This window comes from Balneolaceae bacterium (assembly GCA_034521495.1).
Classification (GTDB): Bacteria; Bacteroidota; Rhodothermia; order Balneolales; family Balneolaceae; genus Rhodohalobacter.
Window position 1 is genome coordinate 230685 of record JAXHMK010000010.1, and the last position, 115343, is coordinate 346027.

General features: G+C 40.3%; 119 protein-coding genes, 1 tRNA gene and 1 pseudogene (2 of these 121 cut by a window edge). 59 read left to right on the forward strand and 62 right to left on the reverse strand.

The window, feature by feature from the left end; genetic code table 11:
- The 3 genes from U5K72_09825 to U5K72_09835 form a co-directional block, all read right to left on the reverse strand.
- Nucleotides 1-57 carry the 5' end (the start) of an amidohydrolase family protein gene (locus U5K72_09825; GenBank protein MDZ7719100.1) on the reverse strand. Its footprint begins 1533 nt before the window's first position, so only the first 57 of its 1590 coding nucleotides appear in the window; its start codon is at nt 55-57; the stop codon falls past the left edge of the window.
- Nucleotides 58-273: 216 nt separating this feature from the next.
- Nucleotides 274-1410, reverse strand: coding sequence for a hypothetical protein (locus U5K72_09830; protein MDZ7719101.1), 1137 nt, complete (start codon nt 1408-1410; stop codon nt 274-276).
- A gap of 564 nt (nt 1411-1974) precedes the next feature.
- Nucleotides 1975-2066: transfer RNA gene (locus U5K72_09835), tRNA-Ser, on the reverse strand.
- A gap of 495 nt (nt 2067-2561) precedes the next feature.
- On the opposite strand from U5K72_09835, the gene U5K72_09840 reads away from it, so the two are divergent.
- From U5K72_09840 to U5K72_09860, 5 genes are all read left to right on the forward strand, one after another.
- Nucleotides 2562-3308 carry an MBL fold metallo-hydrolase gene (locus tag U5K72_09840; GenBank protein ID MDZ7719102.1) on the forward strand — a complete coding sequence of 249 codons (747 nt, stop codon included), beginning with the start codon at nt 2562-2564 and terminating at the stop codon, nt 3306-3308.
- A gap of 231 nt (nt 3309-3539) precedes the next feature.
- Entirely contained in the window at nt 3540-3779 is a 240-nt protein-coding gene (locus U5K72_09845; protein MDZ7719103.1) for a hypothetical protein, read from the forward strand.
- Nucleotides 3780-4123: 344 nt separating this feature from the next.
- Complete coding sequence (locus U5K72_09850) at nt 4124-4360, forward strand: SEC-C metal-binding domain-containing protein (GenBank protein MDZ7719104.1); 237 nt, start codon at nt 4124-4126, stop codon at nt 4358-4360.
- Nucleotides 4361-4402: 42 nt separating this feature from the next.
- Entirely contained in the window at nt 4403-5227 is an 825-nt protein-coding gene (locus tag U5K72_09855) for a glutaminyl-peptide cyclotransferase (protein ID MDZ7719105.1), read from the forward strand.
- Nucleotides 5228-5381: 154 nt separating this feature from the next.
- Complete coding sequence (locus U5K72_09860; protein MDZ7719106.1) at nt 5382-5672, forward strand: HigA family addiction module antitoxin; 291 nt, start codon at nt 5382-5384, stop codon at nt 5670-5672.
- Here U5K72_09860 and U5K72_09865 read toward each other — a convergent pair.
- The 4 genes from U5K72_09865 to U5K72_09880 are packed head-to-tail and all read right to left on the reverse strand — an operon-like array spanning nt 5653 to nt 8788.
- Nucleotides 5653-6552, reverse strand: a complete 900-nt coding sequence (locus U5K72_09865) for an FAD-dependent oxidoreductase (protein MDZ7719107.1) — start codon at nt 6550-6552, stop codon at nt 5653-5655. The two genes, U5K72_09860 and U5K72_09865, sit on opposite strands and share 20 nt — an antisense overlap.
- Complete coding sequence (locus U5K72_09870; protein ID MDZ7719108.1) at nt 6542-6766, reverse strand: FAD-dependent oxidoreductase; 225 nt, start codon at nt 6764-6766, stop codon at nt 6542-6544. The genes U5K72_09865 and U5K72_09870 overlap by 11 nt, the downstream gene beginning before the upstream one ends.
- Nucleotides 6766-7377, reverse strand: a complete 612-nt coding sequence (gene pncA, locus U5K72_09875) for a bifunctional nicotinamidase/pyrazinamidase (GenBank protein MDZ7719109.1) — start codon at nt 7375-7377, stop codon at nt 6766-6768. Before pncA ends, U5K72_09870 begins: the two co-directional genes overlap by 1 nt.
- Before the next feature lie 4 nt (nt 7378-7381).
- Nucleotides 7382-8788, reverse strand: coding sequence for a nicotinate phosphoribosyltransferase (locus U5K72_09880; GenBank protein MDZ7719110.1), 1407 nt, complete (start codon nt 8786-8788; stop codon nt 7382-7384).
- Between the two features lie 197 nt (nt 8789-8985).
- Here U5K72_09880 and U5K72_09885 point away from each other — a divergent pair, with 197 nt between their 5' ends.
- From U5K72_09885 to U5K72_09895, 3 genes are all read left to right on the forward strand, one after another.
- Entirely contained in the window at nt 8986-10698 is a 1713-nt protein-coding gene (locus U5K72_09885; protein MDZ7719111.1) for an Ig-like domain-containing protein, read from the forward strand.
- A 3-nt stretch (nt 10699-10701) separates the two neighbouring features.
- Nucleotides 10702-11580 carry a mechanosensitive ion channel family protein gene (locus U5K72_09890; GenBank protein MDZ7719112.1) on the forward strand — a complete coding sequence of 293 codons (879 nt, stop codon included), beginning with the start codon at nt 10702-10704 and terminating at the stop codon, nt 11578-11580.
- Nucleotides 11581-11858: 278 nt separating this feature from the next.
- Nucleotides 11859-15329, forward strand: a complete 3471-nt coding sequence (locus U5K72_09895; protein ID MDZ7719113.1) for a methylmalonyl-CoA mutase family protein — start codon at nt 11859-11861, stop codon at nt 15327-15329.
- A gap of 21 nt (nt 15330-15350) precedes the next feature.
- Here the strand turns inward: U5K72_09895 and U5K72_09900 are convergent, their stop codons facing one another.
- The 16 genes from U5K72_09900 to thrS form a co-directional block, all read right to left on the reverse strand.
- Nucleotides 15351-15818 (reverse strand): DUF4112 domain-containing protein, encoded by a 468-nt coding sequence (locus U5K72_09900; GenBank protein ID MDZ7719114.1) that lies wholly within the window; start codon nt 15816-15818, stop codon nt 15351-15353.
- 222 nt (nt 15819-16040) lie between these two features.
- Nucleotides 16041-16733, reverse strand: a complete 693-nt coding sequence (locus U5K72_09905; protein MDZ7719115.1) for a tetratricopeptide repeat protein — start codon at nt 16731-16733, stop codon at nt 16041-16043.
- Nucleotides 16734-16940: 207 nt separating this feature from the next.
- On the reverse strand, nt 16941-17585 hold the full coding sequence (locus U5K72_09910; GenBank protein MDZ7719116.1) for an HAD family phosphatase: 645 nt from the start codon (nt 17583-17585) through the stop codon (nt 16941-16943).
- A gap of 427 nt (nt 17586-18012) precedes the next feature.
- Complete coding sequence (locus tag U5K72_09915) at nt 18013-18702, reverse strand: ABC transporter ATP-binding protein (protein MDZ7719117.1); 690 nt, start codon at nt 18700-18702, stop codon at nt 18013-18015.
- Nucleotide 18703: 1 nt separating this feature from the next.
- Nucleotides 18704-19516, reverse strand: a complete 813-nt coding sequence (locus U5K72_09920; protein MDZ7719118.1) for a TIGR00282 family metallophosphoesterase — start codon at nt 19514-19516, stop codon at nt 18704-18706.
- Between the two features lie 372 nt (nt 19517-19888).
- Nucleotides 19889-20338, reverse strand: coding sequence for a type II toxin-antitoxin system VapC family toxin (locus tag U5K72_09925; protein ID MDZ7719119.1), 450 nt, complete (start codon nt 20336-20338; stop codon nt 19889-19891).
- Entirely contained in the window at nt 20335-20538 is a 204-nt protein-coding gene (locus U5K72_09930) for a hypothetical protein (GenBank protein ID MDZ7719120.1), read from the reverse strand. The genes U5K72_09925 and U5K72_09930 overlap by 4 nt, the downstream gene beginning before the upstream one ends.
- Nucleotides 20539-20760: 222 nt before the next feature.
- Complete coding sequence (locus tag U5K72_09935; GenBank protein ID MDZ7719121.1) at nt 20761-21375, reverse strand: hemolysin III family protein; 615 nt, start codon at nt 21373-21375, stop codon at nt 20761-20763.
- 65 nt (nt 21376-21440) lie between these two features.
- Entirely contained in the window at nt 21441-21731 is a 291-nt protein-coding gene (locus U5K72_09940) for a cell division protein ZapA (protein MDZ7719122.1), read from the reverse strand.
- Nucleotide 21732: 1 nt separating this feature from the next.
- Entirely contained in the window at nt 21733-21981 is a 249-nt protein-coding gene (locus tag U5K72_09945) for a hypothetical protein (GenBank protein MDZ7719123.1), read from the reverse strand.
- Between the two features lie 13 nt (nt 21982-21994).
- A complete protein-coding gene (gene pheT / locus U5K72_09950) occupies nt 21995-24406 on the reverse strand; it encodes a phenylalanine--tRNA ligase subunit beta (protein MDZ7719124.1) in 2412 nt (803 codons plus the stop codon).
- 71 nt (nt 24407-24477) lie between these two features.
- Nucleotides 24478-25482: a phenylalanine--tRNA ligase subunit alpha gene (pheS, locus tag U5K72_09955; GenBank protein MDZ7719125.1), complete on the reverse strand. Its 1005-nt coding sequence runs from the start codon at nt 25480-25482 to the stop codon at nt 24478-24480.
- A 342-nt stretch (nt 25483-25824) separates the two neighbouring features.
- The gene (rplT, locus tag U5K72_09960) at nt 25825-26172 is read right to left on the reverse strand and encodes a 50S ribosomal protein L20 (protein ID MDZ7719126.1); all 348 of its coding nucleotides are present in this window, start codon (nt 26170-26172) and stop codon (nt 25825-25827) included.
- A gap of 38 nt (nt 26173-26210) precedes the next feature.
- Complete coding sequence (rpmI, locus tag U5K72_09965) at nt 26211-26408, reverse strand: 50S ribosomal protein L35 (GenBank protein ID MDZ7719127.1); 198 nt, start codon at nt 26406-26408, stop codon at nt 26211-26213.
- A 233-nt stretch (nt 26409-26641) separates the two neighbouring features.
- Complete coding sequence (infC, locus tag U5K72_09970) at nt 26642-27184, reverse strand: translation initiation factor IF-3 (GenBank protein MDZ7719128.1); 543 nt, start codon at nt 27182-27184, stop codon at nt 26642-26644.
- Nucleotides 27185-27272: 88 nt separating this feature from the next.
- Nucleotides 27273-29228, reverse strand: coding sequence for a threonine--tRNA ligase (gene thrS, locus U5K72_09975; protein MDZ7719129.1), 1956 nt, complete (start codon nt 29226-29228; stop codon nt 27273-27275).
- Nucleotides 29229-29420: 192 nt separating this feature from the next.
- Here thrS and U5K72_09980 point away from each other — a divergent pair, with 192 nt between their 5' ends.
- Nucleotides 29421-30608 (forward strand): metallophosphoesterase, encoded by a 1188-nt coding sequence (locus tag U5K72_09980; GenBank protein MDZ7719130.1) that lies wholly within the window; start codon nt 29421-29423, stop codon nt 30606-30608.
- Nucleotides 30609-30755: 147 nt separating this feature from the next.
- On the opposite strand, the gene U5K72_09985 is transcribed toward U5K72_09980, so the two are convergent.
- Complete coding sequence (locus U5K72_09985) at nt 30756-31577, reverse strand: hypothetical protein (protein ID MDZ7719131.1); 822 nt, start codon at nt 31575-31577, stop codon at nt 30756-30758.
- 247 nt (nt 31578-31824) lie between these two features.
- On the opposite strand from U5K72_09985, the gene U5K72_09990 reads away from it, so the two are divergent.
- Nucleotides 31825-33252 (forward strand): amidohydrolase family protein, encoded by a 1428-nt coding sequence (locus U5K72_09990; protein MDZ7719132.1) that lies wholly within the window; start codon nt 31825-31827, stop codon nt 33250-33252.
- 367 nt (nt 33253-33619) lie between these two features.
- Here U5K72_09990 and U5K72_09995 read toward each other — a convergent pair whose 3' ends face one another.
- The 3 genes from U5K72_09995 to U5K72_10005 are packed head-to-tail and all read right to left on the reverse strand — an operon-like array spanning nt 33620 to nt 36420.
- A complete protein-coding gene (locus tag U5K72_09995; GenBank protein MDZ7719133.1) occupies nt 33620-34549 on the reverse strand; it encodes a hypothetical protein in 930 nt (309 codons plus the stop codon).
- A 14-nt stretch (nt 34550-34563) separates the two neighbouring features.
- Nucleotides 34564-35349 (reverse strand): PIG-L family deacetylase, encoded by a 786-nt coding sequence (locus tag U5K72_10000; protein MDZ7719134.1) that lies wholly within the window; start codon nt 35347-35349, stop codon nt 34564-34566.
- A gap of 30 nt (nt 35350-35379) precedes the next feature.
- Nucleotides 35380-36420, reverse strand: a complete 1041-nt coding sequence (locus U5K72_10005; protein MDZ7719135.1) for a Gfo/Idh/MocA family oxidoreductase — start codon at nt 36418-36420, stop codon at nt 35380-35382.
- Between the two features lie 329 nt (nt 36421-36749).
- On the opposite strand from U5K72_10005, the gene U5K72_10010 reads away from it, so the two are divergent.
- The 3 genes from U5K72_10010 (at nt 36750) to U5K72_10020 (ending at nt 38676) form a co-directional block, all read left to right on the forward strand.
- Nucleotides 36750-37034 (forward strand): hypothetical protein, encoded by a 285-nt coding sequence (locus U5K72_10010; GenBank protein MDZ7719136.1) that lies wholly within the window; start codon nt 36750-36752, stop codon nt 37032-37034.
- Nucleotides 37035-37204: 170 nt separating this feature from the next.
- Entirely contained in the window at nt 37205-37531 is a 327-nt protein-coding gene (locus tag U5K72_10015; protein MDZ7719137.1) for a hypothetical protein, read from the forward strand.
- A 44-nt stretch (nt 37532-37575) separates the two neighbouring features.
- Complete coding sequence (locus tag U5K72_10020; protein MDZ7719138.1) at nt 37576-38676, forward strand: site-specific DNA-methyltransferase; 1101 nt, start codon at nt 37576-37578, stop codon at nt 38674-38676.
- A gap of 1 nt (nt 38677) precedes the next feature.
- Here U5K72_10020 and U5K72_10025 read toward each other — a convergent pair whose 3' ends face one another.
- Together U5K72_10025 and U5K72_10030 are read right to left on the reverse strand one after the other, a co-directional pair.
- Nucleotides 38678-39262, reverse strand: a complete 585-nt coding sequence (locus tag U5K72_10025; GenBank protein ID MDZ7719139.1) for an MjaI family restriction endonuclease — start codon at nt 39260-39262, stop codon at nt 38678-38680.
- Nucleotides 39259-39468, reverse strand: a complete 210-nt coding sequence (locus tag U5K72_10030; GenBank protein ID MDZ7719140.1) for a helix-turn-helix transcriptional regulator — start codon at nt 39466-39468, stop codon at nt 39259-39261. Before U5K72_10030 ends, U5K72_10025 begins: the two co-directional genes overlap by 4 nt.
- Before the next feature lie 42 nt (nt 39469-39510).
- Here U5K72_10030 and U5K72_10035 point away from each other — a divergent pair, with 42 nt between their 5' ends.
- From U5K72_10035 to U5K72_10050, 4 genes are all read left to right on the forward strand, one after another.
- Nucleotides 39511-39702 (forward strand): hypothetical protein, encoded by a 192-nt coding sequence (locus U5K72_10035; GenBank protein MDZ7719141.1) that lies wholly within the window; start codon nt 39511-39513, stop codon nt 39700-39702.
- 107 nt (nt 39703-39809) lie between these two features.
- Nucleotides 39810-40781, forward strand: coding sequence for an NAD(P)-dependent alcohol dehydrogenase (locus tag U5K72_10040; GenBank protein MDZ7719142.1), 972 nt, complete (start codon nt 39810-39812; stop codon nt 40779-40781).
- A 259-nt stretch (nt 40782-41040) separates the two neighbouring features.
- Complete coding sequence (locus U5K72_10045) at nt 41041-41280, forward strand: Arc family DNA-binding protein (protein MDZ7719143.1); 240 nt, start codon at nt 41041-41043, stop codon at nt 41278-41280.
- Entirely contained in the window at nt 41277-41681 is a 405-nt protein-coding gene (locus tag U5K72_10050) for a type II toxin-antitoxin system VapC family toxin (GenBank protein ID MDZ7719144.1), read from the forward strand. The genes U5K72_10045 and U5K72_10050 overlap by 4 nt, the downstream gene beginning before the upstream one ends.
- A gap of 180 nt (nt 41682-41861) precedes the next feature.
- On the opposite strand, the gene U5K72_10055 is transcribed toward U5K72_10050, so the two are convergent.
- The 3 genes from U5K72_10055 to U5K72_10065 all read right to left on the reverse strand — a co-directional run bounded on the left by U5K72_10055 (nt 41862) and on the right by U5K72_10065 (nt 44368).
- Nucleotides 41862-43082, reverse strand: a complete 1221-nt coding sequence (locus U5K72_10055) for a PP2C family protein-serine/threonine phosphatase (protein MDZ7719145.1) — start codon at nt 43080-43082, stop codon at nt 41862-41864.
- Nucleotides 43083-43748 (reverse strand): hypothetical protein, encoded by a 666-nt coding sequence (locus U5K72_10060; protein ID MDZ7719146.1) that lies wholly within the window; start codon nt 43746-43748, stop codon nt 43083-43085.
- A gap of 230 nt (nt 43749-43978) precedes the next feature.
- Complete coding sequence (locus tag U5K72_10065; GenBank protein MDZ7719147.1) at nt 43979-44368, reverse strand: VOC family protein; 390 nt, start codon at nt 44366-44368, stop codon at nt 43979-43981.
- Nucleotides 44369-44602: 234 nt separating this feature from the next.
- On the opposite strand from U5K72_10065, the gene U5K72_10070 reads away from it, so the two are divergent.
- Nucleotides 44603-45352, forward strand: coding sequence for an ankyrin repeat domain-containing protein (locus U5K72_10070; protein MDZ7719148.1), 750 nt, complete (start codon nt 44603-44605; stop codon nt 45350-45352).
- A 150-nt stretch (nt 45353-45502) separates the two neighbouring features.
- On the opposite strand, the gene U5K72_10075 is transcribed toward U5K72_10070, so the two are convergent.
- Both U5K72_10075 and U5K72_10080 read right to left on the reverse strand, forming a co-directional pair.
- Complete coding sequence (locus U5K72_10075) at nt 45503-46054, reverse strand: transposase (GenBank protein ID MDZ7719149.1); 552 nt, start codon at nt 46052-46054, stop codon at nt 45503-45505.
- A 201-nt stretch (nt 46055-46255) separates the two neighbouring features.
- Nucleotides 46256-47935: a peptide MFS transporter gene (locus U5K72_10080; protein MDZ7719150.1), complete on the reverse strand. Its 1680-nt coding sequence runs from the start codon at nt 47933-47935 to the stop codon at nt 46256-46258.
- Between the two features lie 198 nt (nt 47936-48133).
- On the opposite strand from U5K72_10080, the gene U5K72_10085 reads away from it, so the two are divergent.
- From U5K72_10085 to U5K72_10095, 3 genes are read left to right on the forward strand one after another with little or no spacing between them, the layout of a single operon-like run.
- Nucleotides 48134-48529, forward strand: a complete 396-nt coding sequence (locus tag U5K72_10085; protein ID MDZ7719151.1) for an META domain-containing protein — start codon at nt 48134-48136, stop codon at nt 48527-48529.
- 20 nt (nt 48530-48549) lie between these two features.
- A complete protein-coding gene (locus U5K72_10090; protein ID MDZ7719152.1) occupies nt 48550-49128 on the forward strand; it encodes an adenylate/guanylate cyclase domain-containing protein in 579 nt (192 codons plus the stop codon).
- Between the two features lie 10 nt (nt 49129-49138).
- Nucleotides 49139-49447 (forward strand): hypothetical protein, encoded by a 309-nt coding sequence (locus U5K72_10095; protein MDZ7719153.1) that lies wholly within the window; start codon nt 49139-49141, stop codon nt 49445-49447.
- Here U5K72_10095 and U5K72_10100 read toward each other — a convergent pair.
- Both U5K72_10100 and U5K72_10105 read right to left on the reverse strand, forming a co-directional pair.
- The gene (locus tag U5K72_10100; protein MDZ7719154.1) at nt 49381-49782 is read right to left on the reverse strand and encodes an amidohydrolase family protein; all 402 of its coding nucleotides are present in this window, start codon (nt 49780-49782) and stop codon (nt 49381-49383) included. The two genes, U5K72_10095 and U5K72_10100, sit on opposite strands and share 67 nt — an antisense overlap.
- A 4-nt stretch (nt 49783-49786) precedes the next feature.
- Nucleotides 49787-49915 carry a hypothetical protein gene (locus U5K72_10105; protein MDZ7719155.1) on the reverse strand — a complete coding sequence of 43 codons (129 nt, stop codon included), beginning with the start codon at nt 49913-49915 and terminating at the stop codon, nt 49787-49789.
- Between the two features lie 270 nt (nt 49916-50185).
- Here U5K72_10105 and gatB point away from each other — a divergent pair, with 270 nt between their 5' ends.
- From gatB to U5K72_10155, 10 genes are all read left to right on the forward strand, one after another.
- Nucleotides 50186-51637 (forward strand): Asp-tRNA(Asn)/Glu-tRNA(Gln) amidotransferase subunit GatB, encoded by a 1452-nt coding sequence (gene gatB, locus U5K72_10110; GenBank protein MDZ7719156.1) that lies wholly within the window; start codon nt 50186-50188, stop codon nt 51635-51637.
- Between the two features lie 28 nt (nt 51638-51665).
- Nucleotides 51666-53027 carry a hypothetical protein gene (locus tag U5K72_10115; protein ID MDZ7719157.1) on the forward strand — a complete coding sequence of 454 codons (1362 nt, stop codon included), beginning with the start codon at nt 51666-51668 and terminating at the stop codon, nt 53025-53027.
- Nucleotides 53028-53035: 8 nt separating this feature from the next.
- Nucleotides 53036-53800 carry a triose-phosphate isomerase gene (tpiA, locus tag U5K72_10120; GenBank protein ID MDZ7719158.1) on the forward strand — a complete coding sequence of 255 codons (765 nt, stop codon included), beginning with the start codon at nt 53036-53038 and terminating at the stop codon, nt 53798-53800.
- A gap of 5 nt (nt 53801-53805) precedes the next feature.
- On the forward strand, nt 53806-55092 hold the full coding sequence (purD, locus tag U5K72_10125; protein ID MDZ7719159.1) for a phosphoribosylamine--glycine ligase: 1287 nt from the start codon (nt 53806-53808) through the stop codon (nt 55090-55092).
- A 60-nt stretch (nt 55093-55152) separates the two neighbouring features.
- Entirely contained in the window at nt 55153-56148 is a 996-nt protein-coding gene (locus tag U5K72_10130) for a hypothetical protein (GenBank protein ID MDZ7719160.1), read from the forward strand.
- Nucleotides 56141-57220 (forward strand): acyl-CoA reductase, encoded by a 1080-nt coding sequence (locus tag U5K72_10135; protein ID MDZ7719161.1) that lies wholly within the window; start codon nt 56141-56143, stop codon nt 57218-57220. The genes U5K72_10130 and U5K72_10135 overlap by 8 nt, the downstream gene beginning before the upstream one ends.
- A 51-nt stretch (nt 57221-57271) precedes the next feature.
- Nucleotides 57272-58027 carry a ThuA domain-containing protein gene (locus U5K72_10140; protein ID MDZ7719162.1) on the forward strand — a complete coding sequence of 252 codons (756 nt, stop codon included), beginning with the start codon at nt 57272-57274 and terminating at the stop codon, nt 58025-58027.
- 102 nt (nt 58028-58129) lie between these two features.
- Nucleotides 58130-59194, forward strand: coding sequence for a DNA polymerase III subunit delta (gene holA, locus U5K72_10145; GenBank protein ID MDZ7719163.1), 1065 nt, complete (start codon nt 58130-58132; stop codon nt 59192-59194).
- Between the two features lie 55 nt (nt 59195-59249).
- The gene (locus tag U5K72_10150; GenBank protein MDZ7719164.1) at nt 59250-59858 is read left to right on the forward strand and encodes a sigma-70 family RNA polymerase sigma factor; all 609 of its coding nucleotides are present in this window, start codon (nt 59250-59252) and stop codon (nt 59856-59858) included.
- Nucleotides 59859-59946: 88 nt separating this feature from the next.
- Nucleotides 59947-60261, forward strand: coding sequence for a hypothetical protein (locus U5K72_10155; protein ID MDZ7719165.1), 315 nt, complete (start codon nt 59947-59949; stop codon nt 60259-60261).
- Here the strand turns inward: U5K72_10155 and U5K72_10160 are convergent.
- The 3 genes from U5K72_10160 to U5K72_10170 form a co-directional block, all read right to left on the reverse strand.
- A complete protein-coding gene (locus U5K72_10160) occupies nt 60220-60849 on the reverse strand; it encodes a tetratricopeptide repeat protein (GenBank protein MDZ7719166.1) in 630 nt (209 codons plus the stop codon). The two genes, U5K72_10155 and U5K72_10160, sit on opposite strands and share 42 nt — an antisense overlap.
- Nucleotides 60846-63017: a patatin-like phospholipase family protein gene (locus U5K72_10165; GenBank protein MDZ7719167.1), complete on the reverse strand. Its 2172-nt coding sequence runs from the start codon at nt 63015-63017 to the stop codon at nt 60846-60848. Before U5K72_10165 ends, U5K72_10160 begins: the two co-directional genes overlap by 4 nt.
- A gap of 233 nt (nt 63018-63250) precedes the next feature.
- Nucleotides 63251-63481, reverse strand: coding sequence for a translation initiation factor (locus U5K72_10170; protein ID MDZ7719168.1), 231 nt, complete (start codon nt 63479-63481; stop codon nt 63251-63253).
- A 323-nt stretch (nt 63482-63804) separates the two neighbouring features.
- On the opposite strand from U5K72_10170, the gene U5K72_10175 reads away from it, so the two are divergent.
- The 5 genes from U5K72_10175 to tmk all read left to right on the forward strand — a co-directional run bounded on the left by U5K72_10175 (nt 63805) and on the right by tmk (nt 67914).
- On the forward strand, nt 63805-64377 hold the full coding sequence (locus tag U5K72_10175) for a bifunctional nuclease family protein (GenBank protein ID MDZ7719169.1): 573 nt from the start codon (nt 63805-63807) through the stop codon (nt 64375-64377).
- A gap of 1 nt (nt 64378) precedes the next feature.
- On the forward strand, nt 64379-66001 hold the full coding sequence (bshC, locus tag U5K72_10180; GenBank protein ID MDZ7719170.1) for a bacillithiol biosynthesis cysteine-adding enzyme BshC: 1623 nt from the start codon (nt 64379-64381) through the stop codon (nt 65999-66001).
- Nucleotides 66001-66573 (forward strand): 5-formyltetrahydrofolate cyclo-ligase, encoded by a 573-nt coding sequence (locus U5K72_10185; GenBank protein ID MDZ7719171.1) that lies wholly within the window; start codon nt 66001-66003, stop codon nt 66571-66573. Before bshC ends, U5K72_10185 begins: the two co-directional genes overlap by 1 nt.
- 78 nt (nt 66574-66651) lie before the next feature.
- On the forward strand, nt 66652-67302 hold the full coding sequence (locus tag U5K72_10190; GenBank protein MDZ7719172.1) for a PspC domain-containing protein: 651 nt from the start codon (nt 66652-66654) through the stop codon (nt 67300-67302).
- Between the two features lie 9 nt (nt 67303-67311).
- A complete protein-coding gene (gene tmk / locus U5K72_10195; protein ID MDZ7719173.1) occupies nt 67312-67914 on the forward strand; it encodes a dTMP kinase in 603 nt (200 codons plus the stop codon).
- Here the strand turns inward: tmk and U5K72_10200 are convergent.
- A complete protein-coding gene (locus U5K72_10200; GenBank protein MDZ7719174.1) occupies nt 67895-70189 on the reverse strand; it encodes an MMPL family transporter in 2295 nt (764 codons plus the stop codon). The genes tmk and U5K72_10200 overlap by 20 nt on opposite strands.
- Before the next feature lie 70 nt (nt 70190-70259).
- Nucleotides 70260-71534 (reverse strand): hypothetical protein, encoded by a 1275-nt coding sequence (locus U5K72_10205; protein ID MDZ7719175.1) that lies wholly within the window; start codon nt 71532-71534, stop codon nt 70260-70262.
- A 236-nt stretch (nt 71535-71770) separates the two neighbouring features.
- Here U5K72_10205 and U5K72_10210 point away from each other — a divergent pair, with 236 nt between their 5' ends.
- The 8 genes from U5K72_10210 to pssA all read left to right on the forward strand — a co-directional run bounded on the left by U5K72_10210 (nt 71771) and on the right by pssA (nt 79078).
- On the forward strand, nt 71771-72247 hold the full coding sequence (locus U5K72_10210; GenBank protein MDZ7719176.1) for an SRPBCC family protein: 477 nt from the start codon (nt 71771-71773) through the stop codon (nt 72245-72247).
- A gap of 80 nt (nt 72248-72327) precedes the next feature.
- Nucleotides 72328-73200, forward strand: coding sequence for a shikimate dehydrogenase (aroE, locus tag U5K72_10215; GenBank protein ID MDZ7719177.1), 873 nt, complete (start codon nt 72328-72330; stop codon nt 73198-73200).
- Nucleotides 73197-73934: a peptidoglycan editing factor PgeF gene (pgeF, locus tag U5K72_10220; protein MDZ7719178.1), complete on the forward strand. Its 738-nt coding sequence runs from the start codon at nt 73197-73199 to the stop codon at nt 73932-73934. The genes aroE and pgeF overlap by 4 nt, the downstream gene beginning before the upstream one ends.
- A gap of 71 nt (nt 73935-74005) precedes the next feature.
- Nucleotides 74006-74857, forward strand: coding sequence for a histone deacetylase (locus U5K72_10225; GenBank protein MDZ7719179.1), 852 nt, complete (start codon nt 74006-74008; stop codon nt 74855-74857).
- Nucleotides 74858-75051: 194 nt separating this feature from the next.
- Complete coding sequence (locus U5K72_10230) at nt 75052-76206, forward strand: 1-deoxy-D-xylulose-5-phosphate reductoisomerase (protein MDZ7719180.1); 1155 nt, start codon at nt 75052-75054, stop codon at nt 76204-76206.
- Nucleotide 76207: 1 nt separating this feature from the next.
- Nucleotides 76208-77557: an RIP metalloprotease RseP gene (gene rseP, locus U5K72_10235; protein MDZ7719181.1), complete on the forward strand. Its 1350-nt coding sequence runs from the start codon at nt 76208-76210 to the stop codon at nt 77555-77557.
- Between the two features lie 3 nt (nt 77558-77560).
- Nucleotides 77561-78208, forward strand: a complete 648-nt coding sequence (locus U5K72_10240) for a phosphatidylserine decarboxylase family protein (protein ID MDZ7719182.1) — start codon at nt 77561-77563, stop codon at nt 78206-78208.
- Between the two features lie 57 nt (nt 78209-78265).
- Nucleotides 78266-79078, forward strand: a complete 813-nt coding sequence (gene pssA, locus U5K72_10245) for a CDP-diacylglycerol--serine O-phosphatidyltransferase (protein ID MDZ7719183.1) — start codon at nt 78266-78268, stop codon at nt 79076-79078.
- On the opposite strand, the gene U5K72_10250 is transcribed toward pssA, so the two are convergent.
- A complete protein-coding gene (locus tag U5K72_10250) occupies nt 79075-79569 on the reverse strand; it encodes a hypothetical protein (protein MDZ7719184.1) in 495 nt (164 codons plus the stop codon). The two genes, pssA and U5K72_10250, sit on opposite strands and share 4 nt — an antisense overlap.
- The gene (locus U5K72_10255; protein ID MDZ7719185.1) at nt 79566-80639 is read right to left on the reverse strand and encodes an alanine racemase; all 1074 of its coding nucleotides are present in this window, start codon (nt 80637-80639) and stop codon (nt 79566-79568) included. The genes U5K72_10250 and U5K72_10255 overlap by 4 nt, the downstream gene beginning before the upstream one ends.
- Nucleotides 80640-80732: 93 nt before the next feature.
- Between U5K72_10255 and U5K72_10260 the strand changes: the two genes are divergently transcribed.
- The 4 genes from U5K72_10260 to U5K72_10275 are packed head-to-tail and all read left to right on the forward strand — an operon-like array spanning nt 80733 to nt 83401.
- Complete coding sequence (locus U5K72_10260) at nt 80733-81164, forward strand: RimK/LysX family protein (protein MDZ7719186.1); 432 nt, start codon at nt 80733-80735, stop codon at nt 81162-81164.
- Nucleotides 81165-81173: 9 nt separating this feature from the next.
- Nucleotides 81174-82109: a 30S ribosomal protein S6--L-glutamate ligase gene (gene rimK, locus U5K72_10265; GenBank protein MDZ7719187.1), complete on the forward strand. Its 936-nt coding sequence runs from the start codon at nt 81174-81176 to the stop codon at nt 82107-82109.
- Nucleotides 82102-83061 (forward strand): succinylglutamate desuccinylase/aspartoacylase family protein, encoded by a 960-nt coding sequence (locus tag U5K72_10270; GenBank protein ID MDZ7719188.1) that lies wholly within the window; start codon nt 82102-82104, stop codon nt 83059-83061. Before rimK ends, U5K72_10270 begins: the two co-directional genes overlap by 8 nt.
- 1 nt (nt 83062) lies before the next feature.
- On the forward strand, nt 83063-83401 hold the full coding sequence (locus U5K72_10275) for a hypothetical protein (GenBank protein ID MDZ7719189.1): 339 nt from the start codon (nt 83063-83065) through the stop codon (nt 83399-83401).
- Between the two features lie 118 nt (nt 83402-83519).
- Here the strand turns inward: U5K72_10275 and U5K72_10280 are convergent, their stop codons facing one another.
- From U5K72_10280 to der, 5 genes and pseudogenes are all read right to left on the reverse strand, one after another.
- Complete coding sequence (locus U5K72_10280) at nt 83520-83978, reverse strand: redoxin domain-containing protein (GenBank protein MDZ7719190.1); 459 nt, start codon at nt 83976-83978, stop codon at nt 83520-83522.
- 11 nt (nt 83979-83989) lie between these two features.
- Nucleotides 83990-84583, reverse strand: a complete 594-nt coding sequence (locus U5K72_10285) for a hypothetical protein (GenBank protein ID MDZ7719191.1) — start codon at nt 84581-84583, stop codon at nt 83990-83992.
- A gap of 9 nt (nt 84584-84592) precedes the next feature.
- Nucleotides 84593-85147, reverse strand: a complete 555-nt coding sequence (locus U5K72_10290) for a hypothetical protein (GenBank protein ID MDZ7719192.1) — start codon at nt 85145-85147, stop codon at nt 84593-84595.
- 17 nt (nt 85148-85164) lie between these two features.
- A complete protein-coding gene (locus tag U5K72_10295; GenBank protein MDZ7719193.1) occupies nt 85165-85857 on the reverse strand; it encodes an NADH-quinone oxidoreductase subunit I in 693 nt (230 codons plus the stop codon).
- Between the two features lie 94 nt (nt 85858-85951).
- A pseudogene (der, locus tag U5K72_10300) lies at nt 85952-87244 on the reverse strand (ribosome biogenesis GTPase Der).
- Nucleotides 87245-87388: 144 nt separating this feature from the next.
- Between der and U5K72_10305 the strand changes: the two are divergent.
- A complete protein-coding gene (locus U5K72_10305) occupies nt 87389-87622 on the forward strand; it encodes a hypothetical protein (GenBank protein ID MDZ7719194.1) in 234 nt (77 codons plus the stop codon).
- 65 nt (nt 87623-87687) lie between these two features.
- On the opposite strand, the gene U5K72_10310 is transcribed toward U5K72_10305, so the two are convergent.
- From U5K72_10310 to U5K72_10340, 7 genes are all read right to left on the reverse strand, one after another.
- On the reverse strand, nt 87688-88815 hold the full coding sequence (locus U5K72_10310) for a Gfo/Idh/MocA family oxidoreductase (GenBank protein MDZ7719195.1): 1128 nt from the start codon (nt 88813-88815) through the stop codon (nt 87688-87690).
- Between the two features lie 168 nt (nt 88816-88983).
- On the reverse strand, nt 88984-89832 hold the full coding sequence (locus U5K72_10315) for a sugar phosphate isomerase/epimerase family protein (protein MDZ7719196.1): 849 nt from the start codon (nt 89830-89832) through the stop codon (nt 88984-88986).
- Nucleotides 89833-89854: 22 nt separating this feature from the next.
- Complete coding sequence (locus U5K72_10320; GenBank protein MDZ7719197.1) at nt 89855-90325, reverse strand: plastocyanin/azurin family copper-binding protein; 471 nt, start codon at nt 90323-90325, stop codon at nt 89855-89857.
- A gap of 92 nt (nt 90326-90417) precedes the next feature.
- Nucleotides 90418-93345, reverse strand: coding sequence for a PVC-type heme-binding CxxCH protein (locus tag U5K72_10325; GenBank protein ID MDZ7719198.1), 2928 nt, complete (start codon nt 93343-93345; stop codon nt 90418-90420).
- A gap of 177 nt (nt 93346-93522) precedes the next feature.
- A complete protein-coding gene (eboC, locus tag U5K72_10330) occupies nt 93523-94425 on the reverse strand; it encodes a UbiA-like protein EboC (protein MDZ7719199.1) in 903 nt (300 codons plus the stop codon).
- Nucleotides 94426-94615: 190 nt separating this feature from the next.
- Complete coding sequence (locus U5K72_10335) at nt 94616-95554, reverse strand: TatD family hydrolase (GenBank protein MDZ7719200.1); 939 nt, start codon at nt 95552-95554, stop codon at nt 94616-94618.
- Nucleotides 95555-95684: 130 nt separating this feature from the next.
- A complete protein-coding gene (locus tag U5K72_10340) occupies nt 95685-96593 on the reverse strand; it encodes an EboA domain-containing protein (protein ID MDZ7719201.1) in 909 nt (302 codons plus the stop codon).
- A gap of 263 nt (nt 96594-96856) precedes the next feature.
- Here U5K72_10340 and U5K72_10345 point away from each other — a divergent pair, with 263 nt between their 5' ends.
- The 3 genes from U5K72_10345 (at nt 96857) to U5K72_10355 (ending at nt 101314) form a co-directional block, all read left to right on the forward strand.
- The gene (locus U5K72_10345; protein MDZ7719202.1) at nt 96857-98050 is read left to right on the forward strand and encodes a 3-dehydroquinate synthase; all 1194 of its coding nucleotides are present in this window, start codon (nt 96857-96859) and stop codon (nt 98048-98050) included.
- A 224-nt stretch (nt 98051-98274) separates the two neighbouring features.
- Nucleotides 98275-99531, forward strand: a complete 1257-nt coding sequence (gene eboE / locus U5K72_10350; protein ID MDZ7719203.1) for a metabolite traffic protein EboE — start codon at nt 98275-98277, stop codon at nt 99529-99531.
- A gap of 409 nt (nt 99532-99940) precedes the next feature.
- Nucleotides 99941-101314, forward strand: coding sequence for an alkaline phosphatase family protein (locus tag U5K72_10355; GenBank protein ID MDZ7719204.1), 1374 nt, complete (start codon nt 99941-99943; stop codon nt 101312-101314).
- 93 nt (nt 101315-101407) lie between these two features.
- Here U5K72_10355 and U5K72_10360 read toward each other — a convergent pair whose 3' ends face one another.
- Nucleotides 101408-103405, reverse strand: a complete 1998-nt coding sequence (locus U5K72_10360) for an ATP-dependent helicase (protein MDZ7719205.1) — start codon at nt 103403-103405, stop codon at nt 101408-101410.
- Nucleotides 103406-103765: 360 nt separating this feature from the next.
- Here U5K72_10360 and U5K72_10365 point away from each other — a divergent pair, with 360 nt between their 5' ends.
- The 7 genes from U5K72_10365 to U5K72_10395 all read left to right on the forward strand — a co-directional run bounded on the left by U5K72_10365 (nt 103766) and on the right by U5K72_10395 (nt 108595).
- Complete coding sequence (locus tag U5K72_10365; GenBank protein ID MDZ7719206.1) at nt 103766-104071, forward strand: nucleotidyltransferase domain-containing protein; 306 nt, start codon at nt 103766-103768, stop codon at nt 104069-104071.
- Nucleotides 104061-104393 carry a DUF86 domain-containing protein gene (locus U5K72_10370; GenBank protein ID MDZ7719207.1) on the forward strand — a complete coding sequence of 111 codons (333 nt, stop codon included), beginning with the start codon at nt 104061-104063 and terminating at the stop codon, nt 104391-104393. The genes U5K72_10365 and U5K72_10370 overlap by 11 nt, the downstream gene beginning before the upstream one ends.
- Nucleotides 104394-104675: 282 nt before the next feature.
- Complete coding sequence (locus U5K72_10375; protein ID MDZ7719208.1) at nt 104676-105290, forward strand: hypothetical protein; 615 nt, start codon at nt 104676-104678, stop codon at nt 105288-105290.
- A gap of 335 nt (nt 105291-105625) precedes the next feature.
- Nucleotides 105626-106078, forward strand: a complete 453-nt coding sequence (locus tag U5K72_10380; GenBank protein ID MDZ7719209.1) for a hypothetical protein — start codon at nt 105626-105628, stop codon at nt 106076-106078.
- Nucleotides 106079-106218: 140 nt separating this feature from the next.
- Complete coding sequence (locus U5K72_10385; GenBank protein MDZ7719210.1) at nt 106219-106407, forward strand: hypothetical protein; 189 nt, start codon at nt 106219-106221, stop codon at nt 106405-106407.
- A gap of 138 nt (nt 106408-106545) precedes the next feature.
- The gene (locus U5K72_10390; protein ID MDZ7719211.1) at nt 106546-106818 is read left to right on the forward strand and encodes a hypothetical protein; all 273 of its coding nucleotides are present in this window, start codon (nt 106546-106548) and stop codon (nt 106816-106818) included.
- 289 nt (nt 106819-107107) lie between these two features.
- Nucleotides 107108-108595, forward strand: a complete 1488-nt coding sequence (locus U5K72_10395) for a hypothetical protein (protein ID MDZ7719212.1) — start codon at nt 107108-107110, stop codon at nt 108593-108595.
- Between the two features lie 377 nt (nt 108596-108972).
- On the opposite strand, the gene U5K72_10400 is transcribed toward U5K72_10395, so the two are convergent.
- The 6 genes from U5K72_10400 to U5K72_10425 all read right to left on the reverse strand — a co-directional run.
- Complete coding sequence (locus tag U5K72_10400) at nt 108973-110103, reverse strand: mechanosensitive ion channel family protein (GenBank protein MDZ7719213.1); 1131 nt, start codon at nt 110101-110103, stop codon at nt 108973-108975.
- A gap of 133 nt (nt 110104-110236) precedes the next feature.
- Complete coding sequence (locus U5K72_10405; protein ID MDZ7719214.1) at nt 110237-110965, reverse strand: sulfotransferase family protein; 729 nt, start codon at nt 110963-110965, stop codon at nt 110237-110239.
- 419 nt (nt 110966-111384) lie between these two features.
- The gene (locus U5K72_10410; protein MDZ7719215.1) at nt 111385-112305 is read right to left on the reverse strand and encodes an aminotransferase class IV; all 921 of its coding nucleotides are present in this window, start codon (nt 112303-112305) and stop codon (nt 111385-111387) included.
- A 50-nt stretch (nt 112306-112355) separates the two neighbouring features.
- Nucleotides 112356-112682 carry a hypothetical protein gene (locus tag U5K72_10415; protein MDZ7719216.1) on the reverse strand — a complete coding sequence of 109 codons (327 nt, stop codon included), beginning with the start codon at nt 112680-112682 and terminating at the stop codon, nt 112356-112358.
- A gap of 103 nt (nt 112683-112785) precedes the next feature.
- On the reverse strand, nt 112786-114510 hold the full coding sequence (locus U5K72_10420; GenBank protein MDZ7719217.1) for a carbon starvation protein A: 1725 nt from the start codon (nt 114508-114510) through the stop codon (nt 112786-112788).
- A 368-nt stretch (nt 114511-114878) separates the two neighbouring features.
- Nucleotides 114879-115343, reverse strand: partial view of an FAD-dependent oxidoreductase gene (locus U5K72_10425; GenBank protein ID MDZ7719218.1) — the 3' end only. 1041 nt of this gene lie beyond the right edge of the window; the window shows 465 of its 1506 coding nt (coding positions 1042-1506); the start codon falls outside the window, past its right edge; the stop codon is at nt 114879-114881.

The following is a 115343-nucleotide window of genomic DNA, read 5'->3' on the forward strand; positions in this document are numbered from 1 at the left end:
TGTGGTGGAGTAGCTAAACAGAATCAGCAGGAAAGCAAAACAGAATTTACATTTCATCGAGAACATTTTTAATCAAATTACTTCGATGATGAATATAACAACACTGCTTCTTTATTCAGAAATAGCTTTTATTTCTTTTAGTTGATTTTCTAAGACCTGCCTGTAGTCGGGCTGTCGGATTGGTGTTTAATATTACAATACTCCAACGGTCCTTACCCAAAAGGCATCGCTTCGCGGGAAGCGTCCTTTAATAAAACCTATAAACGCATTCTTTTATTCAATTGTATAGAAGTTATAAAACCCGTTTTCAGGTCGATTACCGGTTTCCATCAACGTTGCCCTGCCCCGAACTGAAATAACTTCACCTCCAAGAAAACTCCTGGCCGCACGCCTTGCAAACCATCCCAATTCGCCCAGTATAGAGAATTTTTCATAATCGTAGGTTCGGGTGAGCCGGATATCAGGTTCCTTTTCCATCTCCAGATCCATGATTCTGGCTATTGAAACATCAAATACTTCCGAACTATTCATTCTTGAAATTCTTTTCGTTCCGTTTACAGATAATTTTCCATTCTCTTTTTTGATTCGTAAACCAACTGTATAATTCCGGGCGTTATTTTTGGGCAGGAGGTAGTATAGTGTATCCCAGTTTTGACTATTCTGCTGGTGTACAAAACGGTAACCGCTTTGAACGAGATCGGTAGTTGCCCGATCCTGGTAAGTATGATCCATATATGCAGTTCCTTTTACGGATTTTTCAACATCATTAACTGCTACAGTGCCCCGAACTTCGGCATATGGAATATGCGTGATAATTCCAACGTCATCACCCTGGATGTGATAAGTTCCGTCTCCCCATTTTAAACCCCTGTGGATGTTGGAGAAGTCTAATTTCACTTTATAAAAGACATCGTGCTTTGTGAATTCTACATGTACCTGATGCTCCTTTGGCAATTTCCCTCTGAATAAGATTGTCCGGTTTTCATGAAGTTTAAACAGTTGTTTTTCCCGATCCTGGATCAGTTCATTGATCGGGTACTCCCTGGATACCTGGTAAAGTTCTCCATCAAGGTTGTAGATGGACATCTGTAAACCACTTACAGGACTCTTAAAACTCCCGAAATTTGCTACTGAAAAAGCAAGATGAACGATTAATCCATCATTCAGATAAAAATGGTAGTTCCACATCTCGTTATAATGACTCCCTTCAAGTGTTTTGGCCCAGATCTCATCGTCATCAACCGGTTTTAAATCGCCATTTGGATTGGCAAATTGCGCTGAAACAGGAGAATAGTTCAGGAAAGTTAGGATTAACAAAATCGGGTAAAACGTTTTCTTCATATAATCTGTGAAATGGGAATGATACTTCAACCTTTGTGTGCCTGTAAATTGAGTTATAGAATGTTTCATAACGGTTTCGGGGAAAAATAGTTGTCCAGATAAACCTGACTGATTCTGATAAAGGTTGGTATATTTTAGTAATGATAATTGTTTATACAGCAAGTGATGAACAACTGTTCCGTAGCAGAAAGTAGTTGGAAATTAAATAACACAATTATGCGCCTATCTGTTAGTATTTAATAGAGATAAATAAGTAAATAGGGCCATACAAGTAATTGATAATATTTTTTTACAAGTGTTAATCATCAGAAAAACATCTGTCCTGTAGATAATTCGAAAATCAATTTCGATAAAATTCTAATGATCATCAATCTAATCCTGCTGATGACTTACCCTGTTTTTAATAAAGGACGATTGCAACATGTTCTGGTCCCGGTGCTCTGCTCCGAGGGGTAGTCAGGGCTGCTCTTTTGTTTGATTTAACGATTAGGATTAAGCGATATAGATATTGGTTAGCCCGTTAATATCTTGATTTGGTATGCTGAAAGAATCTCAAGCTTTACTGAAAATCTATATTCCACAATCTACAGCGAATAAAAAAAGCGTGATCTGCAATTTTGCTAATCACGCTTTTGGCGGAGAGGGAGGGATTCGAACCCTCGGTACCTCGATAGAGGCACACTCGCTTTCCAGGCGAGCCCGTTCGACCGCTCTGGCACCTCTCCAATTTGTCAAAGACTCCAAAGATAGAGTTTTGTTAATCTACATTCAATGTGGAAATGATTGAGGACTTACCCCATTTTTGTAAGTGTAAACTTATTGCATGTTGTATGTCCTTTTGTCTTGATACAAAAGAACGAAAAAATCAAAGGCTGTGAATACTTGGCGGCGGACACGAGTTCACCGTGGAATCCTTTCAATGGTCCATCAGGTTTTCAACCCTTAAATTTCGCTCCTCGCCGGTATGAAAGGATTCTTCTCACGGTTCACTCGTTGTCCTTTTTCCCGCCAACTATTCAAGGTCGGTTATTTTCCCAAAATCACCATTTCCACTTGTTAAATGTATTAAACTACTGTTATTTAATACTTTAGCACACTTAAACTTAAAATTTCGGGGTAACTTCTCGGAATCGATACAGATTTAATGAATTTGCGAAATTGTGCATTGCTGTTAAATTAGAGATATCTACGTTTAAAACTCTATATCAGGTATTGACATCATGAAGAACCTCGTATTTCTATCTTTCCTTTTGTTGGCAACATTACTCGGCACCTGTGCACACGCCCAAACCAACGACACCTATTCCACTCAACAAGGCGATTTGACGGTCCACCCGGTCAACCACGGTTCAATTGCATTTACATTTGATGGCAAAACCATTTTTGTTGATCCGTTTGGTGGTGCCGAACTCTATTCTGAGTTTGGAGCACCTGACATTATTTTTATCACCCATACCCACGGCGATCACCTGGACCCGGAGACGCTCAATGCTCTGAATACCGATAATACAATATTTGTAGTACCCATGGCCGTAGTTGAGCAACTGGACGTACCACATCAAAAAATCGTGGTTATCCAAAACGGCAATTCTACACAGGTGATGAGGATTCCGGTTTCAGCAATTCCAATGTACAACCTGCCGGAAGACGATCCTGATTCAAGACATCCAAAGGGAAGAGGTAATGGATATGTGATCGATTTTGGTGGACAAAAGGTATACATCTCCGGCGATACAGAGGATATTCCCGAGATGAGAGCGCTGGAGGGAATCGATATTGCGTTCGTATGCATGAACCTGCCGTACACGATGGATATAAACCAGGCTGCTGATGCCGTGATTGAATTTCAACCCGCCGTTGTTTATCCATACCACCATCGCGGACAGGATATCCGGGAATTCAAAAATTTAGTCGATGCCGCCGGTGTGGATGTAGAAGTGAAATTGCGGGATTGGTATCCGGAGTGATGTTGCTTGAAAATTTAGGTTTATCATTGTGAGCAAAAAGTAAATATCGATTGCATTTGATAATTAGAGTATTACTTGAAATAGAAGCAGATCATCTTAATGATATGACCAGATCATGGATAATCTATAATCTCTTTAATGCTGAACTGGTGATATACACAGTGTATCAATAGATCCAACATTGAGAAATTTAAAATTCTATCATAAGTAATTTCTGCAAATGTTTTCCTTATGATTTCTGAAATTGAATTAAGTAAAAGAGCTTATAACACTCCCGGTCTTCCAAGGTTTTATCTCAAATTCTATAATATTGGTAATAAGGGAGCTAAATCATTCGAAGCATCCTGGAGTTTCGATATTGATGCTTTTATTGAACTAATAAGAAGAAATAATGAGGACGAGATATTCAGAATATTAAGGAGAGAAAATTTTATTTCTATTTCTTCTGAAAACACGACTTTAATACTGTGATGTAATTGATCGGCAAACTACATATTCAAAAAGTCTTATAGTTAATATGAATTAAAGAAACCAGAAAGAATTTTTGACTCATAGTTATCTAAATCTTTATATCTATCTTTAATTAAATACATTCAAGATAATGAAACAGAGCAGGTACATTGACTTTGATAATATTGAAATCACTCCTTAACCTATCAATTAACTATAATGACATCAAGGGAAAGATTATAGCAGTAGATTTTTATGGATTATTTCAGCTCAGAAAATAATTGTACATTTACTACAGAAATATGCTATAGAGAAATCCTCCTAATTCTATCAGTTAAAATTATCTACTCGAAAATTTTAGTGCTATGGCCAAAAAACCAAATAGAAACGATCCGTGCCACTGCGGGAGCGGCAAGAAATACAAAAACTGCCACATGAAACAGGACAATTCGGCTATCACCTCAAAAGCGGGGATGATTGGATTGGGAATTGCAATTTTGCTGGGGCTCCTGTTTGTGTTTATGCAGCTGCGGGGTGAAAGTGGATCTCAAAACTGTCCCGATGGAACGGTATGGTCAGAGGCACACGGGCATTGTCATTAATCCCTTCGTACCTGTTTTTGATATCTGATAGGGCGTTCCGCCATGAATCATCCATTTCGATATACCAGGAAATCAACTCTCCAGATCCTTACCATTTTGCTGATTTCTGGTTTGAGTGCAATTCTTCTGATGGATGGCTCAGCCCAAGCTCAAGGGTCTGCTGTTCAGGAGTATGATTGGCGCGTGATTCGAGTTTTCCCCCATGATACAAGCGCATTTACACAAGGCTTGATTTTCAGCGGTGGATATTTGTATGAAAGCACCGGCAGGAAAGGGAGATCTGGTATCAGGAAAATACACCTGGAAACAGGAGAAGTTGTACAGCAACAGCCACTTGGGGATGAATACTTTGGTGAAGGGCTCACCAGGTGGAATGATCGGTTGATACAGCTCACCCTCTCGTCAGGTGTTGGGTTTGTGTATGATATCCATTCTTTTGAGAGGCTTCAGACATTCAAGATCAAAGGAGAAGGCTGGGGGCTTACAAATAGCGATCAGGTGTTGATTATGAGTGACGGATCATCTGTCCTGCGTTTTTTAAGCCCAAAAACATTTCGGGAGATCCGGCAAATAACCGTCAAAGAAAATGGAAAGCCGATTTCTGAACTAAACGAGTTGGAGATGATCAACGGAAAGATTTTTGCCAACAAACTATTCAGCGATGAAGTTCTAATGATCGATCCATTCACCGGCGAAGTGAATGGCAGAATTGACCTGGAGAGATTAGTAACCGGTGTTAAAGCCAAACATTCTGTGAGTGTTTTAAATGGAATTGCGTATGATTCTGAGAACGACCGGATTTTTATTACTGGAAAGTTGTGGCCGAATGTTTATGAAATTGAAATTTGGCGACGGGATAGAGATTGAAACCTATAAATGAGTATACGATATTATTGGGGAATTATGAGGATTCCATAGTATTCGAATTAACTCCCGGTGGAGAATTGTATTTCAATGGAAAGATTCAAATGCACATGATGTAGCTATCGTGGATTATCATTCATAAATACACTTAAAAGTTATGATACCTAAAAACAGAGTAACCACGCATCCCGGAACAATACTACTCAAGGAATATCTTGAGCCAATGAAACTTACACAGAAAGAACTGGCTGATCATTTGGGAATACCGATTCAACGAGTCAATGAAATTGTTAGAGGAAAGAGAGGAATATCCCCTGATACAGCTTGGCTATTTTCTGAAGCATTTGACACTTCTCCTGAATTTTGGTTGAATCTTCAGGCTATGTATGATTTATCATCAAACCGGCCGGATAAGCATGTCAAACCACTCAAGACTGTTGACGCTTAAAACGTTCTATTGAAACCAGATCATCAATTTCTTTTCCTTCTAAAATATTTTCAACTAACATCTCAGCCATAAACCGCCCCATCAGTAACCCTTTTGATCCAAGGGCACCGATGATGTACAATCCTTTTTTGTCGGGATGAGCACCAATCACCGGCTTTCTGTCCTGAACGGTTACACGAACGCCGGACCATTGCTCAACAGCAACACTCTTTTCTACCCAACCCGGCAATGTTTTTTCGAATTTACCTTTAAGGTATTTCAGTCCGTCTGGGTCGGTTTTCAGGTGATCAAAATCATGTTCATAAGTGCTGCCAACCGTAATCTGGTTGGGCTGATTTTTCATAAATGCCATATATCCTAAACTGGATATGGAAGAGTCCAGGGGGAGGGGATCCTCAAATATGAATGTTGCGGTTTGTCCTTTGATGGGGTGTAGATTTAAAAAATCCCACTCGCCGGACCCTGCCTGGTTGTAACCCGTGGCATCAATCACAACATTTGATTTATACCGAGAGCCGCTATCTATTTCAGCAATCCAATCTTCCTGATCTTGACGAAGGTGGTAATTCGATTCAAATTCCGTGCCGACGTCTCGTTTCGCCAAATACTTTCCAAATGCCCTCATAAAAAGTGAACCATCAACAGTCATCGCTTTCTTTACATAAAGTCCACCAAAATGGTTTTCAAAGACCGGAAACTGCTCAGAAAATTTCTCTTTCGGGAACCATTCAATCCAGTCATCCGGCCAGTTGTATTTTTCAGGGGAGCGCTCAAAGTTATTCGCCAGTTTTTCTGTAAGAGCCGGGCGAATGACTCCATTATTTTCATAGAATCGTTCATCAGTCTCATCCTGAACTCGTTCCAGAAGATCAGAGATCAAACCAAAACACTCTTTGTGCTTTCCAGGCTTTACGGGCACGCCGGCCAGTAGCAGGATTTACCAACATTCCCGGGGAACCGGACGTGCCATCACCGGGCTGGTTTGGGTCGATAATGACACATGTACCTTCCTTTTGCTGTATTGCATCTGCACATGAGAGTCCGGCAATACCACCTCCGAGAACAATTACATCTACTTGAATGGTATCAGTCACTACAGGAGGTTTTCAGACGTTACAATATTTACTCCTTTCTCTTTCATTTCATCCCAAGCGGCATCCAGAGAGCCATCCAGGTCAATTCCTTTAACGGCATCTTTCACAATATGCATATTGAACCCCTCGTCAATTCCGTCGAGGATAGACCATTTTACACAAAAATCGGTAGCGAGTCCCACAGTATAGAGATCTGTAATTCCTCGCTGCTTTAAATAGCCAGTGAGGCCTGTTGTAGTTTCCTGATCGTTCTCAAAAAAAGTGGAGTAAGAATCGATCGCTTTACGGAATCCTTTTCGAATCACAACCTGTGTTTTTAAAGTATTCAGTTCGGGGTGAAATTCAGATCCCATCGATCCCTGTACGCAGTGATCGGGCCATAAAACCTGGGTGCCGTAATCCATCTCAACTGTGTCGTAAGGTTCCTTTCCTTCGTGTGTGGAGGCGAATGATGAATGACCCGCGGGATGCCAGTCTTGCGTTTGAATGACGACATCAAATACATTTACCAACTTATTAACGGTCGGTACAATGGTGTCGCCATCGGGAACGGCAAGAGATCCGCCGGGACAAAAATCATTTTGAAGATCAACAATCAATAATGCTTTCATAATGTTACGATTTTAAAAGATTCAAAAGATTATCGCGTGTTTCCATCAGTCTTGTGCTGATGCCCACTTTGTAGATGTGGGGATTATCAAAACGTTTAAACTCCGGATTGAGTTTACTAAATCGCGATTTTTTGTATTTGGCAATCTCTTTTATTGAAGGCAGTTCAGTTTTTAGCTCACCGTCTTTAATAACATGAATCAGCAGTTGTTCGTACTCTCTGCTGTTTAAATTACTTTTTTGAGCAGGGAAGGTAGGATGATGCATCCGTTCCAGGATCGTTTCATTTTCCAGCAAAACAGCATCTCCGTAAAAACTTCCATCGTTATTTAGGTAACGGTAGATCTTTTTGTGTCCCGGAAGCGTAATTTTTTCGATGTTTTCAGAGATCTTCAACGTGGGATTCCCGCCAATAGAGCTCAGTTTATAAACTCCATCGAGTGCCGGAGAGTTATCTCCCGTTACAAGTCTTGTTCCTACCCCAAATATATCAATGGGAGCTTTCTGGGTTTTTAAACTGGCAATAACACGCTCATCAAGTTGATTGGAAGCGGCAATTTTAACATCCTGAAATCCGGCGTCATCCAACATGGTTCGCGCCTGTTTTGAGAAATAAGCAAGATCACCGCTGTCCAGGCGAACTCCTTTTAACTCATATCCTTTTTCTCTCAATTCCTGACCAACTTTTATCGCATTGGGTACACCACTTCCGAGCGTATCATATGTATCAACAAGAAGAATTGTACTGTCTGGATAGTGTTCGGCGTAGGTTCGAAATGCGGTGAGTTCATCATCAAACGATTGAACCCAGGAGTGCGCCATTGTTCCACCGGCCTGAATAGAAAATTGTTGTGCTGAGTAAACATTGGAGGTGCCGTCGAATCCGCCAATCATAGCTGCCCGGGTAGCGTGTATACCGGCAAGGCCCTGTGCACGACGTAATCCGAAATCGAGTATAGTAGAATCTGTACCGGCTGCAAATCTGATTCGGGAAGCTTTGGTGGCTATCAGAGATTGAAAATTGAGCACATTTAACAGAAGAGTTTCAATAAGCTGTGTTTCAAGAAGGTTTCCTTCCACAGTTACAACAGGTTCGTTCGGGAAGATAATTTCTCCCTCTTTGACGGACCAAATATTACCTGTAAACTTAAATTCACTAAGAAAATTAATAAACTCTTTATCGAACCCCTCGCTTTTAAGGTATTCAATCTCTTCCGGGCTAAAACTCATGTTATTGATTGTGTCAATCAACTCTTTGAGTCCCGCAAAAATTACATATCCACCATTGAATGGATTTTTTCTGAAAAAGTAATCGAAACTGGCACGTCGATTGTGAATACCGGATAAAAAGTAACCTTGTGCCATGGTTAGTTCATAATAATCCGTGTAAGATGCAGGGCGATCTATATACATAAGAATACTTGAGTTAATAATTCCAAAGGAAAATAATGAATGGAAGAACAACAAACAGGCTTCATGTTGCAGGACAAAATTTATCTCAATAGTCAGAGCTTTAAATAATCGAGCTCAATACAAATATATCCTGTAAAGTAAATCTTGTATATTGATATCCTTATATTTTGTTGTTTCAAAGAATTAACCTGTCTGGATTGAAGAAGATTGTATTAACCGTATTGTTGGTTTTTTTAATAGTAATGATAAAAAACTGTGCCACGCCGAGGGGGCCAACGGGTGGAGAACCAGATCAAGAGGGACCAATAATTATTGAAACGGAACCGGCCAATGGCACAACTAATTTCGATGGTAATGAGGTAACCTTTATCTTCGATCAATTTATTGAACGGAACTCTTTTCGTGATAATGTAAGCGTTGAACCGGACCTGGGTATTGAGTTTGAAATCGATTTTGGACGAAAATCAGCTACGGTTGAGTTTTTGTCGCCACTGCCTGAAAACACTACCATTATTATAAAAGTGGGAACGGATGTAACGGATACTGACCGAAACGAAATGGATGCACCGTTTGACCTTGCACTGAGCACCGGAGATGTCCTGGATGATGCCACGGTTACGGGCCGGCTTCTTGGTTCTCAAACAGGAAAAGGCGAGAATGGAAATCGTGTATTTTTATACCCTGAACCGTTTGATCTAACCCAGAGATCGAGATATGTAGCTGAAACCGATACTTCCGGTCGTTTCCGTTTTGGATATCTCAGTGAGGGTATCTATAAGGCTTTTTGGGTGAATGATTTAAACAGTAACCGGATATGGGAGCAGGGGCGTGAAAATGCTCAGCCATTTCATGCCGATACATTTGAGCTGGCTCGTGAGGATTCAATTGATATTGGAACGCTCTATATCGACTCGCCCGATACAGTGGCCCCAAAAATGGATGGAATTGGTTTGCTGTCTCAGGAGAGGTTGCGGCTTCGGGTTTCAGAAGAGGTGATATGGGAAGATAACGGGGAATTTATACTTACAGATACGCTGGATAATGAATTTACGCGAGCCGTTCCTCTCTATAAATCGGAACAGGATCCCACTGTGGTATTTGCCCAGCCCTTTCAGGTACTGGCGGACAGCTTGCAGTTTTTGATGCAAGCAAACGGGATAACGGACAATGCCGGGAATCCCCTGAGTATAGATGTGGCTCCATTTATGGGATCGGCCCAGGAAGATACGACTGCTCTCCAAACAATATCACATAATTCAGGCAGTGGACTCTTCCCGGATGAAGCTCTTGAAATTACCTACTCAAAATTTATTGATGATGATTCCGTAGTAGATTCGCTGGTAGTTGTGGAAGGGGATGCCGTAAACGAGAGTTGGGATTCGCTTGAAGTGGACAATCACATATTACGAATTTTACCCCCAAACGGAATTTGGGAACCTGGTATTAGCTACGAATTCAGGGTTTGGAATCCATGGATGCAGGAACGAGAGCAGATTGATCCGGATATTTGGCAGAAAAATCAATTGGGCGGAGTTGAACTAAACCTGGAGAATGGAGATTCAACAGTAACATCACACATCACTTTGACTGACACAGAAGAGAGTATCCGCGTAGATACTACATTTACAAACTCTGTTTTCCTGGATAATCTTCCTCCACTTGAGTATAAAGCCGTTGTTTACGAAGATAAAAATGGAGACGGCATGTGGAATGTTGGAACAGTTGATCCTTTCTCTGCTCCTGAACCCTACACTGTACGAACACAAATTCCTGTTCAGGAAGGTTTTACTGCGGAGGTCTCTGTTTCTTATCCTAATAAGGAAACCACGAGCAAAGAAGCTGAAAATATCGAATCTGAAGATGAGAACAACGCTGAATCGAACCAAAGTACTGAAAACAACAATCAATAAACTATGACAGACCAGATAATTGATTTTATATCAACTCATGAATTGACATTTAAAGTCATATTTATACTTGCAGGAACAATAATCTTGGCAAATATCGTCAGAAGAATCTACAAAAAACTTGTAGAACGAAGTGTTGATAACGACGATCATTTAACGACCTACCGTTTTTTAGGAAATTCCATTGCAACGGTAATCTATGTGATTGGTTTCAGTTTTGCGATCTGGAATATTCCCTTTCTGAAACCGGTGGCTCAATCTGTTGTAGCAGGTGCCGGAATCCTGGCAATAGCCGTTGGTTTTGCATCTCAGCAATCACTCGGAAATATTATTAGTGGTTTCTTTATTGTGATTTCAAAACCCTATAAAATTAACGACAGAATTACCTTTAGTGACGGTTTGGTAGGTGTGGTAGAGGATATTGGGCTACGTCATACAGTAATCAGAAATTTCGAAAATCAACGCATCATTATACCCAACTCTATTATTAGTAATGAGCGGTTGATCAATGCACATTTTGAGGAGCCAAAAGTGTGTCGTTTTGTTGAGATTGGAATCAGTTATAATTCAGATATCGATCTTGCAAGAAAAATTATGGCTGATGAGATTGAAAAACATCCGCTTTCAATAGATAACCGAACACCGGAAGAGAAAAAGGAGCATGAGCCCATTGTAAGAATACGTGTGGTTCTGCTTGGAGAGTCATCCGTAAATTTAAGAGCATGGGCCTGGGCAGAAAATCCACAGGATGGATATTTTCTGTATACAGATGTAATTGAAAGCATAAAAAAACGTTTTGACAAGGAAGGCATTAATATTCCATTTCCACAGCGAACGCTCAGTTATTTGGATCAAAAGAAAGAAGAGGTCCCTTCAAAGAATTAAAACATCTGAATATTTCAGACTTTATAATTTAAGTTATTTCTTGGGACAGTAAATTAGAATAGTGCTATGTCAAGTATAAAATTTCAGTTTATTGAATGGAGTAATAATTTTCCCCTCCTTATGAAGGAGGTGCCGGGGGTGGTTATTCTCCCCTGGAGGGGAGTACGGCGAAGCCGGGAGGGGTGTACATCCCCCTGCTCACTCCGTTCGCTTTCCCCCTTCAAAGGGGGACTTTTTATACCGACATTTGATTCTTGACTCGACAATAGAAAAAAAATATGTCTGATTCATCGACAACAAGTACAGGAAAAATTCAAAAACAGTCATCTGCAAATGGTCAGTCTGTAGCTGAGAAGTACCAGGCAACGAATAAAATACGGTTCATAACAGCGGCAAGCTTGTTTGATGGCCATGATGCCAGCATCAATATTATGCGGCGAATATTACAAGCTACGGGGGCTGAAGTGATTCATTTAGGTCATAATCGTTCGGTTCATGAAATTGTTCAATGTGCCATCCAGGAAGATGCCCAGGGTATTGCGGTCAGCTCTTACCAGGGCGGCCACAACGAGTATTTCAAATATATGATCGATCTCTTGCAAGAGAATGGTGCCTCGCATATCAAAGTCTTTGGCGGCGGTGGTGGTGTGATTTCTGACGATGAGATTGAAGATCTGCATAAGTATGGAGTGACACGAATTTTTTCTGTTGAAGACGGAAGCGAAATGGGATTGCAGGGGATGATCAATTACATGATAGAAGCCTGTGATTTTGATCCCTGTGAAAATTCAGAGATCAACCCCAAAAAACTGAAGGAAGGGGATTTCAACACCATTGCCCGGGCTATCACAGCGCTCGAAAATCACAAAGATAATCTGATCTCTTATTCTGATTCTCAATTGAGTATTGACGGTAAAGAGATAGATCCATCAGAAAAACAGATTCCGATTCTTGGGATTACGGGAACCGGTGGAGCGGGGAAGAGTTCGCTGACCGATGAGATTATCCGACGATTTCTGACTGAGTTTGATGAACTTACAATCGGTGTTATTTCTATCGATCCATCCAAGGTTCGAACCGGCGGAGCACTTCTCGGTGATCGCATTCGGATGAACAGTATCGATACGAAGCATGTATTTATGAGAAGTATGGCTACGCGGGCTTCCAACAGATCGGTCAGTGAGTCTTTAAATTCTGTAATTGAGATGTATAAAACTGCTGGTTTCGATCTGATCATTGTTGAGACCAGCGGAATTGGACAGAGCGGAACCGAAATTGTGGATGTTTGCGATATCCCGATCTATGTTATGACGCACGAATATGGAGCCGCTACACAGCTCGAAAAGATCAATATGCTGGATGCAGCTGAAATAGTTGTACTCAACAAATTTGAGAAAAAGGGGGCCCTGGATGCCCTTCGGGATATCCGAAAACAGATGCAGCGAAACAGGGGAGACTGGCATATCAAACCGGAAAAGATGCCTGTTTACCCGACCATTGCTGCACAATTCAATGATGAGGGAATACACAGGCTGTTTGCCAAAATTGTGGAGCTTACAAATGAGAGATATCCATTGAATTGGTCACCCCGTTTATATACCAACTCCGAACCTGCAGAAGATATTCAAACTCAGGCCATTATTCCGGGTCGGCGACAGCGATATCTTTCCGAAATCTCTGAAACGATTGAGGATTATCACCAGTGGACAAAAAATCAGGTTGACATTGCAGCAAAACTCGACCAGGTGAAAGGAACCTTCAACCAGATTAAAGACTGGAAACCGGATGATGAAGAGAAACTTCTGTCAAGGTTGGAAGAGATGGAGAATCACTGGACGGAGCAGTTAGATCCGCTGCCCAAGAAAATATTGGAAGGTTGGGATGAACTTTACAAACAGTATTCCGGCGAAGAGTTTACCGTAAAAATTCGTGGTAAAGAGATCAAAAATAAACTAAAACGGGAATCCCTCAGTGGTACCAAAGTCCCGAGAATTTCGCTGCCAAAAACTAAGAATCTTGGAGATCGGCTGGAATTTGCACTCAAAGAAAACCTGCCGGGCTACTTTCCGTTTACGGCCGGGGTTTTTCCATTCAAACGAGAAGGGGAGGACCCTACCCGGATGTTTGCCGGAGAAGGAACCCCTGAGCGTACCAACCGGCGATTCCACTATGTGAGTGAAGGGATGCCCGCTGCACGACTTTCTACAGCATTCGACTCAGTGACGTTATATGGAGAAGATCCGGCTCACCGACCGGATATTTATGGCAAAATCGGGAATTCGGGGGTAAGTATCTGTACCCTCGATGATATGAAGAAACTCTATTCAGGCTTTGAACTGACCTCACCCAAGACATCCGTTTCAATGACGATTAATGGCCCCGCGCCTATGATTTTGGCGATGTTTATGAATACAGCCATCGATCAGGAAGTGGAGCGATATTTGAAGGAGCAGGGTGAATGGGAGAGGGTGGAGAAAGAGATTAAAAAATACTTTGAGGAGAATGACCTGCCTCAGCCGAAATATCATGATGAGTTACCGGCAACAAATGACGGTTTTGGTTTGGGACTACTTGGCGTAAGCGGCGATCAATTTGTGGAAAATGATACGTATGAACGTATTAAAAATGAAACACTGCGGGTTGTTCGCGGAACTGTACAGGCTGATATCCTGAAGGAGGATCAGGCTCAAAATACATGCATCTTTTCAACTGAATTTGCCCTGAAAATGATGGGAGATGTGCAGAGTTACTTTACCGATCATAAAGTTAGAAATTATTATTCGGTGTCTATTTCCGGGTATCATATTGCAGAGGCGGGTGCAAATCCAATCACTCAGGCTGCCTTTACTCTTGCCAACGGATTTACCTATGTAGAGTATTATCTCTCACGCGGATTGGATATCGACGATTTTGCTCATAACCTCTCGTTCTTTTTTAGTAATGGTCTCGATCCCGAATATGCCGTCATTGGCCGGGTTGCACGACGAATTTGGGCTATTGCCATGAAACACAAGTACGATGCAAACGAGCGTTCTCAAAAACTGAAATATCATATACAAACCAGCGGCCGGTCGCTCCACGCAAAGGAGATTCAATTTAACGATATTCGTACTACACTTCAGGCTCTGATGGCTGTTTATGATAACTGTAACTCATTGCACACCAATGCTTACGATGAAGCGATTACAACGCCGACAGAAGAATCCGTACGCCGTGCATTAGCTATCCAGTTGATCATTAACAAGGAGCTGGGGTTGACGATGAACGAAAATCCGCTCCAGGGATCGTTTATCATCGAAGAACTGACAGACCTGGTTGAAGAAGCAATACTTACAGAATTTGACAGGATTACTGAGCGCGGCGGTGTTTTAGGAGCGATGGAGAGCATGTATCAGCGCGGGAAAATACAGGAGGAGAGTTTGCATTACGAATCACTGAAACACTCCGGTGAGAAACCGATTATTGGAGTGAACACGTTTTTAAGTGATTCGGATTCAGAGGAGGTGGATCGTGAAATGGAGTTGATCCGGTCAACAAAAGAGGAGAAAGATCAGCAGATTGAGAATTTAGAGGATTTTCAAGAGCGTAACCGCACATCGTCTGATCAAGCTATTCAAAAATTAAAACAAGTGGCAAGGGAGGATGGAAATATCTTTGGGGAACTGATGGAAACGGTGAAATCCGCCTCTTTGGGACAGATTACACACGCCCTTTACGAAGTTGGCGGGCAGTATCGCAGAAATATGTAAGCAGAAATAATTTGGTGGTTGTTATCCAAACAACTTGTTCCAGGCGGCAACAAATGCCCATATAAGACCAACGATTACTCCGATCAAAATGGATATGAGGAATATGAAAAGAATCCAGTTTAGAATTGAACTTTGATTTTCAAGCTGATCGGGATTTTGTTCAAGTTTTTCAAGCAGAATGGCATTCCTGAGATTTGCTTTCCAGGCCACATCAAAAATATCTCCAAGAACAGGGATCGCACCAATCGTTAAATCCACAAGTATATTTATAAACATTCGGATAAGCACCGCTGGTTTTGCACCGAGTTTAGCAGCATAAGCCATAAAATAGATGGAGAGAGAAGCCCCGGCTAAATCACCCACCCCTGATACCAGCCCGATGATGGGGTCAATTCCTACTTTAATCTTTGTACCGGGAATTGTGAATTGACTATCGAGAAGTTCCGCGAATTTTCGGGATTTAGAATGTTTTGATACGTTTGTTGCCAAAATATAGACGCTTATGTTGTTTCCTGGAGATTACCTTTCAATGACGAAGATGCAGGTGAGCAAGATAACATTCGGTGGGTTAATGTTACCGGTTTTTTAGGAAGAGTCTAAAAGTACCGACCTGTTTTTAAAAAAGAATCGAATTGTATAAAGATGGAAAGCAACATGCATACTCAAAACTATAAGGAAATGAGTATGCATTCGTTAAATTTTAAAAATTTGTTACCCGGCAGGAGTGGACTGAGTAATGAGGCCTTTTAATTTTTCGGCCTGAGCTAATTGCTGACTATTAGGATAGTCGTTTATAACAGTTTCAATGTGAGTAAGAGCTTGATCATAATTGCCGGCTTCTCTGTGTGCCTCCGCAGCTTTAAAAAGATTGTATGGAGTGGTTGAACTGTTCTCATCCCAGGTTGCAGCTTTTTCGAACTGAACTGCTGCCTCATCGAATCTTTCCAGTTCTACTAAAATATTAGCATGCATTGAGATAGGGGCAACACCTAAAATTCCTTCAGGCAGATCGTATTCTTGTATATATGTTAATGACTCTTCATAATTACCTAACTCAAACTCAGATATTGCAGCATAGTAATGAGCTAAATTTCCGGCATCAGTTCCACTGTAATTCTCCGCAATTTGAACAAATCCCAGCGTAAATTCTTCCTCGTTGCCATACAATGCTTCCTGAAAGTTTCCTTGCAGCAGTTCCTGCTCAGCAATTCCCAGTAAATTTGTAGCTTCTACTTCCTGGTTGCCGGTGTAGATTACATATGCTATTGACAGCCCAATGGCCAATAACAGTCCGATACCTCCACCAATAACGGCTGCTTTATTATTTTCATAGAAGTGCATGAATCTCGAAGAATATTCAATCAGAATATCCTGTTCGAGTTCTTCTTTTTTTAGCTTACTCATAATTTCTTTTTGTTTAAATAGATGCCCAATTTGGTTTTCAGTCGAGCTTTTTGAAGAGTGTCAAAGTTAAAATTAGTTGATGATTATACCAAGTAAAAAGAGAGTGGAGATTACATATTTGAATCGCCAAGAGTCATCCGATGAGTGACCAAACTTGAAACAAGGATATTACTATTCAGACTCATTGGATGACTCCTCATATTTAAATCACTGATCAAACCGGTTTAAATCAAAATCCTCAAAATTGTCGATAACAAAGTCAGCCGGGGAGAGATCTTGGTTCCCAGAATTAGTATTTCTATATCCTACACACTTCATATTGGCAGCTTTTGCAGCCCGTACTCCATTGTTGGAATCTTCAATCACAAGACAATTTTCGGGAGGAGTGTCAGCCATTTCGGCGGCTTTTTCAAAAATTTCCGGGTGTGGTTTTGAGGTATCCAAATCTGCACCGCTGATTCTCAATTCAAAATAGTCCAGCAGATCAAATATGTTAAGCACCAGCTCTATGTTTCTCATTTCAGATGACGATGCCAATACCAATTTTATATTCTCAGAATGCAGTTTATCAATGAGTTCAACAACTCCTTCAATAGGATCATCATCAAAAGAGTTAGAGATAATATCGATATACCGGTTTTGTTCTTTTATGGTCATCTCATCAGGATCGATCTCAAGCTGATACTCCTCCTTCACGCAATGCCAGAGATCGGATCGGCCCACATATTTTGCATGTTCGTCGTGAGTTAATTCTATTCCCACCTCTTTAAAAAGCTGTTTCTCAACCTGCATATAGATCGGTTCACTGTCTATGATGACTCCATCCATATCAAAAATAACTGTAGAAATCATGATTCGTTTCCTTCCATATTGTTTAATCTAAAGTGGTTTAATTTCCCGACCCTCTGGGTCGGAAAAAAGATAAAAGTCCCCCTTTGAAGGGGGAAGCGAACGGAGTGAGCTGGGGGATGACTATCTGAGTTTTGTATTGACTAAGTCTTGGTTCTGAAGTATTACACCCCTCCCGGCTAAAGCCGTACTCCCCTCGAGGGGAGATTGATCATCCCCCATTGCCCCCTTCAAAGGGGGACACTTTACAATAAGTGCATAGATTTTAAAAAAATTTGGATTATAAGTTGATACCTCGTGAGCTCTGCCCCGTGGGAGTTCATTCTTTGTTTTGGAGTTTGTCGATCAGTCATCTAATGAGTGAGTCAGCTATAAAGGAAAATCCTATCGGATACGCTCATCGAATAGATTTACAAAAATAAAACCTGCTCTAAACCCTGTTCAATGTCCCATTTTGAAGGGAGTAAACGATATCACAGCGTGTAGCGATCTCCTTTTCGTGGGTTATGAGAACGATGGACAGATCTTCCATCTCCCGAAGTTGAAAAAGCAGGCTGAGGATCGATTCTGTATTTTTTTCGTCGAGATTTCCCGTTGGTTCATCAGCCAGAATGATAGAGGGATGATTAGTCAGTGCCCTAGCCATTGATACTCTTTGCTGTTCTCCTCCGGATAACTGAGAGGGCCTGTGGTTCAGCCGATCACTCATCCCAAATCGATCAAGCAATTCTGTGGCTCTTTCTTCCGCTTTGGAGAAAGGAGTGTCCTTGATCAGTGCGGGCATCATTACATTTTCCATAGCGGTAAATTCCGGCAGCAAATGATGAAACTGGAATACAAATCCCACATTTTTATTTCGAAGTTCGGCAAGTTGATCCTTTTTAAATTGATAAATCGATTTTCCATGCCAAAACACATCGCCGGATGTGGGGTGATCGAGGCCTCCAAGAATATGAAGGAGTGTACTTTTGCCGCTGCCACTGGATCCGACGATCGAAATGATGTCGGCTTTTTTAATCTGCAGATCTACACCCTGTAAAATTCGTAAAACGCCATCTCCGGATTCAGACGGAAATTCCTTGTGAATGTCGGAGCCCTGGAGTACAAAATTTTCACTCATCTCAATCCGCTTTATTCTGAAATTCCGGGTAAATCACCGATTCAACAGAGGTACACTTTCCTGTTTCTGTGTTAATATCCACAACAACACCGCACATCCGGTTGTCGTTTTTGGCAATTTTATAACGTTGTGGTGTTCCAAGCGTGAATCGCCGGATGGAGGTATCTTTGTCCATACCAATGACCGAATCAAAAGGCCCGGTCATGCCCACGTCTGTGATATATCCGGTGCCATTCGGCAGGATCCTGGCATCATTCGTAGGCGTATGTGTATGTGTTCCAACCACAGCAGAAACTTCGCCATCCACCGTCCAGGCATAAGCCATTTTTTCAGCTGTGGCTTCGGCATGAAAATCAACAAAAATAAGATTGGTTTCCTTTTTGATACGTTCGAGAGCCCATTCTGAGGTAGAAAAAGGATCGTCAATATCAGCCATAAACGTTCGACCCTGGAGATTTAAAACGCCCAACTTTAAACCGGTTTTACCGATATCGTAAATGCCGTATCCATATCCTGCATTTCCTTTTGGGAAGTTCAGTGGTCGAAGAAGGTGATCGTCTGTCTTCATGTAGGAAAAGATCTTCCACTTGTCGAACGAGTGGTTTCCGCCTGTGATGGCATCTACTTCTATATCATATAAACGCTGAACGATATGCCGGTTCAGTCCCCGGCCTTCATGCGAATTTTCGGCGTTGGCAATGATGAAATCCGGATTGTATTTGTCTCGCAATGACGGGAAAATGGTTTCGAGCAGAGCCAGCCCCGATTCACCGACAATATCAGCAATAAAAAAAACTCTTATCGTATCAGACATAACATGGGTTGATATCAAAAATTAACAAGGTGGAAAGTACTGATTTTTTAGGGAGAGAGTGAAAGAAAAATCTGGTACCCTACATCGGCAGGGGTTGTCCAAAAAGGATGTCATTCTGAACTTGATTCAGAATCTCCAATTGTTAATCAGTGTGGAGATACCGGATCGGGGTCCGGTATGACAAAAATGAAAATATTGATATTTCTTACATCCTTTTTGGACAGCCTCTGCCGAATTAGTGAATTCGAGCGGGGAAACTCGCCAGCCGAATGGGTAGCAGAAGGTTAGTCATCCGATGAGTGGATGAGCTGAGAATGGAAAATTTGCCGGGTACAATCATCTGATGAGTTGGGTGGAGGTATTTATTAAAATCTACGGCTCAACAAGATCAGCAGATGTAATCGGCCAGACACGATGAAAGTCTGAAATATTGTACGTAACCAATATGTCACACCCAGTCTTTTCAGCTGCTTTGGCGATTAATGCGTCATAAATTAATGCGTCATAAATAATTGCGCCGTGAAGCGAGAATTCTTTCATTTGTGTAATCACGGAAAGGTAGTCCGAATCATGTAATGAAACCGGTGTAAAATATTTAGGTACAATCTTTTGAATAAGTTGACTGGCTATTTCAGGAGAATATGTAAAGTAAGCTCTGTTACTGGTCAAATGTCTGAACATCTCTGCAATTGAATGAGTGGCCATAAAAAATTCAGAGGTGTCTATATTGTCTAAATAATAGTCTGCACAAGCCGAATGATTAGGATGTTCAAGAACATAAAGAGCCAGGAGAGAACTTGTATCAAAACAGATTTTTTTCATAGACCAACAGAGGATCTGACCACTTTTGTCATTCGATCATCCGGATCATCAGGGTAAGCTTTATCAATATCCGCTTTTGTAAATGGAGGGCCAAGTAAAACGGGCATTCCGGTTTCGGGATCTGTACCGAGTTTAAATTCACTTTTTTTGTGAATTTTCGGTTTAGGAGCGGATGTTGTTTTTTTCCTTTGCTTACTCATGGATGTATAAATGTATATCCGAATATACCATAAAACGTTCAGAAGCCGCAACTGTTATTCAAAGAGAAAACGAGTCATCCGATGTTTGTACGAGTTGAGAATGGAAAATTTGCCGGGAACAATCATCTGATGACTGCGGCAGGGCTCAATGATTCGCCAGCCGAAAAATCCAATCGGCAGGCGAAAGAGATAATAGGCTCAGGCAAGCCGATCTGCTTTTGGTTAAACAAAAAGCACAATCGTCACAAAATGGCTTAAGCTTCCGGCCAGTACAAATAGGTGCCAAATTCCGTGGGCCAGCCTGTGTTTATCACTCAGTGCAAAGAAGATCACACCGGTCGTATAGAAAAGCCCGCCGGCCATCAGCCAGTTCACGCCATCAACAGATATTCGGTTAATAAGCGTATCCATAAGGAAAAAGGCGATCCAGCCCATGCCCAGATAGATAGCAACCTGAAGAATACGGCTGCCTGATTTATGAAGCAGATCGATAATAATTCCAATTGCAGCAAGTCCCCACACGATTCCAAAGAGAAGCCAGCCGATATCCCCGCGAAGGGTAATTAGAGTGAATGGAGTGTAAGTACCGGCAATCAAAAGGTAGATGGAGATATGATCGAGCTTGCGAAAGATCGTTTTCCATTTGCCGCGAAAACTGTGGTAGAGAGTAGAGCAGGTGTAAAGTGACAGCAGACTTAAACCATAGATAGTAAAACTGGTAATACGCCAAAAGCCGCCCTTTTGAGCAGCAATATAGATCAATACACCCAAACCAATAGCAGAGGCAATACTACCAATGAGGTGTGTGTAACTGTTAAATCGTTCGCCGTGATACATATTCTTTAATTACGTAAGTAAAATAAACAGGGAAAGATGTAAAACCGTTCAGTCAACTTCTGAAGTTAAGAAATATCATTGATCAGTTTAGAAATTTCTTCGTTGATTTGATCCATCAACTCGCTCTCTTTTTCATCAGTTTGATTGAGCTCCGTTCTCAATTCAAACAACTCTTCAGTGATGCTAAGACAGGCAAGAATCATAATGGTAGAGTCGGGTTGATTGGAGAACTGATTCCGAAAAAGCTTGAATTTTTCATCCACGTAGGCTGCTATTCGCCGTGTATTTTCAACTTCCGATTCTTCAACTTTGAGTGGAATCTGTTTGCCAAGTATGGTTACCTTAATTGATTCCATCTCAATCCTCCAGGTATTTATCAATCTTTTCAATTAAACCGGACACCTGGTGCCGCATGGCAATTCGTTCCGATTCGCTGATATTCGAAAAAATATCCGCCTGGTCTTTTTGAAGCTCGTTCAGTTTCGACTTCAGCTTCATATTCTCGCGATTCAACTCTTTATTCTTTTTTTTGAGATGCTGAACCCGCGTACGTATCTGATCCAGTAACTTTTGGAATGTCTCTTTTTGGATCTCATTCACAGCCATGGATTTAGTGGAATTAAGATCGGAGTTTAGCTCCGACGGATTTTTCGAGTTTTTTAACAATTTTTTGAACAACGGGCTCTACGTCCTTGATGTTCAGTGTTTTGGTAGAATCCAAAAAAGTAAGCCGAAAAGCAATACTTTTTTTGTCTTCGCCAAGATTTTCTCCCTCATATACATCGAATACAGAAACAGATTGGAGAATTTCACCGGCCGTTTCTTTAATCTCTTTCGTGAGATCTCCCGCACGAACACTCTTTTCAACCGTAAAGGCGACATCAAATTCGAATGTGGGAAATTTCACAATCGGTTGATAGGTTAATTCTTTCTTCCCAATATTATTTTGCAGAAGCAGTGTCAGATCTATTTCAGCTCCATACACATCTGTTTCAATATCAAAGCCTTTCAACAATTCAGAATCAATTCGTTTTAAAGTTGATACCTCTTGGTTTGAATACCTGTATTCGATTGTGTTGTTTCCGTCAGCCTCCGAAACGATTGAATCAGAAATACCAAGGTTATCGAATATTGTTTCGAGATCTGCTTTCAGATTAAAAATAGAGAATGCATTTTCATCGCCCTGCCAGTCATTCTTTTTAGACTGACCGCAAAGCCCCATATAAAGATGCACGTGCTCTTCCACGCCGTCAATCCAGGTTCCTTCATCACTATTCCTGAAGACGTGACCAATTTCAAAAAATCGAAGTTGGGTAGCATTTCGATTGAGATTGTACTGCACAGCTTTCAGAAATCCACCTGAGAGGTGTGTCCTAAGCGTTGTATTCTCTTGGGATACAGGATTCAGCGAGTGAATTTGAAGGTCTTCATCAGCCAGAAGATCCGCCTCTTTTTTTGAGAGCAGTGAATTTGTACTGATCTCTTTGTAACGAAGTGATTTCACCAAATTCCGTATTCGCTCCTGGAACTCTTCCTGATCAGTGAGTGGCTCCGGAGAAATAAATGGTGAGGAATCCGGTCTCGGTATATTGTTGTAATCAAAAACACGGCCTACCTCTTCAATCAGATCCACTTCCCGGGTTATATCCGGACGAAAAGTTGGGATGATACATGTAAGAGTATCATTATCAGTTTCAGAAACATCAAAATCGAGTTTAGAAAGAATATTAATGACAGATCTCTTATCCAGGTCAGTTCCCAACAGGTGATTAACTCTCGATACCCGCAGCGAAACTTTAATGGGTTTGGTCTTGACCGGATGAATATCCACTACTTTTTTGTTGATGGTTCCGCCCGTCAATTCGGCAATCAGATTTGCAGCTCTCCAGGCCGCTTTTTGCTGAATTGTCGGGTCTATGCCCCGTTCAAACCGGTAAGAACTGTCCGTTTGCAGTGCAAGACTTTTGGATGTTTTCCGTATAGAGGACGGATTAAAATAGGCGCTCTCAATTAATATTTTGCTTGTGCCTTCAGTTACTTCGCTGTTTTCACCGCCCATCACTCCGGCGATGGCAACAGGACCGTTTCCATCACAAATAAAAAGTGATCCAGCCGGAACAGTTCGTTCAATACTGTCCAGTGTGGTAAATTTTTTATCATCATCGAAACTTTTAACTACAATTTTTTGATCCCCAATCAGGTCATAATCAAATGCATGAAGGGGTTGACTGATCTCATGATTGATGAAATTAGTGACATCCACAATGTTATTGATAGGACGCAAACCAATCGCTTTCAAACGGGTTTTTAACCAGTTCGGCGATTCTTGCACCTTCACATTATCGACCACAATCCCTACATATCGATGACATTTCTCCTCATCTTCAATCGAAATGGAGATTTCGTCGTTTTGACCACTCTCTTTCTCCTCAATGACGGAATATGGATTTTTGAGCTCTCCGTCTGTAACAGCAGACAAATCCCTGGCTACACCTATATGGCAGGAAGCATCCGGCCGGTTGGGCGTGAGAGCAACTTCAAATACTGAATCTTTTTCAAGGCCAAGAGCTTCCCGGAGAGGTGTTCCGGTTTCCAGGTTATCATCCATCACCATAATACCGGAGTGATCATCACTCAAGCCAAGCTCGGCTTCGGAGCAGATCATTCCATTGGATGTCTCGCCGCGAAGTTTTGCTTTTTTAATGGTGAGGTAGGATCCGTCTTTCATCGGGACCGGAATGGTGGCGCCAACTTTGGCAACCGGTACTTTTTGATCGGCCGCTACATTGGGCGCTCCACATGCTATTTGAACGGTTTCATCCCCGGTGTCAGTGTCACAGAGAACCAGTTTATCCGCGTTCGGATGCGGTCGGACATTTTTTACATGACCAACGACAAAATTTTCAAAGTCAGAACCGATCGTTTCGGTCTCTTCAACTTCGAGGCCGAGCAGAGTCAGCTTTTCATCGGTTTCTTCAGGGGTCAGATCAAAATCAAGATATTGTTTCAGCCAGTTGTAAGAAATTTTCATAATGAATCAAGAAAGATCGGTGATGAATCATCAACAGTCTGAGTTCAATGAACAATCACCGAATTCACTGTTTATGATTTAAATTGTTGTAAGAATCGAATATCGTTATCGTAGAGAAGTCGGATGTCTTCAATGCCATAGCGCAGCATGGCTATGCGGTCAACGCCCATTCCAAAAGCGAAACCTGTATATTTTTCCGGGTCAACATCTACCGATTTGAAGACATTGGGATCAACCATGCCGGCACCGAGAATCTCCAGCCATTGTCCGCCTTTTTCGCTTTCCCACCAAACATCCATTTCGATGCTGGGTTCTGTGAATGGAAAATAGGAGGGACGTACGCGATATTTCACATCACTGCCGTACATCAGGCGAGCAAACATAACGAGGGTTTCAATCAATTCACCCATCGTAACCCGTTCATTTACATAGAGTCCCTCAACCTGGTTAAATTGAAAATACGATTTAGCTGTGACCGCCTCATTCCGATAAACCCGTCCCGGCATGATGGATCGAACCGGTGGCTCTTTCTCTTTCATCAACCGAATTTGAACCGGCGATGTGTGCGTTCTCAGAACCAAATCTTGCTCATCATCTGATTTCCGCACGAAAAACGTATCCTGCATATCTCTGGCAGGATGATCGGGTGGAAAATTTAGAGCTGTAAAATTGTGGAAATCGTCCTCCAGTTCAGGCCCATCTGCAATATTAAATCCAAGTCGCAGAAAAATCTGTTTAATCTCATTCAGGGCGCGAGTTAGCGGATGAAGTGAACCGGTATATGTTGGTTCAACGGGAAGTGTGATATCGTCAAGGGCACCAAACTCTTTCTCTTCACTTTTTTGCAGGTTAACTTTTGCATCTTCAAAGGTTTGATGAGCCAGGTTCTTTACTTCATTCATCAATTTACCCACTTCGGCCTTCTCTTCGTTGGGCACATCTTTCATGAGGCCAAACATAGACTGAATCTTTCCGTTCCTGGAAAGAAATTCGAGCCGAAATGCTTCCAGATCATCCTCATTTTTTATGGTAAAACTCTGAATGGCTTTTTTTATATCATTAATTTTATCAAGCATGAATAATGTAAACTTTCGTAGTTAGCTACTTCTACCAGAAGATAAGGGATTTTGAAACTAATTTTTTGAAGTTCCCCCTTTGAAGAGGGCAGAATCAACAAGCTTTAATTATGGAGATGATAAATCTCAATTTTATTGAAGGTTCGTTCTGAAATTCTCCCCTTGAGGGGAGTCCCAGATTTATCTGGGGAGGGGTGTTCCCATATCGCGTGCCATGAACATCCCCCGAGTTTATTCGCTAAACGCTCATTTCACTTTCCCCCTTCAAAGGGGGATTTTTTAATGAGCAAAAAAAAACCGGCAAATCCAGAGGAATCTGCCGGTTTGAATAGCATCAGAGGCTTACTGTCCGGCCTCTTTTACAATTTCAGAAAATGTGTCCGGATCTCGTACTGCAATATCTGCAAGCATTTTCCGATTGAGATTGATGTCGTTTTCTTTTAAGCCATGAATTAGCTTGGCATAGGTGGTTCCGTTCAATCGGGCAGCAGCGTTAATACGTGTAATCCAAAGACGCCGGAATGATCGTTTTCGAACCTTTCGGTCTCGATATTGATATTGCAGGCCTTTTTCAACCGCGTTTTTAGCAACGGTATAAACGTTTTTTCTTCTGCCCCAGTAACCTTTCGCCTGTTTTAAAATTTTTCGGCGACGGCGACGGGAAGCCACCAGATTTCGTGATCGTGGCATTTGTAGTTACGTTTTAAAGGTTATTATTGATTTTCGTGTTAGCTATAAGGAATCAATTTTTCGATGGATTTTTTATCGGCTTTGTGAACCAATGTGCTTTTTCCAAGTTTGTTCTTCCTTTTGCTAGATTTTTTTGTAAGAATGTGGCTTTTAAATGCTTTTTTGCGCTTAATTTTACCGCTTCCGGTTTTTTTAAAACGCTTCTTCGCACCACTGTTTGTTTTCATTTTTGGCATAACATCCGTTTTTTCTGAAAAATTAACAGACTTATAAGATAAGAACCTTTGTTATTTTAAAAAAGCCGGTTTATCTAAAAAAATTCATCCGGTTGTCAGGTCAATAGTTTTCCTAAAGAACTCCTCATAAAGAATATTTATCATCGGCTGATTCTATAAAATTAAAAAAGCGAAAGACATCTGGTAGTGTATCAGAAATCTTTCGCTTGAAATTTTAAGAAGAAATTTAAGCCTTAACTCTTATCAGGGGCGATAATCATAATCATCCGCCGTCCCTCCATTGTAGGCTTAGATTCAATTTTTCCAACATCATCAAGTTCTTCTGCAAGGTTTTCTAATAATTCTTCTCCCTGCTCAGTATAAAGCATATCTCGTCCCCTGAACTGTACCGTAGCTTTAACCTTATCGCCACCTTCTAAAAACTCTCTGGCATGGCGTGTTTTAAATTCCAGGTCGTGATCGTCCGTAGTGGGTCGAAACCGAAGCTCTTTCACCTGAATGGTGTGCTGCTTCTTTTTCGCTTCTTTCTCTTTCTTTTTCTTCTCGTACATAAATTTGCCAAAATCAATGACTTTGCAAACCGGTGGTTTAGCGTTTGGAGCAACCTCTACCAAATCCAAATCATATGATGCAGCGACCTCTAATGCACGATCAATCGATACAACTTCATGTTCTTCATCTGGACGGATTAACCGTACTTTTGACGAACGAATTTCGTCATTAATATTCGGCCGGTCGTCATTCCGCCTTCTTCTTGTGGGTCGTCTTCTTGCGATAAGTTACCTCGTCGTTTTATTAATATTTAAAATTAAACTATTGATTATACTCAAAAATCGTAAATAAATTCAAAAAATAATATTCAAATTAATCTGATTCTTGTGTTGGAGGCAGTTTTTTTTCCTCAACTTCTTCCTCTACAGTATTTAAAAAATCATTCAAAGGAAACGTTCCAATATCACCCATTTTATGCCGTCGCACCGAAACAGTTTTATCATCCTCTTCTTGTGAACCAACAATCACCATATAAGGAATTTTACTGGTTTCGGCATCCCGGATTTTAGACCCAACTTTTTCAGCTCGTGAATCGACATGAACTCTAAGTCCAAGATCTTTGAATTTTTGAGCACAATGATTCGCATAATCCAGGTAATCATCTGATATCGGTAGAATTTCAACCTGTTTAGGAGCCAGCCAAAGCGGGAAGTCTCCGGCAAAGTGCTCAATTAATATACTTACAAATCGTTCCATGGATCCGAACGGTGCCCGATGAATAATTACCGGTCTGTGTTTCTCATTATCGGAACCTACATACGTCAGGTCAAAACGCTCAGGCATCACATAATCAACCTGAACAGTTCCGAGCTGCCATTTCCTGCCGATGGCATCCCGAATAATAAAATCGATCTTGGGGCCATAAAAACTGGCTTCGCCTTCCGCAATTTTATAATCCAGTTCCATTTCATCGGCAACCTCTTTAATCTCTTTTTGAGCACGTTCCCAATATTCAGTATTGCCACCATATTTTTCATCGTTATCATCCCGGTAGGAGAGTCGGATATCAACGGGCATTCCAAATGTGTTAAATACAAATTGAGTCAGCTCAATAACATGTTTAATTTCATCCTTCAGCTGTTCGTGCATGCAATAGATATGGGCGTCATCCTGGGTAAATCCTCTGACACGTGAAAGACCATTCAATTCGCCGGACTGCTCATAGCGATACACCGTACCAAATTCTGCCAGCCGAACCGGCAGATCCCGGTAACTTCTCAATTCATTTGAATAGATACGATGGTGGTGCGGACAGTTCATCGGTTTGAGCATATACTCATCATTGTCCACCTCCATCGGGTTGAACTGGGAGTCTTGATAATAGGGATAGTGTCCCGATTTCCGGTACAGATCAACATTGGCAATATGCGGTGTAATTACTTCCTGGTAACCGCGCTTTTTCTGTTCATCTCTTAAAAATGCTTCAAGGGTTCTTCGCAACAAGGTTCCATTGGGCAGCCAAAGTGGGAGGCCGGACCCAACCAAATTGTCCATCATATAGATGCCAAGTTCTTTGCCCAGTTTTTTGTGATCCCGTTTCCTGGCTTCCTCAATTCGTTCGAGGTATTGATCCAGCAATTTTTGTTTTGGAAATGTGATTCCATAGATGCGGGTCAGCTGCTCACTGTCGGAATCACCCCGCCAATATGCACCTGCCAGCTTGGTCAGTTTAACCGCCTTGATAGGGGAGGTGTCCGGCAGATGCGGCCCGCGGCAGAGATCTACAAAATCTCCCTGCTGATAGAATGTAATATTGCCATCCTCAAGATCTTCAATCAGATCAATCTTATACTCATTTCCTTTCTTCTTGTAGAAAGTAAGAGCATCTTCTTTGGATACATTGCGTTTCTCAAAGTCTGATCTCTTTCGGGCCAGCTCAATCATTTTATTTTCAACTTCCTCAAGCTGATCCTGTCCAAATGATTCCTCGCCAAAATCGATATCGTAATAAAATCCATCTTCTATCGGCGGGCCTATTCCGAATTTTGCATTCGGGTAGAGCTCCTGGATCGCTTCCGCCAGCAAGTGCGCGGATGAATGCCAGAATGTATATTGACCATCCTCCGTATCCCAGGTATTAATATTGATGGTATCGTCCCGTTCAATGGGTTGATCCAGGTCCATTATTTCATCTCCAAGTGTAATACTTAAAGCATTGCGGGCGAGACCTTTAGAAATACTTTCTGCAACTTCGTAACCGGTGGTTCCTTTGGGATATTCTTTTTCAGCACCGTCTGGAAAGGTGAGCGTAATTAAATCTTCTGACATCCAGTTAAATTGATCGTATTCTTTAATTTTTAGTTTCTTTATTGAACCTAAAAAATACTAAATACTTGGGTACCTTTAAAAGGGAAATAAAAGCATGTAAAATTTCAGAAAAACTAACATCCGATCTTCTATTTTATCTAAAGAGTGATATTTTGATCACTGATTAATAATTGATTTAAAATCTACAGATAAATGCCCTGGCCATTGCGAATGGTGCTGTACGCCAGCATCCTCTTAATTTTGTTCCTTACATATTTTGGATTTCGATATTTCCGGAGTTTATCGGTCGTAGAGATTGAATCCTTGTGGATATTTAAGTCGATATTTATTCTTTTGGTTATTCTGTTTGTTGCTTTCCCGGTTACCGGTCTTATTCAATTCTATTTTCAGAGTACATTCTCGGTTGATAATTACCCCCAATTTATGATCTACCTGTTCTGGTTTGGATTCGTTTTTTCCGGCGTGATGTTAAATTGGTTAATTCTCCATGATATTTTACTCCCTGTATTTACAAAATTCTCGAGTGCAGGCACTGATTATCTAAGATTACGATTTGCGCAGGCGTTTTTGACATTGGCAGTTTTTACATTAGTGTTTACGGCAGCAAAAATGGTTTGGGATACGAACAGAATGGTCGTTGAAAACATCACCTATGAAATTTCCGGGGATAGCAATAATCTGCTTCAGACACCTTTAAAGGTTGTACATATCACAGACCTCCATGCAGATGTCTTTACAACGGCAGAAAAAATGGATCGATATATTCAGTTGGTAAATGAGGCAGCCCCTGACTTGGTAATTTTTACAGGAGATCTGATTACAGAAGGAATTGGTCATGTTCAGGAGGGGGCTGATGCGCTTCAGAAAATAAATTCTACCTATGGAGTCTATGCTGTTATTGGCGATCATGATTACTGGGCCGGGCCGGATCATATTGTGGAGGCGCTTGAATCTCGTGGAATACACGTGTTAGAAAATGAATCGATTCAGCTTAATCACGAGGGTATTCCGATAAACATCGCAGGTGTCACTGAAATTTACAGTTACAATCTTGAAAGAAATGAACTTAAAAAATTGATAAATGAAACGCCGAACAGTGGAATTAAAATTGTATCAAGTCACCAGGCGTCTGACCGATTAATTGAGTTTTCTAAAAATAGCAGGACGGATCTTTTACTGTCAGGACATACGCATGGGGGACAACTTCGAATTCCCGTTTTTTTCTATCCATTTACAGCTGTTCGGTCCGAAACCCCATATGTGAAAGGCCATTGGTTGCTTGGAGATATGCTTCTGAATGTAAACAGCGGACTTGGTTTTACACTTTCCCCGGTTCGATATAACGCGCCAGCTCAGGTTTCTGTGATTACAGTTCAGTGAGATTTCAAAAAAAGAAGCTACAAAAGACATGGTATGTCTGAGAAAGCCACCTAAGAAGAAAATAAGGGATAAAGTTATTTAGTCTGATATACATTATTCATCCCAGAGACATACCATGTCTCACTCATCCCTATGTCTCACTCATCCTTATAAAAGAATCAATATCCCACACCAGATAATCGGGATGCTTTCTACCCAAAAAGACGCATAGTACTGCGTTTGTTTTACTACAGATCGCATCAAAAAGAAAGCAGTTAGCACTGAAATTCCGGCTAAAATAAAGGCTTGATCGAGTAGTAATGGTGTTTTTAAAAATTCAGCTAAAACGACAAGGCAAATTAATATTACACCCATGACCCGGGTTCGTTTAATCCCGATGATTTGAGGAATGGTTCCAAGTTGATACGTGTCAAATTGGACGTCACGAATGTCAAAGGGGAGAGTGAGTACAAGTACAAAGATAAAACGCTGAATGAACTCTATAATGAGGTTTCTGTCGATATGGCTTCCATCAGAGAGAACCGGCAGAATCACGGTAACCATCGACCAGACGAAAGCAATTACAAAAATTTTTAATCCTGTAATTTCTCTTAGATTCGATCTTCTCCACAAAAAAGGCCAGCTGTATGATATGGTGATCAGCCCCATCAAACCTGAAATAAAAATAACGGGCCACGGCTGTGTGGTGAAAAAATAGAGAAGAGGGAACAGGCAGATTAGAGAGAAAAACAGGATGTTTATTGATGGAGCCGTTCCTGCTTCATGCGATTCGTGACTCCCCGTATATTTAGTGATATTGTAGCCAATAATGGTACTAAAAAGGACAAAATATAACAGATCTGCATCCAATGGAAGCCTCAGGTTGAACATTGTAATAGCGGTAAAGGAAGTGACTGCCAGTGCTACATGAATACTGCTGTTCAGGTAAAAATCGAATAGTTTTTTGATTCGGGACTTGAGTAAAACCATATTTTCTTCAATATAAAAAATCTAACTGGTAAGAGGGCTTTGCAAAACCGTGGTTATTGGTCAATCTGAACTCGATTCAGATTCTCCATTCGTCTTTATTGCCAGTATCTGGAGATCCTGAATCAAGTTCAGGATGACGGTCAGAGTTTTGCAAAGCCTTCTGGTAAGATAATCAGAAGCTGATTCAACTTTGATTCTATAAATAATTGCCTATAATTCATTTAGAATTTCACTAAAATATCTTTGTATGATCAGATCTGAAACGATTCTTCGCTTATGTTTTCTTGTCCCACTGTTTGGATTCATTTTTACTTGTAGTGTATCAGCCCAGAACGAAGCTGAAATAACTGTTTATCGGGGTGCGACCCTCTTTGATGGCAGTGGCTCCGATCCAATCGAAAACAGTATTATTGTAATTGAGGGAGATAGAATTGACTGCGTTGGTACCTTATCCGATTGTGATATTCCCGATGATAGTAACATGATAGATTTGAGCGGTAAATTTATCACTCCCGGCCTTATTGATGCTCATGTTCACTTCTTCCAAACCGGATTTTTCGACAGCCGCCCGGATGCACTGGATATTACTGGTACCTACCCGTTTGCTGAGGTTGCAGCCTATCAAAAACTGAATCCGCAGCGGTATTATGATGCTTATCTCTGTTCGGGTATAACGGGAGTGTATGATGTTGGCGGTTTCTCATGGTCCATCGATTTTCAGGAGCAAGCGGAGGAAAATCCCAGCGCACCCCATGTCGCTGCCGCCGGTCCGTTGATTACACCCGCACTGAATGCTCCATTTGATTTGCCATCTGATAAGGTGCTTGTGAATTTAAGCAGTGCTGAAGTTGGGATTAAAACCGTACAGTATTTAAGTGCTTTGGGTTCTACAGGAATAAAATTCTGGCAATTGGCTGCGGATAATGAACAATATATGGAAAGGGTAGAGGCTACTGCGGATGAAATCAGGCGCCAGGATAACCAGATGATTGCCCATGCCACTTCACTCAATCAGGCAAAGGCCGCACTTCGAAATGGTACAAAGTTGTTGGTCCATAGTGTGAGTGACACGGAAATAGATGATGAGTTTATCGAACTCGCAAAACTGCATGAAACCTTTTACAATCCTACTCTTATCGTCAGCAGTGGCTACCGAATGGCTTACCAGGCGGCGGCCGGGATTGAGCCGTTGGAGATTGATGATCCTAAGGGTTGTGTAGATCAAAAAACAAGGCGGTTAATAGAAACAGCTTCTCAATTTAAAGACCATGCGCGATTCAGCCCGGCTTTTATGGAAAATCTCGAAAAGTTCGATCGCCAGCTACACAGGGTGAATCAAACAGATGTAAAAAATTTAATGACTGTTTATGAAGCGGACATCCCCATTGTGGTTGGCACCGATGCCGGGAATCCGGGAACACTTCACGGGATCTCCATTTTTGATGAGATGGAAGCGATGCAAGAAGCAGGAATTCCTGCAAACGATATTATCGTGATGGCCACGCAAAATGGAGCCAAAGCGATGCAGCGATTTGAAGACTTTGGAACCCTTGAAGCCGGAAAATTTGCCAACATCGTTATTCTTGACGAAGATCCATCAAAAGATATTTCTAATATGAGATCCCGGACGCATGTTGTAATGAAGGGAAAATTGTTGGAGATAGGCGATCTATAAAAATCAATCTATCAGACACCCGCAAGTCCTGACAGAGTTAATCCTAAGTGGTTTAATTCCCCGACCCTCTTGGTCAGAAAAGACAAAAGTTCTAAGTTTTGTGTTGTCCAGACCTTGGTTCTGAGGCATAAGTGTTCATCCCCCCATTGCCCTCTTCGAAGGGAACACTTCACAATAAGTGCATAGAATGGAAAAATTTGGTTATAAGTTGATACCTCGTGGGCTCTGCCCATACATAGGTTGTTCATTTTACGCACATCGAATGCAGAAAGCACTTAGCAGAAGATGAAACCGTTAAGGGTGCTGGCAGTTCTTAGAGCTGCTAATAACAATCAGTTTAAGGCACGCGAATAACCGTTCTTTCTTCTCAATGCATTTCAACATCGCAGCTTTTAATTGCCGGCCGATAAAAATTGAATTGCACATTCGGGTGATCACTTAAAAGAGACATGGGCACGGAACTGTCAGCAATTTTCTTGCTGATCATAAGTGTGGTGAGCCGCATTCCAAACGGGTTATCGTGCATCCCTCCGTGCCAGATGGATACTTTCTCCGCTTTCCAGGTTTCAACCGGGCCTACCGTAACGGCCGTCGTGGGTACACCGGTTACCACTCCGCCGCCGGAGGTTCGGGCATTTTGTGTGATAGTGGAGGGATGAAGATCCACAACACGTGTACCCAACTTCCGGTATTCCTCAGGTGTGGGTGGCACATCTTTGTATTTGCCTTCTCTTTTAACCGGGTCGTTAAACGCCCAGTGCTTAATCTCTCCCTGTCCGCCCTGCATAACAACACAACGGACACCATCCCAGCTTTCTGTAAATTCGCGAGTGTCGGATTTTGGAAAATGCAGATTGGTTTCAGGCATCTTCAACGATGGATCTATCCGGTTAAAACAGAGTTCCAAATCGGCTTTTTTGAACGAGAGTGGATGATTTTCATCCACATCTTTGCCATCTACCACCCACTCGTCCATTCCCCAGAAGTGTGCATTTTCCAGGTTGACCTGAAGGTCATTGACCAGCCTGGCAACAAGCGGTAATTGCTCTGTTGGCCCGATCGGCCCGCAAATGCCTGCCGGCACACTGTCTGAAGACTGTTTCCAGGCATTGATATATTCCAGGGCTTCCGCCAGGTAAAACTCCTCGAGCGTTTCATAAAATACAACTTTGAATCCCTCCCGGCTGAGTTGGAGAAGGTCTTTTTCTGTCAGACGCGCTGCATCGTTGAGAAGTTCATCATCCAATGTTGTAAAATCCCACCAACCCGGTGCCAGTATACTCTGTTTTCGTGCCATTTTATCTTGTTATTTTATGATTTTTGTTTGACTGATTTTACGGCATTTCCCAGCACTTTTTGAAGAAGATTGTCCTGCGGATAGCCGTGGCCAAGATGCTGCCTGAAACCCTCCCCGTACCTCACATCCCCCAGGTTCCCCCGCTCAGTTGATAACTGTTTCATAGTTTCCATATACTCATCCATCCCGTGGTGCTCCTGCAGCCATGTCCGCTGGCTTGCGTGACACGCCAGCATCTTTTCCTTGATATCAATGACCGGTGTGATATCCACGACAAAACCCGGTTTTATGGAGGTTCCGAATTTATCTTTGCCTTCCATCGGATCCATATAATATAGATGCGGAACATGGAAATAAGGCGAAACGGGATCCGTGTTGATATTCACCACCCCGGCAGCGAAACAGGCAGATTGAACAAGTTTACTTGTTGTTTCATGATCCACCATATAACATGACGGACTCATGGTCAGAACAATTGCAGGTTTTACCCGGCGGATCTGTTTGATAACGTTTAACAAAGTCGGCCGATCATACATAATGAACAGATCCTTGCTTCCCAAACATTGGTATCCTGCATCAATAATATCGGCAGCTTTGCGGGCTTCGGCCTTTCGGATGCGACTGATTTCTTCGGGTGGTAGTTTCCGCGACCCACAATCGCCTGCAGTCATTGTGGCCATGTGAACCTGCCACCCCTTTTGATATAGCAGTGATAATGTACCCGCGCATAAAAATTCGGCATCATCGGGGTGTGCTACGATGGCCAGTATAGAGTTGTTATTTGTACTTTTTTTAGACATACACCTGTTTTTGAGAGTTACCCGGTATTTCTATGAATCCAAATCGGAAAGTTTTACGGGGCGTCCGGTTTCGGCCGATAAATCCGCTGCGTATGCAACTTTATGAGTATAAAAGGCCGTTTCGAAGTCCGTCAGTTTCATTGGTTCATTCCTTTTGATGCTTTCAACAAATTCCTGGAATTGTGGTTGATAGGGATGGTCATCCACATCACCAGAATCGATCAGCGGCGTGGCTATCCGGCTCCAGCGGTCTTTAGTCGTTCCCTTGAGCTTTGAACTGTAAAACTGATCGTCAAGCACGCTCCCTTCACTCCCGGTCAGGTGAATATGGAAATAATACGGTTGTAGAGCATCAATTACTGATGCAACCTTGCCAATTCGGCCGTTTTTAAACTTCAGCAGTGTTACAGATGTCGTGTCATACTCATATGGTGTAAAATGCGGGCTTTTGGATTGATTGCTATAACTTGTTACTTCTTCAACGTCACCGTCCATGTACCAGAGCAAGAGGTCGAGTGCATGGCATCCGGCGGTGAGCAGACTGCTTCCGCCTTCTTCCTTTTTGATATTCCATTTGTACTGATTGTACCAGGGACCAATACCGTGATAATAATCCACTTCGCCATAATGGAGATCGCCCAACAAGCCTTCATCAATCATGGAACGAATTGCCATTCCCTGGCCACTGAACCTGACTTCAAAGCATACACACGCCTGAACGCCGGCTTCACGAATGGCTTCACCGACCGATTTTGCATCTTCATAGTTTAAGGCAATCGGCTTTTCGATAATCAGGTGCTTACCTGCCCTCGCCGCCGCAATGGCCTGTTCGGGGTGTAGCGGGTGTTCCGTACAAATGTCAATAATGTCAAGCGAAGGATCCCCGATCATATCATCAAAATTATTGTATACCTTTAAAGGTATTCCATACTGCTTTTCCAGTTGGTTTTCATCCAGGTTTCTTCGCGAACAAACGGCCGTGACATTTGCTCCTGTAACATTCTTGAACGTTTCGATGTGAGCGCCGGCCACCCAGCCGAGGCCAACAATACCAACATTTAAATTTCTCATAGAGATCGTGTTTGGTTCTGTTTTGGAAGTCTGATTGAATATTTCAATGTATTTTTATAAATCCTTTGATACAAATTTTTAACAGACTCACATGACCCCACTTGCTGCCGCTCTTAAATTAACGGCCATCCTTAATTTGATGCATGATCTTCAAATATTAGATTGGTTGGACATTCTGATCCAGAAATGTTGAGTCAGAATGACTGAAAAGACACAAAATCAAAAAAAGGAGACAAACTTATGCAGTTAGGAGCATTTTCCATCAGCCTGACCGTGGAGGATATTCACGCCAGTAAAGAGTTTTGCGAAAAAACTGGGATTTGAAGAGTTTGGCGGAAATATTGAACAGAACTGGCTCATCAATAAAAAACGGAGATACCATCATTGGACTGTTCCAGAAGATATTTGAAAAAAATATTCTGACCTTCAACCCCGGCAGGCATTCAGACGCCAAAAAACTGGATTCCTTTACAGATGTTTGCGACCTGCAAAAAGAACTAAAAGAGAGAGAAATAGAGTTCGATACCGAAGCGAACGAAGAGGAAAGCGGACCCGATAGTTTTTTGATTGTTGATTCCGATGGAAACCCGATGTTGGTGAGTCAGTATGTGTAGATAAGGGCAAAATTGAAATGTTCGAAAATATTTTGATTGAATTACATATCTGAACATATACGTCCAAAATCATTGAATCTGATACTTAATGACTATCGTTGAGTTATTTATCGAATAGAAGTAAGTTCATCAAGAATATGTTAGTGGCAAATAATTTAACTCAAATGCTCATGGATAAAGAAACAATAAAAAATGAAATACAAGAGATAATTACTAATGCAGATGGTGAAATTACCTCAGACGAAATCTACGATAGTTTACAAGCTCGTGTAGACCCTGGCCGGACTCAAGAAACAATTAGGACATATGTAAGAGAACTAGTTAATGATTCCTCGGCTTTAATTGGTAGCTCAAGTAATGGGTATTTCAAAATATCAACTAAGAAAGATGCTCTGAGAGCAATCCAGTATATAGAAAACCGTATTCCAGAATTAGAGGAGCGAGTTAGTAACCTTCGTGAATCGTGGAACAACGAAAACCCTGAGGACTCTATTTAATAAATTTATGTTGTAGACAATAAGTAACATTTATATATTATGGCATGGTTGAAAAAAGCACTCATAGAATTCATTTTAAGAATGCCGATAACCTTTCAGAAGTAGAGGATAATTCTGTTTCATTGGTTGTAACATCTCCTCCTTATCCTATGATTGAAATGTGGGATGAGAGTTTTTCTTCTCAAAACAATGATATTGCCAATACATTAGAAACAGGCAAACCTGAGCACGCTTTTGAACTTATGCACCAAATTTTAGATGAAGTCTGGAAAGAGTGTTCCCGGGTTTTGTGTGATGGTGGAGTAGCATGTATCAATATCGGAGATGCAACTCGCACGATCGATAAGAAATTTCAGCTTTTTTCAAATCATGCAAGAATTATTTCTTCATTTGTTGAACTTGGTTTTTCTAATCTTCCAAATATCATTTGGCGCAAACAGACCAATGCACCTAACAAATTTATGGGTTCGGGTATGTATCCGCCCGGTGCATATATTACGCTTGAGCATGAATTTATTTTGGTCTTCAGAAACGGGAACAAGCGAGAGTTTTCAGCAAAAGAAAAACAGAATCGTAGAGAAAGTGCCTACTTTTGGGAAGAGCGTAATAACTGGTTTTCAGATTTGTGGGAATTAAAAGGAACTACTCAGGTGCTGTCTGAAAACGGAGCAAGGGACAGAAGCGGTGCTTACCCATTTGAAATTCCTTACCGGCTCATCAACATGTTTTCTGTTAAAGGAGATACCATACTTGATCCGTTTATTGGAACCGGAACAACTTCCCTTGCCGCCATTGCATCAGGCCGTAACAGCATTGGATATGAATTGGAATCTGAGTTTTCATCAATTATTGAACAAACTTTGTTATCAGAATCAAATCTGGAATTGATCAATAACACTATTCGCAAGCGTATTCTCAATCATAAAGAATTCGTCAATCAGCGAATTGAAGAAAAAGGCATTGAAAGTGTTAAGCATTATAATGAATGGTTTGATTTTCCTGTCATGACAAGACAAGAAAAAGATCTAACGCTTCAGTTTGTTGAGAATATTCTAAAAGCAGATGATGACGTTTTCAACGCAACCTATGTTCAGGAAGCTCTAATGGATTATCAGGGTTCTCATACTCTTTTTTCGCAAGTATAGGTCAAAAATCGAATTCAATCGTGATACCGCCCTTCTTCTTTTCATAGTAGATAATCTGAACGGTGATTTCTTCCACGAGACTTGCTTTTGATCTGTACGTATGTGGCTTAATGCTCACCGGAATGTATCCGATATACCCATCAATTCCCTGACTTTCTTCCTCTTTGGTAGCAAGTCGATAATCCATTTCTTTGATGTCAGCTACTTTCTTTAAAATAGCTTCCTGAAAGCGAAGACCAATGAATGTTTTATATAAAACTAAATCTTTGACCCAAGTTTCAATCATCTCACGATCAATTTTTTGAATCGCGTCTTTGAGTTTATCAACCATATCCTCAACTTTATCACTGGCTTTATCCCTTGCATCAGGATGTCGCTCCTCATACCATTCGACCCATTCATCAATTGTTCTGCCATCAAATTCCTGAATAAGATCACTCATTTGTCCCACTACTTTGGGCCTGGTACCTTGAGAATTTTGATTTGCTAAGTTTAATATTTGTGTTGTGTACTTAGGAAAGTCAGGAACCTCTCCAATTACTACATCCTTAATCTCATCATTGTATATCTTAACTTTTGTACTCATAAATCCTTAAATAATTCACTCAATGATATTTCGAAAGCTTTTGCTATTTTTTCAAGATTAACAATCGACACGTTTCTTTTCCCCTGTTCAATGCCAGCGATATATGTTCTATCTAATCCACAGTGATTTGCAAACTGTTCCTGACTTAAATTCCGCTGATGTCTCAGCTTCCTTATTTTATTTCCGATTTTACTTTTAATATCCATCGACAAAGAATAGCACAATTGTAGCCGATAAATCAACGGACTATGAGTAACATCTACCGCTATCAAGCGTTTCAACGCGGACTTGGCAGTTCATTGGCATTAAAGAAGTTTTTCAGAGTTGCAGTAAATCCAGACTTTAACCACTTTGTTAGCTGGCAATGGCCAAACTGGTTAAACGCCATACCGTTATGTGGCAGAAATACCGGAAACCAAATTGAACATATCAATCATTAATAAAACGCAATAGTCGTTTGTCCATACTTCTATATTGGTTTGTAAAGCGCATGTTTATTGTACATATAACTGGGTTATGCGTCATTATGTCCAATCAAAATAATCTAATGAAAGCAATACTATTAAAGGAATACGGATTGCCGAATGATCTTGAGATTGGGGAAGCTGCAAAGCCGGTTCCCAATGACAATGAAGTTCTGGTGAGAATTCACTCAGCTTCCATCAATGATTGGGATTGGGGGTTGGTCAGGGGCAAACCATTTGTGATTCGTCTGTTTTTCGGCCTGAAAAAGCCAAGAATAAATATTCCAGGGGTAGACGTTTCCGGAAAAATCGAAGCGGTGGGCAGTAAAGTGAGTTCCTTTAACATCGGTGATGAGATATACTGCGATCTGTCGGATTGCGGATGTGGCGGATTTGCAGAATACGTTTGCGTACCGGAGAAAATGTTGTCCAAAAAACCTTCCAATATCAGTTTTAATGATGCAGCTGCACTGCCACATGCCGGCACACTTGCTCTTCAGGGACTTGTGGAGAAGGGAAAGGTGAAATCCGGACAGCATATCCTGATCAATGGTGCCGGAGGCGGTGTCGGAACCCTGGGCATTCAAATCCTGAAACCGTATGGGGTAACGGTAACCGGCGTTGACAGTGCCGAAAAACTTGATTTGATGAAATCGCTGGGATATGACAGCGTGATGGATTATAAAAAAACGGACTTTACCGATACCGGAGAAAAATACGACCTGATCCTTGATACAAAATCAAACAGGTCTGTATTTAAAGTTGCACGATCCCTCAAAAAAAATGGCAGGTATGTCACCATGGGAGGATCGATGTACAGATTGCTCGAAACATCTTTGTTGGGCTCGCTGATATCACTGTTTACCGGCAAAAAACTGAAGGTACTCATTCATGAGCCAAATAAAGGGTTAGAACGGATTTCGGACCTTGTGGAAAAGGGACAAATCAAACCTGTTGTGGATGGCCCCTATGGATTTGATAAAATCCCTGAGCTGATTCAATATTTCGGTGAGGGCAAGCATTTGGGAAAGATTGTCGTTGAAATTGAAAAATAACGACGCACAACAGCGTATAAACGCAATACGATATAACAAACATTATTCATCGCTCTGCCACATAACGGTTTAAACTCGGACTTGGCCGCTGCTTGCCAGTTCAAAATTCATTACCTAAAAGAAATTCATAGGTTTAATAACATTACCACCCAATAAGGCCAAGCCGGTTAAACCACAAACCGTTAGTGCCTTCATTTTTCTTGCAATAATCCCCCACCCTAATTAGTTTCGTAAAGGAACCATAACGAAACCAATATTTATGCCAAGTATTACCGTAAAAAACATTCCGGAAGAAATTTACGATCGAGTCCGTGAGCAGGCTAAGGCTCATCATCGCAGTATAAACAGTGAAATCATTGCCTGTTTAGAGCAAACTGTTAACCCTCAACAAGTTTCTACTGACGATATTTTACAAGAAGCACGTCGATTACGAAAAAAAGCAAAGGGAAGCCTCTCTTCCGAGGAGATTGAATCTGCGATTAATCAAGGGCGTCCATGATTGTTGTTGATACGAATATTATTGCTCACTTTTGGCTTCCGTCAGATTCAACAGAACTTTGTGACGAGCTCTATCAAAAAGATCCGCAGTGGGTAGCCCCAATCCTTTGGAGAAGTGAATTTCGAAACGTTGTTACGCTATACTTGCGAAAAGAGCTGATCGATTTATCAGAAGCTTTGTTGATTATGGAGAAGGCTGAACTTCAAATGAAAGATCAGCAGTTCCAGGTAAATTCAGTTCAAGTTCTGCATCATGTCAGCCAATCGATGTGTTCCTCCTACGATTGTGAGTTCGTAAGCTTAGCTAAAGATCTCGATCTGGAATTAATTACCATGGACAAACAACTTCTGCAGGAGTTTCCAGAATTCGCCAAACATCCAGAGAAAGTAATCGATTCATAAATTTCGGTTAGGTACCTAACGCACGCATTAATGCGGCCCCCGAAGCCTCGGTTCCGGTTATGCGCAATGTCGTTAACCTACTAATTGTTTAAACACCTTACCTTATAAACAGCTTCAAATTTCTGCTGCCCGGTTTCAAAGATTCCCATATGCTTAACCCGAAACAGATATGCCAAACAACTATACTTCTATAATGATCAGGGTGGCATCGTCTTCAAACCTATCCGCATGATCGGTTTCACGGACCTCACTAAAAATATTTTTTGATAATTCTTCAGAGCTCTTAAATGGTTCTTGAATGGAGCTATAAATAATCTGTTCAAAAAAATCAGCGTCCCGGATTTCCGAATCTTTATCCCGGGTTTCAATTAAGCCATCTGAATATAGAAGCAGCAAATCTCCCTCTTTTACTGAGAATTGAAGATCTTCATATTCTGCTTTATCAACCAACCCCAATCCTAAGCCTTTCTTGTGTCGGTATTCTAATTTGCTTTCTTCTGTTTTAAAATGAAGCACAGGCAGATGACCGGCGTTGCACAATTCAGCTTTTTGAGAAGATAAATCAAACTTAAGCAGGCTCATTGTAGCGTACATGGCCCGATCTGATTGCTTTAGAAACATACCGTTTAATGCTTTTATGATCTTCGACGGATTATGATTGTATTCCAGGTGGGTTTGCAAAGCACTTTTTGTCATGGACATCAACAAACCGGCTCCAAAACTATGCCCCGATACATCACCAATACAAGCGAAAAGAGTATCGCCATGGCGGGAAAGCTCGAAAAAATCTCCACCCAACTCATTGGCCGGAACAGAAGTGGCGTAGGCATTTGAAGAATTGTATTCAATCTCTACATCCTCAAGAATTCTTTCCTGAACCTCCGTTGCAAATCGAACATCGGCTTCGATGGCTGCTTTTTTTGTATAAATGGCTCTGGATGCTTTCAGTATGAGAGACATTCCCATGTAGGTCCATACAAATACACCAAACCCTATGCCTATACTGATATAAAGAGTGCTTAATTGACGCAATCCGGATTCAGGGATAAAAACTTTGGTACCGATAACATAGCCCCCATAACCACAAATAATTGCAAAGGGTATAAATAACCAGGGGAAAAAACGCTTAAATAGTTTCCGGGTTTTAGGATACATATAGGCACTCGTTTCAAGAATAATAGCTGTATAAAAAAGAAGACTTATGCTCCATACCTCGAGTGTATAAGCATCTCCCCAGTATTCCCGAAAGAACAAAACCACGATAAGAACCGGCAGAAAGTGAATCATCATATGTGCAAAGATGATGCTCCGCCTGTATTTGGGATCAATGTCATAAAACGCCTCCAGGTCTGCATCACGGTAGAGGCTGAACTGGATATATTTATTATTGAAAAGACTCATTTAGTCTGGTTTTAATTGGTTTTTAAGTCGGATCAGTTCCTCTTTATGTGCCGCTATTTCTGATAATGTCCCCTCGAATGTTTGCACGTCAGAAATTTTTGGAAACTGAAGTTTCTGCTTTAAAAAGGAGTATGACAGAGTAATTGGAATGTAGTTGAAGAGAAGAATCAGAATCTGGATAAAATCTTTTTGAACTGGTTTAAATCCAAATCGTGAGGCTGTCTTTTTATTTATGATATAGGATGTGCCGCGAATCCGAAGATTGTCATGGTTCCGTTCTTCATATTCTGAAATAAGATTTATCAGTCCCAGCAGGTACCCATAGAGAACAAATTTTGTACGTTCACGTCTTTTCAGATCCGGAGTGATTGTGTACAGATAATCAAAAAGGGTTCCGCCGTGAACAACGATCTTATTATTTTTTTCTGGTTCTGTGATAAATAAAGGAGAGTAATAAATAAATTTGCCATTTTTTCTTCCCATCGGCAGATCTATGAACGGAGCAGCTATCAGTAATAAAACGGGTATGAGAATACCTAAGAGGAAAAAACCCGTCAGATATGAAATCACGACAACTATTCCGCTTACAAAAATAAGCAGTGTGCCTGTGGTCCATAAAATACGTTTCTGTTCGGATGCAGGTTTTTGATAAAATTGATGTGTCATTGAAAAAATCTTGACTAATAGCTTATAGAATTTGCCCAAGTTGAGTAAAACCATACAGAACCACAAATGTAAGGCAGGTCAGATTTCTGTTCTTTGACCCTTTAGCCGTGAAAGCTAAAGTGCCCAATCTCAGTTTATCAGGTAAAACACTCAGGAGTTATATCAAACTGAAAGGGAATTTAGGAACTGAAAAGAGCAATGAATTTAGTGAATCAGTTTTCGGAGTAGATTTATAATATTTCAGCCTCATTCACTTCAATCCAATAACCATCGGGATCTTGAAAATAGACCTGGCGGATGCCGTCGGCCCGGGTGGTAATACAATCGCTGATACCCTTCGAGTTATGCTGATTGATATTGTATTTCTTCAGATGTGAGAGGAAATCATCGAACTTTGTGAGACGCAGTGCCATGTGTACACCCACATGGGTTTTTATCATATCTGAATTTCCCCTTGCTATGTGCAGTTCCCTGCCTTCACCCATAGAAAACCAACGGATATGCGGTTTTTCTGTGCGATTCTTGATTTCAGTAAAGCCAAGTACGTTTTTGTAAAAATCGGCACTTCTATCAAGGTCTTTAACTCTGATGGTGTAATGGTCGAAAGTTAAATCAAACATAAGTTCTAACGTTTTTCATTTTTGCTCATCATCTCAAGGTAACGAAAAAGAGAACTTTATGAAGTGACCTGTGGTCTGAATAGAAGAATTCGCGTCAATATTACAAAAAACCGCTTTTTTTAATTTTTTTTGTAACCTTTTTTGAAAACAAGGCGTACCCCAAAACAGATCAAAATCTATTTTGTTCGACTACAAAATCTCACTAAAAAACCCCAATAAAACGGAGATCTATCTATGAAAAAACGAAAAATCATATCTGTATTCACATGTTTGTTTGTATTTGCAACCTCAACTCTGTTTGCTCAATCGAATAATGAAAGAGGGCTGTTTGAGGCCTTGAAAATGAACGATATACGTTCTATTTCTGAATACGTTCAGGAAGGAGTAAATATAAATGCAAAAAATAGTAAAGGTAATACTCCTCTTCATTACGCAATCAGTGATGGTAATGAGAAATTGGTCAATCATCTGATAGAACTCGGTGCAAATGTTAACGAAATGAATGCGAATCATAACACTCCGTTAACAATTGCAATTATCAGAGATAGAAATGAGATTGTAGATATTCTTTTGAGGGCTGGTGCAAATCCCAATTTAGGCAACTCAGATAAGATGACAGCCACCCATGTAGCTGCTTTAAATGGCAATTATGATGCGATGACGTCTCTCGTTGCCAATCAGGCAGATATAAATATTATGAGTGAAACGGGTGTAACTCCTCTTATGCTTGCTGCCGCGCGAGGCCATTATGATGTAGTTAATTTGTTATTGAGAAATGATGCTAAAGACCTGGTTAATGCAAACGGAGAAAGTGCATTGAAATGGGCTAAGCAAAATGGGCACAATTCTGTTGCCAAAGTTTTAGCTTCAAAACCAACTATTACAGCTTTAAATCTGACAGACGGAAAGTACAGTGACCTCATACTCATCCTTCCAAACATAGCGGAAGGTCTGTTCTTTTTGCTCAACTATAATGTCAGATAAAAGGCTTCTCCTGTTGCGGGGGAAGCCTTTTTAAATTTACTCAACATCGCCCATTAATTTTTTAACGGGGGGTGCTGCTAAAAGGGCCACAATTCCACCACCACCATTATTACTGGCGCAAGTTTGTAACTTGTGCCAACATTTGTTTAATCAATATTGTATAAGTTCTAACTCTATTTCACCTGAAAGTCCTGCATACTGACTTGCACTGCTATTTATCCAATCTTGCGGCTTTTCAACAAAACCCGCTTTGACCGGATTCATATGCAAATATTCCAAACGGTCATTAATCATTTCATTCGTTGAAAGTTCTATGGGATGATTGTGTTGCTGCCAAAATTGATAATCACTGTTATTAGAATTCTTATCTCCTTCTCGCTTGAACATCCACAACAACCAGTTTTTTCTACTTTCCCGGGGATTTTCCCGGATACTCCGGATTAATTTTTTGGATGTGAATTTTTTCATATCCCGAATAATATCTTGAAGCTGATTTGTTTCAGATCTGATAATCAGATGTATATGGTTGGTCATAATGCACCACGCATTCAAAATTAAACCTTTTTCACTGATACAATAGGATAGGCTATTTATTACAATCTCGGAGTATTCACTTCTGGTAAATAAGTCGATCCAATTGACAACTGAAAAGCTGACAAAATGGGGTATTTCTGAATGATAGACTTTGTATTTTCGACTCATCTCGATTGATTATTATTACAAAATTTTGAATTGGTACAATGATGATAATAAACGTATAGAATTGAAATGGCACAAGTTGCAAACTTGCGCCAGTTTTGAGACCTCACACCCATCCTTCCAAACATAGCGGAAGGTCTGTTCTTTTTGCTCAACTATAATGTCAGATAAAAGGCTTCCTTGTTGCGGGGAGGCCTTTTTTATTTATTCAACATCTCCCATCAGTTTGCGAATGGGCGGTGCTGCTAAAAGGGCCACAATTCCACCACCACCTACGATTAATGCTACACTCCAGAAGAGGCTATCAGGGGAGAGGGTCTCCAGTTGACCAGCCAGCAGCCCTGCGAAAAGATTTCCAAGTGCGGCAGCTACAAACCAGATTCCCATCATCTGACTGACGCGTGATTTCGGAGCCAGCTTTGTCATAGAAGACAGTCCAACAGGGGAGAGGCATAATTCACCAGCAGTATGGAGAAAATAGGTAACAACCAGCCATGCCGGTGAGACCAAACTGGTAGCAGAGGCATTTGCGGCTCCCCAGGAAAGAACAAAAAATCCGGCGGAGAGGCCTAAAAGTCCCAATCCAAATTTTACCGGGATGGATGGATTGGCATTTCGTGCGGCAAGCCAGGTCCACATAAAGCCAAAAATGGGAGCAAAGATCACTATAAATAGTGGATTGATGAGCTGTAGTGTACTTGCGGGAATTTCCCAGCCAATACCGATTTTATAGAACATCCAGAAAATAAAAAGAAGTACACCAACAGATGAAAATCCAATAACAACTTTTGCAACTTTCCATACATTCTCGTTCTTAATGACCCGATAGGAGGCATAGAATGTGGGAACAGCCAGTATCAGGGTAATCAGAATTGCCCCCCAGTTAGATAGAAATGAATTCGGCCCAAAAGAACGATCGGTTAAATCAGCAGCAAAAAGATTCAGGGATGAACCGGCCTGCTCAAAACCACTCCAGAAAAGTGCAGCCAGAATAAAGAGCCAAAAAATGACTCCCAATCGCTTTTTCTCCTCAGTAGTGTGACCCCCAAAGAATATTATATATCCAAAGAAACCGACTGTAATTGCTACGGCAGCATATCCAAGATAGCCGGCCATAGCGGTTAGAGTTACAGTTATTGTCCCGGAGGTGACAAGAAATAGAAAAACAAGAATAAGCGCAGCAATGACTGAAATTCCGCTATAGAATCGCCTGCTCCGTTTGTTGATAACCTCTTCAGGCTCACCGGTTTTCAAATCACCGGCGTTGCCGAGATATTTACCACCAATTTTATAGGAGATCAGCCCCAAAACCATTCCAAAACCTGCGAGGGAAAATCCGTAGTGCCAGTTGTATCCTTCCCCAAGAAGGCCGCAAAGAAGAGGACCCAAGATAGCACCGAAATTTATACCCATGTAGAAGATAGAGAACCCGGCATCTCTTCGGGCTCCACCTTCGGGGTACAGATCCCCAACCATGGAACTAACATTGGGCTTCAGTAAACCGGTTCCAAGTACAATCAGTGCCAAACCAACGTAAAAGAATTCAATAGTAGGAATGGCCATACTAAAGTGGCCCGCGGCAATAATACAACCACCTACAAAAACCGCTTTTCGTTGCCCCCACATTTTGTCGGCCACCCAGCCGCCGGGGAGAGAAAGCACGTACACAAAAAATGTATAGAGACCATAAATTGCGGTCGCTTTACCAACACTAAAACCCAGGCCGGGATTGGCTGTTATCGTTTCTGTCGTCATATAAAGAACCAACAGAGCCCGCATTCCATAGTAACTGAAACGTTCCCAAAGTTCTGTAAAGAAAAGGGTGGATAGTCCGCGTGGATGCCCAAAGAAGTCGTTTTGAGAGGCTTGTGTAGCGTCTGACATAATAGGTGGTTGTTTACTTGTTCAAATGAATCCTGAAATAAAGGATGATACCTAAAGAGCTACTTCGTTGCAAGGATTGATTCGTACAGACCCGTTTATGGAATAGGTGTTAAATAGATTCTATGTGTATGTAAGAGTGATCACCCTTTTAAAATTTTTAATTAAAAAATGAAACAGACTCCGCTTATATGTACCCTGATGATTCTCTCATCGTGTTCTTTAACGGATGGTAATGAATCACGCCAAATAGAATTAGATCGGCATTGGGAACTTATTGAGTTGGTGAGCAGTACCGGGGAAACACTACCGACATATGATTATGAAGTACATACATTGCGATTTACAAATAAATCTGAGTTTAAAGGGGAAGTTTCGTGTAACAATTATGGAGGGAAGTATGAAGCCAGGAAGAATGGGGAAATTGAAATATCCGGGATTTTTGTGACAGAGGTGTTTTGCCGTCAGCCCTCGCTGGGAGATAAATTTGTGCAAGCTTTAACTCAGGTAAATAGATTTGAGAGAGAGGCAGGTCAACTGATTTTGTTTTATGGAAAAAAGGGAAAATTTATATCTTCAGAGAGACTTGAACATTGATTACGCTTTTATAAATGAGCATGGCGCCCGAGGAAAAGTATGGAACGGTTCTTTTTTGCGACATAAGAAATTTTACCTCTCTTTTTGATGACAGAGATCCTATTGAAGCGGCCATTTTTGCAAAAAATGTATTAGCAAAGATGGGACGGGTAGTAGAAGATAACCGCGGCATTGTGGATCAATTTACCGGGGATGGCTTTTTTGCACATTATGGGTTTGAAAAAGAAGTAGAAAACCATGCTGAACATGCTTGTCAGACTGTTGTAGACCTCAGAAAAACTCTCACCGATATCAATAATATGAGATATTTTGATATTCAGATGATGATAAATGTTGGCATTGGTATTCATACAGGTGAAGCTGCATACTGTGAAATTTCAACTGAAAATTTCAAGCAGACAACTGTGATGGGTGATACAGTTAATACGGCTTCCAGAATAGGAGATCTGACAAAATATTTTATCGTAGATACACTTGTTTCTAAAGAAACATATGATCTTGTAAAGGATAAATTTATGTTCCAGAAACTGCATGAAAAAAATATCCGGGGAAAGAAGAACTCCATCCACACATACTGGTTATTACCTCTAAATTTATAAATCATTTATTATGAAAATTACAGTACAAGACGGAATGCAAATCAATGAAGAGGCGATCGAGAAATTAGAGAATCATGCAGATATGATTGACTGTGAATGTCCTCATAAGTTGATAGAAATTTTAAAAGTTGTACGAGATTTTGAAGAGTATACTGATGAGTGTATCGAAAAATACCCTGAGGATGAGGAAACTCACAGGTGGTTGAAATCATCCGCTCTTAATATCGATCAACTGCTTTCAACCACACTAATTCAACTGGCAAGAATTGAAGGATTTATTGATGAGAACAATGAGTTTATAGACAGAGATGAAAAATGAGTTTCAATCTGTGCGCACCTGATATCCCGGTCCCCGAACAACCTGACCCGGCATAGCTCCGGTATGCTCTCCGTTTTCAGGACCTGAACTCCATTCACAAAAACATGCTCCACTCCTGTAGCCAGTTGGTAGGGTTCCTGGAAGGTGGCATGATCCTGGATCGTCTCGGGATTAAAAATTACCACATCTGCAAAATAACCGGGTTCAAGTTTGCCTCTTTTTTCTATTTTCAGGTTTGATGCCGGGAGTGATGTGAGCTTTCGAATCGCTTCTTCGAGGGAAATGACCTGCTCTTCGCGAACATATTTGGCCAATAATCTTGCAAAAGTAAACATTCGCCTAAATCGGTATATTGATAAACCCGGGATCGATCACCATTCCTTCGGCATCAATTAGTGTGTCGGCCATGGTATTAGAAAGGCCGCCGATAGCAGTTATTGTAACTGCATTGATAGGCAAGGTCTCCAAAGTAGGACGGTTCGCCTGAGCCGTCTAGATCTTCCCGTTTTGAATGATGAGTTCGTAATGCTGAGTTTCTGAACAGGAAGCAAACAGCCAGGTACTAAACAGCAAAAAGATTAAATGTTTCATGAATGAAAATAAATCACCTTCTCGTAATTATTATTTTCTCTGGTTGCCACTTTTTTTCATTCATTCGTTTGAATTACTTTCTTTATTACATTCTATTTATAGTTTATTATCTTTGAGTTTTATGAATTTATAATTTGAAAATCAGTAATGCCTACAATAGCGAATGAAAAGTACGAGGCAGTCATCGGCCTTGAAGTTCACGCTCAATTATTAACAGATACGAAGGCTTTTGCCCCGGTTTCATCTGAATATGGTGGTGCACCCAATACACAGGTTACTCCACTTTGTTTGGGGCACCCCGGTACACTACCCGTATTGAATGAAAATTTAGTTCGTTACACCATTAAGATGGGGCTGGCTACCAACTGCAAGATTGAAGAAAAATCTATCTTTGCCCGGAAAAATTATTTTTATCCAGATCTTCCAAAGGGATACCAAATCTCTCAATATGAAACGCCCATCTGTTATGATGGTCACATTCATATAGAACTTGATGATTATGAGAAAACGATTGGCATCACACGAATTCATATGGAGGAAGATGCCGGGAAATCCATTCACGATCAGGACCCTTATCATACTCTTATCGACCTGAACAGGGCCGGAACACCTCTTATAGAAATTGTTTCTGAACCGGATATTCGAACTCCCGCTGAGGCTTACGAATATTTGAAGAAAATCAAACAAATTGTACAATACCTGGAAGTGTGTGACGGTAATATGGAGGAGGGAAGTCTTCGATGTGATGCGAATGTATCTATCAGGCCCCGCGGGCAAGAAGAATTAGGAACTCGTACGGAATTGAAAAATATGAACTCGTTTCGAAACGTGGAGCGTGCACTATCATATGAAATTGAGCGTCAGATCGATCTGGTTGAATCTGGCGGAGAAGTTGTACAGGAAACACTTCTTTGGGATCCCAGCAAACTTGAAACCCGGCAGATGCGAACAAAAGAGGAAGCACACGATTACAGATATTTTCCTGAACCGGACCTTCCGCCGATTATTGTTACTTCAGAACTTCTGGATGAGATTCAAGAGGAACTGCCAGAATTACCGGATGTTCGGTTTGAACGATTTGTGAAAGAGCTGGGACTGAAAAATGATGATGCTGAGATTCTCACAGAATCGAGATATCTGGCGGATTATTTTGAAGAGGCTCTGGATATTATGGATGATCCCAAGGCAATTGCCAACGTAGTTTTGACAGAAGTTTTACGTGTGTTGAATGAGAGAAGCATCTCTATTCTTGAGTTCACCATTTCGCCGGAACGGCTTACTGAATTAATCCAGTTGAAGAAAGATGATAAGATCAATTCATCTGCCATGCAGACCATATTTAATGAAATGCTGGAAAACGGCGACTCCCCCATAGAACTGGCTAAGAATTTAAATCTTATCCAGGTTTCGGATTCTGGTTTTATCGACCCTATTATTGAAGATGTGATTGAATCGAATCCGGATGAAGTAAAACGTTACCGGGAAGGCAAAAAAGCATTAATTGGATTTTTTATTGGGCAGGTAATGAAACAATCGAAGGGGAAAGCAAATCCAAAATTAGTACGAAAACTTATCTCGGAAAAACTTGAATTGAATTAATTCGGGGATACTCGCACCTTACAGGTACATGAAAGCTCAAAAATTAGTACTACTATTTCTGGTATTTACTGTTGTCTCTTGTTCGGGAGAGTCTGAAACCGAAGAATATTCCACAATCGTCGAGGGTCAGTTTACTGTTGATACCGAGTTAGATAGCACCGAAGATTACAGTGGAATTGAAATTATATCTTCTGTTCGCCTCTCGGAAGAACAGAACGATACTCTTTTTTATGCTGTAACAGATTCATCGGGTATGTTTTCCGGCAGGGCAACATTTCCTGAAAAAGGTCTCTACCCACTTTTGATTTCCCGAAACGAAAATATATTTGGTATTGCAAATGTTGTCTTTGCGAAGGATGATACCATTCAAATTCAGGGTGAGCTTCCTGATATTGAGCAAACCATAGAAATTGACTCCCATGAAAATGAGGTGTTGGATGTATTTCAACGTGTGGAACGGAATTTTGCCAGGGTTGCTCAGTTTATTAATGCCGGGGCTTTACCGGCAGATAGTGTTCGGATTGAGATCAATAAGTGGAGTGATATTTACTGGGATGTTTATCAGAAATATCCGCAAACCTATGGGGCAAAATTAGCCGGAGAAACATCCGTTTCTATGCTTCGTGGATTTAATGATTCTCTGATGGTTAACAGATCACAACAGTTACTGCAAGACTACAACGAAATTTTACCGAGTACAAGAAATACACTTCTTGAATATTATGCTGAAACGGATGGGCTTGAACGAGCCCTCACTTTTATTGAGGATTTAAAAACAGAGATTGAAGGCCGGGAAGATCGAATAGATCTTGAAATGGAGCGTATTGCACTGTTGTATGACAGCACAAAAATTCTGAAAGCCAGCCAGCTGCTCGATCAATTCAAAGAGACCTATTCCGAGAACGAGATGGCAATGCAGTGGGCTGAAAATATGAGCTATGACCTTGAATTTCTTGCGCCCGGATATCCATTTCCAAATATCACAGTTCAGCTTACCAATGGCGACTCTTTAAGTACCCGGGATTTAATGGGTTCGCCATTCCTGGTTGAGATTACCAGGTTTGATAATGCACTTTATCAAGATCAATTTAGCAGAACAATTGCAATACACCAGATTTATAAGAATTTTGGACTGGAAATTATTACGATACCTTTGGCAACGACAGAAGTGACTTTGAATGCATTTTTTGAAGAACGCAGGCAGTTATGGATGGTTGCAAAGCCGAACTCTTTTGATGCCGATCGGCTCATTGAGCGATTAAATTTAAACCGTGTTCCAACAAGATTTTTAGTCAACAGCGACGGTAACATCATACAAAGATATGTAGGTGAAGAATATGATGATATTGTGAGCGGACTACAGCAAATAACAACTCAAATCGAAGAATAAATAATTATATGAGAAATTTACTAATTGCCGGAAACTGGAAAATGAATGCAGAACCTTCTGAAGCAAAAAAGCTGGCAGATGCAATGGTTGCTGCAAGAGATGGAAAAGACGATTCAGCAGATATTTTAATCTGCCCACCCTTTATATCAATACCGGCTGTCGCTGAGTCATTCAGCAGTTCGCATCTGAAAGTGGGTGCTCAAAACGTGCACACAGAAGATAATGGAGCTTATACAGGCGAAACCAGTACATCTATGCTTAAAGATGCCGGTTGCGAGTATGTAATAGTAGGACATTCCGAACGCCGCGAATATTTCCACGAAGATAATGCACTTGTTGCACAGAAAGCCAAAAAAGGATTAGATGACGGATTGAAAGTGATTGTTTGTGTTGGCGAAAAACTTGACGACCGTAAAAGTGGAAATCATGAAAATGTGGTAAAATCCCAGGTGCAAGCTGTTCTTGAACATCTTGATGCCGGTAATGCCGATGACGTTGTGGTTGCGTATGAACCTGTATGGGCCATTGGTACAGGCGAAACTGCCACACCGGAACAAGCACAGGAGATGCATAAATTCATCAGAAGTTTACTGGCTGATTCCTGGAGTGAAGAGGATGCAGAAAAAATTCGTATTTTGTATGGCGGAAGTATGAAACCGGCAAATGCCGAAGAGTTACTCTCGCAACAAGATGTAGATGGTGGACTCATTGGAGGAGCCAGCCTTAAAGCAGAAAGCTTTAGTGACATTATTGATATTGCAGAATCTATATAAATTGAATGGATACCTATAACGTTTTACTTATTGGCAGTGGAGGCAGAGAGCACTCCATTGCCTGGAAATTGGCTCAATCAGAAAAACTCGGAAAACTCTACACAGCACCCGGTAATCCGGGAACTGCACAATTCGGTACGAATGTAGATATCGATCCACTTAAGTTTGAAGAAGTGGAGAGGTTCGTAACTGAAAACAAGATTGAACTGGTCGTTGTAGGTCCTGAAGCCCCCTTGGTAGCTGGTATTGCTGATTATCTTTCCGATAAAAACATTCCTGTTTTTGGACCGAAAGCGTCTGCAGCTATGCTTGAAGGCAGTAAAGAGTTTGCCAAAGATTTCATGACCAAATATGAAATTCCAACGGCAGATTATGCTGTGTTTAGTTCCGATGAATTCGATGATGCTTTTAAATTCATTCAGTTAAAGGATTCCTATCCCATTGTATTAAAAGCAGATGGTCTTGCCGGTGGAAAGGGGGTTTTTATTTGTGATAGTGAAGATGAAGCTCAAAAACGTCTTAATAAAATTAAGCAGGATCAATCTCTATCTGAAGCGGCTGACCGTTTAGTTGTTGAAGAGTTTATGGAAGGAGAGGAGGCTTCCGTTTTTGTAATTTCTGACGGACACACCTCACACGTGATACATAATGCACAAGATCATAAACGAATTGGTGAGGGTGATACCGGATTAAACACTGGTGGAATGGGGGCATATTGCCCGGCTCCGGTTCTTACAGACGACGTACTGGAACAGGTAAGTGAAAAAATTATCGGTCCGACTATCGCAGGAATGCAACTCGAAGAATCGGCCTATCTCGGAATTCTCTATTTAGGTTTGATGATTACTGACGATGGACCTAAAGTTGTGGAATACAACTGTCGATTTGGTGATCCTGAATGCCAGGTTATATTACCATCACTCGAAAACGATCTTTTAGATCTGTTTCTTGCAACAACTCAGCAGCGATTGGACGAAAAATCTATCCAAATAAACAACAAACATTATTGCTGTGTGGTTTTGAGCAGCGATGGCTACCCGGTTGAATACGAAAAAGGGAAAGAGATAACCGGTATAGAAAATGTGGATAAAGATACACTCGTTTTTCATGCCGGTACCATTAAAAAGAATGGAAATTTACTCACGAATGGCGGCCGTGTATTGAACGTAGTTGGTAATGGAAATTCACTCCAACAAGCCATTGATAAAACCTATACGAATGTCGAACATATCCAATTCGAAAATAGATATTATCGTAAAGATATTGGCTACAAAGGATTGCGACGAAGCTAAGAAAGCTTTTTTAGATTTTTCAACCCCGCTACTTTAATGATAGTTCTCTTCTGATCTGAAATGAATAATCCAGAGAAAGCAATCGATCTTATATTCGATTCTTCGATACCATTTGAGGAGAGGTGCGCTAAAATTTTTCAGTTTCAGGCCAAATCAAATCCCATATACAAACGGTTTATTGAACCTTTTGGATTTGATGCCACAGACCAACCTGGTTTAAAAAAAATTCCACTATTTCCGATCCGTGGTTTTAAAGATGGAAAAATGGTTATTCAAACTGATCAGGACTTTGAACTGACATTCAAGAGTAGTGGTACATCCGATATGAACAGAAGTGTTCATTACATTTTAAGTCAAAAAATATACGAAAGGTCGATTGTTGAGGAGTTTGGTAAATACTTTTCATTCGATGAGTATATTGTTCTGTTTCATCTGCCAGGATACAACAAGAATTTCCAATCCTCTTTAATTTGGATGGCGAATTATTTAATAAAAAGTGATCCGTCCGGAAAAAGCCAATTCATTGCTCAAGGTGATTTGAATGATCTGCATTCTTTGTTTCCAAACAGAGATAAAAAAATTCTGTTATTTGGCGCTGCGTTTGGATTGATGGACATTGTTGAATCCGGAGAATTTACACAAGTGGATGGAATCGAAATTCTGGAAACAGGAGGGATGAAAACCCATCGACGGGAGATGACAAAACCTGAATTACGCAGGGAACTTGCAGATGGGTTTGGAGTTTCTCAGAAAAGTATCCATTCCGAATATGGAATGTGCGAACTGCTCAGTCAGATGTATGCGATTGCAGGTGAATGGTTTGAATCACCACACTGGGTTCAAATTTCTATTCGTGATCCAAAAAATCCTTCCAGAATTTGCGAGCCAGGTGAGAATGGTAAAATTGGAATCATTGATCTGGCGAATGTCTATTCCTGTCCGTTTATTTTGACAAACGACAAGGGAGTAATGAATTCAAAGGGACAGTTTAAAATTCTTGGGCGGTGGAACAGCGAGGATCTCAGAGGTTGTAATTTCTTGATTGATCATGAGTAACTTGAAACGACATATCGAGAAAGTTTCAAATACGATTACTGAATGGCTTCAACCAGATAACTCTGAATTAAAAAAAGCGATTGAGAAAACCGTTGATGAAGGACTGTTTAGTTTTGAGGATATCAAACATCAGATTCGTGTTTTGAAATCGACCCTGCAAAAAAAGAACCTTGAAATTTGGGCAGATCGATCTGGTTTGAATCTCAATTCTCTCAACCGAAAAAAAGTGCTGTGTCTGCATGCCGGAAATTTGCCGCTTGTTGGTCTGCAGGATCTGTTGGCAGTAATTTTGACAGGAGGAGATTATTACGGAAAGATTTCAAAAAAAGATCCCTATCTGCTTCCCACTCTTCTAAAAAAATTTGTTGAAGTTGATTTAATAAATGGTACACAGTGGAGCCGGGAACTCGAAAACTTCTCCGGAGTTCGGATGAATGCTGTGTTGTTTGCCGGATCAGAATCGTCAGCTAAAGAGGTGAAATCATCCTTAAAATCATTAAAAATCATCACTAAGCAGACACCAGCCCTGATGCGAACGGCTCACTTTTCCATTGCATTGATTGAAGACAACGAATCACAAACAATGGAAGATTTGACCGAAGCTGTTTTTAGATATGGCGGAACCGGATGCAGATCTGTAGCGATTGTAGTTGCGCCTTTTCATCTCGATTCAGAAAAATGTGAGTTTACGGATTATATCGAGTCCTTTTGGCTCAAGAATCCTCAGCATCAAAAACCTGAAAAATCTTTATTTTATAGATATGCATACAACAAGGCCCTTGAAATACCTCAGGCTTGGCTCAATGATTTTTTAATTGAAGAAAATATATCTTACCCAAAAGAAAAATTTGTACTCTATTGGGTGAAAGGAGATTTTAAAACACTGTCTGATTTGGTGGATAAGTATGCTTACGGCCTGCAATCGATTTATTCAACCTCAGAATATATTGGACAAGAAGTCCGTGGTTATCATATTGAACCGTTATCGACAGCTCAGGCGCCCCCAATCTGGTGGAAACCCGATCAGATCGATACAATAAAATGGCTGCAAAAAAAAGTGGCACATCAGTAAAAAAACTCACAGTTTAAACCAATCATCTTAAAACACTTAAATTATTGGATTATGGCTCGATTAATAACTTTAATATTATTTATTTCATTTCTTTTTTCCTCCATTTCATGTGCCCAGAACGATAATATGGAATCGGAAAATTCTGTTCTTCTATTTACTAAAACGGAAGGGTGGAGGCATGCATCGATAGAAGCCGGTGCGATGGCAGTAAAACAACTGGGCGAAGACAATGGCTTTAGCGTAACGTGGACAGAAGACTCGTACAGTTTTGCAGAAGAGAATCTTGCGAAATATGATGCGGTTATCTTTCTGAATACAACACTGGACGTTTTGAATGATTCTCAGCAGGACATATTTGAAAGCTACATTCAAAATGGCGGAGGATTTGTAGGAATGCATTCAGCGGCCGATACTGAGTACGACTGGCCATGGTACGGCGATTTGGTTGGAGGCTGGTTTAACAGCCACCCAAGTGATCCGAACGTTCGAGAAGCGACTGTTCTATTGGTTGATGGAGATCATCCGGCTACAGAACACCTTTCGGAAGAGTGGAACCGTGCGGACGAATGGTACAACTACAAGTATTTCAATGAAGATACAAATACCCTGCTCGAATTAGATACAAACAGTTACGAGGGTAGCGAACATCCCGGAGATCATCCAATTGCGTGGTACCACGAATATGATGGCGGGCGAGCGTTTTATACAGGCCTCGGACATACCTCGGAGTCTTTTTCTGAAGAAGCCTATCTTCAGCACATTCTCGGAGGCATTCAATATGCGATGGGAGTAGCCGACGCGGACTAATAAAGTTCCTGACTTTCATCTGTTTATGTTTAAAAAAATCAGGTTCAATGTTTGAGGTTTCATACCTTAAACATTGAACTTTAAGCATTAAACCCATTTTACTTGGCCAGAAATAACAGCTTAGATACATTTCGAAGTTTATATAACTCGCTTAGAAAGAGAGAGGAAATAAAGCCAGTTTATTACCTTTATGGGGAGGAATCATTTCTGATAGATATGCTTCAGGATGAAATTGAAAAACTGATTCCTGAAGAACAGAAAGATTTTAATTTTGATTTGATCTACGGTAATGAATCAAATCCCGCCAAGGTATTAAATATAGCAAGCAGTTACCCGATGATGGCTGAGAAGCGCGTTGTCATTGTAAGGGATTTTATGAAGCTTGATGAGAATTCACAGGGAGTAGGAATCAAGGAGTTTACAGGATATTTTAAAAACCCCAATTCTACGACCATTCTCTGTTTAATTGATACAAAATTTCCACACAGGGGCCGTGAACCGGGTAAAACTCTCAAAAAAAAGGGAAAGGAAACAGATTATTTTGCAATCCATGAGTTCAAGAAAATCGACGAAAGAGCTCTTCCCGATTGGATTATAGATTGGACGCGCCATTCTCACAAACGTCAAATCAATCCGGAAGCGGCACAGGTTTTGGCTCAACTTGTAGGACCTGATCTAAAATTACTGTCCTCAGAAATAGATAAACTGTGTACTTTTGTGGACACTTCTCAAGAGATTGAAATTGATGATATAAAAAAAATTACACAGTCATATCGCGATTATGACGTCATAGAGCTCAAAAATGCGGTTATCAAGAGAGATCTGAACCAAGCCCTCCAGATTGCGGAACAGATATTGCTTAAAAGTAATAACAGCACGGGCGAAATAATTAAGACCGTGGGGTTCTTTTACAGTGTGTTTAGTAGTATCTGGCAAATAAGCCGTTTAACGGAAAAAGGCTTGAATAAACAACAGGTCCAGGATCAATTGAATATTAAGAGCAGTTACATTTTTAATATTCAATATCAGGAAGCCTCGAAATTCAGGCTCTCAGAAATGCCAGGTATTTTTGAAGCCATGCTCGACGCAGACAGCGCCGCTAAAGGTTTCAGCACACTGGATGCCCCATCAATATTTCTCCTGCTGATTAAGCGCATCATCGGCTGATATTTTCGAGGTCGGTGTTGCGATAAATAGCAACTAAGATTTCGGAGGTATTATTATGAATGGTGCAACAGCTGTTAACCTGAGAAACATGAATGATGAAGATGTGATGGAACAACTTCAGGAAGGTGTTGTCCAGGCATTTGATATTATTGTACACAGATATAAAGACAGGCTCCATAATTTTCTGTATCGATACACTCATAATCATCAGGATTGTGAAGACCTTGTTCAGGAAACTTTTTTACGGGTCTATCGAAGCAGGCACTCCTATCAACGTATTGCTAAACTTTCTACATGGATGTACACCATCGCTTTAAATCTGGCAAAAAGCATGTACAAGAAGAAGAAACGGATGACATTAATTTCAATTCACGCCGATGAATCTGATCCGGACGACCGTGAAATGGAGATTACGGATGCCAATATTCTCCAGGATGATAAACTTCACTTAAAAAATTCCATGGGTGAACTTGAAAAAGCGTTGGATCAGTTAAATGATAACTTCAGGGAAGTCATTGTTCTGAGAGATATTCAGCAACTTACATACGAGGAGATCTCTGAAATTACCGGTGCCGCAATGGGGACCGTAAAATCAAGAATCAACCGGGCACGTTCTCAACTCCAGGAAATGATTGGAGAATACGTGGGACCAGAAACATATTAAGAGAAGGGTAATCTTCTGAAATCGGAAACATTTTTTAAATCACGGAGTATGGATTATTGTAACCTTAAAACAAACCATACTTCGTGTTATGGCTCCAGATAAAGAGAAAACACCAGATGCTGGATATTTATCCGGTAGTTCCGAGAAAAAAAGTTTAGAATCTGATTTTTCTGACAAGAATATAAACCACAACGATTCAGATAATGAGCAATTATCAATAACCGAACGGCTCAAAAATCTGCCAAAAATCAAAGCCGGTAAACAATTCGACCAAAAAATGGCTGCTTCTTTTGCTATAGAATTACAAAAAGAAGCAATACAAAGAAATAAAAGTTGGTTGGAGAAAAAACCACAAATATACCTACCGGATATTGTTACGGATCTTACGAAGAATTTCTTGTAAGTCTTTATGATTTGGATCTATTTCCAATCCTTTTTTTGCATATGACAAGGCCTCATCGAACGCTTTTATTTCAGTGAGTACCCATGCTATATTGTAATATGCATCTACAAAACTATCTTCGAGTTTAATTGCTTTTTCATAATTTTTTACAGCTTTTATATGATCGTTTTGGCGCAATTGAAAATTTCCGAGATTAAAAAAAGCCAGAGCGTTTTCAGGAGCCAAATTTGTGACATAAGTGAATAGTTCTTCAGCTTTTTCTATTTCATTGGAAGCTTCATAACAATCTGCAAGATTAGTGAGAGAGGGAATATGATCGGGATCCAATTCTAATGCATCCAGGTAGAATTTTTTAGCTAATGCAAACTCTTCCAATTCCGAATAGGCATTTGCAAGATTAAACAGGTAGGATGCGTTATCGTCTTGAATCTCTATAGCGGATTTTAAATATGTTGTTGCTTTTTTGTACTCCCCAACCAAGTAATAGCCTACACCCAGGTCATTCAAAAGAGAATGGTTTTTGGGGTCATCTTTTAATTCATTCCTTATATTTTTGATTTGGTTTTTTATATACTCTTCGCTGCTCAAAACTGAAATCCTATTTGAAGTTCTATTCTAAAATTATCCATAGTACTGGTTGAAAAAATAATTTTTGCCGGTCCTAAAATTGTTAAAGCTCCAAGGGAGAGAGAGAGCCCATGTTCAAAATCATCTGAGGGAAAAGCAAAGCTCCAGTTATCCAGAAATCTACCTGTATAAAAATTTAAATTTATAAATCTGTGATAGAAGGGTTCTACCTGTAAACCCACTGAGGCCATCTGTATATTTCTTGATGATACTTCATAGGGTTCCAATCCTCCAAAACGGATGTAATTATAAAAAGGATCATATCGATTTGGGGATTTCCAGTATTCCCAGGGCAAATCACTTCCTGTGGTGTATCCCATCCAGAGCGTATTTGTAAGTGATACATCATCGTGTAAAGCGTAATAGCCTTCATAAAATAGATCAGAAGATGTAAAATTGAGTTCACTCATTAAAATTTCATGGCTGTAATATCCTTCAATCACAAGTTTACGTCCGGAAGTAGGGTATCCTTTCCTGTTTAGTTTATCACGTATATATCTGATAAATGCAGAGTGATAATTTTGATCAGAAGCTTTAACTCCGTTATAATTTATTCGGTCTGAATGCCTGTTAAAGTCCCTTCGAACTCCCATAGCAACAAGATTTTGGATACTAAAATAATTTCCGGCAGATAGTTCGGCTCTAAACAGCTCATCTTTAAATTGAGCGGCTCTTCTGTCTGGGAAAAACCAATTAACGTTTTCTGATGTATATTCGAGACTTGTCAACAAAGCGAGATTAGAGCCCAAAGCACCATAATAGATATGATCAGCCCGCATGTTTATTCGATCTCCAAGACGTATTTCACCCCTTGTTAAAGATCCATTATGTACCAGGTTCTGAAAATTCCCTTCAAATAAAACAGATGCCTGGGAATCTGAATCATACCGGAGACCTACATTAAATTCATCTGTTTCGTTTTCTTCTATATTAATTTGAAGCGTGTAATACTCATTCGGTCCGGGCAGTAATCGATAAGTAACATTGTTGATATATTGTGAACTATAGAGCTTGGCAACTCTCTCCTCGATAGTTTCTATTTCCAACGTGCTTTTTGGAATAAAGTCAAGTTGATTCAAAATAAATGAATCATCATAAAATGAATTACCACGAATATCTATTCTATCTACAGGAAATTCCCCTGTATTTTCGATCCCCTTTCTTTCAGGAGGAGCTGATATTTGTCTGTCCGCAATTTTTTTAAAATCCTCTAAGTGTCTTTTTCCAGCTTCTATGCCAATTTCCAAAAATTTATCTGTCAAATCAAAATCTGCCGCAGAATATGGTTCAAGTTCATCAATACGAACTACATAATCGGCCATTTCTCGCTGAACATCAGCATAATCATGAATTCTGAATAAAAGACTCTGGTTTAATACTTTAGTTAATGTATTAAGGCTGTCTTTTTCCATGAGAGGGGAGCTTACATCCACAGCAATGGTATAATCAGCACCCATTTCTATAGCATCTTCAACGGGAATGTTTCGAATTAGTCCACCATCTACGTACAACTTGCCATCTATTTCGTGTGGACTAAAAATGGATGGAATTGAAATACTGGCACGAAGTACATCAGGTAAATGGCCAGACCGAAAAACCTTTGCATTACCTGTTTCAAGATTTGTAGCAACTGCGGCAAAAGGAATATCAAAATCATCAAAATGTTCTACTCCATGAACATTTTGAGTCAAACGCGAGAGAAAAGTATATACATTTTGCCCGGAAATGAAACCCATCGGCAGATCGATCTTTTTCTCATTAATGGGGAAAGTTGCAATTGTACGTGCATCATTTATTTTTTCGTAGTTGGATATATACCGCCGATCAGGTTTTTCAGAAAAAAGCTCTGTAAAATTATTTGAAGTGGCAATTTCTAACAATTGATCACTTGTATATCCAATTGCATATAACCCGCCAACAAGACTTCCCATGCTTGTACCGGTAATATAATCAATGCGAATTCCGGCTTCATCAATCGCCTGAATAACTCCTATGTGAGCAATGCCTAAAGCTCCGCCACCACTCAGTACAAGTCCCACTCGCAATGAATCTTTTCCCTGGGGATCTTTTTCTTGAAAATTAAGTTGTTGTGCATCAATTGCTGTTAAGGAAAGAGCAAAAAAAAGCACAAAACAAAAGAGTATTTTAAGAGGTGAGTACATCTTTAATGACAACGTATTTACATGCTTAAATAAGTATATAAAATTGATCTCTGTTGAGACTTTTGAAAACAGATTTGCAGGTTGGTTTTGCTGTACGTGGATACCTTGAAATTTCTAAACCCTTCGATATCAATCCAGCAGCCAGACGGCGCAGTATTGCAATGCTCATATTCCATCAGACGTGATGAACATGAACAATGTTACTTTATATCTATTTCAAAGCCTTCTTTGTTAAGTATTTTTTCAATCTTTTTTGTGTGTGAACCCTGAATGGTAATTGTTTTTCCTTCAATGTGTCCACCTGCTCCGCATGAACTTTTTAATTTTTTAGCCAACTTTTCAATAACCTGTGGGTTATGTTTAATGTTGGAAATGACCGTCATTTGATTTCCCGTTCGCGGATTTCGTTCTTCGTGAATTTTTAAAACCAATTATGCCTCTTTTTTATGTCGGATTAAATATCTATTGCTTTCTATACGTTTTAAAAAAATAGTTTAGCTCTTTAAATGAAGGCTTTGCAAAACCGTGGTTATCGGTCAATCTGAACTCGATTCAGATTCTCCACTCGTCTTTATAGCCTGTATCTGGAGATCCTGAATCAAGTTCAGGATGACGGTCAGAGTTTTGCAAAGCCTTCTAAATAAACGTTTTTGATTTCGTATAAACTCTTTAAGTTTGCAGACTGTTTAAGAGGTATAAAAATAGTTAAATTTAATGCCATAGGTAAGTCTCCAAAAAGAAAAGAGGAATAACATTGCAAATTATTAAAATGGAAATTTTAGGGTTGTCCACAAGTCCCAGTAGTGGCGGTGCTTATGCACTTATATTGTCTGAGGAAGAAGGTAATAAGCGACTTCCCATTATTATTGGCACTTTTGAAGCTCAAGCAATTGCGTTAGAACTGGAGAGCATCAAACCGCCACGCCCCATGACGCATGATCTTTTGAAGAATATGGTACTCAGTTTTAATTCCGATGTTCAAAAAGTGGTGATAAATGACTTAAGTGAGGGTACATTTTATGCGCAAATTCATTACAACCAGAACGATAATAAAGTACAACTTGATGCTCGCCCAAGTGACGCGATAGCACTCGCTATTCGATTCGGTGCTCCGATCTATGTTGAACAGAAAGTTTTAGATGAGGCTGGAATTGAGACTGACGAATCATCCGAAGTTAAAAAGGGATCAATAGATCAACCCAATGAAGCCGAGAGAGAACTTACTCAGCTTGAAAAACTGGAGAATGAACTTCAAACAGCTATTGAAACCGAAAATTATGAAAAAGCGGCTAAGATTCGCGATCAAATAAAAAAATTAAAAGGATAAAGTGGACATATCAGATATATCTTTTCTCAATCTGCCATTTAATAAATTATTTCAAGATTATATAAACAACCCTCAAAAATTAGAGCCTTTCTTTCAAACAGTACCATTTTCTGATGATCAGCTAAAAAGGGCATTTGATTCATATCGGTTTAAAAATGACAGAGAAAAAACAGTTTCTCTGCTTATAGATTACAACAAAAAGTTTGGTGCCGGTGAAAAAACACTACGAAGCATTGAAAAACTTAAAGATGAGAATTCGGTTGCAGTTGTAACCGGCCAACAGCTAACTCTGCTGGGAGGGCCGCTATTTACGGTTTATAAAATTTTGTCTGCAATCCATTTTGCAAAAAAATGGGAAGATGAATACCAGCGACCCTGCATTCCTGTTTTTTGGCTGGCCGATGAAGATCACGATTACGAAGAGATATCCACACTTGGAATTCCACTCAGAGATGATCATAAAAAGATATCACTCTCAAAGCATTCTGATATTGAAAGGAGAGTCGCAGAGATAGAGCTAACTTCTGATTATCAAATCTTTAAAAAAGAAGTGATTGAAAGTCAGTTTGATACAGATTTCACAGATCAGCTTTGGAGAAAACTGGATAAATTTTACCAACCGGGGAAGACAGTAGGCAAAGCTTTTGGATCGCTTGTTTTAGAACTATTTGAAGATAAAGGCCTGATACTTGCAGGGTCTGCTGATTCGGCTATCAAAGAACATCTCTCATCTGTTTTTATACAATCTGTTAAAGATGTTTCAAAGCAATTCGAATCACTGAAACAGACTACTGATGATTTAATTTCAACCGGTTATCATGGGCAGGTACATCTTCAGCCTTCCAATATTTTTTGGATAGATGAGAAGGATAATCGCACAAAATTATCTTATGAAGACGAAACATGGAGTGTGGATGGGAAAGATGGTAAGAGTTGGTCTTCTGATGAATTAATTAACGAGATTGAAGACCAACCAGATAGATTCTCTCCGAATGTTTTTTTGCGCCCTATCATACAAAATGAACTGCTGCCTGGTTTTGCATATATAGCCGGGCCGGGAGAAATTGCATATAACGCTCAAATGAAGAAGTTTTATAAGCATTTTAACCAGGTTATGCCGGTTATTATGCCTCGATTTAGTATTACTCTCATGGAATCAGGAATTGATCGAATATTCGAAAAACTTCCATTTAACTTCTCTGATTACAATGATCGAATTGAAGATTTAGAATCCCAATTTATTGATCAATCAGATTCACCGGATATAGAGGCCATTTTTGATCAATGGAAGAAGAATATTGATGATGTTTGTGAAGAACCCACCGAAGAGATTAAAAATATCGATCCCACATTGGAGGGAACGTCTGAAAAAGCAAAAGCTACATTTTTTACAGAACTTGATAAACTGAAAGGAAAGGTCTATCGATCTGTTAAAGACCAGGAGAAGACACAATTAGATAGAATTCGGAAGATTAAAACAAATCTTTTCCCAAATAATAATTTGCAGGAGAGAGAGGTGGCCTTTATATATTTTATGAATAAGTACGGGCTAATGATCTGGGATGATCTGCTTAATGAGTTGGAAAATCAAGAACCTGACTTTCATAAAGTAATTCGATTGTAATGTCTTACAGCCCAGATCGTAAGGAAGAGATAAGGCATAATTTTTTAAAAAAACGCCAAAACCTTTCCAGTCAGGAAGTTGAAAAGAAAAGCGAACAAATTATCAAACAACTTCTTCGATTGAAAACTTTCAGGGATGCAAATGTTATTCACAGCTACGTATCCATCGAAAAAAACAGAGAGGTAAATACAAAAAAATTTATACAGAGTTCCCTCGATATGGGGAAACAAGTTGTTGTACCTAAAATAGCCGGCGAAGGAGAGTTACAACACTTTAAAATAAACTCTCTTGATGAACTCCGGGAAAATAGTTTGGGCGTCCCCGAGCCTTCTGGCGGAAGGGAAATCCCTATCCGGGATTTGGACCTTATCATTGTTCCAATGGTGGCAGGAGACCTTAATAAAAACCGAATTGGTTATGGAGCGGGATATTATGATCGATTTTTACAAAATTGCACTGCTGCCAAAGTCGGTCTTTTGTATGATTGCCAATTATATGCAGACTCATTACCTGTTGAGGAGTTCGATATACCTTTGGATATATTGATAACGGAATCGCGGGAAATTAAGTAATTGCCCGAAACTGATTGTTCAGTGATTCGTACCATAACAGGACAATCAAAAACTAATACTGTTGCAATGTCAAAACAGATGGAAAAAACATTAAACATATCAGACCAGGAACTTCACTCAACTCTCAACGATTTTCTTGAGGAAAAGGAAAAAAAGCCTAAGCAGAGTATTTGGAATTTCTCCACAATTGCCGGGCTGATATTAGTATTAACTTCTGCCACATTTGTTGGTAGTTTGGTAAGTACACAGGTATTAGGGTTGGGTTCTATTCCAGTGATAAGCACAATAATACAAGCTGCCCCTTATGTAGGCGGAGCAATTTTAGCTCTTTTGGTAATTGGTATGTTTTCAAGGAGCAAAACTGAGAAAATTGAGGAGAAGGAAGAACAGGCTAAGGTCCGGGAAACTTATGATAAACTGGATAAGTTTTTATATACAGATCAACAGAAAAAGAAAAATACGAAGCAGAACAGATCTGAGGCCAGCAAATTTGAGAAATTTAAAGTTGGCGTATCAAATCGCTTGATGAAATCCCGCACAGATAAAAAAATTGCTGGTGTTTGCGGCGGACTTGCAAAACATTTGGGAATAAGTTCTACCTTGCTGCGTCTTCTGTTTGTAGCTGCCATAATTTTGGGTTGGGGTTCATTTATTTTAGTGTATATTGCATTGGCTTTTGTGATGCCAAAAGAGCCTGTTTATGAAATGGACGATTTTAACTCTTTCTAATTCTCTATTGTGCTTATATCGTTTGAAGGAATTGACGGTTGTGGCAAGTCTACACAGATCAACCTATTAAAGAATTACTTTGATACTAATGGGATTGATTATTCTGTTTTTCGTGAGCCCGGTGGAACAGAAATATCAGAGAGAATTCGTACTCTTCTTTTACATGAAATTGAAGAGATGCATCCGGTAACTGAATTGTTGCTTTTTTCCGCCGCAAGATCTCAGCTCATCCAGGAAAAAGTTCGTCCGCTATTAAAGGATGACAAAATTGTAATTTTAGACCGATTTTACGATTCAACTACAGCTTACCAGGGCTATGGCCGTAAATCTGTTGATTTGAAAAGTATACGGGTTTTGAATGATCTGGCCACTCACCATACTGTGCCTGATATCACTTTTTATCTGAAAATCTCTCCGGAAGAAGCTGAAAAACGTACTGACGGTACTCTGAAAGACCGAATGGAAAATTCAGGATCTCAATTTTTTTCTGATGTTAGCGCAGGGTACGACACACTTGCCAAAGAGGAAGATAGAATTTATTCTCTCGATGCTACCCGGGCTCCAGCAGAAATACATTCTCAAATTTCATCAATTATTGAGAACTATCTTTGAGTTTAATCTTAGGCTTTAACCAATAAAAAAGAGCCGGCAAGAGAAATAAATCCGCAAAGAGAGCCGAAACAATAGTTATACAAACCAATGCTCCCATCAACGTAGTTGAGGTAAATGAACTTGTGATGAGAGTGCCAAATCCAACGACAAGTATCAGGCTCGTAATGATTATCGCACGTCCGGTACGAATAGTTGTAGTGGCAAGAGAAGGGAGAAATGCACCACTTCGTATATTTTCAACTCTAAAACGTGCCAGGTAATGGATACTGTCATCCACGGCAATACCAAGTGCAATTGTAAATATAACAGCGGTTGAAGGTTTTATATCAAGATTCATGTAGCCCATTAATCCACCGACAATTAACAGCGGCACGATATTTGGAACGAGGGCGATAATAATCAATCGAAAATCTTTAAACATAAAAACCATAATTGCTGTTATTGCAATGAGCGCAAGTATGATACTCCAGGCAAGCGAGTATACTATTTTATCGGTTAAATCGGCGTTTAAAATGGTTGTACCAGTAACAATTACATTATGATTTGGAAAAATTTGATCTATTTCTGATGAAACTTCATCCCTGATTTGATTTATTCTCTGTGATCCTGCATCCTCCGTAAAAGCAGTAACACGTAACTTGCTAAAATCAAAATCAACGTACCGGGAGAGTGCTTCAGACCCGTTAATTTCAAGCAGCAGTACATACTGAGCTATTGCGCTGTCAGAAGTTGGTAACTGATTTTGAAAGTTCGTTGAATCCGGATTCATTTCATTATGAATCTGTTGAATGAGTTTGTGCAATCCGGCAACACGATGTATTTCAGGATATGACATGAGAATACTGTCCAATTTTGTAGCTTTTTTCATCATAGCCGATGATATTGCAGAATCGGGTGAGCCGGTATCTATTACAAATTCAAGAGGGAATTGAGGAGAAATATTCTCAGTAAAAAACCGACTGTCTCTCATCAATTGAGTATCTTCACTGATGTCATCAAAAACACGTCCGTTTACATCAAGATTTTTTATACCTATTAAAAAAAAGATCGTTACCAAAATCCCCAGTATAATGATCCTGCCATAGCGCAACCGGGTATAAACTGCGAGTTTTTTAAGCAAACTGTGTGCCCAAGGGTAAAATGCGCTCGATTTTTCATCTACAATTCGCTTTTTTCGGGTCAACTTAATCGCTGCAGGTAGAAACACAATGGTGATTAGATAAGCAATTAAAACACCTGCGGCAGTATAGATTCCAAAACGTTTCATAGGTACAACAGAACTGCTGATCAGAGAAGCAAACCCGATTGCTGTGGTTATACTGGTTAAAAACGTTGCACTTCCCAACGTCTTCAACATCTCGATGATCGATTTCTGTTTATTTAAACCGGCTTCTCTTGCATCATCATACTTAGAGATCATGTGAACGGAATCTGCAATCCCTACACAAAGTAGTATGGGGGCAATGGTAGTACTCATAACTTCGAGATATCCTCCCGTAAGCTGCATAATTGCCACAGTAAGCAGGAGAGTGGCCCATACAATCACCATGGGATAGATAATGCCCCAAACAGTTCTATATATATACCACAATAAAATTATTATGAGGAGAGATGAAATAACGATATATATCACAATCTCATCATTCAGCATATTTACATACTGATTCCTGAAAAAGGGAATCCCTGAGATATGGAATGAATAATTATCCTGATACTTCGACAATATCTCGTTCACACGGTTTATTATTCTCTCCTTTACTTCATAGGTATTTCTGGATTCCTCAATCATTAACACGATGGAGGTAGCTGTACCGGATTCATTGACAAGATAACCGGAGAGGAGCGGATCAGAAGTCATCTCTTTCTTCAGTCTGTCAAGATCAATCACTTCAAAATTATTGCTTTCGAGATATGAAGAAAACTCAAGAGAGTTGTCCGATGACTGAACCTGTTGAGCATCCCAAAGTGAAAGTACATTTTTTATATCTTCAATCTCTTTAAATTGATCAGTCATCTCTTGTAGATCCGCTAAAACATCTCTGCTGAACAGGGAATCAGTTTTGAACCCAATCAACATTGCATTGTCATCTCTTCCAAACTCCTGCTCAAGGAGGGCATAATCTTTTAGTACAGGATCGTTCTGGGGGTAAAATCCTTCGAGATCAAAATCAGTACGAATATTTGATGCTGGGTAGATGGCCAAAAAGGAAAGGAGCACTATACCTGAAATAACTGATTTTGGATAGGCTGTAATAAAATTTCCGAATCGCTCCACTATATAATCACTTGTGTGTTTGATTTGTTCAGGAGACGAAACCTAAAGTACCAGAAATGAATTCCATTTTTTAGAAATAGAGTGCAATTTTGGAAAAAATAAAACTGTTCTGTCGAAATTGACTAAAAGAGAGATGTCCTGAAATTTCGTTTCGCTTCTCACCTCCAAAAAGATTTGAACCCACTGTAAGTTGCAGATTATCATTCAACTCATACTGTCCCTGGATTTGAACCCAGAAATCTTCTTTATCAATATTATACCTGGAGAGTGTCAGTAATTGCAGACGATTTCTCAAAAGAGATTTCGTTGCAAAAATGGTAACATATTTATAGATCTCTTCTTGAATAATTTGCTCATCGTAATTAAAAATTCCTTCCACAAAAAACTGGGTTTCTATTGTCGTATCGAAAATCTCCGTCCGAAATCCTGCCATTGAATGAATCCATGGTTTTGTAACAAGAAAACCTTCATTTGGATCAACAAGTCCAAAAAGGTCGATAAGATTCTCAATGCCTGTCGATAAATTCAGATCATTTATATTCGAAAAAGGTATTCTTGTAAAAAGTTTCTTATCTACAAATAATGCTTCTCCAAGCAAGAATAATCGGGGGTGTATTTTAAGTGTAGTTGATAAGCCGCCCATCCAGGAATTTTTATAAGATTCAACTAACTCGATTGAAAGTGGATTCGTGAGATTATTTGTTGTTAGTGATAAATCATAGGCGGGGGTTGGATGTGTCCATCGCATAAGGAAAAGATCAATATCTGCTATTTGTGGAGAGAGCAGATTATATCGTAAGACAGCTTGCAGATCTTCCAGTTTAAAATTTGATTCCTGGTTTTTGGTTCTAACGGGAACAGGGGAGAGGGCATTGGAAATTTGCAGGGCTGGAAACCACCTGGAATCTGCATCTGGTAACAGGTCGCGCTGAAAAAAAGGAGCGACCACAAGTTGAAGTGAGTTTTCTCCAAAGTACCGAATAGCGTTGAAAGAAGTTATTCCGAGGCGTATATCCTCAGCAGAAACAGTTAAAAATTCACGAAGGTCAACCGGTGAAACAATATCTGTTATGAAAGATCCATTCGCCCGCCCCCAAATTATTTTTTGATGACCAATACGAAGATCGTAACGCCGGAGAAACCATTCGATATATGCTTCTTTCAGTTGAAATTCAATATCCTGTCCCTGGTCAAACCGGTGGATGAGATCAAGTTCAGTTTTCAGTCCACCGAAATTTGTTGGTTTATCAAATCTGACTCTGAATCGATTTCGGGCCGCAAGGAATTCATAATCATTAGATGTTTGGGCAGCAAGATAATTTTGAACAACTCCATTAAGGTTCATTTGTGATTTAACGATTCGTAAATCACACGATAAAATGAGGAAGAGAATGAGTAAACTGCGAATTAAATTTCGTAACAGAATAGCTATGGATTTAATTTAAAGGTTTATTGTCAAATTTATTGATGCTTAATCAAAATATGCGTAATTTTATCGCATTGTGGATGTATAGTATCTACGATCCTCTATATCACTCAACTCTGAATTAAAACCTTTCATTTCCGAAGTAAATGACACTTATGGCGCACGAAAGAATTGAAGTAGACTTACCTTTAGCCAAAGTTTACGAATTATTATGCAATCCTGTCGATTTTCCAAAATTTCTTGACCGCATCGATTTAGTAGAGAAAGTTAATTCTCAAACTTTCAACTACAAAACCACTATTGGCGGTGAAGAGTTTCAATGGACAACCAATATCATTGATAATCTGAGAAATACCCGTTTTGCCTGGATTACAATCAACGGTAATCTGAATCAAACCGGCACTATTCGGTTCACTCCGCTTGATAACGGAGAACGTACGCGAGTTGATTTCTCATTGGATTATCGAACATTCTTTGGAGAAGCAGAAGAAGATTTGGCTAACTTCATTGAAGGACTTCCGGAACAACTTGCTAAGGATCTGCAAAAATTTAAGGAACTTGCAGAGACCGACACATTTAAAGAAGCAAAAATTGAGGAACCGGAAAAAACTGAAAGTGAAGTAACCGCTTAATCAGATTTTTGAACTTACTGAATGCGACTTGGTCTTACCGGGTCGCATTTTTTTTGTCTTGTTTTTAAATAAAGGCTCGAATGGTACTTTCTTTTAAGGATTTTAAAACATCTGCAATAGCTAAGCATCCGTTATATGCGGTTATAGGTCATCCAATTAGCCACTCGTTATCCCCAATCATGCATCAAACCGCATTAGATCATTTTGGAATTGATGCAGAATATATTGCTCTGGATCTGCCCCATTCTCAACTTCGAGAATTTATTCCGTGGTGTAATCATGATAATTTTCTTGGATGTAATATTACTATACCACATAAAGAGACTTTTAATAGAATTGTGGATGAGATCGATCCTTTTGCTCAAAGTGTGGGTGTAGTAAATACACTTGTGAAAAATAAATATAAACTCATTGGTTATAATACTGATGTGTTTGGATTCCTGGAACCATTGAGTCCCTACATCGATGATCTTGAGCATTCACGGGCCATTATTTTTGGAACGGGGGGAGCAAGTAAAGCCGTAAAAGTTGCACTTGAATCAGAAGGATACGAGGAACTGATTTTTATCTCACGCCGGCCGAATCAAAAAAAAATTACAAGTGATCGCTCAGACATTAAAGTTTTGGATTACAATCAATGGCAGGCATTTGCAGATGAAGCTGACCTGTTTGTAAATACAACACCGGTGGGTATGTATCCCAACACAGATGATACATTTTTAAGAAACGGTGAAGCAGAATTGTTTACAGGAAAAATCTGCTATGATTTGATTTACAATCCGCTGCAAACAACATTTTTGAAACAAGCGACTCAATATGCAGCCGCTACCATAAATGGATTGGATATGTTGATCCATCAGGGAAGTAAATCATTTGAACTATGGACCGGGCATACATTTCCGGTTGATAAAATTCACGAAAAGCTAATAAATCAATTACAATTCGATTCATGAAACTGATCAGGCCTTCTGTTTTTTCCGAATCTTCTAAGATTGTTGCTGCGTTTACAGAATCAAATCGAGATGAAAATACTGAGAGCAGATCCAAAGACGGACTCAATTTTGGATTGAAAAGTTATAAAAATAGATCAAGTCTTGAGAGCAATTATGAAGATTTACTAAATGAACTGGAGTTGAATTCCGGATCAATCGCCCTGGCCAAACAGGTTCACGGATCAAATATTCAATTTGTTAAAGAACCTGGAATCTATGCGGATACAGATGGATTGATCACAAACAAGAGAGGGCTTTCCCTTGGTATCCAGGTAGCCGATTGTGCTGCTGTTCTCATAGCCGACGAGGATAATGGTATTATTGGGGCATTTCATTCTGGCTGGCGGGGAGCAGTTGCTAATATTATTCCAAAAGGGCTTAAAAAGATGGAGGATTTAGGTGGAAAAGTTGAACATTTTAAGGCTTATATCAGTCCCTGTATTTCAGAAGAGATGTTTGAAGTAGGAGAGGAGGTAGCCATACAATTCCCTGAAAAATTTGTTGATCGATTTACCTACACCAAACCACATATTGATTTGAAAGGTTTTCTAAGTGATCAAATGGAAAAAATCGGTGTGAAAAAATCGCAAATTGAAGTTTCTTCAGAGTGTACGATGCAGGACTTGCGATTTTTTTCCTACAGAAGAGAACGTGAAAAAGCCGGAAGAATGTTAGGGCTGATAAGTTTAAAGTAAAGAAAAAATCATTGCGAGTAAGTTATTCACCGCACTATGTAGCTCCGTTGCCGTCTGAGCATATTTTTCCGATGAAAAAATTTTCAGGGCTGTACGAGTATCTTATCAGCCAGGGTGTTATCGATGATAAGTGTGTTATTGAACCGACGCTTGCAGACTTTGTCAATTTGAATCTTGTCCACACGAATAGATACAGTAAGGGTGTATGGACAGGTGATTTGAACAAAAAAGAGATTCGAAAACTTGGACTTCCATGGTCAAAGAGTTTAGCTATACGATCCAGGCTGGCAGTTCAGGGCACAATTAATGCAGGAATTATGGCACTTCAGGATGGAATAGCCGGTAACCTTGCAGGTGGCACACATCATTCTATGCCGGATGGCGGAGAGGGATTTTGCGTTTTTAATGATGTAGCAGTTGCCATAAAAGTCCTTAAACAAACAAAATGGGCAAAAAAAATCTTAGTGATCGACTGTGATGTTCATCAGGGAAATGGTACTGCAAAAATATTCAGTAATGATCCCGATGTGTACACATTTTCAATACATGGTGAAAAGAATTATCCGTTTGTGAAACCACCATCCTCTTGCGATATTGGCTTGCCTGATGGGACAGGCGACTCAACATATATGAAAAATTTAACAGACGCCTTGAGTACAATTTTTGAAAATTTTGTACCTGATCTGGTTTTTTACCTTGCTGGAATAGACCCGCTCAAAAGCGATCATTTTGGTCGATTGTCCCTTTCTCTTAGCGGATTAAGAGAACGAGAACATATTGTCATCGAGACAGTTACTCAAAAAGGGTATCCTCTCGTACTTTTACTATCTGGCGGATATGCTCCAACAATTACACAAACGATTGAAGCGCATGCAATTATGTTTGAAGAAGCTATGATTATTTCAAAATCCTACTTTCATTGAACATTTCCTATTTTTAGATGGGCTATGCAAATGAAGATATTTGTTTACATGAATTGAAAAGATCTCATCTCTTCATTTTCCAGAATGAACCTTTTTGGGATGCTCAAACGAAGAAAATGTTGATTGATGCAATGAAGTTGAATTCCATAGCACTTAGAAGCATATTTTAAAAAACAGAAATAAGGTAGAATAATTTGTCTGATAGAAAGATTGCAATATTTGGTTCTACAGGGTCTATTGGTACTCAGGCACTGGATATTCTAAAAAAGAAAAGAGATCTGTTTGATGTTGATGTATTGACAGCCAATAATAACTATAAAAAACTTGCAAGACAGGTAAATGAATTTCGTCCGTCTTGTGTAGTGTTGGCGAATCAAGAGCATCAAAAAAAGTTTAAAAATCTTCTCTCCTATACGCCTGCTCATCTTTTATTTGGTCAAACTGCTTTAGAAGATGTTGCTGAGAGTCATGAGTACGATTTACTACTGAACAGCCTTGTGGGATTTGCAGGCTTTATGTCGACTTATATCGCTCTGAAACGAAGAAAAAGGGTGGCATTAGCTAACAAAGAATCACTTGTGGTGGGAGGCGAGATCATTACAAAGTTGCCGGCATTTAATGAGGGATACCTTGTTCCTGTAGATTCCGAACATTCCGCTATGATGCAATGTATAGAAGGAGAGAGCAGGGAATCGATTCAAAAAATTATCATTACAGCGAGCGGAGGGCCTTTTCGAAATTATTCTGCAGAACAGATGAAATCGATTACTGTTGAAGATGCACTGAACCACCCCAATTGGGATATGGGTGCAAAGATAACGGTTGATTCCTCAACAATGATGAACAAGGGATTGGAGATCATAGAAGCACACTGGCTCTTTAATATGCCTGTTGAAAGAATCGAACCTGTTGTTCATCCGCAAAGTATTATTCACTCCATTGTAGAATTTGTGGATGGTTCATCCAAAGCACAATTGGGACCTCCCGACATGAAAGTTCCTATTATTTATGCACTTACTTACCCGGAGAGAGTGCCATATCCGAATCCAACACTTGATTATTCCAATAAAATGGAATTGGAATTTTCTCCTGTTAACTTCGAACTGTTTCCCTGTTTGCGATTGGCTATGAATGCAGCAAGGGAAGGGGGTTCAGCTCCGGCTGTTCTCAATGCAGCAAATGAGATTGCCATCGAAAGATTTTTAAGTAAAGAAATTCATTATATTGACATCCCAAAAATAATTGAATCATCGTTAGAGCAAATTAAATCAGATAAGGAATTAACACCCGATACGTTAATGAATATTGACGAAGAAACGCGAAATTATGCAAATACATTATTGAAATAGCATGGATTGGATTGTAAATACATCATCTACAATTCTCATCTTTATTGCTGCAATTTTTATACTTGTCACCTTTCATGAATTGGGGCATTTTATTGCAGCTAAATACTTTAAGATGAGAGTCAATAAATTTTCTATTGGATTTCCACCCAAAATATTTGGTTTTCAAAAAGGTGAAACTGAGTATGTGATAGGAGCTACTCCTTTGGGGGGATATGTACAGATTGCCGGAATGATCGACGAAAGTATGGATGATTCCTTTATCGATGAAGAGGTAAAACCTGATGAATTTCGAAGCCGGCCTGTTTGGCAACGAATAATCGTAATCCTTGCCGGCGTGATCTTTAATATGATTCTTGCCGTGATTATTTACACTGGAATGACCTGGAATTATGGGGAAACAGTTATTCCCACTTCGTCCATTGATGGTATTTATGTAGCGGAAAGTTCATTGGCTCATGAAATTGGTTTTCGTACCGGCGATCAATTGGTAGGCATAAACGGTGAACGGGTACAGTATTTTAACGAGATATTTAACCCCTCCAAATTAACGGATCGCGATTTAAGCTTCATGGTGAATCGGGATGGTAGAACATTATCGATCTCAGCACCTACTGATTTTCTGGATCGCATTAACCAGGAGGGGGGACGCTTTATTAATGAAACCCATAGTTTGCCAAGTTCAATTTCAAAAATACAAGAGGGAAGCCCGGCAGATAGTGCAGGAATACAGGCTGGAGATAAAATTGTAGCCGTTAATGGCGAATCTGTAAACTACTGGGTTCAATTAGTGAATCATATACAAAATGCGGAAGGCAGCCTGCAATTTGAAATCAACAGGGACGGGAACATTATTGAGAAATCAGTTACACCAGATCCTGAAACAAACACTATCGGTATTCATTCACCAAATCCAGCAGAGTTTTTTGATTACGAAACAAAACAATATAACCTGGCAAACTCATTTGTAATCGGCGTATCCAATACAAACGATACATTTTTTGGAATCATCCAGGGGTTGGGCCGGATGTTTTCTGGAGATATTTCTGTGAGAGAAAACCTTGGCGGCCCGGTTGCCATTGCGAGTATAACAAAGCAAGCTACTGACGCCGCCGGATGGAGAGGGTTTTGGAATATCACTGCATTTTTAAGCGTTACTCTTGCCATTATGAACATGCTCCCAATTCCCGCATTGGATGGAGGTCATTTCATGTTCCTGGCTTACGAGGGTATTACACGAAGAGAACCTTCACCAAAAGTTAGGATGGGATTACAACAACTTGGTTTTATACTACTAATCGGTCTCTTTATTCTGATAACCTTCAATGACATACTTCGCACCTTTGGAGGATAGTAGATGTTAGCCAGGGAAGGGTACAGTACTATTCTCGTTGTCTTCTTATTTAGCATATTTGTTGCTATCGGTACGTGGTTTGGTCCTCAGTGGCTCGGATATATTATCTATCCATTATTGATCATCTTCTGTGCACTTATTCTATATTTTTTTAGAGATCCTGAAAGAATATCCCCATCTGATGATCATTTAATTCTTTCACCGGCAGATGGACGTGTTGTACTCATCCAAACGATAGAAGAGAATGAATATATTGGTGAAGCTGCTACACAAATAAGCATTTTTCTCTCACCTTTAGATGTACACGTAAATAGAGTTCCTGTATCAGGTGAGCTTGAATTTGTGAAATATTACCCCGGTAAGTACCTGATGGCCTGGGAAGATCATGCTTCAGAAATGAATGAAAGAGCTCACTTTGGAGTAAAACATTCGACGGGACTTAAAATTCTTTTCAAACAGATTACCGGTTTTATGGCAAGAAGAATTGTTTATCATCTGAATGAGGGTGAGAATGTCCGGGCGGGACAGCGATTTGGAATCATGAAATTTGGATCAAGAATGGATGTAATTTTGCCTGAAAGTGTTGATATTAAGGTCCAAAAAGGAGATCGAACTGTTGCAGGCGAATCCATAATTGCTGAAATAAGTTAATAATTATCAGAATTTTATAAATCAAAGCTAAATTTTGATAGATTTTTTCAAATACTGATGAAATATCCCATCCAAAAAAAAAGGTTTAGAAAACGATTTAAGAAAAAGAAGCTTAAACCTATTCCGAAGATCATTGTACCCAGCTTCTTTACCCTGATGAATCTCTTTTGTGGATTCCTTTCTATTATAATGGTCCATGAGGGCAATTTTGTAAATGGAGCGTGGCTGATTGTACTGGCTGGTATGTTCGATGTGATGGACGGATTTATGGCCAGGCTCACCAATTCAACCAGCGAGTTTGGTATGGAACTCGATTCGGTCAGTGATGTGGTATCTTTCGCTGCAGCTCCTGGTTTTTTTCTGTATAACTTTGCATTTCATGAGCTTGAAATTATTGGAATTTTGTTAAGCGCACTGGCTCCATTATGTGGTGCAATACGTCTTGCAAGGTTTAACGTGGAATCGAAAATTTCTGAAATTAACTATTTCAGGGGATTACCAACACCGGCATTTGCAGTTATGATTTCTGCTTTTTTTCTAACTTTCCAAAATCGGCTTGATTGGTTTTCAGGATTTGAAAACGGTGTCATTTCTGTGCTTATACCCGTAGTAATTCTACTCTCTTTCTTAATGGTAAGTACCATTCCTTTCGACAAGATTCCAAAATTCGACAGGCAGTCTATTAAAAAGTACAAGAACCGTCTGATATTACTTGGAATTTATTTTGTTATAATTGTTCTTTTGCAGGATATAGGGCTTATGATTGTGTTCACATTCTTTATTTTAAAAGGGTTAGCACTTGGAGCATATATCTTTTGGAAACAAGCTTTTACAGACGATCCTGATCCACTGGAAGACAACAGCATTTAAAGGGCAGAGGCCTGTTTTAAAAAATCGTAGAGTTTGGAAGCATTCTCTTTATTAAGGGGTATCACCCGGCTCTCAATTTCATTAAAATAATACCAGGCGTTCTCGTTTTTACGTCGGAATCGAACACATTTATCACTCTTCACAAAGTTATTATATAAACTTTTATCAGGCATCTGATCAACTTTTAGTTTATAAAAATCTGATACAGGATGTTTTGCCTGAAATATCACTTCATTGCGAACTTTATAGATCGATTCAACAACTTCATCCTCATGTTTTACAATAATTTCAACCTGGCCGTCTTTCACTTTAAAAAAGCTAAGTAAAGCTAAAGCAAACATCGAAAAGGAAGCTAATCTTATGTAGCCAACCCAAAGAACATTATCTATCATCTGATAAATTACGAACAGTACGACAGCGAGAATTAAACTTACCATTGAAATGGTAGGCCAGTATTTAGAATACTTTTCTTTGATTACAAGCTTTTTCATGATAAAATTCGCTTTTGAATGCTTTTTCCTTCAATTGTGAAGTACTGTCTATATAAATTCGCTGTTAAACAGGAGTGAATAGGGCACACCCATACCTTTTCAGACACTTCAGGAATTCCCTGTATCGTTCCGTGTTCTTGAGATATCGCTGATATAAACAGATCTGTTTTAGATATATTAGAGTTTGGCGAATAATTAATGATCTGTCCGAAATTTTTCAGATTATTTGATTGAAGAAACTCCTTCGAAAGATGAACTGCACCACCATGTAATATAGTTCGGCCTGCATCGGGAATTTTTTGTGCAATCGGCAGGATTGAATACAGAGCTACATCATCAAGTGTACAACTACCAATTTGAACTTGCATAAAATCATAAAAAACAAAGTTTCCCGGTGTCATTTCATCCAATTCACCCAGGCGCCCGGATGTGCTTGCTGATGGTGTATCTCCCATAGAAATTACGGCTTCAGGAAATTTAGATTTTAAATCACACAGGATATCTATAGTTGGATTGATTATTTTTTGGATCTCATTTTTTGATGTTGCCGTATAAGTTCGTCCGTCATGAACGTAGAAACCATGAAAAACACTTAGTTCCTGTTTATCTGATTCATCAATTAACTGAGAAATTAAATCGACATCCTTATGTGAAATGCCGCTGCGCCCGGTTCCGGGGTCAATTTCAATGAAAAACTTAAAAGGTTTACTAAGCTCTTTATTCAAAAATTTTAAATCTTCAACCGAATTGATAAATAAACGGAGTGATGCTTGATGTTCAATCTTTTTAAGAGCTTTCGTCTGTTGCCGAAAAAATGGAAATGCTATAGTGATGTCATCCCAACCATCGTCAATAAAATAGTTTGCCATAGAAACAGATGAGACTGTAATACCGGACACACCGGCGTCCCGAAACCACCCACCGATTGTTTGGGATTGATGTGTTTTAAAATGAGGACGAAATACGCAATTTGCATGATCTGCCCGCTCAGCCATTCGCTTAATATTTCGTTTACACCGCTTGGAATCCAGAACAAGAAATGGCTGTTGTTGTCTACTAATAAAACTCATAGGTTATTTTTACATTTAAATTCAATCTCTAAAAATAGGAAATGCACACGAACGTTAAAGGTCTTATTTTGGACATTAAATTGAGGACTTTGTTTGCAAAAACCTGAAAAGAAAATAATTGGCCGAGTTGAAAAGATAGACTTGCCAAACCTGTCTCTTTTTAATCTTGATGCAAAAATTGATACGGGCGCTTATACATCAAGCCTGCATTGCTACAAAATTGAACAATTTGTTAAGGATGGTCAGAACTGGGTAAAATTTAATGTCCTTGATCCGGATCACCCCGAATATGAAGGGAAGCTTTATGAAAGTGCAGTTTATAAGGTTAAAAATGTAAAAAGCTCAAACGGGCAGATTGAAGAACGTGTAGTTATAAAACAGAAAACCAGGTTTCAGAAGTACAACAGAACGATGGAACTCTCCCTTACAAACCGCTCCGAAATGAAGTATCCAGTACTGATAGGACGGAAGTTTTTGGCCGGAAGTTTTCTCGTCGATGTATCAAAAAAATATTTACTTAAATAGCTTAAATATATGCCAGACAAAGAATTAAATATTGTAATCTTATCAAGAAATCGAAACCTCTACTCAACAAAAAGGCTCATCGAGAGTATTGAAAACAAAGGTCATAAGCCTGTCGTTTTAGATCATTTGAAGTGTGATATTGTGATGGAACAGGATAAACCTTCTGTCTATTACAATGGAGAAAAAATTGATAATGTAGCAGCCGTTATACCACGAATTGGAGCTTCTGTTACCTTCTACGGAGCTGCAGTTGTACGGCAATTTGAGATGATGAATATACCCACCGTAGTAGAATCACAGGCTTTAGTTCGATCGCGAGATAAATTGAGAAGTCTCCAAATTCTTGCACGGTCGAATGTGGGGATGCCAAAGACGGTTTTTACCAATTACAGTAAAGAAGTAACAAAACTAATTGACAGTGTGGGTGGTGCACCATTGATTGTTAAGCTTCTTGAAGGTACGCAGGGATATGGAGTTGTTTTAGCCCCGACAAAAAAGGCGGCCGAATCAATTATTGAAGCATTTCATAGTATGAAGGCCCGGGTTATTGTCCAGGAGTTTATTTCTGAAGCTAAAGGAGCTGATATACGTGCTTTTGTGATTGACAATAAAGTAGTAGGTGCGATGAAACGGCAGGGAAAGGAGGGAGAATTCCGTTCGAATCTACATCAGGGGGGAAGTGGAACTCTCATAAAATTGAAAAATAATGAACGTAAAGCTGCTCTTACAGCAGCTAAGGCGATGAATTTATCCATTGCAGGTGTTGACTTGCTGCAGTCTGAACGCGGACCGCTTGTATTGGAGGTGAACTCATCACCCGGACTTCAAGGGATTGAGAAAGCCACCGGAAAAGATATTGCGAATGAGGTCATTGAATACGTTGAGAAATTGATTGAGCGTTCTAATAATAACACAGGCCGAAGAAAGATTAAAAGCGATGCCTGAATTGTTAGAAATAAATGGCGAAAAAATTGGGTTTGGTGAAGACAGACAACTCAATCTGCGAATTGCTCGCCTTCCTACCTATACAAATATCGATCTGCCTGTAAGAGTTATTCGATCTAAAGAACCGGGACCTGTTGTACTGCTAACTGGCGGCCTGCATGGCGATGAAATCAATGGCATTGAAATTGTGCGGCGTTTAGTTTCGAATAATCTTCTAAAACTGGAAAAGGGTTCGATTGTGGCTATTCCGTTGATGAACGTTTACGGCTTTATACAGAATGTAAGAGGTGTACCCGACGGAAAAGATATCAATCGAAGTTTTCCGGGAAGTAAAAGTGGCTCATTAGCTAAATTGGTAGCTTATACTATCATGAAAAAGATAATTCCTATTATTGATGTTGGAATAGATTTTCATACAGGTGGAAGCAGTCGTGCAAATTTGCCCCAAATTAGATGTATACTCAATAATGAAAAAAACCTGGAGTTAGCAACTGCTTTTGCACCGCCTGTAATTCTTCATTCAGGGTTGATTGATAAAACGTTCAGAAGAGCAGCCTATAAGAAGGAAAAGCACATTTTAGTCTATGAAACCGGAGAATCGCTGAGATTTGATTCTAACGGGATACAAGAAGGAATTAATGGTACACTAAGGCTTTTAAAGCATTTAAACATGGTTCAGAAAGCTCCGGCCCCACATAATTCAGAAATATTTGAGAAATCTGCCTGGATAAGAGCATCTTTTGCCGGTTTGTATCAAGCCAAAACAGAACTTGGAGACTGGGTATTAAAAGGTTCAACAGTTGGAAGCATTACTGATCCATTTGGAAATGAAAAGAAATCATTAAAAAGTAAATATGAAGGACGTGTTATTGGAATTAATAACTGTCCGGTTGTACACAAAGGAGATGCAATTCTTCATATAGCAAAAAATAAATTAGATCCATACAAATAGAATGAGTTCAAATTTAATATTTCATGCAGTATCGAAACGTAAATGGAAACAGTTTAATAAAGGTGGCTATTACAATCCTGAAGGCACCAAACATGAAAATGGAATTGTATGTGTAAAAGCGGACCAACTCAGAAAATATATTAACGATAATTTTGAGGGCAGAAGACAAGTTTTGGTTTTAGTGATCGACAAGTCAAGAGTTATTTCGAAAATTTTGTCCGATACACAAGAAGATCAAATTAGAATTGAAGAGAAAATTAATATGGATGCTGTCCTTGATAAGATTCTTTTAAAACCGAATAAAGAGGGAATCTTTGATATTTCGGTAACTGAAGAGTAACAATTACAGGGATTACACTAATTTCAACCCCTGCTTACTTGTCGTATAATATATATTATGTAAAGTAAGGATGTAAATACCATAAGATGAACAACAATTCTGTCAGTACTCTCCCCTGTTATTCTTCTAAGGCATGTTGGATAGCTTTAAAATCAGGCAGTAAATCTGAATTCTCTACTATTTCGGAATACTCTACGACTCCTTCTGAATTTATAACAAAAGCAGCTCTTTTTGCTACCCCATTCATTCCAAAATAATCTTCATTTAGAACACCAAATTGTCTGGATACTTTTTTGTTAAAATCACTAACCAGTGGAAACGGTAAATTATTTGATCTTTTAAACTCTTTGAGAGTAAAAAAACTATCAACGCTTATCCCTAATATATTTGCATTCAATGAGTTATACAGCTTCATATTATCCCTGTAATGACACATTTCATCTGTGCAAACACTGCTAAAAGCCAATGGAAAAAATAATATTAATACTTTGCCGTCACTTATTTGGTCATATAAGCGAAGATCATTCCCACTCGTATCTTTCAATACAAAATCTTCTACTGTTTCACCTACGTTCATTCATTTAGTCGTTAAATGTTTTCATTTGATTTAATCAGATCTGAAAATGAATATACAGAAGCAAGTACTCCGGAAGCATTGGTAAGTCCCCAGGCCCATTCAAATACGATATAATATTCTTGCAAGATCCAGTAAAAAGTAAACCCACCTGTTAGTAATAAAATTCCCACAATCGTTAATATTTTATTCTCTATTTCTGCACTATAACCTATTGATAATAATACGTATACAATAAGACATATAGCTTGCAGAGACATAAATATAATCTCACCGATAATTTGTGTATCTGCAACAATTAGCTGGGTAATTGGAATTAATAGTGGCAAATAAACCATATAGTTGGGATATCTAAAGATAATAGGCTTACGCTGCCGGATAAATTTCAAAAAAATCACTAACACAAATGATAATGAGAAAGATTGCAAGAAAAGCTGTACTACTTTCTGAAATGGCACATTTACTGAGTGTATAATATCACCAATCAGCCAAATAGTTAATGAAGCAATACCTATGTAAATATAATCTTTTGATTCAGAAGAGTACTTTTTTAGAACAATTAGCAGGGCGACAATTACTGAAAGAATGGAGAATAATTGTGTCCACAAAATAATGTCCTAAGAAGATTTATTCTGAGAGGCTTTTTTATTAATCTCTCGCTGATGTTGTCGTTCATTTTGATAAATAAGCACCAAATCAGCAATCTCTTTTAAAATACTTCGCTCGTCTCGAACCATCTTATTCGCAAGATCAAACAGAATAAGCGACTCTCCCCTATCTCCTTTAAGATTTCTCTCCCAGTCAATTAAAGGAATCCGTTTAAATACATTAATTACGGCCGCCCGGTGTTTTATAATTTTGCTTAAGGTTTTCTGGATGTTTATCTCATCCTCATCCGTCACTTCCTCAAACGTGTCTTTGTAATGCTCAAAATCTGAAAGTTTAATCATCCTGTTTTCAGAAAATACCCGCTCCGTGATAGGTCTGTAGTAATTTACCTGGGCATGATCAATCAGTTTAAGCATATTATAGATAGACATCCCGTCGGGTGGTGTTTCATCATATGGAACAGAATCAATTACATATTTGAGTGCCTCTGCTTCATCGAGAAGATATTCGGCATCGCTAATTAACTCATTGAATTGTTCTTGAGTAATTTCCTGATTTGTCATATTTAAATTGATCTTACTTAAACAGACCAGTTAGTAGATGCTTCAGAAGCATCGTTTTTCTTCTGTTGCTCAAGCAGATCAACAAGAGAAAGTCCTGTGTTCCAGTCTCGGTCTCTGTCTCTTACGGAATGAATGTTATTCTCTTCCTGAAAATCCCAAAATTGCCCAAACTGGTTGTTCTTGTACTCTTTAAGGAAATCAAGCCGTTCCTTTAGATCTTCTTTAGGAACCATCAGTCGAGATTTATCATAAACTGCATCCTCTCTTGATTCAAATACAATATCATAATCTTTACTCATTACAATAGCCTCTTCTGGGCAAACCTCTTCGCAATATCCACAATAGATACAACGAAGCATGTTAATTTCAAACTTCTCAGGATATCGTTCCTTAGGGTCGTCAGAGTTTTCACTCGCTTGCATGCTAATTGCCAACGGCGGGCATGCTCGTGCACAAAGACCGCAGGACACACAGCGTTCCTGTCCATTATCTTCTACAAGAACTGGCCTTCCTCTGAAAATTGATGGCGGTTCCCACTTTTCATCAGGATAGTTAAGGGTAAACGTGGGAGCAAACATCTGTTTGAAAGAATACCATAATCCCCTTAAAATTTCAGGGATGTAAATCTTCTCAAGAAATGAGAGCTTACGTTCCCGCTGGTAATCTTCATTTAGAGCATTAGCAACTGGTTGATCAAGATTCTTTTGCATGCTATACCTTCATTAATAATGTGCTTGTGTTTATCAGTGTGGCAAAATAACTCTTTGGCAGTTTCTGTTCAAAGATAATTCTGCAACTTGAATACTATTTTTGACGAAATACCATCGTTATCGGTACTCCCTGAAAGCCATAGTACTCACGCAGCTTGTTTTCCAAAAAACGTCTGTAATTAGGAGGAAGTTCCTGTGGGTTATTCATAAAAAACTTAAAAACAGGTGGATTGGACTTTACCTGTACTGCGTATTGAATTTTTAGCTGCCGTCCTCTTTTTACCGGTAAAGGTCGTTCCTTCAATATTTTTTGGATGGAATCATTCAGCTCGGGTGTCGGTATTTTTTTCTTGCGCTGTTCGAGAACTTTCTTTGAGTAATCAAGTACTTTTTCAATGCGCAATCCAGTAAGAGCTGAAATTGATATTATAGGGATATAATCAAGTGTTCGCACCTTTCCATGAATGTATTCCTCAAACTCTTTTAAAAGATTTGAATTTTTCTCTGGAACGGTATCCCATTTATTCAGAACAATAATAATACCTTTATTAAAATTCTCGGCCTCTCTGAGAATTCGTTTGTCCTGTTCATCAAAACCCCTCATCGCGTCCAGCATCAAAACTACAATATCGGCATCCTTAATAGAGCGGTCGGTTCGAACGGTGCTGTAAAACTCAATATTCTCTTTTACTTTTGCTTTTTTTCGAAGCCCGGCAGTATCCACAATAATGAATGTGTCGCCTTTGTACTCGAGTTTACTGTTAATTGCATCACGCGTTGTGCCGGGAATCTCCGTTACAATACAGCGGTCACTTTTCAGGAGAGCATTCATTAAACTGCTTTTCCCTACATTGGGCCGGCCGACAAATGCAATTTTTGGGAGATTGCTCTCCTCTTCCTCATTTTCATCCGGCAGAAGTTCCGCAACTTTATCGAGTAAATCTCCTGTTCCGGTTCCACTAATGGAGGAAACCGGGAAAAGTTCCTCAAATCCAAGTCCGTAAAACTCAACTGCTTCCATCCGTTTTTCCTCGTTGTCGCATTTATTTACAACCAGCAGAACAGGTTTATCTTGTTTTCTGAGAATTTCAGAAACGGCCTGATCTAAAGGATGAATGCCCATTTCTGTATCAACAATAAAAAGAATGACATCCGATTCCTCGATTGCCAGGTGAACTTGTTCACGAATTCCGGACGAGATGGCATCTGATTCATTTGGTAAATACCCTCCGGTATCAATTACCGAAAAGTTTTTTCCATTCCAGAAACTTTCTCCATAGTGGCGATCTCGGGTTACACCATATTCATCGTGTACGATCGCTTTTCTCCTCCCGATAAGTCGATTGAAGAGCGTGGATTTCCCAACATTAGGACGGCCTACGATGGAAACCGTTGATGACATACGATAATTATTTGAAGATTCAACACTTCGCTTCAACGTAACATCGAAAATAGAATATGTTACAGTTTTGCATTAAGTTTGAAGTGTATATTATTGAACCGAAAGTTAACAATTTTTTGAACAAAGCATATGCTTGAAAGCGTACATAATATTTTTGGTTTTGCGGGTACCCTGCTCTTCTCTTTTCTTGTTTTCATGTTCTTTGTATTCTGGATGGCCGGTGTTGCAGGAATCGTTCAGGCTGACAGAAAGCGATCCCGTCAAATCATCTTTTTTGGACTTGCCATTTTTGTACCTGTATACCCGGTTATTTGGCTCATTGCAGATATGATTCGTCAAAAGAGGCAGCTTCGGAAATTATAAATGGGTTTCGTCAGTTGTTGATATTTTTAACAACAACTGACTCCTAAATTTTATAATTACAACTATCACCCCAAAGTAAATTCCGGAAGCTTTTTAATCTCACCACCATTCATAGACGATTCGTGAGCGAGCAAGCCAACACAGGTCCAGTTGGCTGCAGTTACCGCATTTGGATAGGGCTCGCGATCTTCCACAATAGACGAAACAAACTCATGTGCCAGATGCGGATGAGACCCTCCATGCCCCCCTCCCTGGATAAATGATAAGTGAGCCGAATCTTCCGCATCGTATACACCGGCTTGTGTAAATGGAGCAATTTCATCCGGCAAGAGATGCCCGTAATCTGGGACTTCGACCCGCTCAGGTATTTCCGGTTCAGGTTTCTTGGCGGTGTGAATGACAGGTTTCTCCCCTTCAATCAGCGGCCATTCGTAGGATTTCTTTGAACCGTAGGCATCAAAACTCTCGCGGTATTGACGAGCCGTATCAAACAAACTTCGATAGATATGTGCGGATACATTGGACCCTTTTAGTTTAATGTGAGCGGATTGAACGGCGAAAGGACATCCGGATTTTTTAGCTAAATCATCACTGATTTTTCCCGAGCCAAAACAGGAGACATACTCGGCAGGTTTATTCATTAACCCAAGAACCGGACTAACAACGTGCGTTGCATAGTGCATCGGTTTCATTCGCTCCCAGTATTCCGGCCATCCTTCCATGTCTTGCGGGTGACTGGCTTGTAAGTACTGTATCTCACCTAACTCCCCTTTTTCATACAACTCTTTTACGAACAAAAATTCACGGCTGTACACAACCGTTTCGGCCATTGTATATTTCAAACCAGTTTCTTTAACTGTATTCACTATCTCTTCGCAATCTTCAATGGTAGTAGCCATGGGAACCGTACAGGAAACATGCTTTCCGGCCCGAAGTGCCATCAGCGAATGTTTGGCATGTAACTGAATAGGTGTGTTGATATGAACCGCATCAATTTCCGGATCCTCCAGCATCTCTTCATATGAAGTGTACCGTGTATCAACGCCAAACTCATCCCCTATTTCATTCAAACTATCCTCCGATCTCTGGCAAATTGCATACATATTCGCATGTGGATGCCGTTGATAAATGGGAATGAATTCAGCTCCAAAACCGAGTCCTACAATTGCAATATTTACATTTTTATCAGCCATGGTCAGATAGTTTTTTATGTTATGATTCACAATTAAATACAGAGTTTGTAATCCATCAGACGGCTGCTTTTGCCATCAGATGGATCTTATATCATGTGTTTACCCGTCTGACCGCAAAATCAGCGGTCTGACGGAGCTTGACTAAATAACTTCAAATAGTCCCTAATTCTATGTCAAAAGCTTCTTCAAAAAAGAAAGTCCATCCTTCGCAAGTTGATCCGGACTCTCTGCAAGTGGCCTCCATATCGCAGCTGCCTTTGCCAAAAGTTCATTATCCTGTGTGAATGTTTCAATGATCACATGCCGGTCATATCCAATCTCTTTCAGAGCCTTCGCAATTCCATTCCAATCAAATTGACCCGTTCCGGGGGTTCCACGATCATTTTCGGCAACCTGGAAATGGTAGAGATTATCGCCGGCAGTTCGGATTGCATCGCCTAAATTTTTCTCTTCGATTCCGGCATGAAACAGGTCGATCATCACTTTGCAGTTTGGATGATCTACCTGATCAATCACCTCACAAACCTGACTGGTGAGGTTTAAAAAACTTGTCTCGAAACGATTGAGAGCTTCCAGGCAGATCGTAATATCTTTGGATGCTGCATAATCAGCAACTTCCCGAAGTTGTGTAACCAGTAATTCTGTTTCCTCTTTTCTTTGGGCATCATCAGATTCCCAAAGTCGGCCTACTTCCGAGGCCAGCGGTCCTACAAAAAGTTCTGATCCCAATTTCTCAGCTGCATCCAGAGAATCCTCCATATATTTCATTCCGTCATCCCGAACAGATTTATCCGGATGAATCAGGTCTCGCCCCCCTCCCATCGCTGCACAGGTTGTGAGTGTGAGTCCATTCTCTTCAACAGCTTTTCGTGCTTTTTCACAATCCAGTTCGGCAGGATCCTCAAGAGGAATCTCAACCGTATCAAACCCTAAATCAGCAATTTTTGGGGCATACTCTTCTATTACTTCGTTGGTAACCGGTGCTGTCCAAAGCCAAAGACTGACGCCAAATTTCATAGAAATTGTTTTTGAATGAAAGTTATTCGGAAATTAATTTTCCCTGCATCATTGTAAAATGACCGGGATAGGAGCAGATATATGGATATGTGCCCGGTGGCGGTACAGTGATTGTCAAAAATACTGTATCTCCGGGTTTAGCTAATACTGTGTTTGCAAGAATTCTCTCCTGTACTGACTCTCCCTGAGGAATGTAATCTGTATCATTAGCCTGTAATGCCGCTACTCCAACAGGATTGATATCTGCACGTTCATTCACTAAAACAATGTTATGGGGCATTTCTCCCCAATTTTCATAGCGTATGGTTAGTGTTGAACCGGCTTGAGCTCGAATTTCGGTTACATCATAACTGAGATCTGCACCTATGGATTTTACAACAACCGTATCACCATCAGCCGGCGTTAGTGAGTAAATCGGCACTTCTGTTTTCAAGTCAAAATCGTACGAAATACCTGCACTTAAAATGCCTACAATTAGAGATAATACAGGCACAGATACCCATTTAAAGTGTTTGAGGAAGTTAATTCTACAGTTCATTTAATTCCGTTAATCATAAGTAATTATCGATTTCCAATTGCAATGATTTATAGAGTACCAAACAGGTCGGGATTTCCCCATCTTTCTGCCAGGATATTTAAATAATCATGAGTACTTTCAGGAAGAAGTCCACGCAAATCACTAAGCTGATTTATCATATCTTCGCTTAAAGCAGGTACAGAATTATCAGGCCATTCAGAAGCGATTCCGGCGATAAAGGCAGATGCAATTACAGAATCTGCTGAACTCAATTTTACCAAATAGTCAGAGACAGAATTTTGTGGTGATTCACCTAATGCATAGTGCGAGGCCACGGATTCTACAACAGATTGTACATTTGCCTTGAATGTACTGTCAGCATTTTCGGGCAGTTGTTTTTGGAGTACATGATCCAAAAAACTGATGTCGTTATTTGCCGCTGCTGCTGTACCTGCATGGCGAATCCATCGATCGTTTACATTCGCTTCGTCCGTCAAAAGTTCGGCTATCGAAATTCCCGCTTTTTCAGATGAGGGCATTTCAGCTACAGCCAGCAGTGCGGCCAACCTGACTTGTGCATCAGAAGCCGAGATAATGCTCACCGGCATTATAAAATCCATCTCTCCGGGAGCATGAGGATTGGGCAATATATCAGCAGCGAGAATTTGATTGAGAACATCTTTGTTCCGGGGAAGTGTCATCAAAGCAGCACGACGAACAGCCGGTGACGGATGATACAGGGCTGACATTACCGACTTATAACTTTCGCTATTTGAATTGTTAATCGCCCCTAATCCATCTAATGTCCAAATGGCATGTAATGCTCCGGGATTTAATCCCAGATGATCCACATTCTCATTTCCGATCAGCTTTACTAATTGTGGAATTACATCTGCTTCGCCCCGTTCAACGAGCAATCGCTGAGCCGTGAGTCTCCAGAACAGATTATCGTTTGAAAGAGTGTTGACTAATTGATCGGGTGTGGCATTTTTGAGATTCAGATCCTTCGAGTGATCAGCATTCTTATATTCAACACGATAAATACGTGCATGCTGACGATCACGCAGGTCATTAACATAGGCATTTCCCGCACCGGTTTCGGCGCCTTCCGGGGTTGGATTGTGCTGAATAACGATGTTGTACCAGTCAAGTACCCACAGCGCACCGTCGGGGCCAACTCTGGTTTGAATGGGGGAAAACCACTCATCCTGGCTGGCAAGTAAACTTCCAAGATTTTTTGCCTTGTAACTACTACCCTCTTTTTCCATAAGAAACTCGCCCGTTAAATGACCCGTTGGGTCTGATACAAAAGCGTGACGGTTCCAATATTGTTCAGGAAAATCGCGGGCGGTATACATTTGAAATCCGGATGCTGAGGTATATCGGCCATGCTGATCCACTTGCCGAACTTCATCGAGTAATGGATAGATTCGGTTTGAATTTGCGATCATCTGGATTCTTGGCGGCTGCCCAAAACCACGAATACTGTTGTAAATTCTATTGGGTACACCGCTGTGAAGAGGGAGATCGCGATTCGCGGTTGATCCAAAAACCATCCCCTCTTCATTAAATCCAATTCCCCATGTGTTATTTGTAGTACTTGAGACATATTCCAGGCTCGAGCCATCCGGTTGAAAACGATAAAATCCACTGCTGAATTGATGCTCCTCTCCTCCAACCGTACCCTCAAAAGCTGAATATCCAACCGTTCCCCAGATCTGATTATCAAACCCATATCGCAGATTACTTGGGCCGGCATGCGTATCAAAAGTACCCCATCCGGTAAAAAGCACTTCTCTTTCATCCGCTTTATCATCACCGTCAGTATCTTTAAGATAGATAAAATCAGGAGCTTGAGAGACAATTACACCATCCTTATAGAGAACAAGACTTGTGGGGATGTTCAGGCCATCAGCAAAAACAGTTACTTTATCCGCTTTTCCATCATTATCGGTGTCTTCGAGAATTTTTATACGGTCGTTTCCTTCCCGGTTATCTGCAAACTTGTTTGGATAATCTACCGTTTCCGTTACCCACAAACGTCCCTGTTCATCCCAGGTGAGATCTATTGGATTGATCACCTCTTCTTCTGATGCAAACAATTTCACTTCAAAATCGGGATCAACGAGGATGTGCTTTCTTGATTCTTCGGGAGGTAAAGGATTCTGAATTTTTTTAATCGGCTCACCAACCGTTCCCCAGGGCTCACCAGGCGGATAATAGGGTAATTCGCCCTCACCAAACGTAAATGTTGGTATATCAAAAATGGCATCCAGTGCCCAGTCACCAATACTCCATCGGAGACCTTGTTCAATCAATTGTTTGAAAGCCATTTTACTCCAGGTTCGCTCATCATGTCCCCATGCTGTGTAAAACACACGGCCCTCTCCCTGGTTCCGAATCCAGGTCCATGGTTCTTCATGGTCATCCTCTACTCTCACGGAGAGAACTTGTTTGTCGGGATTGTGTTTCATGTGGACGTATGTTTCATCCCAGCTTTCAATTGCTGGAACTGCTTCAAACACCGGATGACCGGGTGATAATCGTTTAGTTGAAAATGTACCGCTTCCGTGAGCTTTAAATGCCCCACCCACTAAATTGATATAGGCATCAGATTTGGGAAACATTGCCGAGGCAGAATGAATAGCTACCAAACTTCCACCATCATTAACGTAATTGAACAGTGCTGATTCCTGTTTGCCGGAAAGTACTGTTTGGTTGCCATAAAATATTAAACCGTCAAACTGACTCAGATTTTTCAGATTTAAATCCTTTGTTCGTTCTGTGTAATGAATGTATATACCACGAGATGCAAAATAGGGTATAATCTGCTGAGCTCTCGCCATAGGTTGATGATGCCCGTCATCACCTAAAAATAAAATATGAAGCTGGTTGTCAGAGGTTTGTGCAGCTGACTGTTCGGGAGAAAATAATAGGAATGAAGTGATGAGAAGAAGAATTATTCCGCTCAAATAGTTACTGTAATGATTTTTCATGGAAAAAGGATATGGTTAGAATCATCGAACAAAACGAGCAATATCGTCCCGCTTCTTATAAGTGTTCGATTGACACTATACAAAAATCATTGTTAAACTGAAAAAATATCAAACAAATAAAGAAGAACGACTGATTGAAGTAGTTGAGATAATCTCTAAATCTGACAGATCTCTGTCTTATGTAACGGCAAATACTTTTGAAAGATAAACGGAAAGCGGAAACAGGGATACAACAATGAGACCCAATATAAAACCAGAGAAACCTGCCGCTAACACACTATTCAGAAAAATCAACGAGAGAACCCCTCGCTTTACGGCATTCTTGATGGTTACGGCTTCTGGATTGATGGCAGCATTTAAAAAGGCAGGAAGTACCATCCAGGAGAATAGGATGAGAAAAGGGATGGCTGTCAACAGATAAAAATCCGGAGTTGTAACCAGCAGCAGAAGTGCAGAAATTACTGAAATAATCATTCCGACAGCTATATAACCATGAACTTTGCTCCCTCCGGAAACCTCCCCCCGGCTTATCAGTGTGATGGAAGCGATATAAACAATTGGGATAAAAGCTAAAAACCAGTAATTGTAAAGAATACCCGGAATAATACTGATGCCCAAGAGTAAATTTCCACCTCTGCAGAGCCCCATAAACAGGGGACCAAACACAACAGAGTGCTTTGCTTTGCTATCATAAATAATAGTCAGAATGGCTGTGGTGATGGCAATAAATCCTGCCGTTTGATTCACCTGGAAAGCTGTAAGTATCCCCATCAAATGTAAAAGAGTACCTAATAAAGAAGCTTGAAATCTGGTTACCCGTCCGCTTGGTATGGCACGTTCGGGTCGTTCTTTCGCATCTAATTCGGCATCAAAAACATCATTAAAAACAACACCCCCTCCGTAGAGTCCAAATGTTGATAAGAGTAACCAACCCAGTCCATCTGGTGTGATGAGTGAAGTTTCACCAGTAAAACTGATGACACCACCGGCGACTGCAAACCCGGCAAGGATATCGGCAAACGCCGTTACAATGTTTGCAGGGCGCATGAGTTCGAGGAAGGCGCGTATCTTATAGAGCATATTTTTTAAGCTTTCATCCAACTATTAATCCTGAAATGACAAAATTCCAAGCACCAAATCACAAATATCAATTACAGTAAACTGTCGGCAGTAGGTAATTTGTATGATGTAGAAATTTTGTCAACTGTCAACTGCCTACTTTTTTAAAAAAGAATTTGAAATTTGGTACTTGGAATTTGGAGTTTTTCCCTTATTCAATTATAAGATCATCGTCCTTGCCGGGTTTATCGAGATCTTCTTCGGTCAGTGGGCGATGACCTCCTCGCAGAATAGTATTTCCACCGAACGTTTCTGATTGATCAATCGGAGAGCGATTCAGCCAGTCTTCTTCATTGAACCGGCCGCTTTGTCCATATGCATCGAGAGCGTTTTGGTAGGTTACTTTTTTTACATCTTCTTTAGAGATTCCGCGCTCAAGCATCAGTTTCGCCGTTTTTGGAACTCCCAGCGGATCGCTGTGCCCCCAGTCGGCCGCGCTGTCGATGAAGATTCGTTCGGTTCCGTACTCCTTCACAATCTCAACCATTCGCTCATTTCCCATCTTAGTTCCGGGATAGATAGTAAAAGCCGTCCAGTAACCGCGATCAAGTACAGCTTCGACAGTCTCCTCATTATTGTGATCGATAATTACTTTTGAAGGATCCATTCCATGAGCTTCGCAAATATCCATACTTCGGATTGTTCCCTCTTTCTTATTCCTGTGTGGCGTATGAACCAAGACGAGCATATCCATTTTTTTAGCAAGCTGAACCTGCTCGATGAAATATTTTTCTTCTAATTTGGTCATATCATCATACCCGATCTCGCCGATCGCCACAACACTTTCCTTGCCAGCGTATCGCGGAATAAGTTCCATCACTTCCTCCGCCAGGGCTTCGTTATTGGCCTCCTTTGAATTCAGGCCAATGGTACAGTAGTGTTGAATTCCAAACTGCGACGCCCTGAATCGCTCCCATCCTACAATCCAGCTAAAATAATCGAGCATGGTTCCGGCATTTGTACGCGGCTGACCCACCCAAAAAGCGGGTTCAATCACAGCTTTAACTCCAGCTCTTCTCATCGCCTGGTAATCATCAGTGGTTCTTGAAATCATATGAACGTGCGGATCGATAAACATCATCTCACTCATGGGTAGGTTTGCTCCTTATTTGAATTGATTTATAAAATTGGTGTTACGTCAACGATTGAATGTTGGTATAGTCATCGCACAACCGACATATTAAAGTTGACATCTTATTAGTTTGTTGTAATTATTCAACTTAATCTTCTTCGACTTCTTTGCCGATATCATCCCAGCCAATATTGTTTTCCTCCATTTCATTTACCAGGTCTTTGTGATTTTCTAAGAGATTGTCTCTGCCGGAAAAATCACTTTTTTCCAAAGCCAGAAGAGCGGCTTGTTTGTGAGTTTTATCCGGGTGATTCAATACTTTCTGAATATCATCAGAATACTCATCATCAATAAACGGACCGACAGGGCGCCACAACTCTGGTGAAACTTCACGTCCAGCTGACCATCGCTCATGTGCATATTCAACCAGTATTTTCGCAAGTGTTTTATTGGCTCTCTCATCAAGGCCGATAATTTTATAAAGTGAACTTTCAACGAAGAGGGCTTTTAGTACAACCTGGTTCCAGGCACCTTCGTCCATATATTCTGCCGGGTATGGATTATGATGAGCTACAGCATTGAAAACGGTTGTCATATTACTTCGAATCCCTTCAGCTGCACGTTTTTTGAATTCTTCCTGGCAGGGATAAAGTGGAATTCCTTTATATAAGGCAACGGCCTCCCCCATATCACTTGTAAGAAAAATCTTTTCAATTTTTTCAAGGAACTCATTCTTACCATTTTTAGCAAAGTTGAGCATCAAAAATACCCGGCCAAGCTGATCAGCACTCCAATCAATGGGTTCCCAGTTCTTTCGGATTGATTTGGCCTTCTCCATCTCATCAGCAGAAAATGTTAATACCTGTTTACCGGTATGTCTTGGAACGGCACTAAAGGAGGTGTACAACAACCAATCTTCAGGATTGTTGGCAAGTTTCTCTCCGGTAGTTTTTAACCACTCAACGGCTTGTTCATCTAACTTCTTTTCAAGCCAGATCAGAATTGCAGCTCTCATCTCTTTATAGTTATAGTCCGTCTGCCTGTCGAATCCTTTCATACCTAACTAAATTTAAATTATCACTTCACTTCTTAAAATAAAGGATTTTAAGCTAAGCTGAATTTAAAAGAATGAAAAATGATACTTTGTTCATTGTTTGTAGTTTGTTGTAGAGACACTTAGCCATCTGACCGCTCCAAGCGGTCTGACGGCTTAACGAACCACTATCAACAAACGTTACTTCTTCTTATTTTTAACAGTAAAAAGTTAAGAATCATCTATAAACTGCGTTTCGACAACTATTGGAGTTTAAAGAATTAAGAATGCAAGAAATTAACCAGGAGTTCTCTGTTCCTTTTAAATACAAAACACTATTTACTGAGAACTTATTTGATGTACAAAATGAGTGCCTGAAAAATTTATTTAAACAAAATGCACACCAACACTCTAAAAAAGTATTGTGCGTTTTTGATAAAGAGATGGCAGATCATCATCCAGGTTTGTTTGACCGGATATGCAATTACGCCGAGCAACACGATAACCTGTTTAATCCCGTCAAAACTCCAATCTATATACCGGGCGGTGAAGCGGCAAAAAATGATTCAGACCACATTACCAACATTCTTGAGGCTATCCACAAAGCCGGAATTGACCGGCATTCATACGTGATGGCCATAGGCGGCGGGGCTGTGATCGATACCGCAGGATATGCCGCTGCCATTGCCCACCGAGGTATACGAACGATACGAATACCCACTACTGTATTGGCACAAAATGATGCATCCCTCGGTGTAAAAAACGGTATTAATGCATTTGGGAAGAAAAATTTCCTGGGTACGTTTGTCCCGCCTTTTGCTGTCATCAACGATTCTTCTTTTTTAACAACATTGGAGAAGCGCGACTGGATTTCCGGAATTTCAGAGGCGATTAAAGTGGCACTTTTAAAGGATCGATCTTTTTTTGAATTCATAGAAATGCATGCAGATGATCTTCAAAACCGAAGCATGTCCGCCATGAAAAAACTGATCTATCGCTGCGCAGAATTGCATCTTGAGCATATTGCCACCAGTGGCGATCCATTTGAGATGGGCTCCTCCCGTCCCCTTGATTTTGGTCATTGGTCAGCTCACAAATTAGAGCAACTCACAAACTTTGAACTGAAGCATGGTGAAGCAGTTGCGATTGGAATTGCACTGGATGTGATCTATTCAAATCTTCAGGGATTGATCGATAAAGAAGATTGCGAACAGATTTTACAGGCCATTAAAAATTGTGGTTTTACGCTTTTTGTTCCGGAATTGAGATCAAAACTGGATCAACCCAACCACCCCGATTCGCTGTTACACGGACTCACAGAATTCCGTGAGCACCTGGGAGGAGAACTCACCATTATGCTGCTTGAAGGAATCGGCAAGGGAGTTGAAGTCCACAAGGTTGATTACGATGTTTACAGAGATGCAATTGAAAAACTGGCTGAATTTGAATCCGCTAAAAACGAATTGTTGAATGCAAATTGAGAACTCCCTCTTGCCTGTCCCGATTGTTCGGGGAGAGGGGACCGGTGAAGGCAAAACGGCGAAGCCGGATTTGACGAAACAGGGGTGTGTCGACGGAGTGTTGTATTGGCTATATGTTTAAATGGAAGCTCGCATCCTGTGGAACACACCCCTGATTCAATCGCTAAACGCGATTCAATCTGTCCCCTCTCGAGAGGGGAATAATTTCCAAACCATTTATAACTATGCAGTTATCAAAATATCCTGAAAAACACCTCAGCTACTGCACAAATATCCATCCCGGAGAAGACTGGAACAGTGTTTTTAAGCAGCTAAAATCTCATCTGCCGGAGTTGAAACAAAGGCTATCTTCAGAAAAATCATTTGGCATTGGATTACGATTATCAGCTCACGCTGCTGAGGATCTTCTTGAAAATGATCATGTCAAAGAGTTTAAAGGATGGCTTCAAAGTGAAGGGCTCTATGTGTTTACAATAAATGGATTTCCTTACGGAAGTTTTCACGGGAAAAAAGTAAAAGATAATGTGTATAAACCGGACTGGAGTACCAAAGAACGGTTGGAATACTCCTCCAACCTGATTGATATTTTGGACGAATTACTACCGGACGAAGGTGAAGGCAGCATTTCCACCTCTCCTGTATCCTATAAATACTGGGGGCAATCGGCCGAGAAATTCAGAAAGATTAAGAAAGTAAGTTCCATTCATTTTGCACAACTGGCCTGGCAAATGGCTGAAATTTTCGAAAAAAGCGGCAAAGATATTCATCTCGATATTGAACCGGAGCCCGATTGCCTGATAGAGAACAGCGAAGAGTTGATTGATTTCTTTAAAAAAGATCTTTTACCAACGGGTACAGAATTTTTGATGAGTGAGCATGAAATATCTCTTAATGAAGCCGAAAATATAATTCGAAGGCATATCGGCGTCTGTTATGATACATGCCACTTTGCACTTGAGTATGAAGATCCCGCCAAAGCGATTCAGTCTTTTGTTGATGAAGGAATTCGTATCGGGAAAACACAGATCAGTGCTGCACTGAAAGTAAAACTGGATGAAGAACGTGCCGGACGATCTGAAATCGCTGATCATCTGGAACAGTTCGATGAGCCGACCTACCTTCACCAGGTAATTGTTAAAACTGATGGAGAAAGTTTAGTCCAGTTTCGGGATCTGCCGGATGCCTTGCCATCCATTGAAAACGATCAGGCGAAAGAGTGGAGAGTTCATTTCCATGTCCCCATTTTTCTCAAAAAATATGAAGAGTTGGAGTCCACACAAGATGAATTATTGGAAAGTCTTCGCTTAATTTTGGATGGCAACCATTGCAATCATTTTGAAATCGAAACGTACACCTGGGATGTTCTGCCTGAGGATCTGAAAACAAATATTACCGATTCTATAGAACGCGAATTTCGCTGGGTGCTGGATGCGATCAATTCTCCCATTGAGGGGAGTACGGCGAAGCCGGGAGGGGTGTAAATCGAACTTCGCTTTTGCCTGAACACCCCTCTGTATTTCTCAAGAACAGTTGAGAAATACTGTCTCTCCGTGAAAGGAAGAATTCAAAACACGATGGCGCAAGCGTCTCGCTTGTGCCCTTGGTGTCTGTTTTGTGCCTTGAATATGTGGTCACGAGCGGGACGCTCGCGCCATCTCAATGTTTAAATTTGACTTGTTCCGAAGGTCTCCTTCGGAACATCGCCTATTGAAGCTCTGCTTCAGGTAAAACCTGTATAGGATTGGATTGCTGTTAAGTGGTAGGATGAGTGAATAGAAGCGGATTTTCTGTCCATCATTCCAAAGCAGGAGCATTGGAACGAGTTAAAAGGCACCCCGACTATTCGGGGCGCCATCCTTTTACTAAAAATTATATTCAAACAAAAAAACCGTGAAAAAAACAGCCGTTTTAAATGTCGTTGGTTTAACCCCCGATCTGATCGGAGAACATACTCCCTTTTTATCGGAATGGATGTCGAAAGGGAAAATGACTTCGGTCAATTCCATGCTTCCTGCCGTAACCTGTTCGGTTCAGTCTACTTATCTCACCGGAAAAATGCCGAAAGATCATGGAATTGTTGGCAACGGTTGGTATTTCCGTGAAATGGATGAGATCAAATTCTGGCGGCAATCGAACAAGTTGGTTCAATCTCAAAAAATCTGGGAGAAAGCGAAAGAGGAGAATCCTGATTTTACCTGTGCGAATTTGTTCTGGTGGTACAACATGAATTCATCGGTGGATTATCTCGTTACACCGCGTCCAATCTACCGGGCTGACGGGGTAAAAATTCCGGATATCCTCACCTATCCTGCTGATTTAAGAGATAAACTCCAAGACGAACTCGGTCAGTTTCCGCTCTTCAATTTCTGGGGACCGAACACCACGATCTACTCCAGCAAATGGATTGCAGATTCCGCCAAATGGGTCGACAAAGAACTGAATCCTACCCTTTCCCTCGTCTATCTCCCTCACCTGGATTATAATCTCCAGCGTATCGGACCGGATGATCCCGATATCAAAAAAGATCTTCAGGAGATTGATTCTGTCTGCAAAGATCTGATTGAATTTTATGAAAAGAATGATACTCAAGTAATTGTGTTATCGGAGTATGGAATCAGCAATGTTAATCACCCTGTGTCCATCAATCGTGAGCTGAGAAAGCAGGGATACATTACCGTACGTGAAGAAAAAGGCGGCGAAGTTCTGATTCCGGGAAGCAGCCGGGCGTTTGCCGTGGCCGATCACCAGATTGCACATATTTATATTGAAGATGCTGAAGATATTGAGCCGGTTAAAAAGCTCGTCGAGAATATTCCGGGAGTTGAAACGGTTTTGGATGAGGCAGGCAAAAAAGAACATCAACTCGATCACCATCGGTCGGGAGAGTTAGTAGCTATTGCAGATGAAAATTCCTGGTTCACTTATTACTACTGGTTAGATGATGAAAAAGCACCTGACTTTGCCCCCACTGTAGCCATCCATACCAAGCCGGGATACGACCCGGCCGAAATTCTGGTCGATCCAAAAATCACCTTCCCGAAATTAAAAGCAGGAATGCGTCTCCTCCAAAAGAAACTTGGCTTCCGATATACGATGGATCTCATTCCGATTGAGGGGTCCGGTGTGAAAGGGTCGCACGGCAGAGTGGAATCAGATCGAGGAAAAAATCCTATTATCGCATCGCAAAACAAAGAGTTGCTATCCAGTGATACGATACAGCCTACAGATGTTTTTGAAGTGATCTATTCACACCTGTTTCATTAACCTCTGCGTAACTCTGCGTACCCCGCGGTTAAAAAAACCGCAGTGAGCGCTGAGGAACGCAGAGAATAGGTTGAGATTGTTTTAGAAATCCTGCTACTCTTCTAATTGTTTCTGTTCACTTTCACTCTCCTCCACCAACAACCACGGCTCCAAATAATCCTTTCCAATATCCTCGATGAACCGAGACGGATTTGAAAAATAATCCCCATACCGGCTTTGAAAAAGTGCTGGATACGTAATAAAAAGCTGCTCTTTTGCGCGTGTGACTGCCACATATAAAAGCCGAATTTCCTCGTCCATCTGATCTTCATCGTCAATGGCATATCCAGATGGGATGACTCCGTCGAGACATTGAATAAGAAATACGGTATGCCACTCCAGTCCTTTTGCGGAGTGAATGGTACTGAGAATGAGCGGTGATTCATCTTTTTCCATCGTTTCAGTGTCGATGGCGGTGGCTTCAATGGGATCGAGGGCGATCTCCTCAATCATTTTTTCAAGCGAGCGATAGGTTCCGGAAATATCCACAAATGTCTCCAGGTCTTTCATCCGTTTGGGATGATCATCAAACCGTTTCTTGCAGAATTTCTCGTAGTAATCCACCACGGCCTGAAGTTGTTCGGTGACCGAACCGTCCAGTTTTTTGAGTTCTGAAAAAAGATTCCCCAAAGCCTTAAGCTGTGCAAGATATCTCTCGCTGGTATTTGGAGCTTGATCCGGCCGGTATGGATTTCCTCCCGTTTGCGCCCATGAAAACAGGTCTTCCGCTGTCTTTGGACCGATTCCGTCAATCAGCATCAGAACGCGATTCCAGGAGATGGTATCTTTCGGGTTGACAAGCACCCGCAAATGAGCCAGAACATCTTTTACGTGAGCCGCTTCCGTGAATTTTTGTCCGCCGTATTTGATGTACGGAATGTTCTTTTTATTGAGCATCACTTCCAGGTCAAACGAATCGCGTCCGTTGCGAAACAGACAAGCGATGTCGTTCAACTCATGACCCTGTTCCCGCAAATTCAGAATCATCTGGGTGATGAACCGGCTCTGGTCATTCATGTTGGCCGCTTTCACAAGTCCGGGCAGGTCTCCCTCCTCTTTTACCGTGTACAGTTCTTTCTCGAATTTCTCACCGGCTTGTTTGAGCACGCGATTTGCTACGTCCAGAATTCGCTGTGTTGAGCGATAATTCTCTTCCAGCTTGATGATTTTGGTGTCCTCAAACAGATCCGGAAATCGCATCATGTTTTTGTGATCGGCCCCGCGAAAGGAGTAGATGCTCTGGGCGTCATCTCCAACGGCCATTACATTGTTGTGAACGCTGCTGAAAAGCTGAGTGAGTTCGGCCTGGAGAGCGTTTGTGTCCTGGTATTCGTCCACCAATACATGTTTGTGTTTGGCGGCCACTTTCTTCCGAACCTCCGGCTGATCTCGAAGCAGATCCCGGGTTTTGACCAGCAGATCGTCAAAATCCATCACGAAATTCTGTTCTTTGTATGCCTGATATTTATCAAACAGCAGTTCGATCGTCTCCGTGTAATTTACAAACTGCGGATACTGCTCTTCCACCACATCGCGGACGGTCATCTGCTTGTTGACCGATGTACTGAAAATATTATAGAGCGTGGATTTTTTGGGAAACCGTTTTTTCTTCGTGGGAATATCCACCTGGCTGCGGACCAGGTTCACGGTGTCCATCGCATCGGAAGCATCGATAATGGTAAACTGCTCGGGATAGCCGATCTTCTCCGCATGCCGGTGAAGGAGTTTGCTGCAATAGTGGTGAAACGTCCCTCCTTCCACACGCTGACACCGTTCGTCCAGAATCTGGCTGGCACGGCGAAGCATCTCGCTGGCGGCCCGGCGGGTAAAGGTGAGAAGCAAAATCTCGGTCGGGTCCACCCCGCTCTCCACCAAACGAGCCACACGATAGACCAGCGTCCGCGTCTTCCCGGTCCCCGCCCCGGCCACGATCAGCGCCGAACCTTCATCAAACATAACCGCCTCCAACTGCGCCTCGTTGAGAAGGTCCTCATACTGAATGGAATACTCCGCCGGGGTGATATCGTCTTTTGAGAGGACAAATTTCTTCATGCTTTAAAGTAGGGATTTTTGTATATATGTAAAAAATATGTTATCACGATGTTCGATAAATTTTTTATGTACGTGGTTAGCGGTTTGAGTCAAACAACCTGACAGAGCGCCGTGCTTTTCGGTTCCTGTGAGAGTTGTGGGATAAGGGCAATGGCCCTTCGAAAACCGTCCCACGCGACTCTGGCAGGAGCTATCGCACTCTGCCAGGTCGCTAAACACATACTTTTTATTGAACGATGTTATCGATCATTTGAGTTCAAAAACTCTTTTTATAGCTTGCTGAAACCAATATTGTGCACTCATAGAATAATGTATCACTTTTAGTTAAGTTAGTCGGAGTGGATCATTAATTGGCGATTTATGGCAACAAAAGTAGATTTAAAAACCGAGCAGCTTCAACAGCTTTGTAAAAAGTTTAAGGTGAAAGAGCTATATCTATTTGGTTCAGCCACTACGGGTGATTTTTCTGAAGACAGCGATCTTGATTTCATTGTTAAATTTGACCGTCAGGGGTTTGAAGGAGCCTTTGATCAATTTATTGATTTCAAACAAGAACTGGAGCAAATCTATGGTCGGCCGATTGATCTGTATCATCTTAAAAAGTTCAGAAATTCTATCTTTCAGCAAGAAGTAGAACGCTCCAAACAGTTACTTTATGCCGCATAAAAGAAGAAAACTCCTTCTTGATATCAGCCTTTCCTGCGGGGAAATATTAGATTTTATTGACGGCAAAAGCTTCGAAGATTTTCTGGAAGACCGAATGCTTCAACTTGCCATCGAAAGAGAGTTTGAAATCATCGGAGAAGCCCTGCACAGATTATCCGGAATTGAGGAATCTGAACTCTCGCAGAAAATACCTGAATACCGTAAAATCATAGATTTTAGAAATATTATAGCTCATGGTTATGATATCATTGACGAAGCCGTCCTTTGGGATTTTGCCGTAAATCGTGTTCCGGAATTGTTAGATAAGGTAGAGTCTTATTAGTCCACACGCCGATCCTTCATCAAACATGAGCGCTGCCAACTGTACCTCGTTGAGGAGGTCATCATACTGAATAGAATACTCCGGCGGTGTGATATCGTCTTTCGAGAGGACAAATTTCTTCATCCTTTAAAGTAGGGATTTTTGTATATATGTAAAAAGTATGTTATTAGGAGAATCTAATGGCATGCAGATGCATTGAGTTGTTTATTTAAAAGAGATAAGTTCGTCAAGAATATATTAGAGGGCTTTCTAAATTTTAACTTATTTCAAATGGAGAAATAAATGAGTAATGATATAGATAAAGCAAAATTCCATCTTGAGACTGAAGAATATGACAAAGCTGAAAAAATATTCTCTCGCATTTTTGATTCAAACAATAATTCTTCCCAAGCTGTCAAAGGTCTTGTGATCTGTAAGATTGCTCAAAGCAATTTTGAAAAAGATCAAATCAAAGCAGCCAATGTCTATTTAGATAAAATCAATGAGTTAGACTTTGATAAGGAAGAAAGAGAAGAATTTATTGCCAATTTACTTGAACAGATTGAGAATTATTTCAAAAGATTGAATAAGAAGTTCAGAGAGGAAGCGAATGAACTAACTAAAAGGCCCGCACTTGATGGTCAACTTTATCAAGTCAAACAACTTAGCGACACTACTGATTACATGGAATTTTTAAATAATCACATTAACAAATTTGAAAAAGGAATTGAATTAGCCTCTAAAACTTATCAACTGACAAAATACAAGGAAGACACAGCTTACAAAATAGTAGCTCTTCATGATTTAGTTTTCAAAAGTATCAAAGAAACTCCTCAAATGACGGGGAAAACGCTACTTAACGCAAAAGATCTTTCAGGCCTAAAAGAATCTCGAAGCAAATGGCTTGAATTAAGTTGAAAGAACAAAACAAAAGTTACTACAGATCCATCCGATTCAAGTGGTTGCTTAGTATTAATTGCTACTCTTTCTAGCTTGGTTGGAACTTTGTTTCTAATGTTGTTAGTAGTTTTATGATTCGTGGAATGGGACAATAACCAAAATATTTCTGAACATTTCAAAATATGGATGTCGTAATCAAATAATCACACTTCCAATATCATATCAGTCTGATTGAAAAACGAAATGAATATTCACGCAGTCACAAATAAGATTAACGAAGCTGATTTCTTCTTTGAGAAATTAAAACATTCTTCAACTGATTCAGTAAATACATCTGAAAAACAGAATATTATTTGAGCGCATTTTTATCTGCTGCAAGAAGTTTTACTTTTGTTCTTCAAAAAATGTGTAAACATGATCGGAATTTTTCAGGTTTTGAAGAATGGTATAGTCATCAATTGAAAAAATTCGAGTCTTATCAATTTTCAGAATATTTCAAAGAATTCAGAAATGTTGCTCTTAAAGAAGGAGTATCAGTTTTAAGTGGCGGAGCCATTTATACCAATGAAGATGGTGAGATGGTATCTGAAATCCATCTGTCTCACCAATCAGGTCAATTCAAAAATATTAAGATACCAGACAACTTTTTAGATGAGTCATTTAACTACCTACAAATTCTTGTTTCAATTTACTGGGATTTTCTTGTTGAGTTTGGAGAAAAAATTGATCTCTGGCGTATTCATACAATAAATTTCCTTAAGGAAAACAAAGACTATCAACATCGATTTAATTTATTCAAGAATTGAAGGTTTTAGAAGAAGAGCTTGTTAAAGAAATAGAAACGAACAAACTGTTTTCTAATTCTAAACCACATAAAATTGTTGATGAATTACTCGAAAAATATTTAAAAATAAATCGATTTAAATAAAAATTAACGGGAGTTTCAATGAAAATTAAACTACTTGTTTTGGCATTGATATTAACGGGTTGTATGTCAATGTCGATTCCTCAATTTCAGAATGTTACAACTTACAGACAGGGAAAAATTCCTGAGTTAAATCAAGAAAATTCCACGGATGTAGGAAGTACTATTTATTCAGAATTTGACTATCAGGAAATTGAAACGACAGATTAACAGAAAGTGTAAAAAGCTCAATCGCTGATATTCCCGCAAACACCTCACTTACTGCTATGACAATGGACGGAGTTCTTGTTTATCAACCTTATGGAACAGTTAACTTTCCGGGGATTCTTCTAAGTGACCAAAATGAAGATGGAAAAATTTAATCCAATTAAAGACATTTCGAGTATAAATAGTAGTTGGAGAAATCTACAACCCGCATTTGCTTATGAAGAAGCTGAAAGTATACCAACGCAATCCTGTGGATTTAAACTTGAATTGGTTTATCAAGCACAGACTGATAATACTATCAGAGTACTTTATCGAGAATATAACAATGATATTGCAAGACCGGCTTTTAGCCAGGTTGTTGATTATGATTTGGATGAAAGCGGTACTGGTATGATTAGCAATATCAGGGGTTGAGAAAAGAATTTGCCCGGTGTGTTGATGCGAAAATAGCAGAGATTCTACGGCATCCCGAACATTTTCAAATTCATTCCATTCTACAAAATCGGAGACCTTGACCTCCTGAAAAACTTTTCGGCAAACTTCACATCACGGAAGCAGTTTTAAAAGAGTTCACCTAATAGTAGGTTAAGAAAATAAAATAGCTGTTACCATTTCATTAACTCGTATTGATTGATTATTTATATAGTTATACTATCCAAAATCAGTTCAATCAAAAAAAATAGAAAGCAGCGTGAATAAACGAATGAATATCTATCCAAAGAATGACAGTAATCAGTCTTGGTTCATACTATTGACTTTCATCATCAGCATTGTTTTTACTCCCCAGTTGATGAGTCAAGATCATGACCACGAACATGAAGAAGACCACGAGCATGTCCATGATTCTGATCGGCAGTGGCTGGCCGGGGATCATCATATCCATTCACGCTACAGTGTTGGCTGGAATTATGATACGGATCCTCCAACCGCAATCATAGCCGGCGATGCGATCTATCCCACCCCAATGAATGCGTTGATGGCACGATATTATGGATTGAGCTGGATGGTGACGACCGATCACGGAGGACCGAATCACAGTAAGGTGAATCTCGAACAAGCTTACCCGGAATTGCTCACATCAAGAAAGGCCGTACCGGACGTGATCCAGTTTTACGGCATGGAGTTGGATACACCCGGGGCCGATCACTCCAGCCTGATCATTCCGCATACACACGATGAAGCGGATCGTCTCTACCAAATTGAATCCAATTTCAACCGCCGGGAACCCTACCCTGCCGATTCTACGTGGGATACAGAAGCACGCATGATTGAAGCTCTACGGGCGATGGATCAGTTTCCGGCAAAACCTGTCGTGATTGCCAATCATCCGTCCCGTTCTGCCCCGGGACTTGGCGTTTATGGCCGCTATGACCCGGCTGAATTGCGAGACTGGAACGATACAACTCCTGAGATTGCAGTGGGTATGGCGGGTGCACCAGGTCATCAGGCAGCCACATTAAAACCCGATGGGTCGTTGAGTAACGACTCTCGCGGTGGATATCGAGGTCATCCAACGATGGGCGGTTTTGACCAGATGACGGCCCGACTGGGCGGTTTTTGGGATTCGATGCTTGGAGAAGGCCGCCACTGGTGGATTACTGCGAACTCCGATTCGCACGTTCACTGGAGAGAAGGCGGCAGCGATTTCTGGCCCGGTGAGTACTCCAAAACCTATGTTTGGGCGGATAAAAGTCATGATGATATTATCAACGGAATTCGGAACGGACGGGTTTTTGTCACACTCGGTGATCTGATTTCAGAACTGTATGTAACCGCAAATAGTGTAACCGAAAAGGCGAACATTGGTGGTTCGATAACTGTAGAACCGGGAAGCGATGTTCAAATAACCATTCGATTTCTTGATCCTGATACACACAACGCTGCCGACCAAAATCCATCAGTAGAGCGTGTAGATCTGATTGTTGGTCACGTCACAGGACCGGTTGCAGATCGTACAACTGATACCAACCCAACTACAGAAGTGGTATCACGATTCTATGAGGATGATTGGGTAACAGACAGAATGCACAAAGAGATCACCTATCTGCTGGAAGACATTGATACTGACAGCTACATTCGTATCCGCGGTACAAATGGTCAAGAGTTAGAACCGGAAGTAGACCCCGCCGGAGAGGATCCATGGTCGGATTTATGGTTTTATTCGAATCCTATTTTTATTGAAGTGGAATGATCCGATTATACTCTGAGAATGAGTGGAAGCGAATGAACGAAGACGAGACCTCGATTAAGGCTAAATACTAATCAGTCGTATCAGCATAAACTCTGATTTACCGATTTTTAAGATTTTAGATTTCTGATGTTCGACCTGAGTAAAAGCTTGAATATTGCGCTCCCCTCCTGCCTGCCCTCGATAGCTCGGGGTGTAAGGAGAGGTTGGTGGAGGTAGTCTCGTAATTTCAGGCTCCAAACTTATTCCTATATTGATTTCAACCACCCCTAAATCCCCTCCTTGAAAAAGGAGGGGACTTTTTAAATGCCTTTACCTTCATTGTATATCGAACTCACGTTAAATAACTAAATCGGAAATCGAATATCAAAAAGAAGATATTATTCTGCTTGATCATCAGATGAAGAACTTTCTTCCTGCTCACCATTCTTTGCTTTCATATCAAGTTCAAACTTCTGTCCGTTTTCGTTTCTCACGTAGAGTGTACGCGTTGGGAAGGCAATATCCACGCCCATCTCTTCAAATTTCTCGTAGATCCGGAAATTAAGTTCCTGCTGCACATCCATATATACTGCGTATTCCGCGCTATTAATGTAATAGACAATCTCAAAATTAAGGCTTGAATCCCCGAACTCTTTAAAATGTGCCCGGTCAAAATCGATGATCTCCTGGCTGTCAATAATCTCTTTAAACACTCCGGGGAGCTGTCTCAGTTTATCAGCAGGGGTTTCATACGTCACTCCTACTGAAAATACAATCCGGCGGCGCTGCATCTTTTTATAGTTGTGAATGCGCGAGCTTGTCAGATCGGCATTCGAGAACACCAACTCATCGCCCAAAAGCGTTCGGATTCGGGTTGTTTTAATCCCGATTTTTTCCACAATCCCATTTTTATCTCCAATAACCAGAAAATCACCAATTTCGAATGGGCGGTCGAAAAAGATCACAAAATAATTGAACAGGTCACCCAGAATGTTCTGTGCGGCGAGGGCAATGGCAATACCACCAATTCCCAAACCGGTGATGATGGCAGTTATATCATACCCGAGATTATCAAACAGGAAAACAAAACCCAGACCCCAAATCACAACGTTTACAATCAGCATCACACCGCTGAGTTGTTTCACTTTTTCTTCGCCATCTTCCTGGCGTCTTACATATTTTCTGAGGGCCAAAAGTACAATACTTGAAATCAGCCTGACGGAGAAGTAGGTGATAATAACTATGAAAGCCGCTTCAATGGAATTTTCTACAAAAGCGCTTAAATTCAGAGTTCTAACAGCTACGTAAATAATACTGAAGTAGAGAATAGGTACAACAAATTTATCAAAGCTCTCAAACAGGTAATCATCGACATCGGTTTCAGTTTGGCCGATCCATTTTTCAATTCGCAGAAGTACAATTTTTTTGAAGATTTTAACCAGGAATATTCCAAGGAGAATTGCCCCCAACACCAACAGGTATTCCTGTAGAGTATTACCTATAAAACTTTGATCTAAAAATGAATTCATTACCCTTTATTTTGATTTTGAAAAAATCTTATTAACGATTCTCCTGCAGTTTTCAGAAACAGACAGAATGAATTCACAAAATTAAAAAACAAATCGCATTTCAACCCAATCTTTAGAAAAAAGTTTTCAGAAGCTAAAGAGAGTATTCGTAAAGCTTATTATAAATCGGTTTACACTGCTCCAGCAACGGTTCCAAATGTTCCGGAAACGGTTCTTTTTTGGGTTGATACGGCTTGAATCCTGTTGAATTATGGACATTCTGATACCAATATTTTGCCCAGCTTCCGTCTTCGGGACGGCTTCCTTTTTCCCAACTTAGCATTGAATCATCAAACGGAATACCAATGGTTTGACAGAGTTTGGTTAGCATATCGCGAGGATTTTTCAGGACTTTTTCCGAGACAAGTACAATCGGTTTCTGGCCTGTTTTCAGGAGATATTCCAGAAGTTCCAGATGTTTGGCGTATCCCACATCTCTCATGGTGGGTTGACTCACTTTTTTGGCATACGATGGCAGCATCTCTTTGGGATCTCTTGTGAGAATAATGTTCACTGTGTGTTTCAAAAAAGACCAGTCAAGATTGACAAGATGATGCGTCATCTGCTTAAAGAATACGATCGGCTTATCATGAGTACTCAACATCTTCTGAACAACTTTCTTGCCGTCGTTCTCCATCGTTTGTAAAATCTCCTCCGCCCCGGGATGATAATCATCAGCATCGGTCTCCTTCAGGTAATGGGCGTAGAGAGGTTCATCAACTACTTTTGTATCTGATCTTTGAGCAAAGGAATACATCAAAGCTGTCGATATATTTCTTGGTCCTGACCAGAGGCAGATTCTTTTTGTGATGCCTATTTTCATGACTGTTATTATTTGTCAAGGAGGTACGGAAAAATCCCCCTTCGAAGGAGGAATGTGAAATGAGCGTTTAGCGAATGAACTCGGGGGATGTTTACTCCAGTGAACTTATGAAGATAATTCCTTTACACCCCTCCTTCCGTCGGCTGACGGAAGACTCCCCTCAAGGGGAGATTAACTCTTCACCTTCTTCACTTCCTCTTCTATCAAATCTTATACTCGTTCCGAAGGTCCTCCTTCAGAACGTCAGTATTGAAGCTCCGCTTCTATTCATTCATCATGTTGCCCAGTTTGATTTAAACCTTATATGCTATTACTAATAGCAGAGCTTCCGATCGAGTGAGGCTGTCTCTGTAAACACAAACATCCCTCTGGTTTTCTCAATGACTCTTGAGAAAACCTGTCTCCCTTCGAAAGGGAGATTACTTTGTCTTCCCCACTTCCTCTTCTATCAAATCTTGGTACTTTCTTTGCAAATCTTTGGTCAGATCCCCGGTTTTTCCGTCACCGATCACTCGTCCGTCCACTTTTGTAACCGGCGTTAACCCACCAAAAGTGCCTGTGACGAAGGCTTCATCAGCTCCGTACACATCAAACAATGAGAAATTTTTCTGGCGACATGGAATTCCATGCTCTCCACAAATTCGAATCACATTATGGCGGGTAATTCCATTCATGCAGTATTGGCCTGTGGATGTCCACACTTCTCCGTTTGTAATCATGAAAAAGTTTGTAGCGTTACATGTGGATACGAATCCGTTCACATCAAGCATAAGTGCTTCATCAGCTCCGGCCTCCACTGCCTGGATGAGCGCCTGAACTTCATGGAGTTTGCTGTGGCAATTTAACCTTGGATCTAAATAATCGGGAGAGCCTCTGCGAATGGTACTTGTAAACAGTGTGATCCCCCTCTTTTTTGAATCGGGTGAAGCTTTTTTATACTCAGGTATAATCACAAGATTAGGCCCGCTAACCGTAAGTCTTGGGTCTTGTGAAGGAGTTTTTTTGATGCCCCGGGTTACCATAAACCGAACATGAACTCCATCTTTCATCTCATTGGCATCCAATGTATTCCATATTTTATTGGTCAACTCATTTTTGGAAAACGGAAGCTCCATTCCCACTGTTTTTGCGGCGGTCCAAAGCCGGTCTAAATGCAGATCGAGAAAAACCAGAACCCCTTTGTGGAGCCTGCATGCTTCCCAGACACCATCTCCCACAAGATATCCGCTGTCGAAAACAGAAATTTTTGCGTCTTTTCGGGGTAATAGATCACCATTTACATAGATAATAATCTCTTCATTTCGGGGATCATCGAGGGCGTTGTGGGTTCCGTGTGCCATGCACTGTTCCGATCAGTTTTCTGTTATGAATATGTTGAGTATCGAAATCATTAACCGGATAGAATATCCCAAAACTCCCAGAGTACAACTACGGCGTAAATTGCAAAAGCCACCATTCCGGCGATATTCCAGTTTCTCTGAACTGATAAAAAATGCTCCGGGCTATCCCATTTTTTATATTGCCATGCCAGTTCATTTCCTTTCAGTCCAAGGTAGATCATCACCGGTACATTGATAACCGGCACAAATCCAAGCAGAGCTATATATGTTTTGTTACCAAGACCCCAAATGCCATGCAAAAAGAAAGCCCCCCAGTTCCAGCCTTTTATACTTTTGGGAACAGATTCATCGATGTTAGTTTTTGCAGATTTTTCCATACTTGATGTTTTTGAAGATTACTTTTACTGCCAATTTGCAAAATTATAACGTCTTAAAAAAAGCAAATTTATATCTATATATGCGTAGTGTAAAATAACAGAATTACTTATCTGATTCCTTTCGAAACAGGAACAGTGCTTCCAAAACGATCCAAACAGCAAACGAGAGGATAATTGCACCAAAAATGAACAAAAGCATATTTCCTTCAGTGGATCCCAAACCCGACCAATCAAAAAATACCTGCTGAATCATCGCCCAAAGCGTCATAAATAGCAGAAACACAAGCGGTACAAGTGTGTAAATATAGTTTCTCCCCTTTCTCTTTAGCCATATTGTTAAAATCATCAAACTGATAGCTGCCAGTAATTGATTGGACGTACCGAACAGAGGCCATAATAAATATCCGCCTGATCCAATTCCCCGTGGCCCTTCAGGAATTAGTACCAGGGCAGCACTCGAACCAACCGCAATAAAAGTTGAGAGGTGCATGTTAGTGAGCGGCTTTACATTGTACTCCTGACCAAGCTCATTTATGATGTAGCGCATCAAACGCACGGAGGTATCAAGTGTGGTGGCAGCAAAACTGATCACAATAACAGCAATAATGGTTTCGGCAGCTTGTAATGGGATGTAAAGTGCTGTTGCCAGTTGAGCTGCTCCCTGAACAAAGATATTCAGCCCGGATGACCCGGCATTTTCAAAGGAGTGGTAGATTTCGAGGAACTCCCCGGTTGTATTGAAATAGGTAACTACGGCCACAATCGTAATCAAGGCAAGAGCTCCCTCACCCACCGCTCCAAGGTATCCTATAAACCTGGCATCTGTCTCTTTGTCTAACTGTTTGGCAGTGGTTCCGGAGGATACCAACCCGTGAAATCCTGATATAGCCCCGCACGCAATGGTAATAAAGAGCAGTGGAAACCAACTGACATCATTTGCGGCCTCATTTGTAGTTGGGGCCGTGATCTCAGGGCTCATAATAAATAACCCTGAATAAAGAATAACAAGACCTATAATAAGTTGATGTGAATTAATAAAATCTCTGGGCTGCAATAGTTTCCATACAGATAATGTAGAGGCGATATAAACATAAACCATTAATATAATAATCCACACCAGGAACGACATCTCTACCCCATTCAGCCCGAATAAAATTGTATTCTCCTCACCGCCAAAATATCGAACTAAATCAATCTGAAGAGCAGGCACATAACTGGCAATAATGGCCGCAAAATACATCACAAAAAGTACAACTATGGATGGAATAAGCATGCTGCCAGATTTTTTGTAGGAACGATAGCCGATCCATACGGCAAGCGGAATCTGAATAAATATGGAGAGTACACTTGCGGGAAAACTGATAAACAAGTTAGAGATGACCCATGCAAACACAGCGTTGACCATCAATACGAGGATAAGAATAATAAAGAGAAACAGAATCTTCGCCCTGTGACCCACAACCTTATCAGCAATGATTCCAATGGATTGGCCCCTGTTTCGAACAGAAAGCACCATCACTCCAAAATCGTGAACTCCGGCAGCAAAGAGAGTTCCTAAAACCACCCAGAGCATGGCGGGAAGCCAACCCCAATAGACGGCGATGGCAGGTCCCACGATTGGTGCAGCTCCTGCTATGGAAGTAAAGTGATGCCCCCAAAGGATAAACTTGTTTGTTGGTACGTAATCCACACCATCTTCCAGGTTGTGTGCGGGTGTTACAAAATTGGGATCGAGTTGGTAGATCTTCTCAGCAAGAAATTTCGAATAGTATCGATATCCTACAAAAAAGAGAATAAGAGAAATTGCCGCAACAAGACTACCGGACATGAGCAAACACCATTTTTTTACTTAAACCAACGGAATATCTAACATGGAAAGTAAAATGTCGAATTTTTTTCGATGAATAAAATCTTCTGGGGGTTGATGGTTCTTCTTATATACCGAATCGCAATTATCTACTCATGTTTACCCTTTAAATCATGTAGCTAATAGATCTCTGATGTGATAAACGGGTTTGTCATATTATATGAAGGCTTTGCAAAACTCTGACCGTCATCCTGAACTTGATTCAGGATCTCCAGATACAGGCTTTAAAGACGAATGGAGAATCTGAATCGAGTTCAGATTGACCAGTAACCACGGTTTTGCAAAGCCCTCTATATATCAATTAGGACAAACCTCTAAACTCGAAATTATCATAACTCAACCGCTGTATGCCTATACATATTATTGGCTTTGGAATTCATCAAGCCAACGGTGTTAAATGGTTCAATCCTCTTCTTGATTTTTTTAACCTGTTTACTGATTTCTGAATCAGTCATTGAACCTGAGAAAAGGTCCTGAAATTCAATGTATGTCTCCTGAATAATCTGCTTAATTTCAGAATCTCCCGCACATAAAAAAGTATCCGGAATATCTCCTTTTAAACGTCGCTGTTCATAACGTATGGAAGCAATAAAATAGAGCATCGATGATGCTGTAAATAGTTCAAAATATTTTCTTGATCTATAACAAATCGAAACAAGTAAGTCAATGACAGACAGTTCATTAAAGACTTTATCTTGATATTTATTTAAATCTTTAATTTTACTTTTATTATTCTCATTGTTTCTGAATATATTCAGGATTGTTTCTACACCACTCAAAGTATGAGCGATTCC

Bases quoted from the DNA above. Each gene is read 5' to 3' on its own strand.
- U5K72_09830 (MDZ7719101.1), bottom strand. From the start codon at position 1,410: ATGAAACATTCTATAACTCAATTTACAGGCACACAAAGGTTGAAGTAT.
- U5K72_09840 (MDZ7719102.1), top strand. From the start codon at position 2,562: ATGAAGAACCTCGTATTTCTATCTTTCCTTTTGTTGGCAACATTACTC.
- U5K72_09845 (MDZ7719103.1), top strand. From the start codon at position 3,540: ATGATTTCTGAAATTGAATTAAGTAAAAGAGCTTATAACACTCCCGGT.
- U5K72_09850 (MDZ7719104.1), top strand. From the start codon at position 4,124: ATGGCCAAAAAACCAAATAGAAACGATCCGTGCCACTGCGGGAGCGGC.
- U5K72_09855 (MDZ7719105.1), top strand. From the start codon at position 4,403: ATGAATCATCCATTTCGATATACCAGGAAATCAACTCTCCAGATCCTT.
- U5K72_09860 (MDZ7719106.1), top strand. From the start codon at position 5,382: ATGATACCTAAAAACAGAGTAACCACGCATCCCGGAACAATACTACTC.
- pncA (MDZ7719109.1), bottom strand. From the start codon at position 7,377: ATGAAAGCATTATTGATTGTTGATCTTCAAAATGATTTTTGTCCCGGC.
- U5K72_09880 (MDZ7719110.1), bottom strand. From the start codon at position 8,788: ATGTATATAGATCGCCCTGCATCTTACACGGATTATTATGAACTAACC.
- U5K72_09890 (MDZ7719112.1), top strand. From the start codon at position 10,702: ATGACAGACCAGATAATTGATTTTATATCAACTCATGAATTGACATTT.
- U5K72_09895 (MDZ7719113.1), top strand. From the start codon at position 11,859: ATGTCTGATTCATCGACAACAAGTACAGGAAAAATTCAAAAACAGTCA.
- U5K72_09905 (MDZ7719115.1), bottom strand. From the start codon at position 16,733: ATGAGTAAGCTAAAAAAAGAAGAACTCGAACAGGATATTCTGATTGAA.
- U5K72_09910 (MDZ7719116.1), bottom strand. From the start codon at position 17,585: ATGATTTCTACAGTTATTTTTGATATGGATGGAGTCATCATAGACAGT.
- U5K72_09915 (MDZ7719117.1), bottom strand. From the start codon at position 18,702: ATGAGTGAAAATTTTGTACTCCAGGGCTCCGACATTCACAAGGAATTT.
- U5K72_09920 (MDZ7719118.1), bottom strand. From the start codon at position 19,516: ATGTCTGATACGATAAGAGTTTTTTTTATTGCTGATATTGTCGGTGAA.
- U5K72_09925 (MDZ7719119.1), bottom strand. From the start codon at position 20,338: ATGAAAAAAATCTGTTTTGATACAAGTTCTCTCCTGGCTCTTTATGTT.
- U5K72_09930 (MDZ7719120.1), bottom strand. From the start codon at position 20,538: ATGAGTAAGCAAAGGAAAAAAACAACATCCGCTCCTAAACCGAAAATT.
- U5K72_09935 (MDZ7719121.1), bottom strand. From the start codon at position 21,375: ATGTATCACGGCGAACGATTTAACAGTTACACACACCTCATTGGTAGT.
- U5K72_09940 (MDZ7719122.1), bottom strand. From the start codon at position 21,731: ATGGAATCAATTAAGGTAACCATACTTGGCAAACAGATTCCACTCAAA.
- U5K72_09945 (MDZ7719123.1), bottom strand. From the start codon at position 21,981: ATGGCTGTGAATGAGATCCAAAAAGAGACATTCCAAAAGTTACTGGAT.
- pheT (MDZ7719124.1), bottom strand. From the start codon at position 24,406: ATGAAAATTTCTTACAACTGGCTGAAACAATATCTTGATTTTGATCTG.
- pheS (MDZ7719125.1), bottom strand. From the start codon at position 25,482: ATGCTTGATAAAATTAATGATATAAAAAAAGCCATTCAGAGTTTTACC.
- rplT (MDZ7719126.1), bottom strand. From the start codon at position 26,172: ATGCCACGATCACGAAATCTGGTGGCTTCCCGTCGCCGTCGCCGAAAA.
- rpmI (MDZ7719127.1), bottom strand. From the start codon at position 26,408: ATGCCAAAAATGAAAACAAACAGTGGTGCGAAGAAGCGTTTTAAAAAA.
- thrS (MDZ7719129.1), bottom strand. From the start codon at position 29,228: ATGTCAGAAGATTTAATTACGCTCACCTTTCCAGACGGTGCTGAAAAA.
- U5K72_09980 (MDZ7719130.1), top strand. From the start codon at position 29,421: ATGCCCTGGCCATTGCGAATGGTGCTGTACGCCAGCATCCTCTTAATT.
- U5K72_09985 (MDZ7719131.1), bottom strand. From the start codon at position 31,577: ATGGTTTTACTCAAGTCCCGAATCAAAAAACTATTCGATTTTTACCTG.
- U5K72_09990 (MDZ7719132.1), top strand. From the start codon at position 31,825: ATGATCAGATCTGAAACGATTCTTCGCTTATGTTTTCTTGTCCCACTG.
- U5K72_09995 (MDZ7719133.1), bottom strand. From the start codon at position 34,549: ATGGCACGAAAACAGAGTATACTGGCACCGGGTTGGTGGGATTTTACA.
- U5K72_10000 (MDZ7719134.1), bottom strand. From the start codon at position 35,349: ATGTCTAAAAAAAGTACAAATAACAACTCTATACTGGCCATCGTAGCA.
- U5K72_10005 (MDZ7719135.1), bottom strand. From the start codon at position 36,420: ATGAGAAATTTAAATGTTGGTATTGTTGGCCTCGGCTGGGTGGCCGGC.
- U5K72_10015 (MDZ7719137.1), top strand. From the start codon at position 37,205: ATGGATAAAGAAACAATAAAAAATGAAATACAAGAGATAATTACTAAT.
- U5K72_10020 (MDZ7719138.1), top strand. From the start codon at position 37,576: ATGGTTGAAAAAAGCACTCATAGAATTCATTTTAAGAATGCCGATAAC.
- U5K72_10025 (MDZ7719139.1), bottom strand. From the start codon at position 39,262: ATGAGTACAAAAGTTAAGATATACAATGATGAGATTAAGGATGTAGTA.
- U5K72_10030 (MDZ7719140.1), bottom strand. From the start codon at position 39,468: ATGGATATTAAAAGTAAAATCGGAAATAAAATAAGGAAGCTGAGACAT.
- U5K72_10035 (MDZ7719141.1), top strand. From the start codon at position 39,511: ATGAGTAACATCTACCGCTATCAAGCGTTTCAACGCGGACTTGGCAGT.
- U5K72_10040 (MDZ7719142.1), top strand. From the start codon at position 39,810: ATGAAAGCAATACTATTAAAGGAATACGGATTGCCGAATGATCTTGAG.
- U5K72_10045 (MDZ7719143.1), top strand. From the start codon at position 41,041: ATGCCAAGTATTACCGTAAAAAACATTCCGGAAGAAATTTACGATCGA.
- U5K72_10050 (MDZ7719144.1), top strand. From the start codon at position 41,277: ATGATTGTTGTTGATACGAATATTATTGCTCACTTTTGGCTTCCGTCA.
- U5K72_10055 (MDZ7719145.1), bottom strand. From the start codon at position 43,082: ATGAGTCTTTTCAATAATAAATATATCCAGTTCAGCCTCTACCGTGAT.
- U5K72_10060 (MDZ7719146.1), bottom strand. From the start codon at position 43,748: ATGACACATCAATTTTATCAAAAACCTGCATCCGAACAGAAACGTATT.
- U5K72_10065 (MDZ7719147.1), bottom strand. From the start codon at position 44,368: ATGTTTGATTTAACTTTCGACCATTACACCATCAGAGTTAAAGACCTT.
- U5K72_10070 (MDZ7719148.1), top strand. From the start codon at position 44,603: ATGAAAAAACGAAAAATCATATCTGTATTCACATGTTTGTTTGTATTT.
- U5K72_10075 (MDZ7719149.1), bottom strand. From the start codon at position 46,054: ATGAGTCGAAAATACAAAGTCTATCATTCAGAAATACCCCATTTTGTC.
- U5K72_10080 (MDZ7719150.1), bottom strand. From the start codon at position 47,935: ATGTCAGACGCTACACAAGCCTCTCAAAACGACTTCTTTGGGCATCCA.
- U5K72_10085 (MDZ7719151.1), top strand. From the start codon at position 48,134: ATGATTCTCTCATCGTGTTCTTTAACGGATGGTAATGAATCACGCCAA.
- U5K72_10090 (MDZ7719152.1), top strand. From the start codon at position 48,550: ATGGCGCCCGAGGAAAAGTATGGAACGGTTCTTTTTTGCGACATAAGA.
- U5K72_10095 (MDZ7719153.1), top strand. From the start codon at position 49,139: ATGAAAATTACAGTACAAGACGGAATGCAAATCAATGAAGAGGCGATC.
- U5K72_10100 (MDZ7719154.1), bottom strand. From the start codon at position 49,782: ATGTTTACTTTTGCAAGATTATTGGCCAAATATGTTCGCGAAGAGCAG.
- gatB (MDZ7719156.1), top strand. From the start codon at position 50,186: ATGCCTACAATAGCGAATGAAAAGTACGAGGCAGTCATCGGCCTTGAA.
- U5K72_10115 (MDZ7719157.1), top strand. From the start codon at position 51,666: ATGAAAGCTCAAAAATTAGTACTACTATTTCTGGTATTTACTGTTGTC.
- tpiA (MDZ7719158.1), top strand. From the start codon at position 53,036: ATGAGAAATTTACTAATTGCCGGAAACTGGAAAATGAATGCAGAACCT.
- purD (MDZ7719159.1), top strand. From the start codon at position 53,806: ATGGATACCTATAACGTTTTACTTATTGGCAGTGGAGGCAGAGAGCAC.
- U5K72_10130 (MDZ7719160.1), top strand. From the start codon at position 55,153: ATGAATAATCCAGAGAAAGCAATCGATCTTATATTCGATTCTTCGATA.
- U5K72_10135 (MDZ7719161.1), top strand. From the start codon at position 56,141: ATGAGTAACTTGAAACGACATATCGAGAAAGTTTCAAATACGATTACT.
- U5K72_10140 (MDZ7719162.1), top strand. From the start codon at position 57,272: ATGGCTCGATTAATAACTTTAATATTATTTATTTCATTTCTTTTTTCC.
- U5K72_10150 (MDZ7719164.1), top strand. From the start codon at position 59,250: ATGAATGGTGCAACAGCTGTTAACCTGAGAAACATGAATGATGAAGAT.
- U5K72_10155 (MDZ7719165.1), top strand. From the start codon at position 59,947: ATGGCTCCAGATAAAGAGAAAACACCAGATGCTGGATATTTATCCGGT.
- U5K72_10185 (MDZ7719171.1), top strand. From the start codon at position 66,001: ATGTCTTACAGCCCAGATCGTAAGGAAGAGATAAGGCATAATTTTTTA.
- U5K72_10190 (MDZ7719172.1), top strand. From the start codon at position 66,652: ATGGAAAAAACATTAAACATATCAGACCAGGAACTTCACTCAACTCTC.
- U5K72_10205 (MDZ7719175.1), bottom strand. From the start codon at position 71,534: ATGAACCTTAATGGAGTTGTTCAAAATTATCTTGCTGCCCAAACATCT.
- U5K72_10210 (MDZ7719176.1), top strand. From the start codon at position 71,771: ATGGCGCACGAAAGAATTGAAGTAGACTTACCTTTAGCCAAAGTTTAC.
- aroE (MDZ7719177.1), top strand. From the start codon at position 72,328: ATGGTACTTTCTTTTAAGGATTTTAAAACATCTGCAATAGCTAAGCAT.
- pgeF (MDZ7719178.1), top strand. From the start codon at position 73,197: ATGAAACTGATCAGGCCTTCTGTTTTTTCCGAATCTTCTAAGATTGTT.
- U5K72_10225 (MDZ7719179.1), top strand. From the start codon at position 74,006: ATGAAAAAATTTTCAGGGCTGTACGAGTATCTTATCAGCCAGGGTGTT.
- rseP (MDZ7719181.1), top strand. From the start codon at position 76,208: ATGGATTGGATTGTAAATACATCATCTACAATTCTCATCTTTATTGCT.
- U5K72_10240 (MDZ7719182.1), top strand. From the start codon at position 77,561: ATGTTAGCCAGGGAAGGGTACAGTACTATTCTCGTTGTCTTCTTATTT.
- pssA (MDZ7719183.1), top strand. From the start codon at position 78,266: ATGAAATATCCCATCCAAAAAAAAAGGTTTAGAAAACGATTTAAGAAA.
- U5K72_10250 (MDZ7719184.1), bottom strand. From the start codon at position 79,569: ATGAAAAAGCTTGTAATCAAAGAAAAGTATTCTAAATACTGGCCTACC.
- U5K72_10255 (MDZ7719185.1), bottom strand. From the start codon at position 80,639: ATGAGTTTTATTAGTAGACAACAACAGCCATTTCTTGTTCTGGATTCC.
- rimK (MDZ7719187.1), top strand. From the start codon at position 81,174: ATGCCAGACAAAGAATTAAATATTGTAATCTTATCAAGAAATCGAAAC.
- U5K72_10270 (MDZ7719188.1), top strand. From the start codon at position 82,102: ATGCCTGAATTGTTAGAAATAAATGGCGAAAAAATTGGGTTTGGTGAA.
- U5K72_10275 (MDZ7719189.1), top strand. From the start codon at position 83,063: ATGAGTTCAAATTTAATATTTCATGCAGTATCGAAACGTAAATGGAAA.
- U5K72_10280 (MDZ7719190.1), bottom strand. From the start codon at position 83,978: ATGAACGTAGGTGAAACAGTAGAAGATTTTGTATTGAAAGATACGAGT.
- U5K72_10290 (MDZ7719192.1), bottom strand. From the start codon at position 85,147: ATGACAAATCAGGAAATTACTCAAGAACAATTCAATGAGTTAATTAGC.
- U5K72_10295 (MDZ7719193.1), bottom strand. From the start codon at position 85,857: ATGCAAAAGAATCTTGATCAACCAGTTGCTAATGCTCTAAATGAAGAT.
- U5K72_10305 (MDZ7719194.1), top strand. From the start codon at position 87,389: ATGCTTGAAAGCGTACATAATATTTTTGGTTTTGCGGGTACCCTGCTC.
- U5K72_10310 (MDZ7719195.1), bottom strand. From the start codon at position 88,815: ATGGCTGATAAAAATGTAAATATTGCAATTGTAGGACTCGGTTTTGGA.
- U5K72_10315 (MDZ7719196.1), bottom strand. From the start codon at position 89,832: ATGAAATTTGGCGTCAGTCTTTGGCTTTGGACAGCACCGGTTACCAAC.
- U5K72_10325 (MDZ7719198.1), bottom strand. From the start codon at position 93,345: ATGAAAAATCATTACAGTAACTATTTGAGCGGAATAATTCTTCTTCTC.
- eboC (MDZ7719199.1), bottom strand. From the start codon at position 94,425: ATGCTCTATAAGATACGCGCCTTCCTCGAACTCATGCGCCCTGCAAAC.
- U5K72_10335 (MDZ7719200.1), bottom strand. From the start codon at position 95,554: ATGAGTGAGATGATGTTTATCGATCCGCACGTTCATATGATTTCAAGA.
- U5K72_10340 (MDZ7719201.1), bottom strand. From the start codon at position 96,593: ATGAAAGGATTCGACAGGCAGACGGACTATAACTATAAAGAGATGAGA.
- U5K72_10345 (MDZ7719202.1), top strand. From the start codon at position 96,857: ATGCAAGAAATTAACCAGGAGTTCTCTGTTCCTTTTAAATACAAAACA.
- eboE (MDZ7719203.1), top strand. From the start codon at position 98,275: ATGCAGTTATCAAAATATCCTGAAAAACACCTCAGCTACTGCACAAAT.
- U5K72_10360 (MDZ7719205.1), bottom strand. From the start codon at position 103,405: ATGAAGAAATTTGTCCTCTCAAAAGACGATATCACCCCGGCGGAGTAT.
- U5K72_10365 (MDZ7719206.1), top strand. From the start codon at position 103,766: ATGGCAACAAAAGTAGATTTAAAAACCGAGCAGCTTCAACAGCTTTGT.
- U5K72_10370 (MDZ7719207.1), top strand. From the start codon at position 104,061: ATGCCGCATAAAAGAAGAAAACTCCTTCTTGATATCAGCCTTTCCTGC.
- U5K72_10375 (MDZ7719208.1), top strand. From the start codon at position 104,676: ATGAGTAATGATATAGATAAAGCAAAATTCCATCTTGAGACTGAAGAA.
- U5K72_10385 (MDZ7719210.1), top strand. From the start codon at position 106,219: ATGAAAATTAAACTACTTGTTTTGGCATTGATATTAACGGGTTGTATG.
- U5K72_10390 (MDZ7719211.1), top strand. From the start codon at position 106,546: ATGGAAAAATTTAATCCAATTAAAGACATTTCGAGTATAAATAGTAGT.
- U5K72_10395 (MDZ7719212.1), top strand. From the start codon at position 107,108: ATGAATATCTATCCAAAGAATGACAGTAATCAGTCTTGGTTCATACTA.
- U5K72_10400 (MDZ7719213.1), bottom strand. From the start codon at position 110,103: ATGAATTCATTTTTAGATCAAAGTTTTATAGGTAATACTCTACAGGAA.
- U5K72_10405 (MDZ7719214.1), bottom strand. From the start codon at position 110,965: ATGAAAATAGGCATCACAAAAAGAATCTGCCTCTGGTCAGGACCAAGA.
- U5K72_10410 (MDZ7719215.1), bottom strand. From the start codon at position 112,305: ATGGCACACGGAACCCACAACGCCCTCGATGATCCCCGAAATGAAGAG.
- U5K72_10415 (MDZ7719216.1), bottom strand. From the start codon at position 112,682: ATGGAAAAATCTGCAAAAACTAACATCGATGAATCTGTTCCCAAAAGT.
- U5K72_10420 (MDZ7719217.1), bottom strand. From the start codon at position 114,510: ATGTCCGGTAGTCTTGTTGCGGCAATTTCTCTTATTCTCTTTTTTGTA.